Origin of the sequence: Halorubrum aethiopicum, from assembly GCF_001542905.1 — an archaeon.
GTDB classification, from domain to species: Archaea; Halobacteriota; Halobacteria; order Halobacteriales; family Haloferacaceae; genus Halorubrum; species Halorubrum aethiopicum.
This window is the reverse complement of sequence record NZ_LOAJ01000001.1, coordinates 2,859,536-2,969,660: the sequence shown is the minus strand read 5'-3', so window position 1 is coordinate 2,969,660 and position 110,125 is coordinate 2,859,536. Positions and strand designations below refer to the sequence as shown.

Below are 110,125 nucleotides of genomic sequence, written 5' to 3'. Positions count from 1 at the left end.
TCGTCGACGACGAGGACGACCTCCCGTCCATCGGTGGCTCGCTCGTCCACGCGTTCGTCCGGATCTCCCTCTCCCTCGCTCACTCCCGTTCACCCCTGCGCGGACTCGTCCGCCTTCCGCCGGCCCCGACGCTTCCGACCCGCTCCGCGCGGTCGCTCGAGGTCGGCCGCCGCGCTCCCCCGATCGGCTCCGCGGAGCCGATCCCGGGGCGTGGTATCATACGGTTCGAAACACTTCGCGTTTATTTGAAGGTTTCGTGGGAGTATCAGGACTGATTGCGCCGCCGGGAGAACCGCGAGAGAGGCCCTACAGGAAGCTCTCGACGTGGTCCGCGACCTCCTCGGGGGTGTCGCCGACGGGGACGCCCGCGTCGTTGAGCGCGTCGATCTTCGACTCCGCGGTGCCCGTCCCGGAGCCCGAGACGATCGCGCCGGCGTGGCCCATGCGCTTGCCCGGCGGGGCGGTGCGGCCGGCGATGAAGCCGGCGACCGGCGTGTCCATGTGCTCGCCGATGAACCGCGCGGCCTCCTCCTCGTCCTCGCCGCCGATCTCGCCGCACATCACGACCGCGTCGGTCTCCGCGTCGGCCTCGAACGCCTCGAGCGCGTCGATGAAGGAGGTGCCGATGATCGGGTCGCCGCCGATGCCGATGGCGGTCGTCTGGCCGATCCCGCGCTCGGTGAGGTTGTCGACGACCTGGTAGGTCAGGGTGCCGGAGCGGGAGACGAGCCCCACGTTGCCGTCGGCGAAGATGTTGCCCGGCAGGATGCCGAGCTTCGCCTCGCCCGGCGTGATGATCCCCGGACAGTTCGGCCCGAGCAGCCGCGTGTCGGTCTCGGAGAGCCGCTTGTTCACCTTCGCCATGTCCTGGGTCGGGATCCCCTCCGTGATCGCGACCGCGAGGTCGAGGTCGGTGTCGAGCGCCTCGAAGATCGCGTCCGCGGCGAACGCCGGCGGCACGAAGATCACGGAGGCGTCGGCGTCCTCCGCCTCGACGGCCTCGTCGACCGTGTCGTACACCGGGACGCCGGCGGCCTCCTGGCCGCCCTTGCCGGGCACCGCGCCGGCGACGACGTTCGTCCCGTACTCGATCATCTGTTCGGCGTGGAACTTGCCTTCCCCGCCGGTGATCCCCTGGACCACCACGCGCGTGTCGTCGTCGACGAAAATGCTCATTGGGTCACCTCCTCCGCGTTCTTCACCGCGCGCTGGACGGCGTCCTCCAGCGTCTCCTCGACCTCCACGAGGTCCGTGTTCAGGATCTCCATCCCCTCCTCGGCGTTCGTGCCGGCGAGCCGGACGACCACCTTCTTCGGGATCTCGTCGAACTGCCCGAGGGCCTCGTTTATCCCCTTCGCGACCTCGTCGCCGCGGGTGATCCCGCCGAAGATGTTGAAGACGACGCTGTCGACGTTCTCGTCGGAGAACACCATGTCGAGCGCGTTCGCGACGCGGTCGGCCTTCGCGCCGCCGCCGATGTCGAGGAAGTTGGCGGGCTTCCCGCCGTAGTAGTCGACCAGGTCGAGCGTCGTCATCACGAGCCCCGCGCCGTTGCCGATGATCCCGACGTTTCCGGAGAGACGGACGTAGTCGAAGCCGTACTCGCCGGCCTTGCGTTCGAGGTCGTCCTCGTAGGACTCCTCGGCCATCTCCGCGAGGTCGGGCTGGCGGAACAGCGCGTCCTCGTCGACGTTCATCACGGCGTCGGCAGCGATCACGTCGCGGTCGCTCGTGATCATCACCGGGTTGACCTCGATCTCCGAGGCGTCGCTGTCCTCGTAGAGGTCGTACAGCGTCGAGAGGATCGACGCCACGTCGAGCGCCACGTCGGCGTCGACGCCCGCCTCGTAGACGACCTTGCGGGCCTGGTACGGGTGGAGCCCGAACGCGGGGTCGACGTGCTCGCGGGCGATCGCGTCGGGGTTCTCCTCCGCGACCTCCTCGATGTCCACGCCGCCCTCGGTCGAGACCATCAGGACCGGCTCGCCCTCGCCGCGGTCCATCGTGACGCCGACGTACAGCTCGTCGACGAAGTCGACGCCCGCCTCGACGAGGACGCGGTCGACGGTGTACCCCTTCAGGTCCATTCCGAGGATCTCGTCGGCGTACTGCTCGGCCTCCTCGCGGTCGGTCGCGATCTTGATCCCGCCGGCCTTCCCGCGTCCCCCGACGTGGACCTGCGCCTTGATCGCGGCCGGGTACCCGATCTCGTCGACGGCGTCGAGCGCCTTCTCGACGGTCGTCGCGAGCCGGGAGTCCGGTACCGGGATCCCGGCGTCCGCGAAGATAGACTTCGCCTGATATTCGTGAAGTTTCATCCGTTTCGAAGGCCGTTCGACGGCGGCTTAAATGGTGCCGATCCGGCGCGAGCGTCGGAGACGGCAGGACTCGCAGCGACGGGTCCTTTTGTCCTCGGAACGGGTTGAGTCCGCATGGACCCGAGCGAGTTCCTCGAAGGCGGAACGGTCGGCCTCTCGTCCGAGACGTACGCGGTCTGCCGTACCGACCGCGATCACCCCGACGCGTTCGCGACGATCCGCGAGGCGGGCGAGACGACGGTGGTCGTCGAGAGCGACGACGTCGAGGCGGTCGACGCCGACGCGGTCGAACCCGGATGGAGACGCCTGACCTTCGAGATGGATCTCCCGTTCGAACTCGTCGGGTTCCTGGCGGCGGTCGCGACGGCGCTCGCGGAGGCGGACGTCTCGGTGTTCGTCCTCTCCTCGTACGCGACCGACCACGTGTTGGTCAAGGAGGCGGACCTCCCCGCCGCCGTGCGACGACTCGAGGATCTGGGGTGTGAGATCGTCGAGTGACGGCGACGCCCGGCGAGGCGGTCCGGGTCGGCGGGCGTGGTAGGGCTGGCGGGCGTGGTAGGCGGGCGTCGTAGGCGGGCGTCGTAGGGTCGGCGACCGCGATCGACGCTCGGCGGCTTACTCCTCGTCGCCGAGGATGACGCGGTGGGTCATCGCCTCGGGGTCGAGCACCTCGTCGGCCTCCGCCTCGGTGAGGTACCCCTCCGCGACGGCGACCTCGCGGACGCTCTTGTCCTCCGCGAGCGCCTTCTTGGCGACCTTCGAGGCCTTGTCGTAGCCGATCGCGGGGTTCAGCGCGGTCGCGAGCGCCATCGACTGCTCGACGCGCGTCTCGCAGTGCGCCTCGTTGGCCTCCAGCTTCGCGACGAAGCGCTCGCCGAACGTCTCGGCCGCGTTCGAGAGCAGTTCGGCCGACTGGAGGAAGTTGTGCGCGACGACCGGCTTGTAGAGGTTCAGGTCGATCTCGCCGCGGGCCGCGCCCGCGGAGACGGCGGCGTCGTTGCCGACGACCTGCTTGTGGACCTGGTTGACCGACTCGGCGACCACCGGGTTGATCTTGCCGGGCATGATCGAGGAGCCGGGCTGGTTCTCCGGCTGTTCGATCTCGCCGAGACCGTTCCGGGGGCCGGAGGCGAGCAGGCGGAGGTCGTTCGCGATCTTGTTCATGCTCCCGGCGACCGTCCGCAACGCGCCGTGGGCCTCCGCCATCGCGTCGTGGGCGGCCTGCGCCTCGAAGTGGTCGTCGGCCTCGCGGAACTCGGTGCCGGTCGCCTCCGAGATGTACTCCGCGGCGAGGCCGGGGAACTCGGGGTGGGTGTTGAGTCCCGTGCCGACCGCGGTGCCGCCGAGCGCGAGCTCGCGGAGGTTCGACTGGACGGCCTCGACGCGCTCGATGCCCTTCGTGATCTGGGTGCGATACCCGCCGAACTCCTGGCCGAGCCGGACCGGCGTGGCGTCCTGGAGGTGGGTGCGGCCGGTCTTGACGACGCCGTCGAACTCGGCCTCCTTCGCCTCGAGTTCGGCGTGGAGCGTCTCGAGGGCGGGCACGAGGTCCTTCTCGACGGCCTCGAGGGAGGCGACGTGCATCGCCGTCGGGATCACGTCGTTCGACGACTGCCCGTAGTTGACGTGGTCGTTCGGGTGGACGACGCGGTCGCCGATCTCCGCGCCCGCGATCTCGGCGGCGCGGTTGGCGATCACCTCGTTGGCGTTCATGTTCGAGGAGGTGCCCGAACCCGTCTGGAAGACGTCGACGGGGAACTGGTCGTCGTGCTCGCCCGCGATCACCTCGTCGGCGGCGGCGACGATCGCCTCCGCGGTGTCGTCGTTGACGAGCCCCAGGTCCCGGTTCGCCTGCGCGGCCGCCTTCTTGACGACGCCGAGCGCGCGGACGAACCGCCGCCCGAACCCGATCCCCGAGATGGGGAAGTTCTCGACGGCCCGCTGGGTCTGTGCGCCCCAGTAGGCGTCGGCCGGCACCTGCATCTCGCCGAGGCTGTCCTCCTCCGTGCGGTAGTCCTCGCCCATGCTCCGTCCTTCCCCGGAGACGGAGTAAAAGCTACCTTTCCCGGCGTGGCCGCATCGCTTTTGTCGTCTCCCGTCGAAGCGCGGGCATGCGCGCTCACCTGCTCCTCGCCGCCGGACTCCTCGGGCTGATCGAGGCGGTCGCCCCCGGTCCCCTCGTCCGAGTGCTCACCCGCGTCGCCTACCGGAACGCCGAGGACGCGGAGCCGAAGCCGTGGGTCCTCGCGGCCGCTCGCGTCGAGGGAATCCTCATCGTCGCCGGCGCGCTCGTCGGGCTCTTCCGGCTCGCCCGCGCCGGGGACGAGGGGGAGGCCGCCGGAGAGCCGTCGACGGTTTCCGGCGGCGAGTAACCGACCCCGAGCCGTCCCTCGATCGCGACCGGTCGAGCGATCGAGCGGTTCGGACCGCCGACCCGAAACTATATTCCGCGCGACCTTCTCGCGTACTATCATGACCGATCCCCTCCACCGGTCGCACGCCGCGCGAGACGAGGGGATCCGGGTCCTCCACGTCGACGACGATCGGGCGTTTACCGAGCTCGTCGCCACGTTCCTCGAGCGCGTCGACGACGCGTTCTCGGTCCGGTCGGAGACCGCCGCCGCCGACGCGCTGGCGGTGCTCGAGTCGGGAGACGAGCGGGTCGACTGTATCGTCAGCGACTACGACATGCCGGAGATGGACGGGCTGACGTTTCTCGAGCGGGTTCGCGACCGCGGCATCGACGTGCCCTTCGTGTTGTTCACGGGGAAGGGATCCGAGGAGATCGCGAGCGAGGCGATCGCCGCCGGGGCGACCGACTACATCCAGAAGGAGGCGGGAACCGACCAGTACACCGTGCTCGCCAATCGAGTGCGCAACGCCGTCGACCAGTACCGCTCGAAGCGGGCGCTGGCGGCGAGCCAGGAGCGGCTCTCGCGGTTCATCGAGCAGTCCCCGCTCGCCACGATCGAGTACGACGAGTCGTTCCGGATCGTCCGGGTGAACCCGGCCGCGGAGGCGGTGACCGGCTACGACGCCGAGGAGCTCGTCGGCGGTACCTGGATGCCGATCGTCCCCGAGGAGGAGCGACGGAACGTGGCCGAGATCGAACGCCGCCTGCTCGCCGACCGCGGCGGCTACCGGAGCGTCAACGACAACGTCACTCGCGACGGCGAACGCATCCGCTGCGTGTGGCACAACCAGGTGGTGACAAACGACGACGGCGAGGTGATCCGCGTCTTCTCGCAGTTCGAGGACGTCACCGACCGCGAGGAGCGGAAACGCGAGCTCGAGCGCACCAACGCCGTCCTCTCGACCGTCTTCGCCACGCTCCCGTACGGCGTGCTCGTCGAGAACGCGGACCGTCGCGTTCTCGCGCTCAACGACCGTCTGTACGAGCTGTTCGGGATCGACGGCGACCCCGAGGACGCGATCGGGCGCGACTGCGAGCGGTTCGCGGTCGACGTGAGCGACCGGTTCACGGATCCCGAGGGGTTCGTCGACCGGACGAACGCGATCGTCGCGGAGCGGCGACCGGTCTCCAACGAGGTGTTGACGTTTGCCGACGGCCGGACGGTCAGTCGAACCTACCGTCCGATCGACCTCCCGCAGGGCGCGGGACACCTCTGGCTGTATCGGCGGGGCGAGGCGGGCGGAAGCGAGGCGGACGGAGGCGAGGTGGACGGAAGCGAGGCGGGCGGAAGCGAGGCGGACGCGGGCGAGGCGGGCGGAGGCTGGACGGGCGGCGGGAGGAGCGCGAACGGCGGGGACGACGAAGTCCACGGAGACGAGAACGACGCCTGATCGGCGTTCGTGGCGTCTCCGGCGCGCGACCGCTACAGGTCCGAGAGCCTGATCCCGTCGTCGACGAGCCGGAAGTTGCGCTCGCGGTCGAGCTCGCCGGCGAGCCACTCGTGTTCGTACAGCTGGCCGATCAGCTCGACGTAGAGGTTCCGCCAGGCGATCGCGTAGATCGGCGACTGTCCCCACGCGCGGAGTTCGGGCACGAACTCGTGGTAGGTGCTCGCCTGCGCCTCCATGCGTTCGACCGCGTCGACGACGACCGTCGCCGCCTCCGACGGGTCGCTCCCGTCGATCTCCTCGTTCAGGCGGGACTGGATCCCGGCGATGGCCCGCCGCATGTCCCGTTCGGCGGTCTCGTCTCCCTCCGGCAGCGACTCGATGACCCCCCGCGGGACGCCTAACTCGATCTCCGGCATGGAACCGAGTCAGGCGTCGACGGACAAAAAGACACGGCAGTCGGCCGGACCGGCGGACCGGAACGCGATCGCCGCACGCGACCTCGGAACGCGTCGCCGGCTCAGGGAGTCGGCGCGGCCTTCTGGAGGGCGGTCTCGGCGACGTTTCCGCCGTAGTCGGCCGACCGGAGGACGGAGTCGACGACGAGCCCCAGAAGCTGTGCGCGGGTCGGGTCGAGCCCGCGGAGCAGCTCGTCGATGGCCCGCACGCGCTCGTCGATGGCGCGGACGCCGGTTCTCGCCTCGTTCGCGAGCCGGGTCGCCTCGTCGTTGTCCTCGGCGAACAGCGCGTCCATCGCGGTGTCGACCACCTCGACGGCGTCGCCGTGGAGGTCGTCGATGGCGTCGATCACCTCCTCGGGGAGCGGCTCGTCGATGTTCAGCGTCAGGTGGGCGATCTTGGTCGCGTGGTCGCCGACCCGCTCCAGTTGGCGCGCGCTCGAGTGGTAGTCGAAACACTCCTCGCGGGGGAGCCCGAGCTCCTCCGCGGCCTTCGGCGTCCGGAGGGTCGCCCGGAAGATCCGCGAGACGACGAGCCACAGCCGGTCGAGGTCGTCGTCGCGGCCGATCACGTCGCGCGCGAGGTCGTGGTCGAGTTCGGAGAGCGCGGTGATCGCGTCCTCGAGCATCGACAGCGAGATCAGCCGCATCCGGGTGACGGCGTTGTGGATCGACAGCTCCGAGGAGTCGAGGAGGTCGCGGATCACGACCCGGTCGCGGGTCTCCTCCAACACCTCGAGGCCGACGAGGCTCTGGACCGCCTCCCTGACCGTCGAGCGCTGCTCGGTGGTGATCTCGCCGCCGGTCAGTTCGATCACGTCGAACCCGCTGACGTACATCGTCGTCACCGCGCGGGTGAGGTCCTGTCCGGTCAGATCGGTGATGTCGAGGCTCCCCCGGGTCCGGTCCTCCTCCGAGCGCGGCGTGAGGAAGAGCGAGTCGCCGTCGGGGTAGAACTCGACCTCGCTTCCCGCCCCGACGTCGTTCTCGGTCGCCCAGGACTTCGGGATCGAGACCGTGTACGTCGAGCCGCCGGTGACCTGCACCTTCCGCGTTTCCATGCGATCCGATCGTGGTCGGCTCTACTTAACGCTGTGGTAAAATATATAGTCTGCTCCCCTCGTCGATCGAAACGGACGGATCGGACGGATTCGGCAGATAGACGGCCTTTCAGCCCATGTTGGAGAGCCGTCATCCCCGATCTTCTCCGATACTTCGGAGAGACGCACGTCGCTTACATAGTCTCTGTGATGTATATATATCGGACCGACGGCTCCGGCGGCGTCGCCGCGTCGACCCCGGTTCGGGTCCGTGTGACGCCGTGGCTCGCCGAGGGGAGTTGAGAAGAGTTAAATCGGGTCCGTCGTAACGGACGAACGCGCTCGGTTGGTGTAGTCCGGCCAATCATGTTGGCCTTTCGACGAACGTGGCACCTCGCCGTGCCGGTTCGGAAGACAGCCGACGACCAGGGTTCAAATCCCTGACCGAGCATTCTGCGAGAAACGACGCGACGAGCGGCCGCACAGCCGACCTCCGAGCCGCCGGCTCCGCTCCCCCGTCGCCGACCGAAAGGACAAGAGTGAGGTCCCCGGACGCCGACGGACACCCATGAGCGACCACGACCCAGCGGACGACGGCTCCGACGCCGAGGGGTTCCGATTCGAGACGCGGGCGATCCACGCCGGCCAGGAGCCGGATCCGGAGACCGGCGCGCTGATGACGCCGATCCACGCCAACTCGACGTACAAGCAGGACGCCCCCGGCGACCACCGCGGCTACGAGTACTCCCGGACGGGGAACCCGACGCGAACCGACCTCGAGGAGAACCTCGCGGCGCTGGAGTCGGGCAGTCACGCCCGCTGTTTCTCCTCGGGGATGGGCGCGATAAACACCGTCCTCAACCTGCTCTCCGCGGGCGATCACGTCGTCGCCGGCGACGACGTCTACGGCGGGACCCACCGGATCCTCACGCAGGTCTACGACAAGTACGACCTCGAGACCACCTTCGTCGACACCACCGACCACGACGCGGTCCGCGAGGCGATACGACCGAACACGGAGCTTGTCTGGGTCGAGACGCCGACGAACCCGCTGATGAACGTGAACGACATCGGCGCGCTCGCGGACATCGCCCACGAGGCCGACGCGCTGTGTGCCGTCGACAACACGTTCGCGACGCCGTACCTCCAGCGGCCGCTCGAGGACGGCGCGGACGTCGTCTGTCAGTCGCTCACGAAGTACCTCGGCGGCCACTCCGACACGATCGGCGGCGCGCTGATCGTCGACGACGCCGACCTCGACGAGGAGATCGGCTTCTACCAGAACTCGGTGGGCGCGACGCCCGGCCCGTTCGACGCGTTCCTCGTGCTTCGGGGCACGAAGACGCTCCCCGTTCGGATGGACCGCCACTGTGAGAACGCCGCCGAACTCGCCGAGTGGCTCCAGGACCACGACGACGTGAGCCGCGTCTACTACCCCGGACTGGAGTCGCACCCGCACCACGAGCTCGCCGCCGAACAGATGGACGACTTCGGCGGGATGCTCTCCTTCGAGTTCGACGGCAGCCTCGAGCAGGCCTCGACCGTCGTCGAGGAGACGGAGGTGTTCACGCTCGCGGAGTCGCTCGGCGGCGTCGAGAGCCTCATCGAGCAGCCGGCCGCGATGACCCACGCCGCGATCCCCCGCGAGGAGCGGCTCGCCGCCGGGCTCACCGACGGGCTGATCCGCGTCTCCGTCGGCATCGAACACGTCGACGACATGAAGGCGGACCTCCAGCGGGCGTTCGACGCCGCGCTGGAGTGAGCGTTCGGCGTCGCCTCGCCCCGCCTCCGTCGATCACTCCACGTCGGCGTTCTCGATCGCTCCCGCCTGCCGTTCGAACTCGTCCGTGTGGTTCTGGACGATCGCGGACCCGAGCGCGCCGAAGCCGCCGCTGCCGTCGAGCCACGAGACGCTCCCGTCCTCCTCGAGGAACCCGAAGCGTCCCCGCTCCTCGTCGATGACGAGCACGCCGGCGAACAGGCCCGTCGTCCCCTCGGCGATCGTCACCTCGTATCCACGGTCCTCCAGCTGTTCCCGGTACCGTTCCATCCGTTTCCGAAGCGACGTTCGGTGCTCCGTGCGCAGCGGATCGAAGTACTCGTCGAGTGGTGGATCGTTTTCGGTCATCGTTCGTCGGTCGTGGCGTCGTCGCGATCGCGGTCGGACTCCTCCTCGTCGGTTCGGTCGGGCCCCGTGTCGGTCGCGCTCGACCCGAACGGGTCCATGAGCGTGTCGAGATCGAGATCGAAGAACCGCCCGCCCTCCGCGGAACGGCGGACGGGCGACGGTCCGTCGCCGATCTCGCCGCGACGGTCGCTTTCCCCACCGGCCGAGCCGTCGTCCGAAGCCGCGGATTCCTCGTTCTCTCGCGTTCGCTGTTCGTCCCGTTCGTCCTCGTTTCGTCTTCGTCGTTCCCGTTCGTCCTCGTCCCGTCGTTCCCGTTCTTCCTCGCTCTCGTCGTCCGCGTCACGTGACGACGGCTCCGGATCGCGGTCGTCCTCGGGTTCCTCGCTCTCGGATTGCCTGCTCTCGGATTCCCTGCTCTCGGATTCTCTGCTCTCGGATTCCTCGCTTTCGGACTCCTCGCTCTCGGACTCTCTGGTTTCGGATACCTCGTCCGCCGCGGCGGACGAACCGGGGACGGGAAAGTGGACGTCGACGGCGTCGGGGCCTCCCGGCGTCGACTGCGGGTCCGGAAGGTCTCCCGCCTCGAGCATGTCGTAGACCTCGAGATCGACGTCGATGGCGGTGTCGTCGTCCGGTCCGGGCTCGGTGACGACGAGCTCCGTCCCCTGCTCCGTTTCCCGCGCCTCGAGCCCGACGTCGAGCGTCACGGAGAGGTCGGACGCGTGATAGACCGGCACGCTGGCGTCCTCGGGTAGCCTCCCCGCCTCGATCATCCGGCGGAGTCGCCGCTGTCCGTTGATCAGCGCCAGCGTCTCGGCCTCGGCCGCGGCGTCGTACACCGCCGCGAGGTAGCTGTCGAGCGTCGTCATTCCCGTGTGGTCTCGTCGAGGGCGGACGGGATCTCCTCGGTCCGCTCCGAGGCCTCGCGGTCCTCGCGGACCGCGCCGTTCGCCGCCCGTTCGAGCATCTCCATGCCGGTCGACTGGGTGTCGATCTCCGCGACCATTCGGACGTCGAGGTCGAACTTCGTCTTCGTCCTCCGGGAGAACGTGGTCTCCTCGGAGGCCGGCGACACGCGGAGGCGGCTCGGAGCGAGCGTCGGAAGCCCCGCCGTCCCGCCGGATCGCTCCGGGTCCTCCTCGCGCTCCTCGGATTCGGTGTCGACGATCCGCGCGGAGAACTCCTGTTCGATCTCGTGGACGACGAGCTCCGGTACCGAGAGGAAAAGCACGAGCGGCACCGTGAGCCGTCGGCTCGCCTGGCGCTGTTCGCCCGTTTCCGGGTCGACCTCGGTCGTTCGGTACTCGAAGGAGACCGTCACCAGATCGCCCTCGTCGTCGAACCCGACCTCCCGAATCAGCGAGAGCGACTCGGTCTGTGCCTGGATGCTGGCCTCGACGGCCGCGACGAGCGGCCCGGAGAACAGCGACGACAGCGGGAGGTCCGCGAGGGTATCTGTTCCGTTCACTGTTCTCCGTTCAGTTCGTGTTCCCGTTGCTGTTTCCGTTGCCGTTGCCGTTGCCGTTCCCGTTCGAGGAGTCGTCGGCGATGGTCTGTTCGAGCGCGCCCATCAGCCGGTTCACTCCCTCCGGCGGTTCGACCGACTCCGCCGCCACGTGGACGGACTGGTCGTACGTTCGCTCGATCTCCTGTCCGCGCGACGTGGAGCGCTGATAGCTCACGTTGACCTCGGATTTGGTCTTCCCCTGGAGGAACCCGAGGTCCGCGCTCGCTTGGGTCGTCCGTTCGTATCCGAACTCGAACTCGCTCGACTGCTCGTACGACTCCACCGAGTTCAACTTGACGTTGAAGTCGATGGTCACGTTGCTGACCTCGAAGTACGGGATGTTCAGGAGCAACAACAGCGGGACGGACAGCGAGCGCTGCTCGGTCGTCTCGTTGCCCTGGTCGTCGACGATCCGTTTCTCGTACCCGAAGTCGACGGTCACCGGCTCCGGCTGCCCGACGGTCGGCTCCGTGAAGCCGACCGACCTGATGAACTCCGCCGCCGTCATCGAGGCCTTCGCGTTCGCCTCGACCGCGGCGCGCAGCGGCGTCCCGATGACCTCCTCGTACGGGATGCTACCCAGCTCGGCCGCGAAATCTGGATTGGGCATAGGTAACGGTTGACATGTTAATTTCAAAGCACTAAGTATTTACGACGATCGAGCGGGAAAATCATCGGATCTCGGGGCGAAATCTCACACCTGGAGCGTTCTCGAGTGGTGGATCGCCGGCCTCGGCGGGGGGAAACGAGCCCGTTCCCTCGTTCGCGCCCGGACGCTCCCGTCCGCTGCCGCAGCACGCACGCTTTTCAGCGGCGTCGGCGAACACGCCGACATGAGCGACCCGGACGTCGTCGTCCTACGGCAGAAGATCCACGGCATCGAGGGGAGCGACTACGCCGAGACGCTCCGCGAGCGGCTCCCCGACCGCGAGGTCGCGCTTGCCCGGACGCCCGCCGAGGAGCGCGAGTACCTCTCGCGGGCGCGGGTCGCGACCGGGTTCGCGGTCGAGGAAGAGGACCTCGCGGCCGCCGAGAACCTGGAGCTGTTCGCCTGCGTGTACGCGGGGACGGGCCACCTCCCCCGCGAGGCGTTCGAGGAGCACGGGGTCGCGGTGACGAACGCCTCCGGCGTCCACGGCCCGAACATCGCCGAGTACGTCGTCGGCGCGATGATCGGTCACGCCCGCGGCTTCCACCGCGCCCAGCGGCAGAAGCAGCGCCGGGAGTGGCGGTCGTATCCCACGACCGAGGTGTACGGATCGCGGGTCGCCGTCGTCGGCCTCGGAGCCATCGGGGAGACGATCGTCGACCGGCTCTCCGCGTTCGACGCCGAGACGGTCGGCGTCCGCTACACCCCCGAGAAGGGCGGGCCGACGGACGAGGTGGTCGGCTTCGACCGGATCCACGAGGCGGTCACGGACGCCGAGTACGTCGTGCTCGCCTGTCCCCTCTCGGACGCGACGGAGGGGCTGATCGACGCCGACGTGTTCCGGACGATGCGCTCGGACGCCGTGCTCGTCAACGTCGCACGCGGCCGGGTCGTCGACACCGACGCCCTGGTGTCCGCGCTCCGGAACAACCGGATCCGCGGGGCCGCCCTCGACGTGACTGACCCCGAGCCGCTTCCCGAGGACCACCCGCTGTGGGGGCTCTCCGACGTCACGATCACGCCGCACAACGCCGGACACACCCCGGAGTACTTCGACCGCCTCGCCGACGTCCTCGCGGAGAACCTCGACCGGCTGGAAGCCGGCGAGGAGCTTCGGAACCGGGTGTTCTGACGCGGTTCGGTCCCGTCGTCGCCCGCTCAGAACGTGACCCGCCGGGGGTCCTCGTCGGTGAGCCGGCGAACCGTCAACACGGGGGGATCACACGTCCTGACGACGTTCTCGGCGACGGACCCGATGAGGAAGCGGTTCTCCCCGTGTCGCCCGCGCGTCCCGGTGACGACGAGGTCGGCGTCGATCTCGTCGGCGTACGAGACGATCTCCCTCGCCGGCCGTCCCTCGCGCACCTCGGTCACGACATCGAGGCCGTCGTCGCGTTCCGCGCCGCTCTCGACGACCGCCGCGAGCGCGCGCTCCCCGTGGTCGTCGAGCGCGTCGCGGAGGTCGTCGCGAACCTCGTCGGGGGACGACTCGACCTCGCCGGTGTCGAGGACGTACAGCGCGTGAACCGCCGCGTCGAAGCGCGCGGCCACGTCGATCGCGACGTCGACCGCCCGACCCACGCTGTCGGAGCCGTCCGTCGCGACCACGATCGTGTCGAACATGGCCGACCGTTCGCCGACGCGGAAGTTAAAAGGGGGCGGTCGCGGGATCGGCGGCGGTCCGGGGGAGTAGATCGGTTCGGACCGTCGGGTCGGAGTCGGACGGTCCGCGGACCGGACCCGGCCGTCTCAGGCCAGGAAGACGTGTCGCGGCCGGTCGGCGAGGACCTCTCGGCCCCACTGGACGGTCTCGCGGAAGTCGTCGGAGCGGAAGAAGTCCATCGCGTCCTCCCTCGCGCGCCACTGGCTGGCGATGAACATGTCGTTCTCGTCCTCGACGTTCACCATCAGGTCCGTCTCGAGGTGGCCCTCCATCCCGGCGAGGGCCTCGCCGACCTCGTCGAAGGTGTCGGCGAAGTCCTCGCGGTGTTCGGGTTTGACGGTGTAGAACATCCCCATCGTCCCGAAGCCGGACTCCTCGCCGGCACGCCCGACGACCTCGGGCAGCTCCGAGAGGAACCCGGCGGCGGTCTCGGCGGCCGAGGCGGTCTCCCAGAGGGAGACGACGGCGGCGCGGTCGGTCGATCGACCCTCGTACACCGCGGTCTTCACGTGCGTGCCGTAGTGGTCGAAGTTGGCGCGGAGCCCCTGGACCTCCTCGAAGAGGTCGTCGACGTCGGCCTCGCTGTACAGCACCGTGGCGAACACGTCCTCGCCGTGGGGTTTGCCGGCGTAGATGTCGAGGTCGGCGAGCTCGCCGCGGATGTCGTCGGCGTCGGCGGACCCCTCGGCGTCGTCCTCGCCGTGGGAGCGGTCGTCGCCGCCGTGGGGGTGATCGCCCTCGCCGCCGGCGCTCCCGTCCCCGTGGGGGTGATCGCCGTGAGCCGAGCCGCCCTCGCCGTGGTGGTCGTGCGCGTCGGCCCCGCCGTGGTGGCCGTCAGCGTCGCCCCCGCCGCCCGCGTCGCCGGTCGGGACCGGCTCGCCGGCGAGGTACGCGCCGAGGTCCTCGGGCGGGAACCGGCGGCCGACGTAGAACCGCCCGAACTCGCCGTACCGCGAGGAGGCCTCGTCGAACCGCATCTCGTAGACGATGTCCTTGATGTCCGTCGGGTCCGACCCGAACAGCGTTACGCCCCACTCGTGGTCGTCGAAGCCGACGGAGGAGGCGATCACCTGTTTGATCTTCCCGGCGTACTCGCGGCCGACGTCGCCGTGGCCGGACATCAGTTCGGCGCGCTCGTCGAAGGGGAGGGCGTACCAGTTGTACTCCTCGCCGCGGCGTTTGCTCATCGGATAGAAGGAGACGTACTCGTCGTCGGGGATCTCTGGTTTCAGCTTCCCCTCGATGTACCGGCGGAGCCCCTCGTCGACCTCCTCCTCGTCGCCCTCGAAGTAGGCGTCCGAGACGTAGCCGGACACCTCCGTGACCGAGACGTACGACGACTCGGTGGTCGTGAACTCGGCGAGCGCGGTGTTCTCGAAGCCCCGCTCGATCGTCGACAGCTCGTCGAGCGTCGGCCGGAAGTGGATCGTCAACAGGTCCGCCTTGTGCCCGAGCACGGAGAAGACCGCGGAGTCCCCGGCGTCGGCGGCCGCGAGCTTCTCACGGTGGAGCAGGTACGATCGGCCCTCCTCGACGGCGCGCTCCCGCTTCCGGTCGGGCGCGTCGCGCCACGCGTCCCAGTCGATCGACCGGAACTCGTGTAGCGCGAACCACCCTTCCTCCGTCGCTGGTGCCTCGACCATACGCGAGGTTGGGTCGCCGTGACTTAGGGGTTTTCGAGTCGTCGTCGCTCGCGATCCGGTCCGATCCGGTTCGGTCCGGTTCGGTCCGATCCGATCCGATCCGATCCGTGTCCGATCACGACGCGCGCCACGTCCCCGAAGGACTATACCGCCCACCCGCCACTCTCCGAGCGATGTCTTCCGAGGAGCCGACCGTCCCGATCGTGTGTACCGACTGCGAGACGGAGACGCGGGTCCCGCTCTCGGACGTGGCGGACGCGCTCTCCCGGCACAACGAGGGGAAACACGGCGGCGAGGAGGTCGCCGAGGTCGACCCGGGACTCAAAGACCAGCTGGCCGACCTCGTCGCGGACGACCTCGGACTGTTCGAGGAGGAGTGAGGTCGGGGCCGGAGGGTCGGCGGCCTCAGTCGTCGTTCGCCAGCGCGCCCTCAGGGTGGCCCTTGTGCTGGAGGTTCCGGTTGTCGCGCTTCTCGACCGCGGTCGCGGGGATCACCTCGTCCACCTCCGAGCGCGGGCGACCGGTGTAGCCGTGGTCCGCGGTCTCCTCGCAGTGGGCCATCGCGTCGTGAGCCCCCTCCCACGGTCCGGCGTCACACCCCTCGGCCGTACAGACGAAGACTATCTCTTCTGACATTCTATCCGGCCGTTCTCGGCATGGGTATAAAAATGCCACACGCGAATTATCACTCGTGAGAGTTCCCGGAGCCAACGGCCGCGTCCGGTCCCTCGCCCGTCTCGCCCTCGACGATCCCGCGGAGGAACCGGCGGACGCGCCCGCAGGTCTCCTCCCAGGTGGGGTGCTCCCGGAAGGTCTCGCGGGCCCCCTCGCTCAGCCGGCGGAGGCGGTCGCGGTCGCGCGCCAGCGGCCCGACCGCGTCGGCGACGGCCTCGGCGTCGTCGGGCGGGACGAGCGCGCCGTTGTGGTCGCCGACGAAGTCGCTCGCGCCGCCGTTCGCCGAGGCGATCGCCGGCAGCCCGAACGCCATCCCCTCGAGGTAGACGATCCCGAACGGCTCGTACCGAGAGGGGACCGCGAGGAGGTGCGCCGAGCGCAGCTCCTCCCGGAGGGCGTCGTCGTCGACGCGGCCGGCGAAGGCGACGCGGTCCGCGACTCCACGTCGATCGGCGAGCGCCCGCAGCGACGCGACGTGCTCGGGCGCGACGCCGACGTCGCCGACGACGCGGAGCCGCCAGTCGATCCCGTCGTCGAGCAGCGACAGCCCCCGGATCAGGGTCGTGATCCCCTTCCGCGGGGTGACGTTGCCGACGGCGACCACCCGAAACGGGTCCCGCGTCAGTCGGTCGCCGGAGAGCGCCGGCGCGGTCCCGAGCCGGTCGCCGGCGGGGGGCGCGACGATGCCCGGAAACGGGGGCTGCTCCCCGGTGTCGTCGACTCCGCACAGCTCGGCGACGGCCTCCCGCGTCGGCCGGCTGTTGAACACGTACGCGTCCGCGGTCCGGAGGTAGTCGCGCTCGATCGCCCGGACCGCGCGGTCCCCGACCGCCTCGCCGACGACCGCCGACCGGAGGTAGTGGACCAACGCGACCACGGGCGTCCCGACCCTGCGGTTCGCGAGGAACAGCGACGGGCCGCAGTAGGCGTCCTCGACGACGACGTCGAAGCGTTCGAGGCGGTCGACCAGTCCGGGCGCGAGGTTCGTGAGGAGCGACCGCCGGTAGGACCGTTCGGGCAGCGAGACGACCTCGACCGTCCAGCCGCGGGCCGCGAGGTGGTCGGCGAGCCGTCGGTCGTAGAGAAATCCCCCGGAGCGGGCGTCGAGGTCGCCGTAGACGACGATCCCGACATGGGGGGCATCGGCCCCCTCGTCGGCCTCGGAGGCCTCGCCCTCGGAGCCGCCGCCCCGATCGCCCATCTCAGTCGCCCGCGGCCGGCGCGCCGAACAGTTCGACGGCGGTCCCGCCGTGGCGGCAGTCCTCCAGCGCGTGTTTGGCGGCGAAGCCCGCCTCGTGGGCGGACGCGCCCCGACCGACGCCGACCTGGAGCTCCACGTCGACGTCGGCGACGACGTGGTCGACCGCGTCCACGAACGCGGACTCGGGCATGTTCGGGCAGACGGCGATCACGTTGTCGCCGCCGACGAAGAAGGAGAGCGCGCCGTGCTCGCGCCGGAGGTGTCGCATCAGCGACGCGTACGCCCGCTCGATGTCGATGAACGTGTCGAACTCGTTGAGCCGGTCGGTGTACTTGCCGGTCACGTTCACCACGTCGAAGTGGGCGATCTGGACGTCTCCGGGGCTCGTCTCGGTGAGATACTCGCCGGCGAGCACCTCGGTCCGGCCCTCGTCCTGCGCGCTCCCCTCGGTCTGGAGCCGGCCGTTGGCCGCCTCGAGGGCGTCGATCGGCCGATCGCTCACGGCCGTCCCGAGGCTGACGGTCACCGGGTAGCGGTTGCCGATCGATTCCTGGAGCGTGGCGTGGGCGTCGCCGTCGACCCCGTTCGTCACCGCGATCATGTTGTCGAAGCGGGTGAAGAAGGCGTACCCGTCGCGGTGGCCGAGGAACTCGGCGATGTCGGCGAAGAGTCGGGACTGGAGGCTCTGGAGGTCCATCTCCCGTCGCGGCTTCGGCGTCACCGTCCACGGCCCGTAGTTGTCGATCTGGACGAGGGTCACCTGGGTCGTCGTCACAGTACACCTCGATTCGGACCGGTGCCGCTTTACGCTTCCGTTATCCCGTGCGTGCGACCGATCACGATATTGGGACGAGAATGCCACTCGGTCGGCCGACGGCCCCGACGCGCCGGCGAGCGCAACCCATACGGCGACGGCGACCCAGGAACGGACATGGACTTCTCCGGTGCCGTCCTCGACGTCGACGGGACGGTCGTGCGCGGCGACGACCCGATACCCGGCGCGCCGTCGGGGTACCGTCGGCTCCGCGAGGCCGGCGTCGAGACGCTGTTCGTCTCGAACAACCCGACGAAAGCGCCGCCGGCGTACGTCGACCGACTGGGCGCGGCGGGGTACGACGCGACCGCCGCCGACGTGATCACCGCCGGGAGCGTGACCACGGCGTACCTCCGCGAGCACCACGCCGGCGACGACCTGCTCTGTCTCGGCGCGCCCGGCCTGTTGCGGCAGTTCGACGACGCGGGGCTCTCGACGACGGACGACGTCGACGCCGCCGACGCGCTCGTCGCCTCGATCGACCGGTCGTTCGACTACGACGACCTCTGTGCGGCGCTGTGGGCGCTTGAGCGGGGAATCCCCTTCATCGGCACGGACCCCGACGTGGTCATCCCCGCGGCAGAGCGGGACGTTCCCGGCTCCGGCGCGGTGATCCGGGCGGTCGCGGCCGTCGCCGAGCGCGACCCCGACGTGGTCCTCGGCAAGCCCTCGGACCCCGCCATCGAGGCGGTCCGCGAGCGACTCCCGTACCCGCCCGAGGAGTGTCTCGTCGTCGGCGATCGCCTCGACACCGACATCGAGCTCGGCGCGCGCGCCGGCATGACCACCGTTCTCGTACTGTCGGGCGTCACCGACGAGGGCGACCTCGCGGCGAGCGACGTCGAACCCGACCACGTCCTCGACGATCTCGGCGAGATCGACCGGGTGCTCTGACCGGAGCGGAACCGGACGTTATTTCCGCATAGTTTATGTAGGAGTACGGCAACTACCCGGGTATGACAGCGGTTGACTCACACGACGTGGCCGCGGACGACGACGAGGCCGACCCCGAGGACGAGGTCCCGGTCATCGAGGGCCACGCGGTCCAGTTCAACGAGTACCGGTACTGAGACGCGTCGAGTTCGTCTCCGTTCCGAGACGTGTACCGTCGGGTCCGCCGGAACGCTGTTTCTCGCGCCGTTCCGTCCGCTCCGGTTGTTCGGCCGGCGACCGTCGACGCGTCGCCCCGCTGTCGGGAGGGTTAAGTGGTCGTCGCGGATACTCGTCGGTGTGTATCGGAGGGTCAGACGCGCGAGCGTGTTCGCCGCGGTGGCCGCGCTCGCGGCGTTCGCGCCGGCGCTCGGCTCCGCCGCCGCCGCCCCGTTCCTGGTCGCCGCCGGCGCGTTCCTCCTCGCCATCCGCGACGGGGAGTGGTTCGAGACCCTCGCGCTTCCCGGCGACAGGGAAGAGGAGCGCCTCTACGGCGTCGGCGCGTTCGCGCTCGCGCTCGCCGGCCTCGCCGTCGTCGCCACGTTCCCGCCCGTCCCGCTGCCCGCCGGAGCGTTCGCGGCGGCCGCGCTCGCGGTCGGCGGCGGCCGGCTCGGCCGCGAGCTCGTCCGGACGCGCTCCGACGACGAGTTCCGGCTCGTCGCCGGCTACCTCGTCGCCGGCGGCGTCGCCGCGGTCGCCGGACAGGTCGTCTCCGGGACGCTCGCGGCCGTGGCCCCGGCCGTTCGGGGCGTCCCGGCCGGCGGGCTCGGCGCCCTCGTCGGCTCGCTCCCCGCGTTCGCGTTCCTCGGCTCCGTCGCGGTCCTGACCGGGGCGCTCGTCCGCTCGCTCGTGTACGCGCGGGACGCCCACATCACGGTCGTCGTCGTCGCGCTGGTCGCGTGGGGATTCACGGCGCTCGACCCGACCGTGACCGCCGTCGGCGTCGTCGCGGCGCTCGCCGTGACGGCCGCCCTCGGCTACGTCTCGTACGCCCTCGGGGCCGCCTCGGTGCCGGGGATGCTCACCGGGGTGTTGCTCTCGCTTCTCACCGTCGTGCTCGGCGGCGTGGCCTGGTTCCTCACGCTGATGGCCTTCTACGCGGGCGGGGGGCTCGCCTCGAAGTACCGCTTCGAGGAGAAGGCCGACCGCGGCGTCGCACAGGAGAACCAGGGCGCGCGCGGGACGGGGAACGTCCTCGCCAACTCGGCGGTCGCGCTCGCCGCGCTCCTCGGCTACGCCGCGGCCGGCCACCTCGCGGTTCCGGAGTCCGTCTTCCGGCTGGCGTTCGCCGGCGCGGTCGCCACCGCGATGGCGGACACGCTCTCCTCGGAGATCGGCGGCCTCTTCGACGCCCCGCGGCTGATCACGACGCTCCGGCCGGTCGATCCCGGAACCGACGGGGCCGTGACGTGGCAGGGCGGCGTCGCCGGGGTCGCCGGGGCGGCGCTGATCGCGCTCCTCGCGGCGCTCCCTCTCCCCGTCGGTGACTCCGTCGTCGCCGGCGACCTCCTCCGGTCCGGCGTCGTCGTCGTTCTCGCGGGCGCGTTCGGCATGACCGTCGACAGCGTCCTCGGCGCGCTGATCGAGGGGGGCCGGATCGGCAACCAGACCGTGAACTTCCTCGCGACGCTCTCGGGGGCGGTCCTCGCGGTCGGCGTCGGCGTCGCTGTCGGGTGATCCGATGACCGACCTCGACGCGCTCTCCGACCCGCGGGTTCGGACCCTTCGTCCCGTCGACGCCGGCCGAGTCCGGACGCTCCAGGCGCACCTCCGGCAGCCGAGTCCGGACCTGCTGGAGTACGGGATCGCGATCGGGTCGGGGTTCGTGAGCGTCGCTGACGGCCGCGCGGCAGACGACGCGGGCGTCGCCGAGGGCGGTTCGGTCGCCGAGGGCGGTTCGGTCGTTGGCTACGCGCTCCCGGTGGACGCCCCGACCCGCCCCGGCTGTCATCTCGCCGAACTCGTCGTCGCCCCCGACTTCCGCCGGGAGGGTCGTGCCCGCGGGCTCCTCGCGGCGATAGTCGCCGACGCGAACGGTCCCGTGACGCTCCAGGCGCACCCCGACAACGACGCCGCGCTCGCGCTCTACGAGGCGTGCGGGTTCGACGTGGTCGACCGCCGGCCGGACGCGTACGCCGACGGCGACGCGCTCGTGTTGCGCCGGGAGTAGACGGGTGGCCGCGTCACACGCTCTGGAGTGAGGATCCCGGTTTTGCTTCGTCTCTCCGATCGAGAAGCATCCGCGAGAGTTGGATGTTAGTGGTACGGGTGTTTCGTGAATGATCGAGGTGATGAGAACGGTGTCGTTGCTGGCGCGGTGATCACGATCACGGAGAACATCTCCAAAGCCCCAGCCGGCTCCGGTCGAGGGCCTCGCTGCGGTCCTCGTCGCTCACTATGTTCGCTCCTGCGGTCCTTACGTCGGCCGTCTTCCCGGAGCCGACTGCCCCTTTGAGTCCCACCCCGCGCCGCACAGCCCCGCACCTCACGCCTCCCCAGCCTCGCTGCTCACTTCGTTCGCAGCGTCCCTCGCGGGCTCCTCGTGCCCCTGCGGGGCACTCGGCGGCGCGCCACCGCGATCGGTCGGTGTTTGGATCGTACTGATCGATCCCCTGGCGCTCCGAGACGGGAACAGACACAAGGACTATTCGAGGGGCCCGCCTCGGGCGAGGTATGAGCGAGGCCGACGCGGACGCCGAGGTGGCGGTGGAGTTCGGCGAGGACGGGCTGGTCCCCGCGATCGCACAGGACGCCGAGGACGGCGAGGTGTTGATGCTCGCGTACGTCTCGCCGGAGGCGCTCGAGCGAACCCGCGAGACGGGCGAGGCCCACTACTACTCCCGGTCGCGCGACGAGCTCTGGCACAAGGGGGGCTCCTCGGGCCACACCCAGGCCGTCGAGGAGATCCGTGTCGACTGCGACGCGGACACGCTGCTGTACCTCGTCGACCAGTCGGTCGGCGCGTGTCACACCGGCCACCGGTCGTGTTTCCACCGCACGATCGACGGCGAGCACGTCGGCGAGCGCGTCTTCGACCCCGACGAGGTGTACTGATGGCTCGCGGCGAGACCGGGAGCCGGCGGGTCGTCGCCGACGGCGGCACCGATCCCGACCCCGATTCGAGCCCCGACGCCGTCCGGTCCGCGGGCGAGGCGGCCGCGGAGCTCCGCGAGCGCTACGACGAGCTCTCCCGGCTCGAGTCGCGCATCGCGGACCTTGGTCGGGACCGAGTGGAGGCGGCCGCCGACGCCTACCGGCGGGCCCACCGCGTGCTCGACCAGTACGAGGAGGACGCGGTCGGCACCGGCGACTTCGGCTCGTACGTCCAGTTCGAGGGGGAGTTCGCGAACGCGGTCGACGTCGACGACGACACCCCCGCGGCGGACGCGTTCGCCGCCGCCGACGAGGCCGTCGACAAGCGCCGGCTCTCCGAGTCCGACTTCGCCGCGGCCCGCGAGGCGCTCGAACCCGCGGGCGACTACGTCGAGCTGCTCTCCGACCGCGACGACGCGGTCGACGAGTACCGGCGCGCCCGGAAGGTCGCCACCGACGCCCGACGCGCCCTCGCCGACCGGCTCGAGGAACTGCGCGAGATCGCCGACATGGCCGACGCCGACCTCGACGCCGACGTCTCGCGGCTCCGCGAGCCGATCGAGGGGTACAACGACGCGGTCCGCGAGGGGTTCCGCGAGTTCTACTCCTCGGAGTCGGCCCGCGACGTCTTGGACTTCCTCGAGCGCGCGGACGCGACCCCCTTCGTCGACGCCGACCTGCCGCCGGCGGACCTCCGCGAGTACGTCGACGAGCACCCCGCCGGCGAGGAGCCGATCCCCACCCTCCTCGAGTACGCCGACTACTCCAACTCGAAGCTCGAACACTACGTCGACGACGTGGGCGCGCTCCGGACCGCGGTGGCCGTCCACCGGACGTTCCTCGACCGGATCGACGCGGAGCCGCTGACGCTCGACTGGCCGCCCGCACCGGGCGACGAGCTGGCCTACGAGATCGACGAGCTGATCCCGCTCGTCTCGCGGATCGCCGCCGACGAGACGGTCGCGGAGCTCCGGTCGATCCGCGACCTCGCGCGCTCCGAGGAGTACGAGCGGCTCCGACGCGCCGCGGTCGTGCGCGACGCGCTGGACGACGAGGGACTCGCGTTGATCGCCTCCGGCGAGATCGACGACCGGGTCGCCGAGACGGAGCGGACGCTCGCGCTCGTCGACGACGTGCTCGCCGAGACGGAGCGGTAGCCCCGCCGACCGCGGCAGTTTAAGTCGCGAGGGCGACGAGACGACGACATGACCCGATTCGACGCCGCCACCGAGTCCGAGCGGCTGGCGCTGTTCGCGGACGCGGCGGCGGCCCACCGCGCCCGGTCGAGCGACGTGATGACCGTCGACGTCGACCCCGACAGCGACGTGACGGACGGCGGGGAACTCCCCCCGTGGATCCAGCTCGCGGGCACCGAGCTCGTCATGGACTGTACCGACGACGAACTGGACCGTCTGAAGGACCTCCTCTCCGAGTTCCCCGAGTTCCGGATCGACGAGCTCGTGACGCCGGAGGAGGCCGAGGGCACGAACGCGGTCGTCACCGCGCGGTCGGACGCGAACCGCGTCGCGGGGTTCATCGAGCGCGCCTTCCGGGAGGTGTACGGGCTCGACGAGACGTACAAGGCGTGGGTCACCGCGGTCTGACCGACGTCGGTCGCCGCGTTCCGTCCGATCGTCCGCGGGATCAATAGCTTGAAACCGGCTCCGGACCCGTACACGCACATGGCGCTCGAAAAGGACGTGGACTGTCCGGACTGCGGCGAGACGCACGCGTTCTACCGGACGGCGGCGACGACCCTCCACCTCGGGGAGAAGACGAAGTGGCGGTGTCCGGAGTGCGGCTTCGGGTACGTCCAGATAAACGGGATCAGCACGCTGTCGGCCTGACTCCGCCTTCGGATCGCCGCTCGGCTCGCCCGATCGGTTCGGCGAGTCCGACGAGTTCGGCGGGTTCAGCGAGTCGGTGAGTTAAAAATCCGATGACGACGCACGCGTGAAGCGACGCGGCCGAAGCGACCGCCGTCACGACCGCGTGCCGGAAACCGAACGCCGAGCCGCCGTTACAGGTTCGCGCTTCCCGCGCCGCCGTCGAGGACGATCGACTGGCCGTTGATGTACCCCGACTTCGGCGAGGAGAGGAACGCGGCGGTGTTGCCGAGCTCCATCGGGTCGCCGATGCGCTCGACCGGTATTCCCTCGCCCCAGGCGGCGAGCCCCTCCTCGTAGGTGTCGTACTCGCCGCGCTCGACGGCCTGGTTCACGAGGTCCTCGATCCGGCTCGTCTCGTGGGGGCCGGGGAGGACGGCGTTGGCGCGCACGTCGGGCGCGAGCTCCTTCGAGAGCGTCTTCTCCAGGCCGATCACGCTCATGCGGACGGAGTTCGAGAGGACGAGCCCGTCGATGGCCTCCTTCACCGACCGGGAGGCGACGTTGACGATGGTGCCGCCGTCGCCCTCGCGCAGCGGGTCGGCCGCCTCGCGGCAGAGCCGGACGACGCTCATCACGAGCAGGTCGTACGCGTGATACCAGTCGTCGTCGTCGGTCTCCAGGAACGGGCCCGACGGCGGGCCGCCCGCGGAGGTGACGAGGTGGTCCAAGCGGCCGAACTCCTCGAGCGTCTCGTCGACGAGGCCGACCACGTCCTCCTCCGCCGTCAGGTCGCCCTGGACGGGGTGGATCCGCGCGTCGCCCGCGGCCTCCTCGCGCAGCTCCTCGGCGGCCGCGTCGAGTCGGTCCCCGTCGCGGCCGTTGATCACGACGTTGACGCCCTCGCGGGCGAGCGCGGTCGCGGCAGCGTTTCCGAGCCCGTCGCTGGACGCCGTCGTCAGCGCCACGTTGCCCTCGATTTCGAGGTCCATACTCCGCCTGTCTCCCCCGACGAGTTAATGGTTACCGACTCGGCCACCGGGGCCGGCGACGAGGGCTTTATGCCGGTCGGCTCGGAGGTGCGCGTATGCGAGGAATGCGAGGCAACCATGGTCGGTGAGGCGCGCGACCCGTCGGGAGACACCGGGCCGCTGGACGGCGTCACGGTGCTCGACGCCTCCCGCGTGCTCGTGGGACCGTTCTGTACGATGCAGCTCGGCGACCTCGGGGCCGACGTGATCAAGATCGAGCGACCCGGGGTTGGCGACCAGACGCGGACGTGGGTCCCGCCGGCGTTCGGCGAGGGCGAGAACGCGCAGGGTGCCTACTACTCCAGCGTCAACCGGAACAAGCGGTCGGTCGTGTTGAACCTCGCGAGCGAGGAGGGACGGGACGTGTTCCGCGACCTCGCCCGCGAGGCCGACATCGTCGTCGAGAACTTCCGGGTGGGCAAGACCGCGGAGTGGGGGCTCGACTACCCCGACCTCGCCGAGGAGAACCCGGAGATCATCTACTGCGGCCTCTCCGGGTACGGCGAGTGGGGGCCCGACCGCGACGCGCCCGCGTACGACATCGTGATGCAGGCGAAGGGCGGACTGATGTCGATCACGGGCGTCGAGGACGGGCCGCCGGTCCGGGTCGGCGTCGCGCTCGCGGACATCGGCGCGGGGATGTACGCCACCCAGGCGATCCTGGCCGCCCTGCTCGAACGCGAGCTCGGCGACGGCACGGGCCAGAAGATCGACGTGAGCCTGCTCGACGGGCAGGCGGCCTGGATGAGCTACATGGCGGCGAACTACTTCGCGAGCGGCGACCCGCCTGGACGGATGGGGAGCAAACACCCGAACATCGCGCCGTACCAGGCGTACGAGACGGCGGACGACTACGTCGTCGTCGGCTGTTCGGCGGACTCCTTCTGGCCGCGGCTCTGCGACGCGCTCGATCGGCCGGACCTGCTTGCCGACGAGCGGTTCGAGGTCAACGAGAAGCGCGTGCGGAACCGCGACGCGCTCGACGCGGAGCTCGAAGCGGAGTTCGGCGCGATGACGACGGAGGAGGCCGTCGAGACGCTCACCAGCCACGACGTGCCCGCGAGCCACGTCCGCGACATGGAAGAGCTGTTCGACGACCCGCAGATCGAGGCGCGCGACATGCGCCTGGAGATCGATCACCCGGAGGTCGGCACCGTGGAGGTGCCCGGATCGCCGATGAAGTTCTCGCGGACGCCCGTGACGGTCCGCCGACACCCGCCCATGCTCGGCGAACACACCGAGGAGGTCCTCCAGGAGTACGGCTACGCCGACGAGGACCTCGCCGACCTCGCCGCGGCCGACGTGATCCCCGAGCCGGTCGAGGACTGATCCCCGAGCCGATCGGGGATCGAGTTCCCGGTTCGACGGCGACCTTCGTCGACCGATGGAGCGAAGTCCCCCGGTGTGTGATCCCCGCGCATGGAGACCACCGACGCCTTCGAGGGGCTCTCGTGTGTCGACTGCGGGGAGACGTTCGACGCCGCGACGGCCACCCACCGCTGTCCGGACTGTGACGGAATCTTGGACCCGAGCTACGACCTCGACCGGGTCGAGTTGACGCCGGCGGAGCTGGAGCGCCGCCCCGGCGAGTCGATGTGGCGCTACGAGGAGCTGCTGCCGTTCACCCGCGAGGCCGCGGTGACGCTCGGGGAGGGGGACACCCCGCTCGTCGAGTGTCCGGCGCTCGCGGAGGCGATGGGCGTCGGCCGGGTGCTTCTGAAGGACGAAGGCGCGAACCCGACGGGGACGTTCAAGGATCGCGGGCAGTCGCTCGCGATGACCGCGGCGCGCGAGCACGGCGCGAGCGAGGTGGCGCTGAACAGCGCCGGCAACGCGGGGCAGGCGGCCGCGGCGTACGCGGCCCGCGCCGACCTCGACGCGCACGTCTTCCTCCCGTCGCGGGCGGGGTTCACCCAGAAGGCGATGACGGAGGTCCACGGCGCGGACCTCACCGTGACCGACCCTGTCGGCGGCAACTCGCAGATCGGCGACGCCGGCCGGGCTTACGCCGCGGCGATGGAGGACCACCCCGACTGGTACTCGACGAAGACGTTCGTCACGCCGTACCGCCACGAGGGGAAGAAGACGATGGCGCTGGAGCTCCTAGAGCAGCTCGACTGGGAGGCCCCCGACGCGGTCGTCTACCCGACCGGCGGCGGCGTCGGGCTCGTCGGGATGCACAAGGCGGCCCGCGAGGCCCGCGCGCTCGGCTGGAGCGACGACCTCGTCCCGATGTACGCGGCGCAGGCGGCGGGGTGTGCGCCGGTCGTCGACGCCTACGAGGCGGGCGCGGACCGCCACGAGCCGCTCGCGGACGACGAGGTCGACACCGCCTGTAACGGGATCGCGATCCCCGATCCGGGCGCGAGCCCGCTGATCCTCGAGGCGATCCGCGAGTCCGACGGCGGCGCGGTCGCGACGACCGACCGGGAGATCCTCGACGCCGCGATCACGGTCGCCCGCGAGGAGGGTCTGGAGGTCGGCGCGACGTGCGCGGCGGCGGCGTCGGGGGCGTTCGCGCTCGCGGAGTCCGGCGAGTTCGGCCCCGACGACACCGTCGTCCTCCTGAACACGGGCGCGGGCAACAAGGACGTCGACACCCTGCGGGCGCACCTCGGCGAGAGCGAGGCCTGACGCGTCGCTCGGCCGGAGGGACCGCCCCGGCGAACCGGAACCACTAGGGCGGGCGGCGGCGACCCCTCGCGCATGGAACTCGGCGTCATCGGACTCGGGCGGATGGGGCGGATCGTCGTCGACCGGAGCCTCGCGGCGGGCCACGACGTGGTCGCGTTCGACCTCTCGGCGGAGGCGACGGCGGCCGCCGCGGAGGCGGGCGCGGAGCCCGCGGACTCCGTCGCAGACCTCTGTGACCGGCTCGACGGGTCGGACGGGGGAGACGGAGCCGGGCCGGATGTCGAGGACGGAGGCGGCCCGGACGAGAGCGACGGCAAGCGGATCTGGCTCATGGTGCCCGCGGGCGACGCGGTCGACGCCACGCTCGCGGACCTCGAGCCGCACCTCGGGGAGGAGGACGTGGTCGTCGACGGCGGCAACTCCCACTTCGAGGCGTCGGTCCGCCGCGCCGAGGCCACGGACGCCGCCTACCTCGACTGCGGGACCTCCGGCGGGCCCGCGAGCGCCGAGGAGGGCTTCTCCCTGATGGTCGGCGGTCCCGAGTGGGCGTACGAGGCGATGGTGCCCGTCCTCGACGCGGTCGCGACCGGTCCCGACGGCCACGACCGGATGGGCGAGTCCGGCTCGGGCCACTACGTGAAGATGGTTCACAACGGGGTGGAGTACGCGCTGATGCAGGCGTACGGCGAGGGGTTCGAGCTGCTCGCGGAGGGCCGGTACGACCTCGAGATGGAGTCGATAGCCCGCACCTGGAACAACGGCGCGGTGATCCGGTCGTGGCTGCTCGAGCTCTGCGAGGAGGCGTTCCGCGAGGAGGGCAACGACCTCGGCGACGTCGCCGACCACGTCGCGGGCGGGTCGACCGGGACCTGGACCGTCGAGGAGGCGCTCGAGCAGGAGGTTCCCGTTCCGCTCATCTACGGGGCGCTCGCCGAGCGGTTCGACTCGCGCAACGAGGGCCGGTTCTCGCGACGGCTCGCAAACCGGCTGCGCTACGGCTTCGGGCGGCACGAGGTCGCGCGTCACTCCGAGGGCGAAAAGGAATAACGATCGAGACCTCCGTGAACCGATCCGGGCGGTGGCGCGCCGGTGAGCGGGCCAGAGGCCCGCGAACCCGACCGCGAGGGACGCTGCGAGCGCTCGAAGAGCGCGAGCAGCGAGGCTGGGGAGGCGTGAGGCTGCGGTTGCGTGGCGGTTGCGGTCGGGCGGGGGGACTCAAAGGGGCAGTCGCGAGGACGACGGCGGCCGACGTAAGCACCACAGGGAGTGAGTGAAACGAACGACCGAGGAGCGCAGCGAGGGTCTCGTGAGCGAAGCGAACGAGACCTCGGAAGTCGCAGCGTCGAGTGAAACGAGACGACCGACTTCCGGTGCCCCCGAGTCCTCGCGACTGGGGCTTTGGACGTGTTCACCGCGCTAGCAACTGCGTATACTCCTGGCCGAGATTTTTGTCGGTGTTCTCCGTGCTGGCACGATGAACCATCGACTAACCGAGATCCGGACACCGCCTCTCGTGTCGTCGTCACCCGACGAGTATCAGGATCGTTCATTCGCGAGTAACGCTTATATGTGATCGTGGCAGAGGTTAGCACGCACAGAATGTTCGAACGCTTCTCGAGCGGATACTACCTGGGCGAACTGTACGTGGAGCCCCACGACGGCGACCGGGCCGCCATCCAGCGGGCCGACCACGAGCGGGTCAACGAGCAGCTGTACGCGGACGGCGAGGGGATCGAGCGACTCGACGCGCCGCTGGTGATGAAACTCGACGCGGGCCACATCCCGGTCGACGGCGACGAGGGGGTCCCGAGCGGGACGCTCGCGGTCCCCCGATCGATCGCCGACGACGATCTGCCGTCCAGGCGGAACGTCCTGCTCGCGGACGCCGACCGCGCCGAGAACCTCCTCCGGTGGGAGGGGTGGGAGCCGTACGTCGACGTCTGAGGACGCTCGATCGAAGCGTTCGGGCGGGGTTTCCGGGGCGAACAGCATCTACGAAATCCAGTCGTTCGGTAGTACGAAACAGTAGAGAAGACTACGGACGACACCGCCAAAACCCCGGCCGCTCGGCTATACGAGGTTGCTGGCGCGGTGAACACGTCCAAAGCCCCAGCCGGGAGGCGGGCGCACGCTCGTTGCGCTCCTCACTCAGTCGCTATCGCTCCTTCGTTGCGGTGCTTACGTCGCCTGCGCCCGCCTCCCGGCTGCCCCTTTGAGTCCCACCCCGCCCCGCATAGCACCGCACCTCACGCCTCCCCAGCCTCGCCACTCGCGCTTTTCAAGCGCTCGTGGCGTCCCTCGCGGTCGGGTTCGCGGTCGCCTGCGGCGACCGCTCACCGGCGCGCCACCGCACTCGGATAGATCTCTCCACTCGACGTCCGCGTGTCGCCGGTCGACGCACCTTTGGGGGCGGCGCGGGACCTGCCCCCATGATCGACCGGCTGCTCGGGCGCGCCGAGCTGAAGGAGCGGATCGCGGAGCTCGAAGAGGAGAAGCGCCACCTCGAGCGGCGCGCGGAGGCCGAAGAGGAGCGGCGGTCGGACGCGGTCGCGGACCGCCAGCGCGCCGAGGAGCGCGTCAACCGGCTCGAACAGCGGATCGAGTCGTTGGAGGACCGCGTCGAGCGCGCCGAAGGCGACGAGGAGACCGTCGAGTTCCGCCGCGTGAGCGACGCGTACGGCCGGCGTCTCGACGACGTGCTCGGCCGGCTCCGCGGGATCGAGAGCGACGACCCGGAGGGGGTACTCACCGCGTTCGTCCCCGACGACGCGGTTCCGGGAACCGTCGCGGACCAGTTCGGCGACCGCACGCCGCTCGTCCGGCGGGCCGCGCCCGCGGTCGTCGTCGTCGACGACACGGGCGCGGTGAGCGCCGCGCTCTCGACGCCGATCGAGCCGGACCCCTTCGACCGGTGGGCCGACCGCCCCCGACTGCCAGACGAGTGGTTCCGCCCGACCGGCCGGTTCGCGTTCGCGCTGGTCCGGTCGGACACGTTCGCGCTGGGGATCTACGAGGGCGACGAGCGGGTCGACTTCGAGGGGTTCACCTCCGACGTGAAGGGCGCACACTCCAAGGGCGGGTTCTCGCAGGGGCGCTTCGAGCGCCGGCGCGAGGGTCAGATCGACGAGCACCTCGAGCGTGCCCGCGACGCCCTCGCCGACCTCGATGACGCCGGAGGCGGCCGGGATACGGAGGCGGTCGAGCGAACCGTCGTCGTCGGCGAGCGGAGCGTGCTCGGGGAGGTCCGCGAGTTCGCCGACGACACCGACGTGACCGACGCGACCGGCCGCCCCGAGGACGCCCTCGAGGACGCGTTCCGCGACTTCTGGACCGTCCGCGTTCACGCCGTCTGAGAGCGCGGATCCGATCTCTCCACCGGTGAGTCGGAGAGAGATCCGGAAAATGGTGCCAATAACTATGGTACTCGCACGCGTACGTCGCCCCGGAGGGACTCGTCACACGCTCCCTCCCCCCTTTCCCGACCCGTGCGCGACCCACGGGAGTTCGACCCCGAGGGATAACACTAAACCGCGGACGGACGGTTATCGGCCATGCATCGGTTGGGGTCGTCTCCCGGCGTTCGCGCCGTCGTCGTCGCCTTGTTGGCCGTCTCGCTTCTCCTCTGTGGGCCCGCCGCCGCCGCGGGCGTCGGTCCGGGTGCCGTCGGATCGACCGACGCGGGGGCTCCCGCCGAGCCGACCGGAACGTTCGCGTTCGCGGACGACGCGGCTTCGGACGGCCCGACGGGATCGCTCGGCGGGTCGGACGGTCACGCCGACGTGGGCGACGAGGACACCATCGGCGTCCGGAGCGAGCTCTCCGCGACCGACGAGACCGGGACCGTCGCCGTCACCGCGACGGCGCACCTCCCGGACCGCGTCACCGGCCTCGAGATCACCCTCCTGACCGCGAACGACGACGCGGTCGAGGCGGACGGGTTCGAGCCCGTCGACGGCGCGGACGGGGAGACCTGGGAGTGGGACGGCGAGACCGAGCGCCCGTCGCTGACGTACGCGATGGACGCGAACGTCTCGGTCGAGGAGTCGGGACCGCTGGCCACGGGCGGCACCTACCGCTTCGTCGATACCGGGGAGTGGGCGCTCGTGCGGACGCCGCGGCACCGGATCGCGTGGTCACAGACGGGCCAGACGCAGCTCCGATTCGCCCGGGAGAACGTCGTCGACGGCGAGGGCGTCGCCTCCCAGGCGATGGCGTTTCTCGGACCGTACGAGGAACGCGTCCACGAGGGCGACGACCAGCGATACCGGCTGATCGTGCCCGAGGCGGCGGCGATGGAGGCGACGCCCGAGGAGGTCTTCGGCGCGTTCGAGGGAGCGAGCGACGCCCTCCGCGTGGGCGGCGTCGACGACGAGGTGGTCGCGATCGCGGCCCCCACCGGCGAGGTGACCTGGGCGGTTCGGGGGCTCCAGACCGGCGACGCCGACCTGTGGGTCCGCGACGAGGAGCCGGCCGGGACCGCCGACGACGTGTGGACCCACGAGTACGTCCACACGCGGCAGGCGTACGACCCGGAGGCGAGCGCGGAGTGGTTCACCGAGGCGAGCGCGACCTACTACGCCGCGCTGTTCGCGCTCGAGCGCGGCGCGACCGACTTCGACGACTTCCAGCGGACGCTGGCTCGCGGCGAGCGCGACCCCGCCGCCTCGTCGGTCCTCGCGGATCCGGCGACGTGGCGACGGAACGCCGACTACACCAAGGGGTCGCTCGTCGCCGGCGAGATCGACCGTCGGATCCGGCTGGCCAGCGACGGGCGGGCGTCGCTCGCGACCGTCTTCCGCGACCTCAACGACGACTCGGGCCCGGTCACGAACCGCGCGTTCCTCGACGCGGTCGAGGCGGCCGCCGGGGAGAGCGGCGACGACGAGGCGGCGGCCGCGGTCCGCGAGGCGGCCGAGGGCTGGGTCACGACGAGCGCGGTCCCGGAGACGTGGGACCGCGACGCCCACGCCGAGGCGTTCGGCGGGACCCCCGCGCGGATCGGGTACGCGATCGCCGACGACGGCGTCCGCGCGAGCGGCGAGTACCGGAACCGAACCGTCGACCGCGACCCGGTTCGGCTCGTCACCGGGGAGTCCCTCGCGCTCGCGGTCGACGTCTCCAACACCGGCGGCGTGGAGGGGAGCTACGACCTGTCGCTGTCGGTCGACGGCGAGACGGTCGAGCGCCGAAACGGAACCCTCGACGCCGACGAGGCGACGACGGAGCGGTTCGACCGCGAGTTCGCCGAGCCCGGCGAGTACGCGGTCCGGGTCGGCAGCGAGACGCTCACCGTCGCCGTCTCCGAACCCGCCGACCCGCTCGTCCGCGAGGTCACCGTCGACGCCGACCGCGTGACGGTCGGCGGGTCGGTGACCGTGACCGCGACCGTCGCCAACGACGCGTCGATCCCCGCGGGGTCGGACCTCGAGTTCCGGGTCGACGGCGAGCCGGTCGGGACGGAGCCGGTCCGCCTCGACGCCGGCGGCGAGACGACCATCGAGCGCGAGGTCGACGTTCCGGCGTCGGGCGACGCCGACGTCGCGACCGTGAGCGTCGTCGGCCCGGTCGACGAGGCCTCGACGACGGTGGCCGTCGACCGCGACGCCGCGGCCGACGGCTCGGACGACGCCGACGGCGAAACCGACGGTGCGGGGGACGGCGAGACGAACGGCGACGACGCCGGAACCGGCGGACCCACCGACGACGGCGTGCCCGGATTCGGCCCGGTCGCCGCGCTCGTCGCGCTGCTCTCGCTCGCCGGAATGGCGGTTCAGCGCGGGTCGCGGTGAGGTCGCGGCGACCTCCTCCGTGGCGTCGCGCGCTCAGTCGACCGGTCCCTCCCCCGAATCGGTCGGGCTTCGGCCGATCTCGGCTAGCTCTCTCCCTTTCCGGGCCGGTCGACGTGCCCGGTCACCGGACGTTGTTCCGTAGCTCCGCGACCAACTCGTCGGGGTCCACCGGCTTCGTCACGTAGCCGTCCGCGCCCGCCTTCACCGCCTCCATCAGCTTCTCCTCCTGGTCGACGCTCGTACACATCACGACCACGGCCTCCGGCCATCGGCCCGTTATCTCTCGGGTCGCCTCGATCCCCGTCAGCTCCGGCATCACGACGTCCATCGACACGGCGTCCGGCTCGTGTGCCTCGAACAGCTCCACGGCCTCCGCACCGTTCTCCGCCTCGGCGACGACCTCGAAGGGGCCCTCCAGCGCGTCCCGAACCACGGTCCGCTGGAACGCGGAGTCGTCGACGACGAGCACCCGATCGGTCATACCCTCCCGTCGACGCAGATCGGTATAAGCCCGCGGATCGCTCCCGAGAACTCCCCGGATCGCGCTCGGCGGGTCGCTCGCGGACTCACAACTCGACGTTCGATCACCTTGTATATTTGATCGAGCGTATAATGAACATAGGAACAAGGTTAAGGTATCTCCCACGATACCGAGGGATATGGAAACGCGGAAGGTCCAGCGGCTGGGGCCGTCGACGCTGGCGATGACGCTCCCCGCCGAGTGGGCACAGGAACACGGCGTGAACAAGGGCGACGAGGTCTCCCTGCGGATGGGCGGGAAGGGCACGCTCACGGTGTTGCCCGAGTCGGTGAGCTCGGAGGAGTCGGAGGCGGTGATCAACGCGGACGGGCTCGACGCGCAGGCGCTCGAGCGGGCGGTCGTCGCCCAGTACGTGCTCGGTCGGCGGGTGATCCACGTCCGCAGCGAGGGGACCCTCGACAGCGAGCACATCAACGCGGTGTACAAAGCGGAGACGCAGCTCATGGGGCTCGGAGTCATCGAGGAGACGCCGGAGGACATCTCGATCCGGTGTTCCGTCGACCCCGAGGACTTCACGCTCGACAACCTGCTCGAGCGGCTGGAGAACACCGGCTCGACGATGCGCGGCGAGGCGGTCAAGGCGCTCGCGCACGGCAACGCCGACCTCGCCCAGCGCGCGCTCAACCGCGAGCGGCAGGCGAACAAGATCTTCGTGCTCCTGTTGCGGCTGATCTTCACCGCCTACCAAAACCCGAACCTCGCGCGCGCGGTCGGGCTCGAGGAGGGGTTCCCGCTCATCGGCTACCGCTCCGTCGCGAAGAACCTCGAGCTCACCGCCGACAACGCCGAGGACATCGCCGACATCGTGATGGAGGCGGACGGCCACACCCTCGACGTCGACAAGGCCACGATGCGGCAGATCCGCGAGTTCACGGACCAGGTCGACGAGCTGACCGCGCTGGCGGTCCGGGCGGTCGTCGAGCGCGACTACGACCTCACCGTCGAGTGTCGCGACCTCTTCGCCCGGATCGAGGACCGCGAACAGGAGATCCTCGCCGAGCTCCCCGACGACCTCGACAACGAGGTGTTGTTGATGACCCGCGAGGTGCTCGTCAGCCTCCAACACACCGCCGAGTACGCCATGCGGAACGCCGAGATCGCCGCGAACCTCGCGCTCAACGAGGCGTCCGACCACGTCGACATCGTCTGAGCGGCGGGACGGCTCCCTCAGGATCCGGAGGGTTCGGCCCGTCCCGCGGATCGCCAGGTTCGCATGAACTAAGTGTCCACCCGCGAAGCGACTCGTATGACCGAGGGATCCATCGCGTCCGACAAGGGGATCGGCGTGACGCTCGCGCTGTCGGCCGTCGCGGTCGTCGGCGCGGTCGTGATGTACGGCCACCCGACACAGTACGGCAAGGCATGGGGGTTCGCGGCCGCGTTCGTCTTCGCGCTGTTGGCGGTCGTCGCCGTCCAGGCGTTCGAGTGAGACTCCCGGACGAGAAACCGTTAAGCGCGTCAGACACCAACCTCCACCGATGACCGAGTACACCGAGGAGGAGCGGCGGATCCTCGCGTACCTCACGGACAGCGTCACCCGCGGCGAGCGATACGTCCGCTCGAAGACGATCGCCGACGCGATCGGTCTCACCGCCAAACAGGTCGGCTCTAGGCTCCCCCGGCTCGCCGAGAAGGCCGACGACGTCGAGATCGAGAAGTGGGGCCGCGCCCGCTCGACGACGTGGCGCGTGAGCCAGGGGTGAGACGGACCCGGATCCGCGACTCCTCCCTTTTATTCTCCCCCCGTTCGTAGCCGGACGCATGACCGTCCGAGTCTCCCGGACGTTCGAGTTCGACGCGCCCGCCGAGGAGGTGTGGGCGTTCATCTCGGACGCGGAGAAGCGCGCAGGAGCGATCAGCGTGGTCGACACCTTCGAGGTCCACGGCGACGGAAGGGCGACGTGGCACGTCGGGCTCCCGATCCCGATGATCCGGTCGACGATCACGGTCGACACCGAGGAGGTCGAACGCAACCCGCCGAACCGGGTGAAGTTCGTCGGGAAGTCGAGCGCGTTCCGAGTGACCGGCGAGCACGTCATCACGGAGACCGACGGCGGCTGTCGGCTCGCCAACGAGTTCGTCGTCGAGGGGAAGCTCCCCGGCGTCGAGTCCTTCTTCAAGCGCAACTTCGACGAGGAGCTCGACAACCTGGAGGAGGCGCTCCGTCGGTCGTTGGCGCTCGACGCCTGAACCGCACGAGTCGACGGGGATCCGGCGCGCGAGGACCCGGGTCGGCGGGGACCCGTCTCGGATCGATCTCCGTGGTTTTATACGCGAGCGCACCGTACGGAAGGCTGCCGAAGTTCGACGCTTTTCTCGTCGAAGTTCGGCGACAACGACCCGCGCCCGTCCCACCTCGGGCGACGGCCCGACACAGCCTGGGGGTCCGCTGTTCGGTGCCGTCTCCCGTCCGCCCGCCTCTCGTCCACCCTTCGCCTTTCGCCGCCACCCGGGAGCCGTCGGCTCTCCCGTCGACGTCGCTCCCGCCGCCTCGGATCCCCTCGAAGTATCAACGCGGATAATTCGGACGACACCTTCTTGACCCGCTTGGGCCTGCCTTCGAACGCCGCGGACGAACCCGGCCGACCACCCGTTTCGGGCATGGTCGGCCGACCACTCGCTTCCACCGTCCGTCGTCCGTCGGCGTGGGTTCGGGCCACCCGCTCCCACCACCACCCGGACCCGTTCGAGGACGTGGAACACGATCTTTCCCGAACCGACGCCACCCGCCGAGTCGCGACCCCGTCGTCGAAGCGCAAGGACGATACGTCCCTGCGGTGTACGTACGCTCGAATGTTCCCCCGCGAGTACCGCGGCGTCGCCTTCGCGGTCGGCCTCTTCCTCGTCGTCCAGCTGGGCGCGCTGGCGCTGGTCCCCGAGTTCGTCGAGAGCGGCTACCAGCCCGTCGAGGACCCGCAGGACCCGACGAACAGCCTGGTGTACATCGTCGCCATCGTCGTCATGACGGGACTGATGCTCGCGGCGTTCCGCTACGAGTTCGACTGGGCGATCCGGCTGCTCATCGTCGGCGTCTCCGCCTGGCTCTCGTGGTACGTCTTCTCGGCGTTCGCCCCGCCGCTTCTCGCCGCGGTCCCCGCGGTCGCGGTCGCGGTCGGCCTGCTCGTCCACCCCGAGTGGTACGTCGTCGACGCCGCCGGGGTGTTGATGGGCGCGGGGGCCGCCGGGCTGTTCGGGATCTCCTTCGGGATCTTGCCGGCGCTCGTTCTCCTCGGCTTCCTCGCCGTCTACGACGCGATATCGGTGTACGGCACCGAACACATGCTCTCGCTCGCGGAGGGCGTGATGGACCTCAACATCCCCGTCGTCCTCGTGATCCCCCTCTCGCTCTCCTACTCGCTTCTCGACGACGATCCCGGCGACGGCGACGAGGTCGACGACGAGGGGGTCGATGCCGCGATCGACGATGCCGAGACCGACGACGCCGAGACCGACGACGCCGAGATCGACGAAGAGCCCACTGCGGCCGACGGCGACCGCGACGTCGCCGACGACGTTCCCGACATCGAGGACCGCGACGCCTTCTTCATCGGGCTCGGGGACGCCGTGATCCCGGCGGTGATGGTCGCCAGCGCCGCCACCTTCTCGCCGGCCGCGGCGCTCTCGGTCCCGCTCATCGGACTCAACCTCCCGGCGCTGTTCGCGATGGGCGGCACGCTCGTCGGCCTGCTCGTCCTGTTGCGCTGGGTGATGAAGGGCCGCCCGCACGCCGGCTTACCCCTGCTCAACGGCGGGGCGATCGGCGGGTATCTGGTCGGGTCGCTCCTCGCGGGCGTCTCGCTGGTCGAGGCGCTCGGGCTGTCGGTCGTGTTCTGAGAAGCGACGGAGTTCTTATCCCCTCGACACGTCGGGGACGACATGACCGACGCCGATCCCGAGCAGGTCCTCGGAGAGCTCGAACTCACTCGCGGGCTGACGATCCAGATGACGGCGATCGGAACGCTCGGGATGATCGTCGGGTGGACGTTCTTCGCGGGCGTCTTCCGGTTCGTCACGGGGAGCGGGGTGTCGTTCCGGTTCGCTCCCGAGGCGCTCGGCTGGATCGCGGCCCCGATCGACGTGTTGATCGTCGTGTTCCTCGGGACGTTCTTCCTCGTTCCCCACGAGTGGCTCCACGGGCTCGCGATCCGGTACTACGGCGGCGAGCCACGGTACGGGGTCGGGGTCGCCCACTTCATCCTACCGTACGCGTACGCGACGACCGACCACGAGTTCTCCCGCAACGAGTTCGTCGTCGTCCTCCTCACCCCGCTCGTCACCATGACCGCGGTCGGCGTGCCGGCGATGCTCGCCTTCGGCTGGGGGTGGCTCGCGATCCCGCTGACGCTGAACGCGGCGGGCGCGGTCGCGGACGTCTGGATGACGGTCGCGGTGCTGCGCTATCCCGAACACGTCCGGATCGTCGACCACGAGACGGGCGTCAGGATCGTGGGGCGCGCGACGGACGCGCCGCGCGGGCTCTCCGTGACGGCGGTCGTCTGGGACGCGCTCGCCGGGGCGGCCGTCGCCGCGCTCGCGACGTTCGTCCTCCTCGCGGTCGGCGGCCCGGTCCTCCTGACAGCGCTCGGCGTCGAGTCGCTCACGGTCGGGACGCCCGGACGGCTCACCTACCTCTTCTCGTTTCTCAACACGCCGGAGGAGGTCGCGATCGGCGTCGGACCCGGCGTGTTCGCCGTCGGCGGGGTGATCGGGTTGACCTACGCGCTCGCGCGGACGTATCGGCGGAGGCGGGATCCGCCGGACGACGGCGAGTCGTTCGAGTGAGTCGGGCGGTCGAACGAGCGTCACAGGGTTCGGGCGAGCGTCACGCCTCCCCGCCGACCCCGTGACGGACCTTCACCGCGACGCCGCTGTCGAACGCGAGCGCCTCGGATCCGGACAGCTCCGCGCGCCCCACCGCGAAGAGGGCGTCGTCGCCGTCGACGACGAGCACCTCGTCGCCGGGGCGGATCCCCTCGTCGACCGCGGTCACGAACTTCGCGAAGGCGTTCCGCCCCTCGCGGACGAACGGCTCGCTCTCCTCGCCGACGACGACCCGGTGGGACGGCTCGGGGAACGCGCCTCCGATCCGCCGCGCGCCGACCTCGCCGAGGGTGAACCGCCCGTCGGTGCCGTAGGTGACGATCCGGTCGCCCTCGCTGCTCCCGGGCGTGTCGTCGACGTCGCCGGCGATGACCTGGCGGGGGCGGCCGCCGCTCGACCGACGGATCGTGACCGGCTCGTCCGGCGGGAAGAGCGCCCGGCCGGCCCCCGATCCGAACTGGTAGTCCGCGCCGGTCCGCAGGTCGGCGAGGTCCTCGCTGTCGCTCATGGCCGCGGTACCGCCGCCGCGCGCAAATCGGTTCCGGTCCGGCGGTCGCCCGCGGTCCATCCGTCGGTGCCGGTCCGGCGGCCGCTCACGCCCCGCTCGGCTCGACCGCGGCCGCCCGCCGCGATTGGACGACGAAGAGCGTCGTGGCGAACCCGATGAACCCGGCCGCGAGCAGGAACCCCGTCTCGGTGCTGGTGACGTCCATGGTCGCGCCGACGAGCACCGGACCGACGACCTGGCCGACCTTCCAGGAGATGGAACGCAGCGACATCGAGCTGGCGACCGAGTCGTGGCGCTCGCCCTCGTCGACGAACAGCGACATGCTCGCGGGCAGCCGGATCGAGTCGGCGACCCCGAGCAGCGAGTAGGCCGCAAAGAGCGCGAAGAAGGCCCCGCCGAGCGTCTGTGCGTCGCCGAGATACGAGATCGTGACCGGATCGACGGTCCCCTCGAAGTACGTCGCGAGCGGGATCGCGGCGGTGCCGACCCCGTACAGCAGCGCCCCGATCGCCACGAAGGCGTGCCGCCTGCCGTACCGGTCGGTGAGGTCGCCGACGAACCCCTGCGTGACCGCCTTCGTCGCCTTCCCGCCGGCCATGATCCACCCGATCGCGAACGCGGAGATGTCGAACGTCGTCCGGGCGTAGATCGGGAGGAAGATGATGACGGCCATCTTGCCGACGCTGAAGGTGAATCGGAAGACGACGAGCGAGCGGAGCATCGGCAGCGCCAGCAGCGACCGGAACGTCTCGATGCCGTCGACCGCCTCGGGGTCGGTCTGTCCCCCCGGATCGTCCCGCAGGAAGCGGTAGACGAGGAGGAAGCTCCCGAGCGTGATAACGGAGAGCACGGCGTACGTCTCGGTGAAGCCGTACGCGTACAGCAGGTAGCCGCCGAGGAGGTCGCCGGTGAGCGAGGACACCGACGCGAACTGGTTGTACGAGCCGAGCCAGAGCCCCTGCTCGTCGTCGGGGCTGATCTCGCCGATGATCGTCGCGCCGGTGATCCAGAGAATGCTCGCGCCGAGCCCCTGGACCATCCGGACGAGGATCACGTGGACCGGGTTCGAGACGAACGCGAACCCCACGAAGACGCCGACGTTGATCAGGAAGCCGGCGAGCAGGAACCGCTTGGCGTTGCCCGTGTCGACCGCCCGGCCGAGCGGGAGGACGACGAGCAGCTGGACGGCCGCGAAGGCGGTTCCGAACAGCCCCTCGATGAAGCCCGTGGTTCCGAAGAGGTCGGCGTACAACGCGAGCGCGATGAGGATCGTCGAGTACGCCTGGCTGCGCGCGAAGGCGGTCCCGGCGAGCGAGGCGAACTCCGCGTTGCCGAGGAGCCGTACAGAGTTGCCGAAGCGGGCCACGATCGAGTGTCGACTCGGGGGAGGAGGTCCACGTAGTAAAGGCCGAGCGAGCCGGCGGTCCCTGCTGGATTCCGCTCGCGGGCGATCCCCCGCCGACCTCGCCGCCTACAGCTCGATCCGCTCGACGAGCGATCCCTCGCCGTTCTCCTTCGTGTTGATCGCGACGATCCGGACGAGGTCCTCGAGCATCGATCCCTCCACCTTGGCCTTCAAAAGCGAGTCGACCTGATAGACGCCCGCGGCGTTGTTCATCCGGATCTCGACCTGGACGGGCAGCTCCTCGTCGGGATGGAGGATCACCGACTCGATGGCCTGCGAGGAGACGGTGTTGATCCCGCGTCCGCCCTTCTCGTAGGGGACACGCGAGCGACCGCGCTCCATGTCGAGGCCGTCGGCGATCCGGATCACGCCCGCCTCCCGCGTCAGCGGCTCCTCCTCGGTGTGGTGACAGAGGATCGCGTGGAGCACCTCGGCTTTCACCCGCACCTGCTCCGCGACGTCGTAGAACTCCGGCAGCAGCCGATCGAGCACGTCGGCGGCGAGCGGGATCGAGTAGTAGGAGTGGTGGTCCCGGTGGACGACGTGGCCGATGTCGTGAAGCGTCGCCGCGAGCGCGAGTATCACCGGCTCGTCCGCCTCCTCGAGGCCCTGCTGGCGGGCCCCGTTGAACTCGACGGCTCCCGCCTTGAGCAGGTCGTAGAGCCGGAGGGCGCGGTCGCGAACGATCTCGACGTGTTTCGTTCCGTGGTCGTTGTACCCCTTCCGGTCGACGGCGTTGACGTTCTGCGCCTCGAGGTACGTCGTGATCTCGGGATCGCTTTCGATCCGCTCGAGCATCTCGTTCACCCGGCCGTCGGGGAACGCGTGGTCCGCGGCCGGGTCGTACCGCTGTCTCGCCACGTGTTCGTCGTCCGCCGCCTTCGTCATGGGATGTACACGGACGCCGCGGGAAGATAAAAGGGTGTGGCCCGAGGGTCCGGCCGCCGAGAGGCTCCGATCACCGCCCGGAGTTCCGGCCGGTCGACACGGCAACCTATTCGGACGCCCCCGTGATACACACCTCCATCGATGGGGTCGAGCCCGGCCGTCGGTCGCCGCGAGTACGGGATCACGCTGGTCGCGAGCGCGAGCTACACTTGCCTGCTCTTCGTCTGGTTCTCGCTGCCCGCGTACCTCCCCACGATCATCGACGACGTGGGACTGACGAGCACCCAGGCCGGCGTCCTCGCGGGGGCGATCCCGCTGACATACATCCCGCTCGCGCTGCTCTCCGGGCTCGTCGTGGACCGTATCGGGCCGGCGAGGGTCATCGCCGCGGGCGTCCTCGTCTACGGCGGGGGCCAGATCGGGCGGAGCGTCGCGCCCGGCTTCGCGTCGCTCCTGGCGTTCACGCTGGCGATGGGCGTCGGCGCGACGACCGTCACCTTCGGCCTCCCGAAGCTCGTCTCGACGCTGTTCCCGTCCGGGCGCACGGGCCGCCCGACCGCGATCTACCTCGTCGCCGCCTCGGCGGGGTCGGCGGGCGTCTTCGCCGTCGGCCGCCCGGTTCTGGGGCCGGCCCTCGGCGGATGGCGGCCGCTGTTCCTCTGGAGCGGCGTCGTCGCGGTCTGTTACGGCGCGGTCTGGTCGATCGTCGCGATCCGGACCGGCGTCGACGACGCCGGAGGGAACGAGGAGGGAGAGAACGCCGCCGACGCCTTCGAGCCCCGAGCGCTCGCGGCGGACCTCCGGCGCGTGCTCACGCACCGCGAACTCCAGCTGCTCGTCGTGATCGGAACGATGTACCTGCTCATCAACCACGGGATACAGGGGTGGCTCCCCACGCTCCTGGAGTCACGGGGGCTCCCGGCCGCAGTCGCCGGGCGGGCAACGAGCGCGTTCGTCGTCGCCCACGTCGTCGGCGTCCTCGGCGTTCCCGAGCTGGCGGACCGGTTCGGGGTCGAGCGCCCGGCGCTCGCGGGCTGTGGCACCGCGGCGTTCCTCGGGATCGCGGTCCTGATCGCGGGCGACGCCGGCGCCGTGGCGCTCCTCGGCGTCGTCGCCGCCGGCCTCGGGAGCGGCGGGCTCTCGCCGCTGATCCGGACGATCCCGCCCGACCTGGAGGGGATCGGGGCCGGGCTGACGGGGACGGCCGTGGGGTTCATCTTCGCGGTCGGCGAGGTCGGCGGGTTCCTCGGTCCGGTGCTCGTGGGGACCCTCTACGACGCGACCGGGTCGTACGCGCCGGGGTTCGGCGTGCTCGCGGCCGGCGGCGTCGGCGTCGCGGCCGCCGGGGTCGCGCTGGTCGCGCTCGACCGGCGGTGAGGACGGGTACCGTCCGCTACCGGGGATCGGCCCGTCGATCCCCGCCGCCCACCGCCGGCCACGCCCCCTCCATCCGCCACATCGAGAGGTCGACGTCGACGCCGATCGGGCCGTCGTCCGGTCTTTCCGTGGAGCCGTCGTCCGGTCTTTCGGCGGACCCGGCGTCCACTTCCTCCCCAGGGCCGGAATCCGTGCTCTTCCCGCCGTCGGGGTCGGCGACGGCGACGAGCGAGACCCCCGTCGCGTCGTGGCGAGTGGGGTAGATCCGCGTCGCGAGCGCCCGTCGCCCGTTCACGAACAGCTCGAGGACGCTCGCGTCGACGAAGACGCGCACGTCGAGGGGTCGCTCCAGGTCGTCGACGGCCACGCCGACCGGCGCGTCGCGCGCGTCGCGGTCGAGGCTGCTCTCCGAGCGGTCGACGACGACGCGGTCGCTCCCGATCCGGACCGTCGTCCGCTCCGCGCCGTCGGGCGACTCGCGGACGCGGAGCGCGACGGCCGAGCCGGGGGCGTCGTCGGGGTCGAGGCGGGCCCGGAGCTCGAACGCCTCGCCGGTCGCGTCGAGCCGTTCGGGGGTCGAATCCGCGGTCAGCCGGTCGTCGACGAGCCGCGTCTCGCGGAGCCGCTCGACCTCTCCGACGGGTCGCTGGCGGAGTTCGCCGTCGACGACCGCGATCTCGCGCGGGAGGCTCATGGCGCCCGACCAGCCCGCGTCCCACCCGCTCGCGGCCGACCGCTCCTCCCGGAGCCAGCCGATCGTTATCGTCCGGCCGTCGGGAGCCGCGAGCGACTGCGGCGCGTAGAACGCGCCGGGATCGAGGACGCCCCTCTCGTCGACCCGGAACCGACCGGCGTCGGCGTCGAACGCGCCGAGGAAGTACCGCACGTCCTCGTAGTCCGAGACGTGGAGCAGGTCGCCGTCGGCGAAGCGGAGCAGCTCCGGACACTCCCAGACGACCCCGGGGTCGGCCTCCTCGGTGACGAGGGCGGGGCCCTCGTAGGTCCACTCGCGGAGGTCGCGGCTCGTGTACAGCACCGCCGCGCCGCCGCGGTCCTGGAGCCCCGCGCCGATCAGCTGGTGCCAGCGGCCGTCCTCGTACCAGAGGCAGTGGTCCCGGAAGTGCGCCGGCTCGCCGGGCGTCGACAGCAGGTCGAGTTCGGACGGCGGCGACCGGATCACGGGGTTGGCCGGGTCGGGCTCGAAGCGCGTCAGGTCGTCGTCGGTCGCGGTCGCGAGACACGGCCGCTGCCAGCCGTCGCGGCCGCCGGTGTAGAGCGCGTACACCGCATCGGCGTCGCCCGCGGCGACGGGGGAATCGGCGTCGTCGCCGGCGGCGGGGGAGTCGACGTCGTCGCCGGCGGGTACCGCGCGCGACTCGACTCCCGCGTCCCCGTCCGTCTCGACACGATCGACCGCGACCGCACACCCCGACCAGCAGCCGTCCCGGTCCGGACCGCTCGGGTCGGGGGACATCGCGACCGGCCGGTCCTCCCAGCGGACGAGGTCCTCGCTGACGGCGTGGCCCCAGTGGACCGCGCCGTGGTACGGTCCGGCCGGGTTGTACTGGTAGAAGAGGTGGTAGGTCCCGTCGTGGTGGATCATCCCGTTCGGGTCGTTGAGCCAGTTGACCGGCGCGGTGACGTGGTAGGAGGGTCGGTCGCGATCGCCCGAGAGCGCGTCGCGGTAGCGCTCGAGTTCGCGGCCGCTCTTCGGCCGCCCCGTCGCGAGCGCGGTGTCGTACTCGCTGTCCCCCGCGAGCCAGCGGACCACGTCGGCCGCGAAGCGCTCGCGGGTCGCCTCGGTGGTCGCGTCGTCGTGCTGGGCGAACTCCATGCCGACGCCGACCCCGATGACGGTCCCCGCCCCGACCCGCCACTGGAGGACGGTCACCTCCGAGGGGACGTCCTCGACGCCGCGGTAGGTGGACGCCAGGACGTCCGCGTTCTCCGGGAGCACGTCCTCGTACCGGGCGTACGGGGCGGTCGAGCCCGCGGGGCGGATGTGGTGGCGCAGTCCGTCGAGTCCGTCGACCGCGGGGTGACCCTCGTAGAGGGGGTGCCACAGCGGCCCGACCGGGTCCGCCACCTCCTCGGTCCCGGTCGCGTCCGGCGGGACCGGGTCGATCCCGAGCGCGCTCACCTGCGCGAGCGCCCGCGCCGAGCAGAACAGCCCGCCGCCGTCCGCGAGAAACGCTCGGATCGGCTCCGCACACTCGGCGACCGTCGCCGGGTCGCTCACGGGGTCGTACCCGTGCCACCAGAGCGCGTCGAAGCGGTCGAGATCCGTCTCCCCGGCCGCGACCGACGCGAGCGCGACCGTCTCGACGTCTCCCACCACGTCGCGGGCGAACGCGAGCGCGGCCGACCGCTCCGTCGCTCGCTCTCCGACCGACTCCCGGCCCCCGATCCCGTCGGCCCCCGCCTCCCCGCCGTCGGTCGCCCGACCGCCGGTCGAGCCCTCGAGGAGGAACCCGAGGCGGGGTTCGTCGTCGTTCATGTGCGTCCGTTACCACGCTCGTAGTAAAAACGGTTCTCACGCGCCGCGCGGCGGATCGGTCGACTGCGTCCCCGGCGGCCGACGGGCCGGCAGATTCCGTCGAGGACGAAACGCATAAACGACCGATCGGCGTACGTCGGGGTGTGACCCGAACCGCGTCGTCGCTCGGCTCGCGCCCGCCGGCAGCGACGCGGCCCTTCTCGAAGAAACGCGCGTGACGCGTCCACAGGCGGGAGTGGCGACCCCGTCCCGGACGACCCCCGACCCGCGCGCGACCGCTTTCAGGACGACGTTCGGAACGACGCGATCCGACCCACGACACCGATGACGAATCCAACGACTACGACGCCGTACACGACCGACCGCGACGACGACCGAGAACCGACCGACGAACCCTTCGAGGGGGTCTACCCCGCGATGACGACCCCCTTTACCGGCGAGAACGGGATCGATCACGAGCAGCTCGCCGCGAACGCCCGCCACCTCGAGCGCGCCGGCGTCGACGGGGTGGTCCCCGTCGGCTCCACCGGCGAGTCCGCGACGATGACCCACGACGAGCACATCGCAGTGGTCGAGACGGTCCGCGACGCCGTCGACGACGTGCCCGTGATCGCGGGCACGGGCTCGAACAACACCGCGGAGGCGCTCTCGCTCTCGCGCCGGGCCGCGGCGGCCGGCGCGGACGGACTGCTCCTCATCTCGCCGTACTACAACAAGCCCGAGCCCGAGGGATTCAGGGAGCACTACCGAACGATCGCCGACGCGGTCGACCTCCCGCAGATCGTCTACAACGTCCCCTCGCGGACGGGGCGGTCGATCCCCGTCGACGTCGTCGTCGACCTCGCGAGTCACCCCAACGTCCGGGGGTACAAGGCGGCCTCCGGCGACCTGAATCGGATCGGCGAGATCGTCGAACGAACCCGCGGGGAGGCGTTCTCCGTGCTCTCCGGCGACGACGGGCTCACCCTCCCGACGCTCGCCGTCGGCGGAACCGGCACGATAAGCGTCGTCGCGAACGTCGAGCCGGAGCGCGCGTGTGCGATGGTCGGGTCGGCGCTCTCGGGCGACTACGACCGCGCGCGCGAGCTCCACCACGAGCTCGCGCCGCTGGTGCGCGCGCTGTTCGCCGAGACGAACCCGATCCCGGTAACGGAGGCGATGTACGTCCGGGGCCGCGGTGGCCCGCACGTTCGATCGCCGCTCACCCGGCTCTCCGAGGAGCGACGCGAGGATCTCCGCGATCTGCTCGCGGAATACGAGGAGGGGACGCCGGGGGAGACGGAAGCGGCGGGGGAGACCGACGTCTCCGGAGGCGCGGAATGACCGGCGACGCCGACGCGACCCGGATCGCCGTCACCGGCGCGGGCGGCCGGATGGGCCGGGAGGTGCTGGAGGCGGCGGCGATCCGGGAAGACGTCGCGGTCGGCCTCGCGGTCAACCGCACGCCGACGGACCCGGTCGCGGGCGTCGACGTCGCGGACGCGGCCCGTCTCGACGACCTGATCGCCGATGCCGGCGGTGACGCCCACGCCGACGTCCTCGTCGACTTCACGGGCCCCGAGTCGGCCGTCGAGTACGCCGAGACGGCCGCCGAGGCGGGGGTGGCCGTCGTCACCGGCACGACCGGCTTCGACTCCGGGGGGACGGCGCGGCTCTGCGCCGCGAGCGAGGCGGTCCCCCTGTTGCGGTCGTCGAACTTCGCGCGCGGCGTCGCCGCGCTCCGCCGGGCGGTCCGCGATGCGGTCGCGGCGGTCCCCGGCTACGACGTGGAGGTGACGGAGACGCACCACAACGGGAAACGCGACGCGCCATCGGGGACCGCGAGGACGCTGCTCGACGACGTGGAGGGCGTCCGCGAGGAACTGGCGGGAAGCGACGCCCTCGACCGACGGGTCAACGGCCGGGAGGGCGACGCGCCCCGAAGTCCCGGCGAGATCGGCGTCCACGCGCGACGCGCCGGCGACGTGACGGGCGAACACGAGGTGTTGCTCGCGGGCAACCGCGAGACGCTCTCGCTCACGCACCGCGCCGGCGACCGCGGCGTGTTCGCCGAGGGCGCGCTCGACGCCGCGGCGTGGCTGGCCGGTCGCGACCCCGGATGGTACGAGTTCGACGACGTGCTCGGCGGGGGACGCGACGGCGGGGCCGCGACGGCGGAGGACGCGGCCCGATGAGTGCGATAGGCATCGACACACATCGACGGGTAAATACCGCCGGTCGACCACGGGGGGAGTAATGACGCTCGAATCCGACGTGGCCGACCTCTGGGACCGGTACGAGGCCGGGCTCTCGGCGGCGGAGACGACGGCGGACGACGTGGCCGTCCTCGACGACTTCCTCGCGGCGCTCTCGGCCGGCGAGGTCCGTGCCGCCCGGAAGACCGGCGACGACGTGACGACGTGGGAGGCCAACGAGTGGGTCAAACGCGGCTGCCTGCTCAACTTCGCGCTCCGCGAGACCGAGCCCCGCGAGTACGGCGGCGTGACCTACTACGACGTGTTGCCCCTCCGGGAGACCGACGACCTCGCCGAGCGCGGCACCCGCAACACCCCGGACGGCACCGTGCTCCGACCCGGATCGTACCTCGGCAGCGACTGTATCGTGATGAGCCCGGCCTTCCTCAACATGGGCGCGTACGTCGGCGACGGGACGCTCGTCGACTCCTGTGACACGGTCGGCTCCTGCGCGCAGGTCGGTTCCGACGTGAAACTCGGCGCGAACACCCTGATCGGCGGCGTGCTGGAACCGATCGAGGACGCCCCCGTCGTCATCGAGGACGGCGTCTCGCTCGGCGCGGGCTGTCGGGTCACGAGCGGGTTCCGCGTCGGCGAGAACTCCATCGTCGGCGAGAACACGCTGCTCACGCCGCGGATCCCCGTCTACGACCTCGTCGAGGAGGAGGTCCTCTACGGCCACCTCCCCGCCGAGCGCCGGGCGTTCACGCGGATGGTGGAGTCCTCGGTCGGCGACCACGACCTCTTCGAGGGCGGCGCGTACAAGCCCGCGGTCGTCGCCACCGACGTGGAGACGGAGACGCTCGAGGCGACCCGACGCGAGGGGGCGTTGCGGGAATGACGGCGGAGACGACGGAGACGACGGAAACGGAGCGCGACGCCGACGCGAACCCGCCCGTCCGGCGCGTGAGCGACTGGGACGCGGACCGGCTCGTCGCGTTCGCCGACGAGCACGACACCCCGCTGTACGTCCAGGACCTCGACCGGACCCGCGAGAACTGCGAGCGCCTGCTTGCGGCGTTTCCCGACGCCGACGTGCGGTACGCGGTCAAGGCGCACACCGGCCGCGCGGTGCTGGAGGCGGTCCGCGAGGCGGGGCTCGACGCGGAGTGCGCCTCGGCCGGGGAACTCGACCGCGCGCTCGCGGCCGGCTTCGACGGCGACCGGCTCCACTACACCGCGGTCAATCCTCCGGATCGGGACCTCGACTACGTCGTCGACGTCGCGGAGCGCGAGCCGGATCTCACGGTCACCGCCGGCGCGGTCGACACCCTCGACCGGCTGGCCGAGCGCGACTACGACGGCCGGCTCTGCCTCCGCGTGAACCCGGGGGTCGGCGCGGGCCACCACGCGAAGGTCACCACCGGCTCGGCACCGAAGTTCGGCGTCCCCTACGATCGCGCGGCGCGAGTCGCCCGCGAGGCGGCCGAGCGGTTCGACGTGGTGGGCGTCCACGCGCACGCGGGCTCCGGCATCGACCCGGACCAGCTCGACAGCCACCGCGAGCTCGTCGCGCGGATGGGCGACCTCGCCCGGGAGCTGACCGACTCGACCGCCACCGACCCCCTCGACCTCGAGTACGTCGACGTCGGCGGCGGCTTCGGCGTCCCGTACCGCGAGGACGCCGACCCGCTCGACCTGCCCGCCGTCGCGGACGCGACGCGCGAGGCGGTCGGCGACCTTTCCGGGCTCGCGCTCGCGATCGAGCCCGGTCGGTACGTCGTCGCCGACGCGGGCGTCCTCCTGACGCGGGTGAACACCGTGAAGCCGACGCCGGAGGGGACGGTCGTCGGCGTCGACGCCGGGATGACTGACCTCCTGCGTCCCGCGATGTACGACGCGTACCACCCGATCCGGAACCTCGGCGGGGCCGACGGCGAGCCGGACCCGACGGACCGGGAGACCGCCTCCGTCGCCGTCGCAGGACCTATCTGTGAGACCGGCGATAGCTTCTGTACGGACCGCGCGCTCGCCGAGCCGGCCCGCGGGGACCTCCTCGCGGTCGGCGTCGCGGGCGCGTACGGCTACGAGATGGCGAACCAGTACAACTCGCGGCCGCGGCCCGCGGAGGTCGCGCTCGCGGACGGGGAGGCGAGGGTCGTCCGGCGACGCGAGCGGCTCGCCGACCTCACGACGGTCGAACGGGGGACAGCGGACGCGCCGGAGACGGCGGAGACGACGGGAGCGGGGGTGGACCGATGAGCACCCACGCCGTCCCGGTGGAGAAGTACCACGGCACCGGCAACGACTTCCTCGTGGTCGACGCCAGCGAGGGCGTCGGCGACCGCTCGGCGTTCGCGCGCGCGTACTGCGACCGCGAGACCGGGATCTCGGCCGACACGGTCGACGGCGCGGTCACCGACGCGGGCGGCGACGCCCACGACGACCCCACCGGCCGCCGGGGGGCCGACGGCGTCCTCTTTCTGGAGATCGGCGAGCGCTACCGCCCGACCCGCGTCGTGATGACGCTCGTCCAGCCGGACGGCTCGACCGCCGCCATGTGCGGCAACGGCGCGCGCGTCGTCGCTCGCTGGGCGCACGAGCGGACCGGCGACCGCGAGTTCATGATCGACACGCAGGCCGGGACCCGCCGCGCGACCGTGAGCGCCGACGGGAGCGAAGCGACCATCGAGATGGGGACGCCGCGGTTCGATCCCGCTTCCGTTCCCGTCGACCGCGACGAGCCGCTCGTCGCGGAGGAGATCGAGGGGCTCACCGTCACCGCGGTCGACACCGGCGTTCCACACGCCGTGGCGTTCCTCGAGGGCGGCCGCGACGACTCGGACGGAATCGACGCCGTCGACCTCGACGCGGTCGCGCCGCCGGTCAGACACGCGGCCGTCTTCCCGCAGGGCGCGAACGTGAATCTCGCGGCGGTCGTCGACGCCGGCGGAGGAGACGGGCGGGGACGCGACGGGGACGGCCACGAGGCCCCGGCCGTCATCGACCAGCGAACCTTCGAGCGCGGCGTCGAGGGCGAGACGCGCTCCTGTGGCACCGGCGCGGTCGCGATCGTCGCCGTCGCCCGCCGGCTGGGACTGATCGACGGCGACACGGCGGTGACCCGGCCGCCGGGCGGCGAGTTGCGCATCACGGTCCCGGACGACGACCACGCGACCCTGACCGGCCCGGTCGCCCGCGAGTTCTCGGGGCGGGTCGCGGCGGACCCGCGATGACGGACGCGACCGACGCGACCGACGAACCCGACGCGCCTCCCGCGCTCGGTGCGACCGACTTCGACCCGGTCGGGTTCCTCGAGAGGGCCGTTTCGACCCCCTCACACGAGGACGTCGAGGCGATGCGCCGGCTGCTCGTTGAGACGCTCGAGGGGTTCGGCGTCGACGCCGCCGTCGACGAGGCCGGCTGCGTCGTCGCCGAGAAGGTCTCGCCGGCACCCGAGGACGGTCCGCACGTCGTCGCGAACACCCACATCGACACCGTCACCCCCCACGTCGCCTTCGAGCGCGACCGGGAGGCGACCGGTTCGGAGGCGGGAGAAACGGAGGGATCGGGCGGGACCGGACCCGCGGACGTGATCCGCGGGCGCGGGGCGTGTGACGCCAAGGGGCCGCTCGCGGCGATCCTGTACGGGTTCCTCGCCACCGAGCCGGCGCGCGGACGGCTCACGCTGGCGGTGACGCCCGACGAGGAGACGCTCTCCCGCGGGGCCGCGGCGCTGACCGGCAAGCTCCCGGGGACGGACGACGAGCTCGACGGGGACCTGTATCTCGTCGGCGAACCCACCGGTCTCGACGTCTGTACGGCCGCGAAGGGGCGATTTCAGGGAACGATCGAACTCTCCGGTGAGGCGGCACACGCCGCCGAGTTCGCGGGCGCGAACGCGGTCGCGGCCGCGGAGGGGGCGCTCTCCGCGATCCGCCGCTTCGACGCGGACGCCGACGACCACCCGCAGCTCGGCCCGCCGAAGCTCACGCCGACCGTCGTCGAGGGCGGCGGGGCGACGAACCAGGTGCCGGCCGACTGCGCGGTCACGGTCGACCGGCGGAGCGTCCCTCCGGAGACGGCGGAGGGGTTCCGGAGCGCGCTCGAGGAGGCGGTTCGGACGGCGGTCGGCGCGCTGGACGGGAGCGCGGCGACCGTCGACGTCGACGTCTCCCTCACCGACCGCGACTCGCCGTTCTTCGAGGCGTTCTCGACCGACCCGGACCACGGGTTCGTCGACACCGTCGCGGAGGCGGCGCGGTCGGCGGCCGCGGACGCAGGGGTAGATCGCGGCGGCGAGGTCCGCCCGTTCGGTGCGGCGACGGAGGCGTCGTACTTCGCGCCGGCACCCACGGTCGTCTTCGGGCCGGGCGACCTCGCGGACGACGCCGGCGCGGTCGCCCACGCCGAACGCGAGTACGTCAGGGTGCGGGAGGTCGAGGCCGCGGCCGCGACGGTCGCGGGCGTCCTCGATCGGACGCTCGGCTGAGACGGGACATTCGGTCGAGGCGGAACGCTCGGCCGAGGGGGGTTCACGGGAGCGTGCGCTCGCCCCGCGCTACCCGACGAAGAAGTCGATCGCGTCGTGTTTCGACTGGCCCTTGTACAGCTCCGAGTAGCCGCAGTTCGCACACGAGACGACGATGAACCGGCGGTTCTGGACGTCGAACAGCTTCGTGAGACCCGTTCCGCTCGTCGCTATCTCGTCGGTCTCGGTCTCCTCGCCGCCGCATTTCGGACAGCCCGAGTCGCCGTCCGACCCGAGGCTCTCCCCGGGGTCGGCACGGGAGTCGCCCCGGCCGGGAGCCCCGTCGTCGTACTCGGCACGTCCGGGTCCGGGACCGCCGTCGCCGGTCGACCGGTCGCCGCCGTCGCTCCCGTCGTCCGTCGAGTCGTCGCCGAAGACGGAGTAGCTCGTGTCGTTGTCGTCGGAGGGCATCGGTTCGACGCTGAACCGTCGCGGATAAAGGCTTTCCGGCGGTCGTGGCCGCCGAGGGAGCCGACGCTACAGCAGGAACCGGTCCTCGTGCTCGTCGATGTCGACGAAGTCGTCGACGGCGTCGACCAGCTCGTCGGCCGTGGAGCTGCCGAGCCCGATCGCCTCGACGCGGACCCCCTCGTGTCTGAGGTGCGAACAGAGCCTGGCGAAGTCGCCGTCGCCGGTACAGAGGACGACGGTGTCGACGTGGTTCGCGAGCGTCACGGCGTCGAGGCTCATCCCCACGTCCCAGTCGGCCTTCTTCGAGCCGTCGGCGAACGTCTTGATGTCCTTGATCTTGGCCTCGAAGCCGATGTCGCGGAGCGCCTCGAAGAAGCTCTCCTCCTCCGGCGAGTCCGCGCGGATCACGTAGGCGATGGCCCGGACCAGCGATCGCTCCCGGACCGCCTCCTCGAGCAGCGCCGAGTAGTCGACGTTTCGGGAGTAGCGGCTCTGTGCGGAGTGATAGAGGTTCTGCGAGTCGGCGAGGACGCCGACGCGCTGTGCGGGATGGGTGTCGACCATACGGGACCCACCGTCGGCTCCGGCTAGGGTCTTGGGATCCGTCGCTGGCGCGCAGTTGGCGGCGATGCGCTCCGCATAAGTAGTTTTTCACGGGTGTAGTAACCGTTTTTTGCCCCACCGTCGAAGGGCCGGTATGACGAACGACCGCGCCGGTCGCGCCGCCTGGACCCGCGAGGCGGCCGGCCGGATCGAGCGCACCGACGACGCCGTCGCGCCGATCGTCTACCCGCCGGAGACCGACCGGTTCGAGGGGTTCCACGTCTGGGACACCTGGCCGCTCCGGAACCGCGACGGGAGCCTCGCGGAGATCGGCGGGTACCGCGTCGTCTGCGCGCTCACGGCGACCGACGACCTGCTTCCCGGCAAGCGCCACGACGTGGCGTCGATCCACTACTTCACCTCGCCGGACGGCGAGACCTGGAGCCACGGCGGGCCCCTCTTCTCCGACGGCGCGCTCGGCTCCCGGCAGTGGGCCGGCTCGACGATGGTCGACGGCGGCGACGTCCACGCCTTCTACACCGCCGCGGGCGAGCGCGGCGAGGACGACCTCGCGTACACCCAGCGGATCGCGGGCGCGACCGGCGGGACGGTCCGCGTCGGCGACGACGGGCTCCGGATCGACGGCGAGTGGGACCACGAGATCCTGCTCGAGCCGGACGGCGACCTCTACGAGCGGGAAGCACAGTCGCGCGGGATGACGTACACCTTCCGCGACCCGTGGTTCTTCGAGGACCCCGCAAGCGGCGAGACGTACCTCCTCTTCGAGGCGAACACCCCGGTGCCGGAGGACGCGGACCCCTGCGACGGCGACGTCGAGGCCGCGTCGTTCAACGGGAGCGTCGGGATCGCGCGCTCGCCGACCGGCAACCCGACCGACTGGGAGCTGGAGCCGCCGCTCCTCGACGCGGTCTGCGTCAACCAGGAACTCGAGCGACCCCACCTCGTCGTCCGCGACGGCACCTACTACCTGTTCGTCTCCAGTCACCAGCACACGTTCGCCCCGGGGATCGTCGGCTACGACGCGCTGTACGGCTTCGTCGCCGACGACCTCCGCGGCGAGTATCGCCCGCTGAACGGCCACGGCATGGTCGCGACCAACCCCGCGAACGCGCCGTTCCAGTCGTACTCGTGGACCGCCTACGACCACGGCGACGAGATGCTCGTGGTGAGCTTCTTCAACTACTACGAGTACGTCGGCGAGAGCCTCGACGGGATCGCGGACCTCCCCGAGAGCGAGCAGCGACGCCGGTTCGGCGGCACCCTCGCGCCGACGCTCCGGATCGGTCTCGACGGCGACCGAACCGAGCTGCTCGGGACGCTCCGACACGGCTCCCTGCCGCTTGCCTCCGAGGAGCTCTCTCCGGTCGACCGCGGCGGGCGACCGCGCGGAACCGACCGCGACGGCGGTTCCTACCGGTCCTAACCGATCAGCGACGGCAGCGTCGCCACGTCGATCCGCGCGGGTTCGGGCGGGTCCGCGTCCGCGTCGTCGACGACCGCCAGATCCCCGCGAGGCTCCGACGGAGCCGTTTCCCCCGCGGATCCCGCGAGAACGACCACGCCCCCGCGAGCGAGCGGCGCGACCACGCCCGCCGCGATCGCTCGCGGGTCCGCGAACGTCGTCCGGACGACGACCCGCGTCCCGGCGTCGATCCCGTGCTCCGTCGCCGCCGCCCTCGCCGCGTCGACGAGCCGACCGTGCGGGACGGTTCCGTCGTCGGTCCGGAGGACGGGATCGGTCGGGGAGACGGTCGCGGGCGGCGTGGCGGGGTTCTCGCTCCACAGCTCCTGCTCCCAGTGTGTCGTCTCGGGGCGCTCCGGCGGGCCCCCGAAGGCGGCGAGGTTCGTCCCCGGCTTCGGGTCGAGCGACCGCTCGCGGTCGACGGGGACCACCGCGACCCGGTCGCCCGCGTCGACGCCTGCGGCCGGGTCGAACCGGACCACTGCGCCGAGGCGTGCCGCGCCGAGGAACGCGAGCGCGGCGTGGAGCCCCGGCGTCGGGTCGACGGCGACGGTCGACCCCTCGCGCGCGCCGAGGTACCGGAGCACGTTCGCGGCCTTGTACGCGTTGGTGATCAGGTCGTGGGCGGTCCGCTCGCGGCCGTCGGGGGTGACGAGCGCGGGGTCGCGGCTCCGCCGGTCGCGTCCGAGCAGGTCGCCGACGACCTCGATCCCGGTCACCGCCTCAGGGCGCGCCCGCGACCACCATCCGGGAGCCGTCCGCCTCGAACGAGAGCGTGCGGCTCGACTCGGGGTCGACGCGGATCGCGTCGCCGGCCGCGAGCGCGACCGACTCGCCGTCGACGTCCATGGTCGCCTCGCCCTCGAGGAGGACGTACACCTCCTCCTGACCGTCCTCGGCGTGGTCGTGTTCCATCCCGTCCCAGTCGGCGTCGGCCTCGACGACCGTGACGCCGAGCTCCGCGCAGTCGAGCGCCTCGCGCAGGAAGTACATGCCGGGCGCTTTCGGTTCGACGTCGGTGTAGGCGGCTTCGTCGTAGCCCATACCGCCGCTTGGACCGGACGCCCGAAAAGCCTGTCTTCGGATCCGTTTTCGTCGTTTCAGAACGTGCTCTTCAGCTTCTCGAAGAAGCCGCCGCCGACGTCGATGTCCTCGCCGCCGGCCTCCGCGAACGCCTCCAGCGCCTCGCGCTGCTCCTCGTTGAGCGACTCGGGGACGACGACGGCGACCTGTACGTACAGGTCGCCGCGGCCGCGACGCCGGAGGTGGGGCATCCCCTTCCCCTTCAGCCGGAACGTCTCGCCGCTCTGGGTGCCCGCGGGCACGTCCATCTCGACGGTGCCGTCGACGGTCTCCACGTCGATGGTGTCGCCGAAGACCGCCTGCGGGAACGAGACCGCCTCGTTGACGCGGAGGTCGTCGCCGTCGCGCTCGAACCGGTCGCCGACGTCGACGTCGACCTCGATCAGGAGGTCGCCGTTCGGCCCGCCGTTCTCGCCGGGCGCGCCCTCCCGCTCCATCCGGAGGCTCTGGCCCGACTGGATCCCCGCGGGAACCTCGACGGTGAGGGTGGCCTCCTCGCGGACGATCCCGTCGCCGCCGCAGTCCGAACAGTCCTCGCTGTACACCTCGCCCGCGCCCTCACACCGCGGACAGGTGGAGGTCTGCTGGACGCGCCCGAGCGGCGTCTGCTGGACCTGTCGCACCTGTCCCTGCCCGTTACACTGCGGACAGGTGTTCACGTCGGCGTCGGGGGGATGTCCGTCGCCGCCGCAGGTGTCACACCGCGTGGGCCGCGTGATCGTGAACTGCTTTTCGGTCCCTTCGAAGGCCTCCTCGAGGTCGATCGTGAGGCCCGTCCGGAGGTCCTGACCCTGTCGCGGGCGATCGTCCCTGCGACCGCCGGCACCGCCCGGGCCGCCGCCACCGCCGAAGAACTGGTTGAAGATGTCCTCGAAGCCGCCGGGGCCGCCCATGCCGCCCATGCCGCCCGCGCCGCCGGGACCGCCCCCGCCGCCGGTCGCTCCCCGCTTGTCGGCCTCGGTGAACCGCTCGTGGCCGAGCTGGTCGTACTGGCGGCGTTTCTCCTCGTCGGTGAGCACCTCCTTCGCCTTCTGTATCTTCTTGAACCGCTCCTCGGCGTCGTCGTCGTCGCTGACGTCGGGGTGGTGTTTCGCGGCCTTCTTCCGGTACGCCTTCTTGATCTCGTCCTCGCTGGCGTCCCGGGAGACACCCAAGACGTCGTAGAAGTCCTCGCTCATGCGTTGCGTTGGTGATGTGGTCGTGGTTCGGTCGTGTTAAGCGGCGCGGCCGACCGCGACGGCGGGTCGGTCACGGCGAGCCGGTCGGGGTCGCGACGCGTCGACGCTACTCCTCGTTCTCGTCGTTCTCGTCGTCGACGTCCTCGAAGTCGGCGTCGACGTACTCGTCGCCGTCTGCGTCCTCGCCGCCCATGCCGCCCGGACCGGCGGCGCCGCCGGGGCCGCCCATGCCGCCCATGCCGCCCGGACCGGCACCGCCCGCGCCGCCGGGACCGGCCTGTGCGGCCTGTTGTTGATACATCTGCTTGCCGATCTCTTGGAGCTGCTCCGAGAGCGCCTCGGTGACCTCCTCGATCTCCTCGGTCTCGGCGTCGTCGTCCTCGAGCGTCTCCTCGACGTCCTCGATCGCCGCCTCGATGTCGGCGACGAGGTCGTCGTCGACCTCCTCCTCGTTCTCCTCGAGGAGGGTCTCCGCGCGCTGGATCGCCGTCTCGGCCTCGTTGCGCGCCTCGATGCGCTCGCGGCGCTTCTCGTCCTCCTCGGCGTGCTTCTCGGCCTCCTCTTGCATCTCCTCGATCTCCTCGTCGGAGAGGCCGACACCGCCCTCGATGGTGATCGATTCGGCGTTGCCGGAGCCCTGGTCCTCGGCCTCGACGTTGACGATGCCGTTCTCGTCGATGTTGAAGGAGACCTCGATCTGGGGGGTGCCGGCCGGCGCGGGCGGGATACCCGTGAGCTGGAACGCGCCGAGCAGCTCGTTCTCCTCGGCGATCTCGCGTTCGCCCTGGAAGACGCGGACGTTGACGGAGGTCTGGTTGTCCGCGGCCGTGGTGAACACCTTCGACTCCTCGGTCGGGATGGTGGTGTTCTTCTCGATGAGCCGCTCGAAGAGCCCGCCCTTCACCTCGATGCCGAGCGAGAGCGGCGTCACGTCGAGCAGCACGATGTCGTCGACGTCGCCGGAGAGCACGCCGCCCTGGACCGCCGCGCCGAGCGCGACCGCCTCGTCGGGGTTGACGTTCTTCTTCGGCTCCTGGCCGACGAGCTCCTCGACCTTCTCCTGGACCTGCGGCATCCGGGTGGAGCCGCCGACGAGGATGACCTCGTCGATGTCGCCCTTCTCGTAGCCGGCGTCGGCGAGCGCCTGCTCGGTCGGCTCGACCGTTCGGTCGAGGAGGTCCGTGGTGAGGCTCTCGAAGGTCGCCCGCGTGATCGACTGCTCGAGGTGGACCGGACCGCTGTCGGTCGCGGTGATGAAGGGGAGGTTGACCGTCGTCTCCTTCTTGTTCGATAGCTCGATCTTCGCCTCCTCGGCGGCGTCCTTCAGCCGCTGGAGCGCCTGCCGGTCCTCGCGGAGGTCGATGCCGTGGTCGTTCTCGAACTCCTCGGCGATGTGGTCGATGAGCGCCTCGTCCCAGTCGTCGCCGCCGAGGTCGTTGTCCCCGTTCGTGGCGACGACCTCGTAGACGCCGCCGCCCAGATCGAGGACCGACACGTCGAAGGTGCCGCCGCCGAGGTCGTACACGAGGACGGTCTGGTCGGACTCGTCGTCGAGCCCGTACGCCATGGAGGCGGCGGTCGGCTCGTTGACGATGCGCTCGACGTCGAAGCCGGCGATCTCGCCGGCGTCCTTCGTCGCCTGGCGCTGCTTGTCGTTGAAGTAGGCGGGGACCGTGATGACCGCCTTCTCGACGTCGTCGCCGAGGTACTCCTCGGCGTCGCGTTTGATCTTCTGGAGGATCATCGCCGAGATCTGCTCGGGGCTGTACTCGTCGTCCCCGACCTCGACGGTGTAGCCGTCCTCGCCCATGTGGCGTTTGATCGACTGGATCGTTCGGTCGGGGTTCTGGACGGCCTGGTTCTTCGCCGGCTTCCCGACGAGCCGCTCGCCGTCGTCGGAGAAGGCGACGACCGACGGGGTCGTCCGGTCGCCCTCCGCGTTCGCGATGATCTCGGGCTCGTCGCCCTCCATCACCGCGAACGCGGAGTTGGTGGTACCGAGGTCGATACCGAGGATCTTGTTGGTCGCCATCTTGCACGTGAATACCGGCTTGTGTCGGTTAAAGGTTACTAGACGGCCCGACATGCGGATCGAATCGATCCCGACGCAGTGTTGCGGTTTCCGCGATCGTGGTAGGCACTCACATCGGTGTCTTTATACTGACCCGCAAACCCAGTCGCCCGCCGTCGAGGGAGGGTCGGCGTTCGGTCGACGCCCCGCCGACGCCCCGCAGAATCGGACCCGACTCAGAGCCCCGAGACGAGGTCCTCGAGCACCGCCGCCGGGTCGTCCGCCTTGGCGACGCCCGAGGCGAGGAGGACGCCGGACGCGCCCAGCTCGCCCGCCGCGTCCACGTCGTCGCCGGTCGAGACGCCGGCCCCGCAGAACACGTCGACGTCGGGGTCGACGGCCTCGGCGGCCGCGACCGCGTCCTCGACGATGCCGGGGTCGGCCGTCGCGACGGAGACGTCGCCGCCGATGAGCTCCGGCGGCTCGACGGCGACCGCGTCGGGCGAGAGCGCCGCGGCCGCGCCGATCTGCGCCGGGTTGTTCGCACAGACGACCGTCTCCAGGTCGGCCCGCTCGGCCGCCTCGACGGAGCCGTCGATGTCGGCGAGCTTGAGACGATTCTCCGAGTGGTTGATCAGCGTCCCCTCGGCCCCGTTGTCGGCGACCGCCTCCGCCAGCGTCGACCCGGTGTGGGAGCCGTGTCCGTTCGGCGAGACGTGCTGGGCCCACGTCTCGACGCCCGTCTCCGCGACGCGGGCGAGGTCGGCCGCCTGCGGCGCGACGCCGATCCGCGCGCCCGACGCCTCGGCGACGTCACGGGCGGCGGTCGCGACCTCGATCGGATCACAGGGGTACGCCTTCAGGTTCACCAGGATGAACATACCCGGGGTAACGGACGGGGCCGCAAATACCTTCGTGGTCGGTCGAGTCTCTCGGAGTCGGGGGCTTCCGGAACGGGGGTTCACGGAGCCGGGGTCTCCCGGAACCGGGTCCTCCGGAGCAACACTCTTAACCCACGGGAGATACCGACACACCGACCCGCGTTTCGACGGGTCGGATATCGCATGTCGCTCATCGAGATCATCTCCGGGGTCGAGGCCCGCGAGGCCACGCTGACGGTGTTCGATCCGGACCCGAGCGTCGCCGAAACGCTCGCGGAGCACTTCGCCGACCGCAACCTCCGCGTGGTCGCCGAGCGCCCGGAGGAGGGTCCGACCGGCTACGCCGTCCTCTCCCGCGACGGCGAGTTCGTCACCGCGGCCGCCATCGACGACCTCCTCCCTCCCGCGGGCGACGACGGGGACCGTTCCGGGAGCGAGTCGGCCGAGGGGGAGTCAGCCGATGGCGAGTCGGCCGATGGCGAGTCGGCCGAGGGCGACGGGGAGACCCCTCCCCGGCGCGTCGGTCAGCCGATACTCGATCACCTCGACGGGACGCTCTTCACCTCCTACTCGCGCGCCGAGATGGTCGCCGCCTCCCGCGAGATCGAGGACCGCGCCTGGCGCGTCGGCGGCGGCGAGCTCCACGCCGGGTTCCAGACGCTCGACGTCCTCACCGGCGAGGCGAACACGTACGACCGGCTCGCCGGCAAGGAGCGCCTCGACGTCCACGCGTACGCGGCCGCCGAGGGAGACGCGCCCGAGACCGACCAGTACGAGGTCCACATCGGCCGCACCGCGGAGATCCGCGAGACGTGGTTCGTCGCCTACGACGGCGGCGGCTTCGACGGCGCGAAGTGCGTGCTGCTCGCCGAGGAGCGCGAACCCGGCCGGTTCTACGGCTTCTGGAGCTACGATCCCGACACCGTCGACCGGATCATCGACTACCTGACCGACAGGTACTGGGAGTCGGAACCCCCCGACGAGGACGACGCGACGGCATGACGGCCGCGTCGTTCCGTCCCGATCGCGCGACCGCGTGGCTGTCGACCGCGACCCTCGTCGCGGCGGTCGCGACGGCCGGGAGTCTCCGGTTCAGTCTCGGTCTCGGCCTCGAGCCGTGTACGCTCTGTTGGTACCAGCGTATCCTGATGTACCCGCTCGTCGTGGTCCTCGGCGTCGCGACCCTCGAAAAGCGGACGGCCGTCCGGCGGACCGCCCTCCCGCTCGTGATCCCCGGGCTGTGTCTCGCCGGCTACCACTCCTTCCTCCAGGCCACAACGGGACGCTGTACGTTCGGGGGACCGTGCGCGGCCGTCCAGTGGCGGGACCCGGTCGTCGGGCTCACCATCCCGAACCTCTCGCTCGTCGCGTTCGGCCTGATCGCGGTCCTCCTCGTCGGAATGTGGGTACACGTCGAGGAAGAATGACGGCGAGGCGGTCCGGCCGACTCGGTGCCGGCGGCGGGTCGCGTTCGGGCGTCAGTCCTTCCGTTTGACCACGTCGCCGAGCGTCATCGTGCCGGCGTCGTTCGACTCCCAGTCGGCGTCGACGTCCTCGCCCTCGACGAGCGAGACGTCGAGCGCGCGCTCGAGCTTCCGCTGGATCTCGTCGGTGGGGAGGGTGTCGCCGCGCTCGAGCTTCCGGATCAGGCTCGCCTTCTCGTTGAGGTCGTCCGCCAGCTCCTCCTGGCTCAACCCCTTCGCCTCCCGAGCGTTGCGGATCCGGTCGTCGTAGTCGGTGGCGATCTCCTCCATGTCGTCGAACATGTCGCGGCGACGCCGCGAGCCGCCGGACCCGCTAGACCCGCCGGAACCGCTCGAGGAGGACGAGGAGGGCGTTCCCGAGCTGGAGCTCGTCGAGTACTTGCTCCCCGTCGAGCCGCTCGGCTCCTCGCGGACCTCCGTGCCGAAGTCCGTACAGGAGCTGCAGAGCTCCAACTCCGCGCCTTCGACCTTCGTCGTCGTCAGGGAGGTCTGCTCGGAACCACACATTTCACACTGGGGCATACGCGACGGTAACGCGGCCGGTCGTATAAAGGGTACGCCGCGGTGGCCCGGCGATCCCGGCCCGGATCCGGCGGTGACGACCCGCCACGGGACTTATGCCGCGGGCGAGGGGACCGTGCGTATGGAGTACACCACGCTCGGGAACACGGGGACGACCGTGAGCCGCCTCTGTCTCGGCTGTATGAGCTTCGGGAGCGGCCACGACTGGATGCTCGACGAGCCGGTTCGCGTCTCCGGCCACGAGTGAGCACCCGGTCTCGAGTCCGGGTACGAGCGGCGGCCGCCCGACTCCCCTTCGTCTCCCGTCCGTTCCCCGCGATCGTGGGTCGCCGTAACACACTTAAGGGGACGCTCTATATCCACACGCAGTGGCATCCCGACAGGGCGGGTCGGGGGCCGAGGAGGTCCCCCGTCCCGGATCGACGGAGCGTCGGACCGCACCGCACGCGGCGTCACCCGAGGCCGACGGACGCCGCGCGTCGACCGCGCGACCCGGATCGCCCGACACCGCGGCGGCTCGAGGGCGATCGACCGCCCCCAGAGGCCGGCCGCCCGGCCCCGACCGCGGGCGGTCGGTCCCCCCGCGGAGCCGAACTCCGGAGGACCCTCCCCTCCGCGACCCCGGTTTGTACGCGCTCACGAACCACTTCCACGAGCGGCTCGAACAGCCCGGCCGGTACGTCTCCACGCGGACCGTGACCGAGGCGATCCGGCGGGGACAGCTGCGCTGGAACCGGACCGACGGGTGGCGGTTCGCGCTCGTCGACGGCGGGATCCGGTTCGTCGTCGTCGTGAGCGACACCGAGACCGACTCCCCGGTCGTCGTCACCGGCTGGACCGAGGTCGCGGACCGCGAGGCGGCGCTGGAGGCGGGCCGGTTCGACCCGGTCGACGTCGACACCATCGGCCTCCGGGCCGCGTTGAGCGAGACGCCGGAGACCACGATCCCCGACCGAATCCGGCCGCGTGCGGTCACCCGACCGTTCGTCGTCGGCGGTCACCGGCTGGAGACCGACCCCGGCGAGCCGTTCGTCCGCTGCGTCGAGTGCGGCTGTCGGTTCCGGTCGAAGGAGGCGATCACCTCGCGGCGCTGTCGCGGTCCGTCGGCCGGGCGGTAGGAGTCGGCAGCCGGTCACGGAGCCCGGCGGGTTTCCGTCCCGGTCGAGCGCGGACGCTACCCATTTCCGCGTCGCGGTCGAACCGGGAGTGATGACCGACGACACCGGCGACCCCGCCGCCGGCGACGACGACTCCGCGGTCGAGACCGAACCCGTCTCCGACGACTCCACCGCTCCCGACGACGGCCCGACCGACGTCCCGCTCGACCGCTTTCACGAGGCGCTCGAGGCCGAGGAGCGCCCCGTCGCGACCGCCAGCGAGGTCGCGCGTCGGCTGGGCACGACGCAGGCCGCCGCCCGCGACGCGCTCGCCGACCTCGTCGATCGCGGGGACGTGGACCGGCTCGACGTCGAGAGCGACCCCGTCGTCTTCTACCCGAGCGACTGGGGTGCGTTGGCGTCCCGCGAGCGCGTGGTCGCCTTCCCGAGCCGCCGGGAGATCGTCGTCGACCGGCCGACGCAGTTCACGCGGGCGCGGCTCTCGCAGTTCGCCTACCTCGTCGACACCACGGGGACCGAGCCCGGCACGCGGGGCTACCTCTACCGGATCCGCCAGGAGGACGTGTGGGCCGCGCCGTTCGCGGACGCGGACGCGCTGATCGCGAGCCTGCGCGCCGTCCTCCCGCGACGCGCCGACCACCTCGAGGAGTGGATCCGCGACCAGTGGCGGCGCGCACACCGTTTCCGGCTGTACACCCACGAGGACGGCTACGTCGTCCTCGAGGCGGCCAACGAGAGCCTCCTTGGCAACGTCGCCGAGAGCCACCTCGAGGACGGCCAGCTCCGCGCGCCCATCTCCGAGACGGAGGCGTGGGTGAACGAGGACGCCGTCGCGGGCGTCAAACGCGCGCTGTACGACGCGGGCTACCCCGTCGAGGACGACCGCGACCTGGAGACGGGCGATCCCGTCGAGATCGACCTCACGACCGACCTCCGCGACTACCAGGAGACGTGGGTCGAGACCTTCCTCGAGTCGCGCTCGGGGGTGTACGTCGGCCCGCCCGGGTCGGGCAAGACGGTCGCCGCCATCGCGACGATCGCGGCCGTCGGCGGCGAGACGCTGATCTTGGTCCCCTCCCGCGAGCTCGCCGAGCAGTGGCGCGAGGAGCTGCTGGCGCACTCGACGGTCGACCCCGCCGACGTGGGGCTGTACCACGGCGGGACGAAGGAGATCCGGCCGGTCACGATCGCGACCTACCAGATCGCGGGGATGGATCGCCACCGATCCCTGTTCGACTCCCGCGAGTGGGGGCTGATCTGCTTCGACGAGGCGCACCACGTCACCGCGCCCGTCTACTCTCGAACCGCCGAGCTCCAGAGCAAACACCGGCTCGGGCTGTCGGCGACGCCGGTCCGCGAGACGGGGAGCGAGGAGGAGATCTACACCCTGATCGGCCAGCCGATCGGGGCGGACTGGGACGCGCTGTTCGAGGCGGGGTTCGTCCAGGAGCCGGAAGTCGAGATCCGGTACGTCCCGTGGCGCGAGGAGCGGGCCAGAAACGAGTACGCCAGCGCCGACGGGCGGGAACGCCGCCGGCTCGCCGCCGAGAACCCCGCGAAGGTCGCGGAGGTCCGCTACCTGCTCGCGGCCCACCGCGGGAAGAAGGCGCTCGTGTTCGTCGAGTACCTCGACCACGGCGAGGCGATCGCCGACGCGATCGGCGCGCCCTTCGTCAGCGGGGAGACGCCGCACCGCGACCGCGCCGAGCTGTTCCGGCGGTTCCGCGAGGAGGACGACGACCTCGACGCCCTCGTCGTCTCGCGGGTCGGCGACGAGGGGATCGACCTCCCGAACGCGGAGCTGGCGGTCGTCGCGAGCGGGCTCGGCGGCTCCCGTCGTCAGGGCTCACAGCGCGCCGGGCGGACGATGCGGCCCGCGGGGTCGGCGCTCGTGTACGTGCTCGCGACCCGCGGGACGAGCGAGGAGGAGTTCGCACAGCGGCAGATGCGTCACCTCGCGCGCAAGGGCGTCCGGGTGCGCGAGACGAACGTCGCGGAGTGAGCGGACACAACGGTCGCGGAGTGAGCGGACACAGCGAAGCTTTCAATTCCCGACCGGGTGACGTCGTCGTATGGACTCGACAGACGGCTCCGAGAAAACGGTCGGCGAGGCGGTCGTGGACTGCCTGCTCGACCGCGGGATCGACACGGCGTTCGGCATCCCCGGCAAGCAGACGCTCCCGCTCAATCGAGGATTCGCCGACCGCGACGCGCGGTTCGTCGTGGCGCGACACGAGACCGCGGTCACCCACCAGGCGTGGGGGTACGCGGAGACGGCCGAGCCGGGGACGATGGCCGCGACCGTGGTCGTGCCCGGGCCGGGCGACATGAACGCGATGAACGGGCTGAAGAACGCCAAAAACGACAACGTCCCGCTGCTCCACCTCGCCGTCGAGACCGAACGCGACGTGCGCGGCGGCGACGGGATCCACGAGACGCCCCCGGAGACGTACGACACGGTGGTGAAGGAGAACGTCCTCGTCGAGTCGCCGGCGGGCGCGGTCGCGGCCGTCGCCGACGCGATCCGGGTCGCCCGCGAGGCCCCGCAGGGACCGGTGCGGGTCGGGATCCCGAAGGACGTCCTCGCGAGCCGGACGCCGCAGGCGACGCCGCCGGAGGTCGAGCCGGCGGAGCCCCCCGCGCCCTCGGCGTCGGTGGTCGCGGCGGCCGCGGACCGCCTCGGCGACGCCGACGCGCCGGTGGTGATCGCGGGCGGCGGGGTCCGCCGCGCCGGCGCGACGGATCGACTACGGGCGGTCGCGGAGGCGCTCGACGCGCCGGTCGTCGGGACCTACAAGGGGAAGGGCGTGCTCCCGGAGACGCACCCGCTCTCGGCGGGCGTGCTCTGTGGCGGCACGAGCACGGAGCTTCGCGACCTGCTCGCCGAGGCCGACGCGGGGCTCGTCGTCGGCTCGGACCTCGACGCGGTCTCGACCGGCAAGTGGTCGGTGCCGATGCCTGAGTCCCTCGTCCACGTCACGCTCGACGGCGACGACATCGGATTCGGCTACGAGGCCGACCTCGGCGTCGTCGCCGACGCGGACCGGTTCCTCGGGGCGCTCGCCGACCGGCTTGAGCCCGCCGAGTCCGGGGACTCCGGGACGTCGGGCGCGGCCCGCGCGGCGGCGGTCCGCGAGGCGGACCGCGGCCGGTTCGACGCGGTCGCGGCCGCCCGCGACGCCGACGCCCCGCTCCGGTCGGTCGAGGTGCTCCGCGAGGTCCGCGAGGTGCTCCCCGAGGAGACGGTCGTGACCGCCGACGCGGGCGGGTTCCGGCTGTGGACGCTGGTCTCCTTCCCGGCGGCCGGCCCCGAGTCGTACGTCAACCCCGGCTCGTGGGCGACGATGGGCACCGGGCTCCCGTCGGCGATGGGCGCGAAGCTCGCGAACCCCGACGACGACGTGGTCGCGTTGACCGGCGACGGGGGGCTCATGATGTGCGTTCACGAGCTCCACACGCTGGCGTCCGAGGACATCGACGTCACCGTGGTCGCGTTGAACAACGACGACTACGCGATCATCAGCGAGGAGGCCGAGCGGACCTATGACTTCCCCGCACAGGCGTACGGCTGGGTCGACACCGGGCTCGACATCGCGTCGATCGCCGCCGGCATGGGCGTGCGCGCCGAGCGCGTGAGCGACCTCGACGCCGTCGGCGACGCCGTCGACGACGCGCGCGCTCACGACGGGCCGGCGCTCGTCGAGGTCGTCACCGACCCGGACGAGCCGCAGGCCAGCGAGTGGATGACTCGAGAGCGGTAGCCCCTCGAAACCGCGAGCGACGGGACGGTCCATCGAGCGGCGGTGAGGCCCTCATTTCGCGCGGAGCGTGAGTCTTAACAACACCCGTTGTGAATTCCGGGACATGACCAGCGCCAACGACGTCCCCGTCGGGATCGTCGGCCTCGGCGGGATCGGCACCCACCACGCGAGACAGTTCCTCGAGCGGGGTGCGAACCTCGTCGGCGGCATGGACATCGACGCCGACGCGCGAAGCCGCTTTCACGAGGAGTTCGGCCTCCACGCCTACGAGGAGGCCGAGGCCCTCTACGACGACTGCGAGGCCGTCCTGATCACCACGCCGAACCGGTTCCACGAGGAGTACGCGACGGAGGCGCTGGCGGCGGGCCTCGACGTGCTCTTGGAGAAGCCGCTGGCACACACCCTCGAGAGCGCGGAGCGCATCGCCGACGCGGCGGCCGACGCGGAGGGGTTCTGTATGGTCGGGTTCAACAACCGCTTCCGCCACCCGGTCCGGGTCATCAAACACTACCAGGACGAGGGGCGGTTCGGCGAGACGAACCACGTCGAGGCGAACTACGTCCGGCGTCGCGGCGTTCCCGGCCGCGGCTCCTGGTTCACCTCGAAGGCGGTCGCCGGCGGGGGGGCGCTCATCGACATCGGCGTCCACGCCATCGACCTGGCGCTGTACTTCCTCGATCACCCCGAGATCGTCGAGGTCAGCGGCGAGACGCGCTCGGAGTTCGGCGGCCGCGAGGACTACGCCTACATCGACACGTGGGGCGAGGACGAGGGCCCGGAGGGGTTCGACGTCGACGACTCCGCCTCGGCGTTCATCCGGGGGGCCGACGGCAGCACGGTCTCGCTGGAGGTCGCGTGGGCGACGAACCGCCCGGCGACCGACGAGTTCGTGATCCGGGGCACGGAGGCGGGCGCGACGTTCGACCGCGGCCGCGACGAGCTCACGCTCCACGAGGCGAGCGTCGGCGGCGGCCACCACCTCTCGGACACGGAGATAGAGACCCGCGACGACAACAGCCACGGGGCCGAACAGGACGTCTTCCTCGAGGCCGTCGCGGCGGGCGAGCCCCCCGCGATCAACACCGTCGAGGAGGGGTTGGCCGTCCAGCGCGTGATCGACGCGCTCTACCGCTCCTCGGAGACCGGCCGCGCGGTCCGGTTGGAGTAGACCGCAGAGCGGGTTCGGCCTCCGGCCGGATCACGGTCCCGTTTCGCTCCGGATCACGAACCTATTCGTCGCTGTAGTCCGTGGACTCGCGTATCGTGAGCGATTCGCCCGGACCCACCCCGCCCTCCGAACGCATCGTCAGCCTCGACGCGCTCCGCGGCGTGGCCGTCCTCGGCATCCTCGTGATCAACGTCCGGGTGTTCTCGATGCCCGAGACGACGCTCCTCAACCCCACCGTCTTCGGCGACTTCTCCGGCGTGAACTACTGGGCGTGGCTCGTCGGGCACGTCCTCGCCGAACAGAAGTTCATCACGATCTTCTCGGCGCTGTTCGGGGCGGGGATCGTCCTCTTCATCGAGAGCAAGGAGCGGAAGGGCCAACCGGCGATGAAGCTCCACTACCGGCGGACGATCTGGCTGATCGTCATCGGGCTGGCGCACGCGTACCTGCTCTGGTACGGCGACATCCTCGTCGCCTACGGCTTCTGCGGGCTGGCGCTCGTCTTCGCACACGACTGGGAGCCGCGGGCGCTCGCCGGGCTGGCGGCCGTCTTCCTCCTCGTCACGCCCCTGTTGGAGGTGTTCGCGGGCCTCACCGTCGGCGGCGAGGCGATCGCGAGCCAGTGGCAACCGGCGGAATCGATCCTCCGCGCGGAGGTCGAGACCTACCGGAGCGGCTGGATCGCCCAGCTCGATCACCGCGTTCCCACCGCCTTCGAGCGCCAGACCGTCGGCTTCCTCGGCGGGACGTTCTGGCGCGTCGGCGGGACCGTCCTGCTCGGGATGGCGCTGTACAAGTGGGGCGTGTTCACCGGCGAGCGCTCCTCGGCGTTCTACCGGCGGCTCGTCGCGGGCGGGCTCGTCGGCGTCGGCGTCGTCCTCGCGGGCGTCTGGTACGTCGAGGCCAACGACTGGAGCGCGGGCGCGGCGCTGTTCTGGCGGCAGTTCAACTACGTCGGGAGCCTCCTCGTCGCCGGCGGCTACGTCGGGCTCGTCACACTCTACGCCCGGTGGCGGCCGGACGGCCCCGCGACCCACGCGTTCGCGGCCGTCGGCCGGACCGCGTTCACGAACTATCTGCTCCAGACGGTCGTCGCGACCACCGTCTTCTACGGCCACGGGCTCGGGCTGTTCGGCTCGGTGAGCCGGATCGAGGCGCTGGGGATGGTCGTCGCCTTCTGGGCGATACAGGTGCCGCTGTCGGTGCTGTGGCTCCGGCGGTACCGGTTCGGCCCCGTCGAGTGGCTCTGGCGGACGCTCACCTACGGCGAGCGCCAGCCGATGCGGACCCCGGGATCGGAGTGAGCCGCTACTCTCCGTCTCCCGCCACGACCCGGTTCGAGAGCGTCCCGACGCCCTCGTAGGTGATCTCCACGCGCTCGCCCGGCTCGACGAGTCCGGGGTTCGCGGGGCTTCCGAACGCGACGCAGTCGCCCGGCCTGAGGGTGAACCGCCGGGAGAGGAACGAGACGACCTCGTCGGGCGAAAACAGCATGAGGTCCGTGTTCGCCTCCTGCCGGCGCTCGCCGCCGACCGTCGTCGACATCTCCACCCCCGCGGGGTCGACGTCGGTCTCGATCCAGGGTCCGAGCGGGCCGGAGCCGTCGAACGCCTTCCGCGCGGTCCGTCCCCCTGATCGAGCGCGTCGAGGTCGTTCATGACCGTGTAGCCGCGGACCGCGTCGGGCACGTCCCCGGGCGCGAGGTCGCGACAGCGCTCGTCGATCACGGCCACGAGCTCGCCGGCGTACGTCAGCTCGTCGGTCCACTCGGGGTACCGGACCGGCTGCCCGTGTGCGAGGAGGCTCGTCGGCGGCTTGATGAAGAAGTCCGGCTCCTCCGGCCGCTCGTACTCCATCTGTTCCAGCGTCTCCGCGTAGTTGCGGCCGACGCAGTAGAGCGCGCTGGGCTCGCACGGCGGGAGGAGGCGTCCGTCGCGGCCGACCTCGTACCGGCCGTCGTCGGCGACGACGGCTCCGTCCTCGTATCGGCCGGCGACCGGTCCCTCGGGCGTCAGCAGGCGGGCGAGTCGCATGCGGGTTCCTCTCTCGCGACCGAGAAAGGTCCGTCGGTACGGGCGGTCTCACTCCCCGCTCGCGTCGACGCCGATCACGACCGCCGACCGGATCTCGAGGGCGGTCTCGAACTCCCCGCGGCGGCCGGTGGTCGACCCCCAGCGCTCGACCGCGGTCTCGTGTGCGCGGGCGACCGCGTCGCGCTCGCGGTCGGCGAGGTCGAGCCGCCTCCCGATCGCCTCCCAGTGGTCGGGCTCGACGAGGAACGTCTCCCGGTCCGGCGCGGCCTCGATCCGCTCGTACCGGCGGCGGTACTCGTCGAGTCGCGGGGCGAGGTCGGCCTGAACGCAGGCGAGAAGCGCCGGGAGCCGGTCGGCCGGGACGCTCGCGAGCGCCGCGGTCTTCAGGAGCGCGGTCCCGTCGATCGGGTGGCTGGCCGCTCCCTCCCCGTCGGATCCCGCGCCCATCAGCCCCCCGCGCGCATCGCCTTCCGTTTGAACCTCGGGAGGAGCTCCTCGAGGACCGCCTCCTCGCCCGCGAACGACACGGTCACCTCGGTGAGCGTGATCGACGCGGCCGCGGTCACCTCCGCCGCGGCGAGGCTCGCCCGCCAGCCGTCGCCGTCGACGCGGGTCGCCTCCGCGGGATCGTCGGTCCCGACGAGGTCGCCGCCCAGGTTCCGGAGGTAGTGAGCGGCGAGCCGTCGCGAGATACCCCGGTAGGCGACCTCGCGGCGGACCCATCCGGGTTCGGCGGGCGGGTCGGTCGCGGGTTCGTCGGAGTCGACCACGTCGCCACCGCCGCCGTCCTCGTTTCTGTCGGCGGGCCCGCCCCCCGCGTCGGCAGCGTCGGCGGCCCCGCTCCCCGCGTCCGTCGTCCCGCCGGCGACGGGCGGGAAGACGGAGAGGCGGTCGCCGTCGGCGAGATCGGTGTCGAGCCCCCGGAGGTGTAACACCTCGCGACCGTTCTTCAACACGTTGATCTGGGGGGCCAACTCGCCGTCGATGATCAGCCGGCCGTCCATCCCGTCGTACTCCGCCTCCAGGGCGCGAAGCACGTCCCCGACGTCGGAGCCGTCCTCGAACTCGCGGACGACGGTCTTCCCCCCGGCGGCCTCCCGAAACGTCGCGAAGAACCGCAGCTCCAGTTCCATGTCGATCCGGTCGGTCCGCGGCGGCTTAAAAACGGGCGTCGCCGGCGGTACTGGCGGGTGCCGCCGTGGCTCTCGGCGGTCGGAAGGTGGTGGCTCGGTGGAAACCCGTCGTCACAAGGGGCTCGGTGGGGGTAACACGTCGTCACGGCCACCGTGTCGGGTTTGTGGGGAGGACGCCATAAATCTCTCGCGGTCGCGTCGGGGCAAGGTTCAAGATCCTCGTCCGAGAGCGTGACGTATGGTATCACCACCCGAGTACGGAGTCGCGGTGCGTCACGACGTGACGGTGGAGACGCGCGACGGCGTCGCGCTCGCGACCGACGTGTATCGCCCGGCCGACCCGGAGACGGGCGAGCCGATCGACGATCCGAAGCCGGCGCTGCTCGTCCGCACGCCGTACGACAAGCGCGCCCGCGAGCGCGTCGAGCAGGCGGGGAACTGGTACGCCGAGCGCGGCTACGTGGTCGCGCTCCAGGACGTGCGCGGCCGGTACGCGAGCGACGGCGAGTTCTACCTCCTCGTCAACGAGGCCGAGGACGGCGCGGACACGGTCGAGTGGCTGGCCGACCGCCCGTACTGCGACGGCCAGGTCGGGACGATGGGCACCTCCTACATGGCGTGGGTCCAGAACGCGCTGGCGACCCAGCGGCCGCGGGGGCTGGCGGCGATGTTCGTCAACCAGGGCGCGGCGAACGCGTGGAAGGCGACGCTGCGTCACCACGGAGCCCTCGAGTTGCGGTGGCTCACGTGGTCGTTGACGATCGGCGGCGGCTTCGCGAAGCGCGTCCTCGAGGACGAGGACCTCCGCCGGCGGATCGCCGACGTCGACACGCGCGACATGCTCGCGAACGAGCCGGTGTGCCCCGGCCAGTCGCCCCTCTCACACCTCCCGAACTACGAGGAGTACGTCTTCGACTTCGCGCGGACGCCCGGCGACGACGAGTTCTGGGAGGACCCGAGCATCAACTTCGAGGCGCACTACGAGGAGAGCGCCGACGTGCCGACCGTCTACGCCGGCTCGTGGTACGACTCCTACGCGAAGGCGACCTGCGACAACTTCGAGGCGCTCTCGGACCGCAAGGCGAGCGACCACTTCCTCCTCATGGGTGCGTGGACCCACGGCGGCCAGTCGACGTGGACGAAGCCGTACTCGGGCGAGACCGCCTTCGGCGACGCGATGAAACGCGACTACCTCGAGACGAAGCTGCGCTTCTTCGACCGCTACCTCAAGGGGCGGGACACGTGGGACGAGCCCCGAGTTCAGTACTTCCGGATGGGTGCCGGCGACGGCACCGCGACCGGGGACGGGAAGCTCCGCCACGGCGGCGAGTGGAAGGCGGGGAGCGACTGGCCGCTGCCGGACGCCGACGTCACCGCCTACTACGCGCACGGCGACGGCACGCTCGCGACCGACCCGCCCGACGCCGCGGGCGCGTCGACGACCTACGAGTTCGACCCGCGGGACCCGGTGCCGACGCTCGGCGGGAACTGCTCGTCTTACTACACCTTCGAGCCCCGCGAGGAGCGGATCGAGGACCTCCCGCTCGCGGACCGGCCGACGGTGAGCATCACGGGCCGCGGCGGCTACGACCAGCGGACGCGCCCGGAGACGTTCGGGGCCGACCCGCCTACGGCCCGCTGGAGGAGCGGAACGACGTCGTGGTCTTCCGGACGCCGCCGCTCGAGGAGGCCGTCGAGGTCGCGGGGCCGATCCGGGTCCGCCTCCACGCGTCGACCGACGGCCCGGACACCGACTTCACCGCGAAGCTGATCGACGAGTACCCGGCGAGCGAGGCGTTCCCCTCCGGCTTCGCGCTCAACCTCACCGACTCGATCTGCCGGGGACGCTACCGGAACTACCGGAGGGAGCCGGACCTCCTCGAGCCGGGCGAGGTGTACGAGTTCGAGCTGGAGTTATACCCCACCGCGAACGTGTTCGAGCCGGGCCACCGGATCCGGCTCGACGTCTCCTCGTCGAACTACCCGCGGTACGACGTCAACCACAACACGGGCGGCGACCTCTACGGCGACCGCGAGTACCGGACCGCGATGAACACGATCCACCACGGGGCCGAACACCCGACGTGCGTGGAGCTGCCGGTCCGATCCGGATAGGACCGTGACGGTCGTACGCAACGCCGACGACTCGGAGGGCGAGTTGACGCTCGTCTTCACGCTCTCGGCCGCCAGGTCGCTCGCCGACCCCGCCGCCGCGTTCGCGGACGCGCGCCGGTGGAGCGCGCACGTCGGGGTCGTCGCCAACGACGTGGAGGCGGTCCGGGAGTTCCTCGACCGGCACGGTCTCGAGAACGACTACGCGCTCCGCGACTGGGACAAGTGGGGGACGCTTGCCGACATCGGCGAGGCGACGGCGACCCCGCGGCACGTGTTCGTCGGGACCGGCCCGGCGGACCGGCGGCTCGCCGACACCGTCGGCTGGGAGTATCGCACGGTCCGCGAGGCGGCCGAAAAGGCCGAGTGGGCGCTCGGCGAGCCCGGGACCTCGGACGGCGAGAGCGACGCGGGGATCGCCGATCGGCTCCGGCGGAGCGTGACCGACCGGTCCTGGTGGCCGTTCTGATCGCCGACACATATCAGATCGGAAATTATAGTTCATCTCCACGTGACGCGTCGCGTATGGCCCCTCCGTTTCGCCGCTACGGTCGCCGAATCGTCGTCGCCCTCCTGGTCGTCGGGCTCCTGATCCCGCTCGCGACGGGAGGCGCCGTGGCCCAGTCGGTCGCGGGCGCGTCCGGATCGATCGTCGTCGACGAAGGGGAGACGGTCGACGGGATCGAGGGCGTCGCCGGGACGGTCGTCGTCCGCGGGACCGTCGCCGGCGACCTCTCGGGTGCCGCCGGATCGATCCGGATCGCCGAGACCGGCCGCGTCGAGGGGAACGTCGACGCCGCCGCCGGCACGCTGACCGTCGACGGTACGGTCGCGGGCGACGTCCAGGCCGGCGTCGGCTCCTTCGAACTGACCGACAGCGGACGCGTCGACGGGTCGATCGACGTCGGCGCGGGGTCGATCGTCGTCGACGGCGCGGTCGGCGGCGACGTCCGCGCGGCCGGCGACTCGGTCGTCGTCGGGCCGAACGCCGATGTCGGCGGGGAGTTCCGGTACGACGCCGAGGAGTTCACGCGGAGCCCCGACGCGAGCGTCGCGGGCGGCGTCGTCGAGGATATGAGCCTCCGGGGCGACACCGGCGTCGGGTTCGGCATGGACATCGTCCCCTCGTGGTTCGGCACCGCCTACGCCCTCGCGGCCAACCTCGTCCTCGGCGCGGTGCTGCTCCTCGCGTTCCCCCGGTTTTCCCGCGACGTGGCGGCCCGCGTCGAGACCGACCCGCTCGCGAGCGGCGGCGTCGGGCTCCTGGCGCTCGTCGGCGTCCCGCTCGCGCTCCTCCTCGTGACGGTCACGATCGTCGGGATCCCGCTCGCGCTCTTGGGGGTCGCCGCCTACGTCGCCGCGATCTGGATCGGGACCGTGTACGGCCGGTACGCGGTGGGGTCGTGGATCCTGGGACGGCTGGGCGGCGAGAACCGGTGGATCGCGCTCGTCGCCGGGCTCCTCGGGTTCGCGGTTCTCGGAGCGGTCCTCCTCGTCGGCGGAATCGTCGAGCTCCTCGCGCTGCTGGTCGGGCTCGGCGCTCTCGCCTTCGGGCTTCGCGACCGGTATCGGAGCGTAGAGCGGGCGACGGAGGGGACGGATCGGTCACGCTCGGCGTAATCGCGCGAACGACCGAGAAATCACATTCGGTTTCCCTCTGATCGATCGTGACGCGAGACGGTTACCGACAAGCCTCAAGTCTGTATACCGGTTCAGTCGGTATGAATGGGGTATTTCGGCGACGGGGCGACCCGATCGCGGCTCGAATTTGGTCGCGGGGAGCTCACCGGCGCGATAGGGGATTCGGTTACGGTGATCCCGTTGATCGTCGCGATGGCGCTGTTGACGGACGTGTCGCTCCCGCACGTGCTCGTCGGCTTCGGCGTCTTCCAGGTCGTCTGGGGGGTCGCCTACGGCCTCCCGGTCTCGGTGGAACCGATGAAGGCGCTCGCGGCGCTCGCGATCGCCGGCGCGCTCACCTACGCCGAGCTGGCGCTCGCCGGGCTCGCGCTGGCCGTCGTCCTGCTCGCGATCGGGCTCTCGGGGACGCTCGCGGCCGTGGAGCGCTGGATCGGCGACCCGGTCATCCGCGGGATCCAGTTCGCCGTCGGGCTGATCCTCCTCGAGACGGGCGTCCGGATCGGGCTCGAGGACCCGCTTTTCGGGGCCGCGGGGCTCGCGATCGCGGGGCTCGCCGTCGCCGCCGGCCGCCGCGAATCCGGCGGACTCGCCGTCGTCGCGGCCTGCGTCGCGATCGCGGCGTGGACCGCCGGCGTGCCGACCCCGACGCTCCCCGGCGCGCCCCCGGTTCCGGACCTCGCGTCCGCGGTCGGTTGGAACGCGGCGGAGGGCGCGTTCGCGCAGCTGGCGATGACGGTCGGCAACGCCGCGCTCGCGACCTCGCTGCTCTTCGCAGACCGGTTCGACGCCGAGGTGTCCGCGGACGACCTCTCGACGAGCATGGGCCTGACGAACCTGCTCGCCGTCCCGATGGGCGCGATCCCGATGTGTCACGGGTGTGACGGCGTCGCGGGCAAACACGCCTTCGGCGCGCGGACAGGGGGCGCGAACGTCCTGATCGGCGTCGGCTACCTCGGGGCCGCGCTCGTCGCCACGCCGGCGCTGCTCGCGGCGTTCCCGATCTCGATGGTCGGCGCGGTGCTCGCGGTCGTCGCCGTCTCGCTCGGTCGCGCCGTCGAGGAGTCCTCGAACCTCCCGCTCTCGGTCGGCATCGGCGCCCTCGCGCTGGTCACGAACCTCGGCGTCGCCTTCCTCCTCGGGGTCGCCGCCGACCTCGCGTGGGCGCGGCTGGGGCGGTGAGCGGGTGCGATCCGCGGATCGCCGGCCTCCCCGTTCCCGTCGACCGCGGCGGTCCCCCGACCGCGTCCGCCACGTCGCCCGGCCGGCCGATCAGACGCCGTCCGCGATCCGGCGCGCGACGCGGTCGCGGTCCTCCCGGATCCGGTCGACGAGCGTCGCGATCGACGCCAACACCGGATGGTCGGGACCGTCCATCGGCACGTAGAGGTACTCGTAGAACCCGGTCTCGACGCCGCCGGCGACCTGCTCCGGCGACATCGGCGGGTTCCGCAGCGTCGACTGTCGGTCGGCGGCGGCGGCGTCACACTCCGACTCGAGGTCGTCGAGCCGTTCCCAGACATCGATCGCGGCGTCGGCTCGCCTCCCATGCGGGATCCCGTCGAGGTGCTGGTTCAGCCGGACGCGACGACGGTCGATCCGCTCCGCGGTCGCACCGGCGTCGTCGAGCGCGTCGAGTTCGACGTCGATGGCGTCCGCGAGCGACCGCCTCGCGGCCGCCGCCCGCCGGCTCCGGTCGACGAGCGCCGACTGTAACCCCGGCGAGAGCGTCCCGTTCGACGCCAGCGACACGGCCGTGTCGGGCCCCAACTCGGCCGCGAGGCTCTCGCCGACGCTCTCGTCGTACTCCTCGGTGTAGTGGGGCAGCGACATCACGGTGTCCCGGTAGGTGTCGAGGACGCGCCTGAGGCGGACGTCGCCGACCGCACCGCCGCCCCCCGGACGCGCGCCGACCAGCCGGCTGGCGGCGGCCGCGGACGGCTGCGTCGCCTCCGCGGGACACGGGTCGAGCGCCGCGATCCGGTCGGCGAACTCCTCGAAGGCGTCGTGTTCGTCCGTGACGCGGCGGCGCTCGCGACGACAGACCGTCTCCGCGTCGCGGACGTACGCGAACGCGACGAGCGCGAGCAGGCCCGCGATCGCGACGGCGGTGACGACGCCGGGCTCGGTCGCCGCCGCCGACAGCTCACACGAGAGGCTCGTACACTCGGGTTCCAGGGCGGGCTCGCTCGGGATCCGGAAGGCGACGTCGCCGCCCCGATTCACGCTCATAATTTCGTTAACACATCGCACATTCAAAACCGTTTTGGCAGGTGTCACGCCGCGAACATCGGACCTCCGGCGGGGTCGAACCGTCCGCGCCTTCACACGGCCGCGGCGTGTGAGCGACGGCGACACCGGTGAACGGCGGGCGACACCGATTTGATCCCCCGCGCCGAACCGTCGAGCGTGACAACCCAGACGCCCGGCGTCCACCACGTGACGGGGATCGTCGGCGACGCCCAGGCCAGCGTCGACTTCTACGCGGGGACGCTCGGACTCCGGCTGCTCCGGACGACGGTGAACTACGAGGACCGCCTCCAACACCACCTCTACTTCGGGACCGGCGACGGCCGTCCCGGCTCGGTCCTCACGGTCTTTCCCGACCCGGCGGGCGCGCCGGGGCGACCCGGCAAGCCGGGATACGAGTCGGTCTCGCTCGCCGTCCCGCCCGGCTCGCTCGACTACTGGCGCGACCGCCTGGCGGAGCGCGGGGTCGACGCGGACCGGCTCCGCCCCGGCGAGCGCTTCGGCGACCGCGGACTCCGTCTCTCCGACCCCGCGGGGACCGCGGTCGAACTCGTCGCGACCGACGACCCCTCCGCGCCGTGGGGCGAGGGCGACGACCCCTCCGACCCGTGGACCGGGGGACCGGTCCCCGAGCGGGCCGCGATCCGGGGGCTGTACGGCGCGACGGCGACGCCGACGGACCCGTACGGTGCCGCGAGCGTCCTCGAGACGCTCGGCTTCGAGTACGAGGCTGAGACGGGAGACGAAGCCGCCGCGGGCGACCGGATCCGGTACCGCGCCCCGGGCGAGCGGGCGACCGCCGTCGACCTCCTCGTCCGGGACGCGCCCTACCTCCGCGAGGGTCCCGGAACGCTCCACCACGTCGCGGTGCGGATGCCGGACCGCGAGGCGCTCCTCGACTGGCACGACCTGTTCCGCGAGCGCGGATACGAGGTCTCCCGCGTGAAGGATCGGCACTTCTTCCACTCGCTGTACGTCCGCGGGCCCGGCGGGCTCCTCGTGGAGCTCGCGACGGAGGCCCCGACCCCGGACGGCCCGCGGGGACCGGGCCTCGCCGACCCCGACGCGGCCGGCCACGCGACCGACCTCTACCTCCCGGACCGGTTCGCTGACGACCGGGACCTGATCGAGGGGCAGCTGCCGCGGATCGAGCCGCCGAGTCGCCGATGACCCGAGGGTCGTCGGCATGACCCGGACGCTCCCCGACGTGGAGGGCCCGCACGCCGACGCCCGGCTCGTCGTCGGGGGCGCGCCGGCCGCGGCCGCCGAGGTCGCGGTCGTCCTCCTCCACGGGCGCGGCGGGACCGCGGAGGGGATCGTCCGGCTGGCGGACGGGTTCTACCGGCCGGGCGTGACGCTTCTCGCCCCCGCGGCACGGCGGTCGACCTGGTTCCCGGCGGGCCACGACGCGCCGCTCGCGGCCAACGAGCCCGCGCTCTCCTCGGCGGTCGACTGCGTCGCCGGCGCGGTCGCGGCCGCGGGCGACGTCGGGGTCCCTCCGGAGCGGACGCTCCTCGTCGGGGTCTCACAGGGCGGCTGCGTCCTCGCGGAGTTCCTGTGTCGTCGCCCGCGGCGGTTCGGCGGGGCGGTCGTCGCCTCGGCGGCGCTGCCGGGCGAGGACCTCGAGACGCGGCGGGTCGCGGGCGTCGACGGCGAGAGCGACGCCGCCACCCCGCTCGCCGAAACGCCGGTGTCGCTCGACTCGAGCGAGGCGGACCCGCACGTCCCGGCCGATCGAGTGCGCGAGACGGGCCGGCTCCTCGAGGCGGGCGGCGCGGCCGTCGACGTCCGGATCGACCCCGGGTCGGGTCACGGGCTCTCGGACGCGACGATCGGGCGGATCCGCGACCGGATCGACGCGCTCACTCCCTGACGCCGTCGTCGGTGATCACGGTGTCGATCATCCCGACCGGAGTCGCGTCGTAGCTCGGGTTCTCGATCTCGACGTCCTCGACCGGCTCGCGCATCACCTCCACGGCGTCGCGGAACTCGTTCTCGAACCGGAACTCCTCGATGGTCTTCGCGCCGGAACCGACCGCGGTGACGGGGACGCCGAGCTCGCGGGCGGTCACGACGAGCGGGAAGGTGCCGACGCGGTTGTAGTAGGTGCCGCCGGTGATACACGTGATACCGAGCAGCACGCGGTCGCAGTCGCGGAGGGCGTACCCCATCGCGCCGTCGACGACCATGTGGGCGTCGACGCGGTCCATCCCGGCGAGCGCGCGCGCCGTCTTCCGGCCGAGCGTCCGCGGGCGAGCCTCGGTCACGTACACCGTCAGGTGCGCGCCGTCGCTCGCGGCGGTCTCGATGGACTCGAGGACGGTCGTGGAGTAGTCGTGGACGAGAAGCGTGTCGCCGTCGACGATCCGCTCCGCCGCGTTGGCCGCGGCGGCCGCCTTCGAGGTCTCGACGTCCTCGACGACGCGGTCGATCACGTCCTCTAAGAGCTGTTTCGCGCCCTCGACCGTGGTCGGCTCGCCGACGATCGACCGCTCGACCTCGCGCATCGCGTTGTGGAGCGCGGCGTGGGAGGGGTTCGACCGGCGCAACACGCCCGCGTTGTGCTCGAGGTCGCGCTCGAACTCGTCGACGGTGACGTACTCGCGGTCGAGCAGCTCCGCGAGCGACTCGGTCGCCTTCACGGCCACCGCGGAGGTGCTGTGGGTCCGCATCGCCCGGATCTCGGCAACCGTCTCGTCGATCATGTCCTGAGAGTCGACGCCGCGGTTAAAAGGGATTGCGGGGTTTCGTTCCCCGCCAGCAGGCTTATATCGGTGAGTGAACGTGTGATCTATCATGAGCGAGAGCGACGGATCCGACGGGTACGAGCGACTCTTCGCCGATCCCGTCCGAGAGACGATGGACGGTGCCACCTACGGAACGTGGCGGGCGATCACGGCCCCGAACGCGGTGTCGCTCGCGTTCGGGTTCCCGTACCCCGACGCGCTGCCGAACGAGAAGGTCAACGAGGCGGTCGACGCCCTCCTCGAGATCGACCACGAGGACGCGCTCCAGTACGCCGGCGGCGACTACGCCGACGCGATCACGGAGACGGTGGTCGAGCGGACCCGCGCCCGCGGGATCGAGTGTACCGAGGCGGAGGTCCACGTGACGAACGGCGCGACGCACGCGCTCGACACGGTGGCACAGACGTTTCTCGACCCCGACGACACCATCGCCGTCGAGGCCCCGACCTACATGGGCGCGCTGCGGCTGTTCCGCAACTACGGCGTCGACGTCGAGGGCTACGCCATGGACGAGGAGGGCCTCGACGTCGACGCGTTCGCCGACGACCTCGCGGCCCGCGAGGAGGCGGGCGACCCGCTGCCGAAGTTCCTGTACACGGTCCCCGACTTCCAGAACCCGACCGGCGTGACGCTGTCGGCGGACCGCCGGGAACGACTCCTCGAGCTGGCGGAGACGTACGACTTCCTGATCGTCGAGGACGACCCGTACGGCCAGCTCCGGTACGACGGCACGACGCCGGAGCCGCTCAAGTCGCTCGACACGAACGGCCGCGTGGTCCGGGTCGACACCTTCTCGAAGACGATCGCGCCCGGCATCCGAACGGGCTGGGTCGTCGCGGACGAGGCGATCGTCCGGGAGCTCGACCGGATCAACGCGGGCGGCGAGAACGTGTTCACGCTCGGGCTCATCGCCCGCTACTGCGAGGCGACCGACTTCGAGGCGGACCTCGAGGACCTGCGCGCGGGCTACCGGGAGCGCCGCGACCACATGCTCGACGCGCTCTCCTCGCGGATGCCGGCGGGCGTGGAGTGGAGCGAACCGGAGGGCGGCTTCTTCCTCTGGGTCGAGTTCCCCGAGGGGATCGACGCCGAGGAGCTGCTCGAGACCGCGGCCGAGGAGGGCGTGACGTACCTCCCCGGCTCGTACTTCTTCCACGACGACCGGGGGAGCCGGTACGCGCGGCTCTCGTTCAGCTACGTCACCCCCGAGGAGATCGACGAGGGGATCGCGGCGCTCGCGCGGGCGACGCGCGCCGAGTTGCCGACGGTCGAGGCGTCCGACGACTGAGGCCGCGGTCGCGTCCGCCCTCCTCCTCGCCGACGAGCGTATGGTCGTCGCACCCGTATCGAACCCATGGGCTACCCCGTCACGTACCACTGCCCGCGCTGTGAGACGATCGTCGAGATCGAACGCGAGGGCTACCTCGCGGACAAGGCGGTGCGGCCGTACCCCTTCGAGGGGTGGACGTACGCCGATCCCGACGAGCCGTTCGAGGGCGACGCTGCCGACGGCGTCCGGTTCGTCTGCGGCGAGAGCGACGGGGTCGTCTGGGACCCGCACGGGGACGGGACCGATCCCGCGAGCGATGACGGCGACGACGACTCGTCGCCGCCAGTAGCCGGCTGCGGGGAGCCGTTCTACCTCTCGTTCGTCCGCTACGAGGAGGGCGAAGAGATCGACCCGCGCGCCGAAAGCGAGTTCGTGACGATCGATCCGAGCCGGCGACCGTCCGGACCGGCGGGACCGGGCGGTCCGGGGGGATTCCGGTGACGGAGTGTGGCGGGGTCTGGGCGATCCCGCCGCGGTGACGTTTTCGCCCCGTTCTCGCGGCCGCGACCGGCAAGCCCCTTAGGTGGGGACGCGAAAGGGGGCGTATGGAGAGCATCAACCGGACCGCGATCGAGCTCGTCGACGAGGCGCTCGACTTCGCGGGCGAGCTCGACGTGGCGGGGTACGAGTTGGAGAACGGGGCGACGGTCGTCGACTTCGGCGTCGACGCCAACGGCGGCGTCGAGGCCGGCCTGCTTCTGGCCGAGATCCAGACCGCCGGCCTGGCGAGCGTGAATACCCGGATGGGCGAGGTCGCCGGCGCGCCCCGCGGATACGTCGAGCTGTCGACTGACCACCCCGCGGTCGCGCTGTTGTGCTCGCAGAAGGCGGGCTGGGAGCTGGCGTTCGAGAGCGGCTTCGAGGGGCTCGGCTCCGGCCCCGCTCGCGCGCTCGTGGGCCAGGAGACGGAGTTCGAGCGCGTCGGCTACTACGACTCCTCGGAGTTCGCCACCCTCGCGGTCGAGTCGACGACGCTCCCCGACGAGGAGGTCGCCGAGCACGTCGCCGACCTCGCCGAGGTCGACCCGGAGGGCGTCTTCCTCCCGACGTACGCCACCGGATCGACGGCCGGCTCGGTCTCGACCGCGGCGCGCGCGGCCGAGCTCGCCGTCTTCCGGCTGCTCGAGATCGGCTACGAGCCGACGGACGTGCTCCACGCCTCCGGAACCGCGCCGATCGCGCCCGTCACCCGCGACGAGGACCGCGCGATGGGGCGGACGAACGACGCGTTGGCGTACGGCGGGGAGGTCCACCTCCAGGTCGCGCGCGACGACGACCGGTTCGGCGAGATCGTCTCCACCGTGCGCGACGACTACGGCACGCCCTTCCTCGAGGTGTTCGAGGAGGCCGACTGGGACTTCTACGAGGTTCCGGAGAGCGTGTTCGCCCCCGCGCAGGTGACCGTCGACGTGGTCGACGGCCCCGTCTACACGGTCGGCGAGACGGACGAGGCGCTGCTCGCGGAGTCGTTCGGCTACCGCTGATGCGTATCAAGCCGGTCCCCGAGCCGCCCGCGGACCTCGCGGAACTCGCCGCGTTCCAGCGGGCGGTCCCGCTCGTTCCGGGCAGCACGGACGACTGCTGTGCGCGCCTGCGCGACCGCCGCGACCTCCCGAACCGCCAGCGCGCGAACGACTGGCTCGCGTTCCTCCGGACGCTCGGACTCGCTCGCGAGACGCCGCGGGGGTTCGTCCGCGCCGACGCGGAGCCGACGCCGGAGTCGGTTCGGAGCGGGCTCCGCGAGGGCGTGCTGTTCGTCCCCGAGGCGCTCTCGCTGTTGCGCGCGGCGACGCCGGCGGAGCCGGTGACCGCGGAGACGCTCTTTTCGGCGACCCGCGGGTCGGTCCCGCGTCACGACCGCGCGCGCGACGCGGAGTGGGAGCGGTCCTGGCGCGACCGCGCCGACCGGCTCCTCCGCTGGCTCGCGCTCGTCGATCTCGCTGCCCCGATCGACCGCGCCGACGGCGAGTCCGCGGGCGAGGGTCGCGAACGGGGATACGTCGCCGGCGACGCCCTCTCGGACGCGTAACAAACCTTTTGCCCGGAGCCGGAGACGGTCCGGTATGGGACGATTCGACGGGCGGCGGTCGCGGGAGGCGGTGTCCTACGAGCCCGCGAGCGTCAAGGAGCTCCTCGTGGAGATGAAGGACACGGCGGAGCTCCTCATCGACCTGTCGTACTCGGCGGTGCTTCACGCCAGCCCCTCGGTCGCACGCGAGGTCGTCGAACTCGAACACCGGATGGACGTGCTCCAGATGCGCGCCCGGATGAGCCTCATGCTCGCGGCGCGAAAACCGAGCGAGGCGGAGACGCTCGCGCCCGTTCTCGGCGTCGTCGCCGCCGCCGACAGGGTGTCCGGTGCCGCCGGCGACATCGCGAAGATCGTGATCGAGGAGATCGGGCTCCCGGAGGCGATGCGCGGCGCGCTCACCGAGGGCGTCGAGACGCTCGTCCGCGGCACCGTCGCCGACGAGTCGGCCTACGGCGGCCGAACGCTGCGGGACGTCGATCTCGAATCCGAGACGGGCGTCCGGGTGATCGCCATCCACCGCGGGGACGACTGGATCCTCAACCCCGGTCCGAAGACCCGGCTGAAACCCGGCGACGTGACGCTGCTTCGGGGACCGGAGAGCGGCGTCGCGGAGGTACACCTGACGCTGACGGGCGAGCCGTTCGAACCCGACGACGCGCCGGACCCCGCGATCGACGACCTCGAGCGCGCGGTCGACTCGATCGTGTTGATGAAGAACCTCTCCGAGCTCGCCGTCGATCTGGCCTACGGCTCCGTGCTCTTCGACAACGAGGAGCTGGCGGAGGAGGTGTACAACCTGGAGATCGAGGTCGACGCGCTCCAGTCGCGGTTCGAGGCGTGGACGCTGCGGGCGGCCAAGGAAGCCGAGGACCCGGTCTCGCTCCGGGGGCTCATCCACCTCGGGGTCGCTACCGAGGAGATCTCCGACGCGGCACTCGAGATCACGGAGGGCGTGCTGCGCGACATCGGCGTCCACCCGGTCGTCGAGATGGCCGTCAAGGAGTCCGACGAGATCATCACCCGCACGCGGGTCGAACGCGGGAGCGATCTCGCCGGCACGCGGATCGCCGCCGGCGTTCCCGCGACCGAGATCGCCACGAGCGTGCTCGCGATCCGCCGCCCGGAGGAGGGGTGGCTCGTCGGTCCCGACCTCGACACGACCGTCCGCGCCGGCGACGTGATCATCGCGAAGGGGACGCGGACCTCCGCCGCGGAGTTCGCGGAGCTGGCGACGTGAACCGATCGACTCGGGCGGCCCGGCTCGCCAGGAGCTACTACGCGGCGATCGACGGCGGAGAGTACGACCGGCTCGGCGACCTCCTCGATCCCGCCTTCGTCCACGATCGGCCCGACCGCACCCTCGAGGGACGCGACCGGTTCGTCGCGTTCATGCGCGACGAGCGGCCGCTGACCGACACCGAACACGTCGTCGACGCGACCTACGAGCGCGACCCGGGCGGGGGCGACGACGGTTCGGCCCCCGCCGAGTCTACCGGCGTGGCCGTCCGGGGGCGGCTCCTCGACGCCGACGGCGACGAGCTGTTCGCGTTCGTCGACGTCTTCGACGTCGCGGACGGCCGACTGACCGAGCTGCGGACGTACGTCCGGACGGACGTGTAGCGCCCGCGATCGACCAGCGGAGCGACCGCCGGAGTGCCGGACCGCCGGGGTGCCGGGGTGCCGTCCGCCTACTTCTCGTCGACGTGGCGCACCATGCTGGCGACGCCGCGGGTCGACTCGACCATCTCCGGGCCGGACATCTCCGCGCGGCCGACCGCGAACGCCCTCGGCCCCTCGACGACGACCTCGTCGCCGACGCGGATCCCCTCGTCGGCGTCGACGACGCCCGGCGCGAGCACGGAGCCGTGCGGGACGAACCCGTCGATCTCGACGCGCTTCGTCGGGGCGTCGCTCTCGACCCAGCGCCGCGCGCCGGTGAGGGTGAAGGAGAGGGTGCCGTACTGGGGGACCATCGTCGCGAGCTGTTCGCCCGGCTCGCCCTCGCGGCCGGCGTCGGGATCGTTCCCCCACACCTGGAGTTTGGGATAGCGGCCCGTGGTCCGGATCGCGTCGCCGGCGTCGCTCGCGCCGCCCCCGGAGCCGCCGAAGAGGTCGTCGCCTGCGCCGTCGCCGATCAGGTAGTCGGCGATCGCCTTCACCGTGTTGTGCTCGCGCTCGCGCTTGCTGTAGGCGGGCTCGCCGGAGAGCGCGGCGTTCAACTCCCCGAGCGACTCGTCGGTCGTCGGGTGGTCGACGCAGGTGTACTCGAAGGGGACGTCGATATCGGGGTCGGCCTCGACGCGCTCGCATACTTCGCGGTAGCCGTGTTCCGGGACGTGCGCGATCACGCGGGAGTAGTCGTTCCGGGACAGGTACCGGCGGAGCACCTCGGCGACGAAGCCGACCTCGTCCTCGCTCCAGTCGCCGGTGACCACCGAATCGTAGTGTTGGGCCGGGTACGTCGTCTCCAGCTCCTGGGGAACGACCCCGATCGGCGAGGTCATCGAGACGGTGTGACCGCGCCACTTCACCGCGTCGTGGAACTGCCGGTGGCTCTGGGAGTCGCTGTACGGCTTCGTCGCCGAGCAGGGGACCAGAACCAGCGGCTGGTCCGTGAATCGGTTCCGGTACCGGCTCGTAACCCGGTCGGCGAACCGCCGGATCTCGACGCGGTCGAGCGTCTCGGCGCTCGCGGCCGTCACCTCGGCGTCGCGCATCAGCGGCGTCCGCTCCTCGAGGTACCCCCACTGGTCGTCGAACTCGCGGAAGGCGGCCGTGAGCCACTGCTCGTGGCGAGCCTGCCCCTCGAGGTAGTCCCGCAGGCGACCGGTCCGGATCCGCTCGCGGACGCGGCGGAGTTCGGCCTCGAGCGCGTTCACGTTGTGCTCGGCGCAGTCGGCGCGGGTGAACTCCTCGCGGGGCGTCGCGCAGGCCGGGCAGGCGCAGGGCAGCTCCTCGAGGTCCTCGAGGAAGTGTTCGGCGTCGGCGGTGAGGTACCGCCCCTGCGTCCCCTTCGTCCGCGCGAGCGAGGCGTCGACGAGGTCGACGCCGGCGTACGCGAGGAGGGCGACGTTCATGGGCGTGGCGACGCCCGAAAGGAGAAGGGCGGTGTCGGCCGGCAGCGCCGACTTCGCCGACAGGATCGCGTCGCGGAACGCCTCGCCGTGGCCGACGAACCCCGAGGCGTCCGCGAGGACGTACGCGTCCGCGCCCACGTCGCGCGGAGCCGCGGCGTCGACCACCGCCGCGGTCGGCGCGTCGATCGCGGGGTGGTCCACCCGGAACGACTCGCGCACCTCTTCCCGGGTCCCCGCCGGGAACGACCGGTGCGGCAACACGGTGAGCGCCGCCTCGTCGCCCTCGGGCACCTCACGGTCGGCGGTCCAGAGGCTGCCCGCGTCGACGAGGAAAGGGTCCGCGAGCGCCGGCGTGGTCACCGGGTCGGCGAGCCGGAGCTCCCCGATCCGGGCCGCGCCGTCGCGCTCGAGGACCTCGAAGTGGTCGGTCATACGTCCCCTCGCCGGGGGACGCTCAACTCTCTTGTGTTCCGCGTCGAGGAGTTCAGTACCCGCGCGTGATGAGGTAGTCCGCGAGGTCCTCCAGCAGCGCGCGCGAGTCGCTCTCCGGAAGCACTTGGAGGTGCTCCTTCGAACGGGCGGTGAGCTCCTCGGCGGTCTCGCGAGCGTACTCGATCGATCCGGCCTCCTCGAGGACGGCGACCGCCTCGTCGACCTCGTCCTCCGTCACCTCGGCGGGCGTCTCGGCGTCGACGAGACCGTCGACGTCGACGCCCTCCTGGCGGGCGTGAAGCGTGATCAGCGTCTCCTTGCCCTCGACGAGGTCCGACCCGCGCTGTTTGCCCAGCTCGTCGGAGGGGACCGTGAGATCGAGCACGTCGTCCTGGATCTGGAACGCGCGACCGGAGTCGATCCCGTACTGATACAGGGCGTCGGAGACCTCGTCGTCCGCGCCGAGCAGGACCGCCGCGGTCGAGGCCGCGGCCCCGTACAACACGGCGGTCTTCAACTCGACCATCTCGAGGTACTCCTCGGGAAGGATGTCGTCGCGGGACTCGAAGGCGACGTCGAGCGCCTGCCCCTCGCAGATCTCCGTACACGTCGACGCGAGCAGCCGCATCGCCTCGAGCCCGTCGGCCGGGTCCGCCCCCGTCTCGCTCATGATCTCGAACGCCTTCGAGTAGAGCGTGTCGCCGGCGAGGATCGCCGTCGACACGTCGTACTGCTCGTGGACGGCGGGGACGCCGCGACGCAGGTCGTCCTCGTCCATGATGTCGTCGTGGATCAGCGTGAACGACTGGATCACCTCGATCGAGACGGCCGCGCGCATGATGTCGACGGGTTCGCCGTCGAGCGCGTCGAACTCGCGGAAGTCGACGCTCATCGGCTCGACGCCCGCGACGGCCTCCGCCGCCAGCGTCGTGACCGTCGGTCGGAGCCGCTTGCCGCCCGCCTCGAGGATGTACCGGGACGCCTCGTAGAGCCGCTCCGGGCGCTGTACGGGTAACTCCTCGTCGATAGCGGCGTTGACCAGGTCGCGCCGCTCGCGGATGGCGTCGAGCACCCGCGCCTCCGTCGTCTCGGTCGTCATTCGACGAGCTGGACGGTGTTGCCGTTCTGCGTGACGTGGAGGTCACGACCGAGCTTGTACCCCTGCGACTTCGCGAGGTCGACGTACGGCGAGCGACCCTTGAGGTCCTGGTGTGCCGGGAGGAGGTGTTGCGGCTGGAGGGTGTCCAGCATCTCGTAGTGGCCCTCCTCGCGGAGGTGACCGGAGACGTGGATGTCGTCGAAGATGCGCGCGCCCTGCATCCGGAGCAGCTGCTCGGACTGGTAGCGCTGGCCCTCGTTGGTCGGCTCCGGGATAATGCCCGCGCTGAAGACGACCTTATCGCCGTCCTCCAGCTCGTAGGGCGTCTCGCCGCGTCCCATCCGGGTGAGCATCGCGCGCGGCTCGCCCTGGTGGCCCGTCACGATGGGGAGGAAGTTGCCCTTCCCCTCCTTCATGATGCGCTTGAACGCGCGGTCGACGGACTTCCGGTGGCCGTACATGCCGACGTCGCCCTGGAAGTCGACGAAGTCGAGCCGTTCCGCGGTGCCCGAGTACTTCTCCATCGAGCGGCCGAGCAGCACGGGCTGGCGGCCGATCTCGCGGGCGAACTCGACGAGCGACTTCACGCGGGCGATGTGCGAGGAGAACGTCGTGGCGACGATCCCGCCGGAGTAGTCCTCGACCGACTTGAGCGTGTCGTGGAGGTGCTTCCGCGCGACCGACTCGGAGGGCGTGCGGCCCTTCCGGCCCGCGTTCGTACAGTCCTCGATGTAACAGAGGACGCCCTCGTCCTGGCGGCCGATCTCCGCGAACCGGTCCATGTCGATCGGGTCGCCGATGACCGGCGTGTGGTCCATCCGCTTGTCGAGCCCGTAGACGATCGCGCCCTCGGGCGTGTGGAGGACCGGGTTGATCGCGTCGATGATCGAGTGGGTGACGTTGACGAACTCCATCTCGACCTGCTCGGAGTCGCCGATGGCCATCGTGCCGCCGGCCTCCATCTTCACGAGGTCGTTGTCGACCTGGAACTTGCCCTCGTCGGAGATCTGCTGTTTGACTAACTCGATCGTGTACGGGGAGGCGACGACCGGCGCGTCGTACCGGTGGGCGAGCTTCGGGATCGCCGCGATGTGGTCGAGGTGACCGTGCGTCGGGACGATCGCCTGGACGTCGCCCTCCAGGTCGCTCATGATCCGGTCGTCCGGGATCGCTCCCATGTCGATCAAATCGAGGCTGTGCATCTTCTCGGTCTCCACGTTGTCGTGGATGAGGACCTTACTGAGGTTCAGGCCCATGTCGAAGATGACGATGTCCTCGCCCGCACGGACCGCCGTCATCTGTCGACCGACCTCTTCGTATCCGCCGATTGTCGCGATTTCGATTTCCATGGTGTGTGTCTTCGAGCGCGGTTTCCCGGCGCTCCGTCACTGATTCCCCGCAAAGGAGCCGTCAGCCCCGGCGTCTAACCGCGTGTCGGTGAAGGCCCCGCTACGGCCGAGCCGCCGCCGGCTCACCGTGTCCCGCGGGAGTGTGGTGTTCGCCGATACACCGTGGCGTGTTAAAAACGTCCGGGTTCGGCGGCGCGCCGCGGGAACGGGGAGGTCGGGAGGACCGCCGGGAGCGTGGGAGAGAACTCCCCCCGTCCCGCCGGAGGCGTCCGCTTCCCGGTATTTTTAATAGTGCGACGGGAGGCGTACGAACAATGAGTGGACGACCCCTCGACGTGCTCGAAGCGTCGCTCGAGGACCCCGTGACGGTACACCTCAAGGACGGTACGACCTACTACGGCATCCTGGCCGGCTACGACCAGCACATGAACGTCGTCATCGAACCCGAACCCGGCGTCAGCGACCGCGTCGACGACGATCTCGACGGGGAGTTCGCGGTCGCGATCGAAGACACAACGATTATACGCGGCGATAACGTCGTTTCCATCAAAGCATGACCGGCTCCGGTACGCCCTCTCAAGGGAAAAAGAACAAGACGGTTCACGTGAAGTGCCGCCGCTGCGGCGAGAAGTCCTACCACCTCACGAAGGAGCGGTGCTCCTCGTGCGGCTTCGGGAAGTCCGCGAAGCGCCGCGACTACGCCTGGCAGTCGAAGGCCGGCGACAACTGAGCTCTCGCCGTTTCTCCGTTTCGCTCCCGAGTTGCCAGCCGCCGCTCGGTCTCGAGCCCGCGACGGCGTTCCCGATCGCCCACCGACGCCGTCCCCGATCGCCCACCGACGCCGTTCGGGATCGAATCCCGTCCCGGATCACCCGACGAACCCGCCGCGAGCCGAACCGTTAACGGCGGGAGCCTCCGATCCCGGACATGGACCTCTCCATCGTCGACCTCTCGCCGGTCCCGCGCGGCGGGACCGCCGCGGACGCCTACGCCAACACCGTCGAGGCCGCGGAGCGGGCGGAGCGACTCGGCTACTCGCGGTTCTGGGTCGCCGAACACCACGGGATGGGCGACCGGCTCGCGGGCACCACCCCGGAGGTGCTGCTCGGCCGCCTCGCGGGCGCGACCGAGTCGATCCGGATCGGGAGCGGAGCCGTGCTGCTCAACCACTACTCGCCGTTCAAGGTGGCCGAGTCGTTCGGCGTCCTCGACGGGCTGGCACCCGGCCGCGTCGACCTCGGAATGGGCCGCGCCAACGGGTCGCCAGCGGCCGACCGCGCGCTCGGCACCGACCGCGGCGTCGAGAACCCCGACGAGGACCACCGCGAGCGGATCACCGCGGTCGTGAACCACCTCCGCGACGCCTACCCCGCCGACCATCCTTATTCCAGCCTCTCGGTGCCGGGATCGGTGGAGGGTCCGGCCGTCCCATGGGTGCTGGGGTCGAGCCCGTCGAGCGGCGCGATCGCCGGGGAGTTGGGGCTCCGCTACTGTTTCGCGGGGTTCATCCGGCCGGGGTTCGCCGAGCGCGCGTTCGCCGAGTACCGCGAGTCGTTCGACACCGAGGCCGGACCCGGCGGCCTCGACGAGCCGCGGGGCATGGTCGCGGTCAACGCGGTCGCGGCCGAGACGGACGAGGCGGCGGCCCGCCGGCGCGCCCCCGCGGAGGCGACGTTCCGACGGATGCGACGCGGCGAGCTCGGCGACGAGACCCCGACCGTCGAGGAGGCGGTCGACGAGCTCGGCGGCGCGCCGGAGCCGACGCCCGCGACGCTCGATCCCGACGAGTGGCCGCGGTCGATCTCGGGGGGCCCGGAGACGATCGCGGGCCTCCTCGAGCAGTTGGCAGACCGCGTCGGCGTCGACGAGGTCATGATCCAGCACACGGTTCCGGACCACGATGACGCCCTGGAGTCGCACGCGCTGCTCGCCGAGGCGATGGATCTGGACTCGCGGGCATAGATCGACTCCGGTGAGGTGGCTGCTCTCGATCCCGCGAACGCTCTTCGAGAAGCAGTCGAGAACAGATCGGTGACCGTCTCCAAAGCCCCAGCCGCCGGGACGGCGTACGCTCGCTGCGCTCCTCGTCACTCGCTGTGCTCGTTCCTACGGTGCTTGCGTCGCCTACGCCGTCCCGGCGGCTGCCCCTTTGAGTCCCACCCCGCGCCGCGACCGCACCTCACGCCTCCCCAGCCTCGTCAGTCGGCCTCCGCTTCGCTCCGGCGACTGACTCCCTCGCGCGGCGCTGCTCGGCCGCGAGGCGGCCTCGCAGGCACGCGCCACAGTAAATTGACTTGTCCGTAAGACACGGTTCGAACCGCGGTCGCGGCCCTACTCCACCCGTTCTCTCGCGGCGGCGACGAGCAGCGGGAGCATCACCGTCGCGTCGCCGTAGACGGAGGCGTTGCGCGCGTCCGTCTCGAGTTTCCCCCACGAGCGCGCCTCCTCGAGGGTCGCCCCCGAGAGTCCCCCGGTCGCCTCGGGGTCCATCGTGACCTGGACCGCGTAGTCGTACGCCCGCGGCGTGACGAGCATCGTCTGGAGGGTGAAGTTCTTCGGGACGCCGCCGCCGACGAGCAGGCAGCCCGCGTCGTCGGCGTCGAACGCGAGATCGGTCAGTTCGGTCATGTCCGCCAGCGCGTCGAGCGTGAAGTCGGCCGTCTGGGCGTACATCCACGCCTGAAGGCCCAACACGGAGTCTTGAACCGCCGGACAGTAGACGGGCACGTCCGCCTGGTAGGCCGCGGCGGCGACCCCCGCCTCCTCGGCGATCCCCTCGCGCTCGTTCACCTCGGCGTTCGCCCGTCCGAGTTCGGCACAGAGGTCCGCGATCGACACGGCTCCCTCGCCCTCGAGCGCCGGGAACACCTCCTCGCGGAGGTGGCCCTCGAACTCGGCGAAGTGTTCCTGGGGCAGATAGACGTTGTAGATGCGGTCGACGCCCTCCTCGCGGAGCCCCTCGTCGTGCTCGCGGAGCGTCTTCTCGGGGTCGTGCGTGCGGCCGTGGTGGTGTTTCCCGCCGATCGCCTCGATCGCGTCGTGGGTGAGGTTCGCGCCCGTCGTCACCAGCGCGTCCACGTAGCCGTCGTAGATCAGCTCCGAGACGATCCCGCGCATCCCCGCGGGCACCATCGCGCCCGCGAGCGAGAGGAAGACGGTACAGTCGTCGTTCCCGAACATCTCGGCGAGCACGTCGCCCGCCTCGTGGACGTCGGCCGCGCCGATCCCGGCCTCGCCGTACGTCTCGAGGAGCTCCCCGACGGTCATCCCCGCGCCGACGCGCGCGTGGCCGACCGGGTCGTCGTCGAACTCCTCGCGGTGGGGGTGGCCGTCGTGGTCGCCCGCGTCCGTCTCGTGGCCGTCCGCGTCGTCCACGTCCGGCTCGGAGTCGTCCACGCCCGCCTCGTGGTCGTCGCTCATGTCCGCCACTGCGACGCGCGACCGTTTGAAACGACCGATCGGTCCGTCGTCGGGAGGGAGCCGGCCGTCGACGGGGGCCGGCGGCCGGGTTCGGCCGCGACCGCGCTACCCGCCGCTCACCGGCGGGAACAGCGCGAGCTCGTCGCCGGCCTCGAGGACCGTCTCCATCCCCTCCTCGTGGTGGACGTTGCTCCCGTTGCGGAGCACGTTGATGTGGTCCGCCACCTCGCCGTCCTCGAGCACGCGGTCGCGAAGGTCCGGGTGCGCCTCGAGGAGGGCCTCGAACGCGTCTCCGACCGTGTCGCCCGGTTCGGCGTCGACCGCGACGACGCGGTCGCCGGCGATCTCCGCGAGGTCCGCGAACAGCTTCCACTCCATACCCGATCCCCGCGGGGGCGCGTCATTAGCGTTGTGTCACGTCCCCGCCCGCCGAGCCGCCCTCGGAATCCACGGCGTCGCCGGCGTCGGCAGTTGAGTCCGGCCCGGCGGCGGCTCCCTCTCCGTCTCCGCCGCCCTCGACGGGTCTCGCGCCCGCCTCGAACCGCCGGATCGCGTCCGGGCGCCCGACGAGGAACGCCGTGTCGCCGGCCGCGAACGCGTACGCCCGCCGAGGGATCGGCTGGACCGACCCCTCGACGGGGCGGACCGCCGCGACGACCGCGCTCACCGCGCCGACGGTCGTGCCGACGAGTTCGCTCCCCTCCTCGACGGTCACCGTCGCCATCGTCTCGTCGGCGTTGCGGAGCAGCGAGGCGAACTCGCGGTCCGCCTGCGGCTCCGCCGGGAGCGTCACCAGCCGGTAGCCCCCCTCGGAGGAGAGCCGCTCCGCGTCCGACTCGTCGAGCGCGACCGTGGCGGCGTCGCCGGCGACGCCCCGGAGCTCCCCGGTCGCGACGCGCTCCGGATCGGGGTCCGTCCGCCATATCTGGACCATGTCGCCGGCGGTCGCGTTGTTCGGCGGGTCCGCGGAGAGCGCGACCGCGACCCGGCCGGGCGCGAGCGTCGGGCCGAGCCCGGTCACCCGCGAGCCGACCGCGAAGTACTCGAGCGTCCCGTCCTCGGCGACGTCGACGTCGACGTAACCGACTCCGTAATCCGTCTTCACCCGCTCGACGAGCCGCTCGCGGAGCTGTTCGACCGTGAGGCCGCGGGCAAAGACCAGCGTCCGGTCGGCCATCTCGGCCTTCTTCTCGGCGGTGACCGGCTCGTACGTGTCCATGTCCTCGATCTCGTCGGCGGCCGGCAGCGTCACGGGCGTCATCCGACCCACGGTCCTGACGAACCGGCTCATCTCGCCCTCGATGCCCTTCATCCCCGACAGCGCGAAGACGTCGACCGCGAGCCGGTCGCCCGCGTACCTGCCCGCCGGGGAGACGACCGCCGCGAGCGCGAGCGCGGCCACGTTGAAGACGACGGTCTCGACGGTGAGCAGCTCCGCGGTCTCCGCGCTGACGAGCGCCCCGAGCGACGTGGTGTTGAGGTACAACGCGACGATCGAGACGCCGAGCAGGACCGCGACGCCCTCCGGGATCGCCGCCCGGAAGTACCACCGGTAGACGAGCGCGCCCGACGCCGAGACGACCACGGCGAGGACCGCGAACGTGACGAGCGTGATCGCCGCCGCACGCGGGTCCCCGAAGTTCACGCCGGTCGCGGTCGCCGTCCCTCCGCCCCCCGCGAGGACGGTCGCCGTCACGCCGCCACCTCCCCGAAGCGGTCGAGCGCCTCGCGGGTGCCGACGACGAACAGCTCGTCGCCCGCAGCGAGCGACTGGCTCCCGCTCGGCGCGACGGTCCACTCCGCCTCGTGTCGCGCCGCGAGCACCGCCACGTCGTACGCCTCCCGGACGCCGACCTCGCCGATGGTGTGACCGTCGAGCGCCCCGCCGGCGACGACGGTCACCTTCCGGAACCGCTTGCCCGCCCGGCGCAACAGCGTCGTCAGCTCGAACTCCCGGCGGGTCCCACGCGAGCACACGAGGACCCGCCCGCGACCGGCCCGGAGCAGCGGACCCGCCTCCGAGCGGTCGACCGCGACGGTCACGCGACCCTCGCCGCCGGTCGTGGTCCCCGTCGTCGGGGGAGCGGTCGGCGTCGCCGCCGGCTCGCCGCCGTCGGTTCGGGGGTCCTCCCCTCGCCCGTTCTCGGGACGCGCGTCCGCCTCCGGGTCGTCCCCGCCCGCCGCGGTCGGGGTCGACCCGCCGCCCCCCTCGACGGGCTTGCCGCCCGACCTCGCCGCCAGGAGCGTTCCCTCGACTGTGAGGTCGGCCGCGACGATCCGGACGACGTCCCCGCGGGCGAGGCCGGTCGGCACGAGCGCCGGGACCGACACGGCGCGTTTCCCCTTCGGGACGCGCTTGGAGAGCCCGCCCGTCGGCGGGGCCGCCGCCACCGTCGCCCGCGCCTCCTCGTCGATCCGGACGCTCACGTCGACGAGCTCGAGCTCCGTCTTCAGCCGCTCAGCGAACCGCGTCTCCAGCTCCTCGAGCGGCACGTCCGCGGGGAACGTCCACTCGCCGTCGGCGATCGCCCGCCGGGTCTCCGCGGGCAGCGGCGGGTATCCCTCCATGTCGCCGACCTCGCCCGCGACGGTGACGCGGACCTGCCCGCGGCCGCCGACGAGTTCGACGACGTCGGTCGAGAGGGTGCGCTCGCGGAGCTTCCGGAAGGAGACGCGCTTGGGGACGTTCGCGCCGAGCTTGTCGCCCTGGGCGTGCGCGTACAGCGAGAGCATCAACACGACGAGGATCGCCGTGAGGATCGCTGGCGCGCGGTCGGAGCTGCGGATCGTCTGGTCGTTCAACGCGAGCAGTCCGCCGTTCACGCCCGCGATCGCCAGCGCGAGCGCCACGACCCCGAGCCCGGGGATCGTCACCCCGGTGAAGTACTTGAATATGAACCCTAACACGCCGGCGATCAGCGCGGGGATGATCCCCGTGAGGACCCCCAGGTAGATGCCGAACAGGATCTCGACGGGCAGCGCCATACCCCGACAATTCCCGGAGCGGTTAAACCAGTACCGCCGCCGGCACGGTCGTCACCGACCGCTCCGATCCGCGTCGACCCCCGCGCCGTCCGCGAGGGGTTTAAGTTCGGTGTCGGCCACCGGGTGCCTATGGAGCGGACTCGCGAGTGGGTCTCGGTGCGGGCCTCGGTGGTCCTGACCTTCGCCGTGGCGCTGTTGTCCATCGTCGTCGGACTGCTCCACATCAGCGGGTTCAGCGTTCAGGGCCCGCTGTCGCCGCACATTCCCGAACTCGTCCGGCGGACCGTCGGCTTCACCGGGACGATCACCGGCTTCGCGATGCTCGGGAGCGGGTTCGCGCTCAGGCGGGGGTACCGCGTCGGCTGGCACTCCACGGCGGTCCTGCTCCCGCTGACCGCGGTACAGGGGTTGTTACAGGTGTCCGTCTTCTCGCTGCCGCTCGTCGTGCTCTCTCTCGTCTCCGTCCCCGCGCTCGTGATCAACCGGGGACGGTTCGACCGCGAGTTCACCCCCTCGCCGACGCAGCTCGCCGCGGCGGCGGCGCTCGCGGCCGCCATCTCGTACGGAACCGTCGGCTCCTACGCGCTCCGCGACGAGTTCGCCGGCGTCGACACCATCGTCGACGCGTTCTACTTCACCGTCGTCACCGCCTCGACGGTCGGCTACGGCGACGTGACCCCCGACACCGGGATCGCCAAGCTGTTCGTGCTCTCCGCGCTCGTGATGAACGTCGCCGCGTTCGCGGTCGCGCTCGGGGTCCTCCTCACGCCCGCCATCGAGGCGCAGCTCTCCAAGGCGCTCGGAAAGATGACAGAGAAACAGTTCGACCTCCTCGACGGCCACGTCCTCGTGTTGGGAACCGGGGACCTGACGGAACCGATACTCGAAGAACTCGCGAAGCGGGACGGCGTCGAGCACGCCGTCGTGACGACCGACGAGACGGCCGCACGGCGGCTCGACGAGCGCTCGATACCCGTGTTGACCGCGGACCCGAGCGACGTGGAGCCGCTCCACCGCGCCCACATCGAGGACGCCCGCGCCGTCGTGGTCGCGACGGACGACGACGCCCGCGACGCCCTCGCGATCCTCACCGCCCGCCAGCTCAACCCGGACGTTCGGATCGTCGCGGCCGCGACCCAGCGGGAGAACATCGACAAGCTCCGGCGGGCCGGCGCGGACCAGGTCATCTCGCCGGCGACGCTCGGCGGACACATCCTCATCGACTGCGCGTTCGGTGAGAACGGCGACTCGATCGGTCGGATCGCCGACGACGCCTTCGACTCCGGAGCGGAGTAGCGACTCAGCGGGTCAGCGGCTCCGCCGACCCTTCGTCTGGCGGTAGTCCCGGCTCAACACGTTCTCGCGCATGTGCCCCACGAACGCGTCCGCCGCTTCCTCGCCCATCGCGTCCGGCTCGCGCATCGGGACGATCTCGAAGCCGCGGCCGCGGATCGTCGTCGCGTGTTCGGCCTCGACGTCGAAGGAGTCGGGCCGCCGGGTCGTGTACGCCACCGCGAGCTCGCGGAGCGCTCGCTCGCCGACAGGCACGATGATCTGCGGGTTGATCATCCGGATCTCCGCGTTGAGGAAGGGCTCGCAGGTCGCCACCTCCTCGTCGGTCGGCTCCCGGTCCGGGTGTCGACAGCGCGTCAGGTTCGTGAAGAAGACGTTCTGGACGTCCGGCTCGGTCGCCTCCGGCGGCGACCTGACGAAGCCGAGGTCGGCGAAGATCGACTGGACGCGTTCGCCGCCGCCCTCGCCGGTGAAGGGGATCCCGTTCCGCTCTGCGGCCGCCGTGGGGCGCTCGCCGACGACGAGGAACTCCGCGCCCACGTCGCCGTAGCCGTGGACCACGCGGTCGCGGCGGTCACACAGCTCGGGACAGTTCTCGCAGTCGGGGTCCATCCCGAACGGGTTCGCGAACTCCTCCTGGCTTGCGTCCACGGCCGTACTGGGCGCTCGGCGACCTAAAGTCTCGGGGGATCGCGAGCGGAGACTGAGAGAGGCCGGGACCGGCCGCGCCCCGTCAAGCGGGCGCGTAGGCGTCGCCGTCGCGGGCGACCAGGTCCTGTTTCCGCAGCGTCTTCAGGATGCTGTACAGCGACAGCTTCTTCATGCCGAGCGAGTCGCCCATCTCCGCGACCGTCGCGTGTTCGTTGGTCGTCAGATAGAGGTACACCAGCTTCGCGCGCGGCGACTGTAGCTCCGGCGGGAGCGCGGGTGCCGCCGCGTACGCCGTCTCGGCTTCTATCATCTTGCTCGATGCCATGAGTTCGACGATAATAAACCCCCATTTCAACGATCGTCGAATCACGGAGGACCGACGGTACGGGTCTCACCGAGCCGGTTCGCGTCGGATCGCGTCGATGTCGAAGCCTCCGGAGCGCGGCCGGACCGACCGGATCCGGCCGGTACTTTCGACCGTCGACGCATAGGAAACCGTGAACGATCCGCCCTGAACGGTCCCCGACGCCGGGGTCAGTACGAGCGGACCTTCGGCTCGTACGTCTTGGCCTCGCCCTCGAGGATGGCGGGCTTGTACCAGAGTTCGGGCTCGCCGTCGTTCCAGGAGACGAGCGTGTGTTTCAGCCAGTTCTCGTCGTCGCGCTCCTGGCGCTCCTTGCGCCAGTGCGCGCCGCGGAACTCCCGGCGCGCGAGCGCGCCCATCGCCAGCGCCTCCGCGATGTCGAGGATGTTCCGCGTCTCCATCGTGTGGATGAGGTCCGTGTTGAACGTCCGCGACGGATCCGACACCGCGACCTCCGTGTACGCCTCGCGCGCCTCGCGGAGGTCCTCGAGCGACTGTTTGAGGCCCTCTTCCTCGCGGAACACGTTGACGTTGGCCGTCATCGTCTCCTGGACCGCGGAACGTATCTCCGCGTGGTTGCGGCCCTTCCGGGAGAGCAGGTCCTCGACGCGCTCGCGGGCGCGCTCGATCTCCGCCTCGAGCAGCCCCTCGGCGTCCGCCGCCACCGCGCCGCCGTCGGCCGCCGCCGGGCCGCGGTCGCCGACCGCGCCCACGTCGACCTCGAACTCGTACTCCGCGGGCTCCCAGTCGCCGGTCCGGCCGGTCGGGATCTCCGCCTCGCCCATCTCCTTTCCGGCCGCGTGGTGGCCGGCGCGCTTGCCGAAGACGATGAGTTCGGGCAGGGCGTTCCCGCCGAGGCGGTTCGCGCCGTGGACCGACGCGCAGGCGCACTCGCCGGCGGCGTACAGCCCCTCGATGACGGTCTCGCCGTGCTCGTTCGTCTCGATGCCGCCCATCGCGTAGTGTTGCCCGGGCTTGACCGGCATCGGCTCCGTGAGCCCGTCCGCGCCCTCGAAGTCCTCCGCGAGGTGGAGGATGTTCTCCAGCCGGTCGAGGATGCGCTCTTCCCCGAGATGCCGCATGTCGAGGTGGACGTACTCGTCCTCGATGCCGCGACCCTCGTTGACCTCGGTCAGCTCCGCGCGCGAGACCACGTCGCGGGAGGCGAGCTCGCCGTCGTTGTTGGCGTAGCCGTGCTCGAACATGAAGCGCTCGCCCTTCTCGTTGTAGAGGATGCCGCCCTCGCCGCGGACCCCCTCGGAGATGAGCACGCCCGTCGAGGGGAGCGTCGTCGGGTGGAACTGGATGAACTCCATGTCCTCCATCGGGACGCCCGCGCGGTAGGCCATCGCGACGCCGTCGCCGGTGTTCGCGACCGCGTTCGTGGTGTGATCGAACACCTGTCCCATCCCGCCGGTGGCCAGGATGACGCCGCCCGTCGCGCGGAAGCCGTCGACCTCGCCGCGCTGGATGTCGTAGGCGACGACGCCGTGACAGGTCCGGTCGGCGGGGTCGTCCTCGTCGGTGACGACCAGATCCATCACGTGCCACTCGTCGTACACCGTGATCCCGCGTTTGACCACCTGCTCGTACATCGTGTGGAGCATCTGGTGGCCCGTCTCCGCGCCCGCGTACGTCGTCCGCGGGAACGAGAGCCCCCCGAAGGGCCGCTGGGAGACGCGGCCGTCCTCCTCCCGCGAGAACGGCATCCCCCAGTGTTCGAGCTGGATCACTTCCTCGGGGCTCTCCTTACAGAGCGCCTCGACCGCGGGGGCGTCCCCGAGGTAGTCCGATCCCTTCATCGTGTCGTACGCGTGGTCCTCCCAGGAGTCCGCGTCCCGGAGCGCCGCGTTGATTCCGCCCTCCGCCGCGCCCGTGTGCGACCGCACCGGGTGCAGCTTCGAGACGATCGCCACGTCGGCTCCCTCCTCCTGTGCCGCTATCGCCGCGCGGAGGCCCGCTCCGCCCGCGCCGACGACGACGACGTCGTGTTCGTGCATGGTTTGTGGATTAGTGTGTGGTTGGTCTGGCTCTCGGTCCTCACCAGAACTTCAGGTTGTTCTTGACGGCCTCGCGTTTCAGCTCCTGGATGTGCTCGGTGAGCGGGATGTCCTTCGGACACACCTCCGTACAGGAGAACTGGGTCTGACACCGCCAGACGCCGTGTTCCTGCTCGATGATCTCCAGGCGCTTCTGTTTGATGTCCTCGCCCTCCCGCTCGTCCATCGCGAACCGGTACGCCTTGTTGATCGCGGCCGGACCGAGGTACTCGTTGTCGCCGGCGGCGATGTTACACGAGGACATACACGCGCTACACCAGATACACCGGGTCGACATCTTGATCTTCTCGCGGTTCTCCCGGGTCTGACGCTGCTCTTCGAGCTCGCCCTCGGGGTACTCGTTCGTCTGGAAGTACGGCTCGACCGCCTCCATCTGGTCGTAGAAGTGCTCCATGTCGACGACGAGGTCCTTCGTCACCTCGGCGTGCGGCAGCGGCTCCACGCGGATCGGCTCCTCGAGCTCGCCGATCTGGGTCTTACACGCGAGCTTCTGGCCGCCGTTGACGAACATCGCGTCGGAACCGCACACCGCCTGCCGGCAGGAGTGCCGGAACGTGAGCGAGGAGTCGTACGTGTCGCGCGCGTACATCAGCGCGTCGAGGACGGTCATCCCCTTCTCGAAGGGGACGTGGAACGTGTCGAAGCGCGGCTCCTGTTTCCCCTCGACGTCGGGGTCGTACCGGAACACGCGCAACTCGACGGTGTTCTCGTCGGCCGCCGCCTTCTCGGCCTCCTCGGCCTCGCGCTGGCGACGCCGCTCGTCGGCCCGCCGGCGCTTCTCGGCACGGCGCTCGTCCCCCTTCGAGGGGGCCTCCGTCTCGGTTTCGGCCGTCTCCTCCGCTTTCTCGGTCTGTTTGGGTATCTGCGTGCTCATGGTTCGATCAGTAAAGGGGGATCCCCGCCCACGCGTTCGCGGTCCGGATCCCCTGGACGATCAGGACGACGCTCGCGGCGACGAGCGTCCACTTGATGACGGTGCGTTTCGTTCCCGTGAGTCCCTGGTTGACGAGGGCGTTGTAGACGCCGTTGACGCCGTGGAACGTGGCCGTCAGGAGGAACAACACCATGAGCGAGTAGTAGCTCATGGTCTCCATCCGGCCGGCGCTCATCAGGAAGGACACCTCGTCCGCGTGGTGGACGAAGTGTAAAAGGAAGAAGTGGAACGCCAACACGACGAGCAGGAACGCGGCCGTGACCCGCTGGAGCAGCCACATCCGCCCGCCCTTGTCGAACGAGGAGTAGCGCTGTGCCATCTCAGAAGGCCCCCGCGATGAACGTCGGCACCGACGCGACCGTGATGGCCCCCGTCAGCACCAGCGACGCGTAGAAGCTCTTGTCCTGTGACTCCAGTCCGACGCCGAGGTCGACCAACAGCAGGCGCGCGCCGTTGAGCATGTGGAACACGGCGACGGCGAGCAGCCCGACCTCGAGGACCCGAACCAGCAACAGCCCCTCGAGCGAGACGATCGTCTGGGTGTACACGTCGTTGCCCGCCTGGAGTACCGCCGTCTCCGCCCCCGACGCGGGGATCGCCGTGCTCAGGACGGCGATGTGGGTGAAGAGGTACCCGATGAGCACCCACCCCGTAAACTTATGAAATATCCACGCCCACATGCCGGCCTCGAACTCCCGCCACCGACTGAAGTCCTCGATGAGGCCTCGATTGTACGACTGACTCATACGTGGGACCTCGGTACCGCGGTCGTATAGTAGTTACTACCACGGCCGATCGCTGCCGCCGATCCGTCGCGGGATCGGCGTCCGCGTTCCACGCGCCGGCCGTCGCGGCGAACCCATGTGACAGCCGTTGACGCGCACGGATCGCTCGCGGAAGCCTTTTATGTGCCCCTCTCGCCAGTACGGACGCAATGGCGAAAGGCGAAGTTGATTTCTTCAACGACACTGGCGGCTACGGATTCATCGAGACTGACGACGCGGACGAGGACGTGTTCTTCCACATGGAGGACGTCGGCGGCCCGGACCTGGAGGAGGGTCAGGAAGTCGAGTTCGACATCGAGGAGGCGGACAAGGGTCCGCGCGCGACGAACGTCACCCGTCTGTAAGGCGTCAGACGTTCTGTTGTATCGGCTTTTCGACCGTTCTACACCCGCTAGCGACCGCTTCGCGCCGACGTTCGTCGGTCGCGACATCCGGCGAAACCGTCCGGAATCGACCGATCCCGGCGAGACGCGCCGCTCACCGACAGGGCTTTGAGCCTTGCTGACTGACCGGTCAGTCAATGAGCGAGCAGCCGGGCGCGGCCGACGAGATCATGAACGGCGTCTACCGGGCGCTGTGTAGACACGGCTACGCGGGGCTGACGATGCAGGACATCGCCGACGAGTGCTCGAAGAGCAAGTCGCTTCTCCACTACCACTACGACACGAAGGAGGACCTCCTCGTGGCGTTCCTCTCGCGGGTCATCTCCGACTTCGAGCACCGCATGTCCCGCGGCGCGGACGCGCCCCCCGTGGAGCGGCTCGTCGCGTTCGTCGGCTGGTTCGTCTTCGAGCCCGCCGAGACCGAGCGCGAATCGTTCCACATCGGGCTCCTCGAGATGCGCTCGCAGGGGCCGTTCAACGACCGGATCCGCGAACAGCTGCTCCGCAGCGACCGGCTCCTGCGCGAGACCGCCGCGGAGATCCTCGCCGACGGGATCGACGAGGGCGCCTTCCGCGAGGTCGACGTCGACGAGACGGCCGCGCTCCTCGTGGCGACGCTGGACGGCGCGCGGACGAGACAGATCACCCTCGGGACCGGCCTCGGCGGGGAGGGTGCCGCCGGGGACGCCGGAGCCGCCGGAGCTGCCGGAGACGGGGTCGCGTACGGCGCGCCCGGCGACGGGAGGACGCCCGGCGGCGCGCCCGCCGGCGACGGGACCGCCGACGCCACGGAGGCCGACATCGCGTACACGCGGACGGTCGCGGAGGCGACACTGCGACGGATCGTCGAGCCCCTGCTCGCCGAGGGGGTGACGCTCCCGTCGCTCGACGCCACGCTCGAGCAGCTCACGGCCCGGACCGGCGAGAACCCCGCCGGCGGCTCCGAGGCGGAGGGAGAGGCGCGGGAATGACGGGGGCGCACCCGACGCGTTCGACGAGGGACGCGGGCCCGTAACCGATGGCCCGGCTCCCCTCGATCGGCCTCCCACGGCTCCCGCCCGTGCTGCTCGCGGTGATCGCCAGCACGTTCTTCGTCGGGTTCGGCGGGGGCGTCGTCTTCCCCATCCTCCCGAACCTCGGCGCGGTCCTCGGCATCTCCGCGTTCATGGTCGGGGTGATCCTCTCCGCGAACCGCTGGGTCCGGCTCGTGGCCAACGCGCCGGCGGGAGCGCTCATCGACCGCTACGGCACCCGGAAGCCCTTCGTCGCCGGGCTGTTCATCGAGGGGATCGCCACCCTCGGCTACGTCGTCGCCATCGCGCTGCCGTCGGCGGAGTCGCTCCGACCGTTCGCGACGGGGCTGCCGACGGGGTCGATCGGCCCGCTCGTCGTCGGCCCGAGCGAGTGGTTCGCGGCCCTCTCGGTCGCGGTCGCGCCCGAGGCGTGGTTCCTGCTGGCGCGCGTCCTCTGGGGCGTCGGGTCGGCCGCGGTGTTCGCGACCGCCTACACCATCGCCGCGGACGTCTCCGACAGCGGCTCGCGGGGGACGAACATGGGCGTCGTGCGCGGCGGCATCACGATGGGCTTTCCCGCGGGGCTCGTCCTCGGCGGCATCGTCTCCTCGCTCGCGGGCAACGTCGCGGCGTTCGTCGTCGCCGCCGCGTTCGCGCTGCTCGCGAGCGTCGTCGCCTACCGGCTCGTCCCCGAGACGCACGTGACGACCGACGGCGAGAAGCGGTCGGTCAAACCGTGGGAGATCGACACCTCGACGCCCGCCGTGACGGTCGGGCTCGTCAACTTCGGGCTGATGTTCGCGTACATCGGGGCGCTGTTCGCGACCCTCGTGTTGTTCCTCGCCGAGACGGACATCTCGCTTCTGGGGCTCGCCCCGCAGGGGACCTCGGGGCTGTTCATGGCCGGAACCGTGATCTCCGCCGCGGTGTTCATGTTCGCCGGCGGGCGGGTCTCCGACTCCCGCGAGTCGCGGACGCCGATCCTCTTGGCGTTCCTCGCCGTCTCCTTCGTCGGCTTCCTGCTCCTGGCGCGGGCGGGCTCGTCGCTCGAACTCGGGGTGGCCTGCGTCGCCATCGGGGCGGGACAGGGCGGGACGAGCGGCCCGATGATGGCGCTTTTAGCCGATCTGACGCCCGACGAGCGGATGGGTCGGGCCTCCGGCACCAACAACGTCTTCGGCGACATCGGTGGCGGGCTGGGGCCGATGGTGTCGCTCCCGCTCGTCGAGACGGTGGGGTTCGCGCCGATCTACGCGGCGTGTGCGGCCGTGCCGCTCGCCGCCGGGATCGCGCTGCTCGTCGGCGTTCGGCGGGAGACGGGGACGTTCGTCCCCGGTCGCGACGCCGGCGAGGCGACCGGCGGGGAGGCCGCCCCGAGCGAGGCGTGAGCCGCGCGCCGGGGTCGCCGCGGGGGCGGTCTCACGGTTCCGCCGGTGCCCTTCGCGTCGCCGCCGGACCGCCCTTCGCGTCGCTGACGGCCCGCCCTTCGCGTCGCCGCCGGACCGCCGTATGCGAACCGCTCGCGCCCGCTGGTTCAAAGAACAACCGTTAAAAGTCATCGGCGGGTTCGTACGGACATGGCTGGAACCATCGAAGCGCTCGTCCCCGGCGGGCAGGCCAACCCCGGTCCGCCGCTCGGTCCGGAGCTCGGCCCGACGCCGGTGGACGTGCAGGAGGTCGTGAACCGGATCAACGAGGAGACCGCCGCGTTCGACGGGATGGAGGTCCCCGTCACCGTCGAGTACGAGGACGACGGCTCCTTCACGATCGACGTCGGCGTTCCGCCGACCGCGGAACTGATCAAGGACGAGGCCGGCTTCGAGACGGGCTCCGGCGAGCCCCAGGAGGACTTCGTCGCCGACATGTCCGTCGAGCAGGTGAAGAAGGTCGCCGAACAGAAGTCGAGCGACCTGCTGGCGTACGACACGAAGAACGCCGCCAAGGAGGTCGGCGGCACCTGCGCCTCCCTCGGCGTCACCATCGAGGGCGAGGACGCCCGGACGTTCGACGACCGCGTCGACGCCGGCGAGTACGACGACGTCCTCGAGGCGTAACGCTCCGGTTCCCCCACGCTTCCTGCGGCCGTTCGCTCGTTTCCGATCCGGTACCGGCGAGCCGCCGGCACCGACCGTCCGAACCCGAACCGACTTCCTCCTCCCGGCCGGACGGAGGAACATGACTCGACTCCTCGTCGCCGGCGAGACGCTGGTCGACTTCGTTCCGGAGGGCCACGGCGCGCTCGACGCCGTCGAGACGTTCCACCGTCGCGCCGGCGGCGCGCCCGCCAACGTCGCGGTCGGGCTCTCGCGCCTGGGAGAGCCCCCGCTGTTCTGGACCCGCCTCGGCGACGACGCGTTCGGCGACTACCTCGCGCGGACGCTCGCCGAGGAGGGCGTCCGGGAGGACCTGATCGAGCGCGACGCCGACGCCGACACGACGCTCGTCTTCGTCGGTCTCGACGCCGACGCGGACCGGGCGTTCAGCTTTCACCGGAACGGGACGGCCGACACCCGGATGCGGCCGGGGGCCGTCGACGACGAGGTCCTCGCGGGCACGGAGTGGGTCCACGCCGGCGGGGTCGTCCTCGCGGACGACCCGAGCCGCACGGCGACGTTCGACCTGCTCTCACGCGCGAACGAGGTCGACGACGCGGTCGTCTCCTTCGACCCGAACGCCCGCCCGGAGCTGTTCGAGGGCACGGACTTCGCCGACGCCTGCCGGCGCGCGCTCGGTCTCTCGGACGTGGCGAAGGCGACCGTCGAGGACCTCGTCGCGGCGGGGATCGCGGAGCCGGACGCGGACGACGGCGACGCCGCGGAGCTCGCCCGCGCCGTCTGTGATCTGGGACCTCACACCGCGCTGCTCACGCGCGGCCCCGACGGGGCGCTCGCGCGGGCGACGCCCGACGCGCCGTGGAACCCGACCGACGAGCCGCTCGTGGTCGAACACGGGGGGTACCCGGTCGACCCCGTCGACACCACCGGCGCGGGCGACGCGTTCACCGCGGGCGCGGTCGCGGCGCTGTCGGCCGGCGAGTCGCTCTCGGAGGCCCTGGCGTTCGCGAACGCGGTGGCGGCGCGGTCGACGACCGCGAAGGGGGCGATGACGGCGCTTCCGACCCGCTCGGAGGTCGAGTCGCTCCGGGAGACGAACGGGTCGACGTAACGAGCCCGAAACGGCGGCCGGGCGGAAGCGGCGTCGCAGTGGGGACGACGGGCGGAAGCGACGATCAGGCCGGATCCGCCTTCGTCACCGCGACGTCGACGTCTCCCGGATCGACGCCGATCCGCGCGAACTGGGTCCGGACGTGCTCGCGGGCCGCGGACACCGCCCGGTCGCGGGTGTCGAAGCCGCGCGGCATCGGCTCCTCGAACGCGACGCGGATCTCCGAGCCGTCGACGAGCAGGGCCGACCCGCCGCTCTCGACCTGGTAGAAGGAGTCGCACACCCAGACGTACGCGGCGTCCTCGTCCGGCGCGCCCTTGTACGTCGGCGGGTCCTCGCCGCGTTCGAACACCGTCCCGGTGAGGTCGGTCCCGCCGCCGCTGCCGCGAACGAATATCATGTCCCCGATAAGGTCCCCACCGGTAAAAGCCGTCCGCGGCCCTCGGGGGCACGCCCGCCCGGGCACGCGGCCGACGCGCGGGGGGAAACGCTTTCGGCGTGGGCGACGGTGACTCGGACATGACTCTCGAGGACTTCACCGAGTACACCGACGAGGGCGGCGGCGACGCCGACGCGACGGAGGCCGACGGCGGATCGGCGACCGGAACCTCGGACGCCGAAGACGCCCCCGACGCCGGGGACACCGCCGCCGCGGTCTCCCCCGACGCCGGAGACACCGAGGACGCCGGGAGCGACGACTTCGCCGCCTACGACGTCGACCCCGCCGGCAGCGACGCCGGCCTCGGGGTCGTCTCGGTTTCGCAGGGGCTCCGCGTCTCCGAGGAGGAGGACGACACGGCGCTCAAGGCGTTCGTCACGACCGGCAACCGCGACTCGGTGCGGCTGGGAAAGTACCTCCTCGTCCCGTATCCCGACGGCGAGCGGCTCTTCTCGCGGATCACGGCGCTGGAGTACGCCCAGGAGTTCCAGTCCGACGACGCCACCGAGATCCACGCCCGCCGGCAGATGCGCCGCGACGACTTCGCCGAGCGCGACTACAAGTTCATGGCCGAACTCGAGCCCATGTCGGTCGTCTACGACGACGCCGACGGGATGAGTCGGCGGATGACGGACCGGGTTCCGAAGCCGGGCGCGGTCGTCGAGGAGGCCGCGGACGACGCGGAGATCAAGACCGGGCTGAAGATCCCCGAGGAGGGCGTCTTCCTCGGTCACCTCTCGGTCGGCGGCGAGAAGGTGCGGACCGCCGCCGAGCCCCCGACGGTCGACTACCGGATCACGGACGACTACGCCGACGGCGACCCCCTCGCGTTCAGACACACGCTCGTCGCCGGCGGGACGGGGTCGGGGAAGACCCACGCCTCGAAGAACGTGCTCCGGCAGTACCTCGACCCCGACCGGACGTATCCGATGGACGACGGCCGCGAGGCGCGGATGGCGGTGGTCCAGTTCGACCCGCAGGACGAGTACGCCCAGATGCACGACGACAACCCCGCGATGGATCCGGAGACCGCCCGGCGGTTCGAGCGCGAGGGGATCGCCCACGGCGGCCACGACGACACGGTCGCGCTGGTGCCGAAGGTCCCGAACGCGACGTACCCCGGCGAGGGCCACCGCGCGGAGCGGGTCGAGTTCACGATCCCGTTCTCGATGGTGAACGAGTACGACATGCCGTGGCTCGTCGCCGGCTCCGGGCTCAACGAGAACCAGTACCCGGCGCTTTTGACGCTGCTCAATCGGTTCTTCTCCGACTACGGCGACTCGGGGACCTACAGGGAGTTCCTCTCGTATCTCGACGACCCGGCGCTCAAAGAGGAGCTCGACGAGTCCGGGCGGATCCACGAGAAGACGTTCGAGGCGGTCATGCGCCGGGTCCGCGGCGTTCCCGGCGGGGTCTTCGACGGGGACGCGCGGCCGATCACCGACCTCGATCACACCCTCGTCCGTCCGGGCGGGCTCAGCGTCGTGCCGACCTACCACCTGCCGACCTCGAGACAGAAGGAGATCGTCGTGCTGGCGGTCTCGGCGATGCTCGTCGGCGACAAGCTCTCGAACGACCCGCGGAGCGACCGGGTGAAGGAGACGCCGCTTCTGATCGGGATGGACGAGGCGCACAACTTCCTCGCGGACGCCGACAACGTTCAGGCGCGCAAGGTGGTCGACACGTTCACCGAGGCGGCCAAACAGGGCCGCAAGGAGCGGCTCGGGCTCTTCTTGATCACGCAGGACCCCCAGGACGTGGCCGAGTCGGTGTTCAAACAGGTGAACACGAAGATCGTGTTGAACCTCGGCGACGAGGACGCGATCCAGAGCGTGAACATCCCCTCGAACCTCGCGGGCAAGGTGCCGTACATGGAGAAGGGCCAGATGGTCGTGTACTCGCCGGACAACTCCGAGCCCGTCGAACTGATCGGGCTGTCGACGTGCGTGACCCGCCACGGGGAGTGAGCTGCGAGGAGCGAAGTGCGGGCGGCGAGCGGAGCGCGACCCTCGTGAGACGCGTTTCCGCCGCCGAAGAACCGCCGCCGCGCTTTTGAGGGGACCGTGAGAACCGCCGGACATGGCCAAACGGATCCTGGTGGCGGTCGACGGCTCGGAGGAGGCGGTCGAGGCGCTCCGGTTCGCGGCCGAGGAGTGGCCCGACGCGGAGCTGACGGCGCTTCACGTGATCAACCCGGCCGACTCGACGACCGGCGTCGACGGCGGGTTCCCCGGCGCGGTGGACCAGTGGTACGACAGCGCGAGAAAGCGGGGCGAGCGGATCCTCGCCGACGCGACCGACGCGGTCGACCGCGACGTGGCGACTCGACTGGAGGTCGGCCGGCCGACGACGACGATCCTCGACGTCGCCGACGGCGAGAAGGAGGCCGGCGGGAGCGAGGAGAGCGGCGAGGACGAGGACGCCGAACCCTTCGATCACGTCGTGCTCGCGAGCCGCGGGCGCACCGGGCTCTCGCGGGTCGTCCTCGGGAGCGTCGCCGAGGGCGTCGTCCGGCGCGCGCAGGTGCCGGTGACGGTCGTGCGCTGATCTACGACGGGTCGTCCGGCTCCGCGGCCCCGTCTCCGGGGCCACCCTCGTCCCCGGCGTCACTCTCATCGCCGGCGTGGTCCCCCTCGCCGGCGCGCTCCGCGGCGACGACCGCGCCGAGCATCGACCAGCCGTCCTCGTCCGGCCCGGAGCGGCCGAGGAGGACCCGCTCGTTGTCCTCGGAGGTGACGAGCCGGAAGGCGGCGTCCGCGTCCGCGTCGGTTCGGACTCCCTCGCCGCGGAACTCCCGCCGGAAGAACTCCGTCGAGGAGAACTCGTAGACGCCGGTTTCGCCGGAATCGAGCTCGAGGCGGATCGGGTCGGGCTGGACGTTGTGGATCCGCTTGGCGACCGGGTGGAGATCGGGCATGTCCGAGGGTTCGTCGGGCCGAGAATAAAGACCCGGGACGCGTTCGCGTCCTCGATCGGTTGTCGGTTACTGACCGATCGGTCAGACGCCGTGAACACGGACGCGTCCGCTCGAGGGCGACACGACGGTGTACGGAACCGATCCGGTGTGGCGGCTCGGGGATCCTGACCGTGGAGTCAAAACGGTTATGCGGCGGGGGAGAGAGGGTGCGGTAATGGCCGACGCGCCGGACCGGTCCGTCTCGGACGCGGACGAGGAGATCATGCGTTCGACGTATCGCGCCCTGCGCGAGCACGGGTACGCGGACCTCACGATCAAACGCATCGCCCGGGAGTACGGGAAGTCGACCGCGGCGATCCACTACCACTACGAGACGAAGGAGGACCTGCTCGCGGCGTTTCTCGAGTACATCCTCGACCGGTTCGTCGAGGCGATCCACGACGTCGAGACCACCGACCCGGAACGGCGGCTGGAGCTGCTCTTGGACAAGCTGCTCGTCGACGCCGAAGAGCACTACGACCTGCTCGTCGCGATGCTGGAGATGCGGAGCCAAGCCCCCTACAAGGAGGCGTTCGGCGAGCGTTTCCGGCGGAACGACGAGTACGTCCGGTACCTGCTTCGGACGGTGATCGACGACGGGATCGCCGAGGGAGTCTTCGCGGACGCGGACGCCGAACACGTCGCGAACGGGCTCATGACGGTCGTCGACGGGGCACGCACCAGGGCGGCGGTGTTGGAGGACCCCGAGGAGCTCGCCGCGGCGCGGCGCGTCGCCGACGAGTACGTGGACGCAGTGCTTCGGAAGGGGGGCGAGTGAGATGGCGGCCGGCTCGACCCGTCCCGCGGCCGGATCCGCGAGGCGGGCCGTCGGCGGTACCGAAAGGGTAAAAGCCGAAACT

Annotated in this window: 111 protein-coding genes, 1 tRNA gene and 5 pseudogenes (1 of these 117 only partly in view); 66 read left to right on the top strand and 51 right to left on the bottom strand. The window is 71.1% G+C overall.

Annotated features, from left to right (window positions below; translation table 11 throughout):
- The 4 genes from AXA68_RS14235 to sucC all read right to left on the bottom strand — a co-directional run.
- Positions 1-50 carry the start of a GAF domain-containing protein gene (locus tag AXA68_RS14235; RefSeq protein WP_066418647.1) on the bottom strand. 2,587 nt of this gene lie to the left of the window's left edge, so 50 of the gene's 2,637 nt are visible here — the first part of the coding sequence; it begins with the start codon at positions 48-50; its stop codon lies off the left edge, out of view.
- Positions 51-79: 29 nt separating this feature from the next.
- Positions 80-220 (bottom strand): hypothetical protein, encoded by a 141-nt coding sequence (locus AXA68_RS16850; protein ID WP_157884843.1) that lies wholly within the window; start codon positions 218-220, stop codon positions 80-82.
- 86 nt (positions 221-306) lie between these two features.
- Positions 307-1,176, bottom strand: coding sequence for a succinate--CoA ligase subunit alpha (gene sucD / locus AXA68_RS14230; protein WP_066418090.1), 870 nt, complete (start codon positions 1,174-1,176; stop codon positions 307-309).
- Positions 1,173-2,318, bottom strand: a complete 1,146-nt coding sequence (gene sucC / locus AXA68_RS14225; protein WP_066418088.1) for an ADP-forming succinate--CoA ligase subunit beta — start codon at positions 2,316-2,318, stop codon at positions 1,173-1,175. The genes sucD and sucC overlap by 4 nt, the downstream gene beginning before the upstream one ends.
- A gap of 114 nt (positions 2,319-2,432) precedes the next feature.
- Here sucC and AXA68_RS14220 point away from each other — a divergent pair, with 114 nt between their 5' ends.
- Positions 2,433-2,816: an ACT domain-containing protein gene (locus AXA68_RS14220; RefSeq protein ID WP_066418087.1), complete on the top strand. Its 384-nt coding sequence runs from the start codon at positions 2,433-2,435 to the stop codon at positions 2,814-2,816.
- Between the two features lie 117 nt (positions 2,817-2,933).
- On the opposite strand, the gene AXA68_RS14215 is transcribed toward AXA68_RS14220, so the two are convergent.
- Positions 2,934-4,343, bottom strand: a complete 1,410-nt coding sequence (locus AXA68_RS14215; protein WP_066418085.1) for a class II fumarate hydratase — start codon at positions 4,341-4,343, stop codon at positions 2,934-2,936.
- An 86-nt stretch (positions 4,344-4,429) separates the two neighbouring features.
- On the opposite strand from AXA68_RS14215, the gene AXA68_RS14210 reads away from it, so the two are divergent.
- Entirely contained in the window at positions 4,430-4,690 is a 261-nt protein-coding gene (locus AXA68_RS14210; protein ID WP_066418084.1) for a hypothetical protein, read from the top strand.
- 100 nt (positions 4,691-4,790) lie between these two features.
- On the top strand, positions 4,791-6,122 hold the full coding sequence (locus tag AXA68_RS14205) for a hybrid sensor histidine kinase/response regulator (protein ID WP_080505269.1): 1,332 nt from the start codon (positions 4,791-4,793) through the stop codon (positions 6,120-6,122).
- A gap of 32 nt (positions 6,123-6,154) precedes the next feature.
- Here AXA68_RS14205 and AXA68_RS14200 read toward each other — a convergent pair whose 3' ends face one another.
- Both AXA68_RS14200 and AXA68_RS14195 read right to left on the bottom strand, forming a co-directional pair.
- Positions 6,155-6,538, bottom strand: coding sequence for a hypothetical protein (locus AXA68_RS14200; RefSeq protein ID WP_066418079.1), 384 nt, complete (start codon positions 6,536-6,538; stop codon positions 6,155-6,157).
- 101 nt (positions 6,539-6,639) lie between these two features.
- Complete coding sequence (locus AXA68_RS14195; protein WP_066418077.1) at positions 6,640-7,638, bottom strand: phosphate signaling complex PhoU family protein; 999 nt, start codon at positions 7,636-7,638, stop codon at positions 6,640-6,642.
- A gap of 319 nt (positions 7,639-7,957) precedes the next feature.
- Between AXA68_RS14195 and AXA68_RS14190 the strand changes: the two genes are divergently transcribed.
- Together AXA68_RS14190 and AXA68_RS14185 are read left to right on the top strand one after the other, a co-directional pair.
- Positions 7,958-8,068 (top strand) — tRNA-Glu (locus tag AXA68_RS14190).
- A 117-nt stretch (positions 8,069-8,185) separates the two neighbouring features.
- On the top strand, positions 8,186-9,379 hold the full coding sequence (locus tag AXA68_RS14185) for a cystathionine gamma-synthase (RefSeq protein ID WP_066418074.1): 1,194 nt from the start codon (positions 8,186-8,188) through the stop codon (positions 9,377-9,379).
- Between the two features lie 33 nt (positions 9,380-9,412).
- On the opposite strand, the gene AXA68_RS14180 is transcribed toward AXA68_RS14185, so the two are convergent.
- Genes AXA68_RS14180 through AXA68_RS14165 form a run of 4 tightly spaced genes read right to left on the bottom strand, consistent with a single transcriptional unit; the run spans position 9,413 to position 11,862 of the window.
- Positions 9,413-9,745 (bottom strand): hypothetical protein, encoded by a 333-nt coding sequence (locus AXA68_RS14180; RefSeq protein WP_066418072.1) that lies wholly within the window; start codon positions 9,743-9,745, stop codon positions 9,413-9,415.
- Complete coding sequence (locus AXA68_RS14175; protein WP_066418071.1) at positions 9,742-10,614, bottom strand: hypothetical protein; 873 nt, start codon at positions 10,612-10,614, stop codon at positions 9,742-9,744. Before AXA68_RS14175 ends, AXA68_RS14180 begins: the two co-directional genes overlap by 4 nt.
- Positions 10,611-11,213, bottom strand: coding sequence for a DUF2589 domain-containing protein (locus AXA68_RS14170; protein ID WP_066418064.1), 603 nt, complete (start codon positions 11,211-11,213; stop codon positions 10,611-10,613). The genes AXA68_RS14175 and AXA68_RS14170 overlap by 4 nt, the downstream gene beginning before the upstream one ends.
- 10 nt (positions 11,214-11,223) lie before the next feature.
- On the bottom strand, positions 11,224-11,862 hold the full coding sequence (locus tag AXA68_RS14165) for a DUF2589 domain-containing protein (RefSeq protein WP_066418062.1): 639 nt from the start codon (positions 11,860-11,862) through the stop codon (positions 11,224-11,226).
- 223 nt (positions 11,863-12,085) lie between these two features.
- Here AXA68_RS14165 and AXA68_RS14160 point away from each other — a divergent pair, with 223 nt between their 5' ends.
- Complete coding sequence (locus AXA68_RS14160; protein ID WP_066418059.1) at positions 12,086-13,033, top strand: D-2-hydroxyacid dehydrogenase; 948 nt, start codon at positions 12,086-12,088, stop codon at positions 13,031-13,033.
- 26 nt (positions 13,034-13,059) lie between these two features.
- Here the strand turns inward: AXA68_RS14160 and AXA68_RS14155 are convergent, their stop codons facing one another.
- Positions 13,060-13,524, bottom strand: coding sequence for a universal stress protein (locus AXA68_RS14155; RefSeq protein WP_066418056.1), 465 nt, complete (start codon positions 13,522-13,524; stop codon positions 13,060-13,062).
- Between the two features lie 126 nt (positions 13,525-13,650).
- The gene (locus AXA68_RS14150) at positions 13,651-15,207 is read right to left on the bottom strand and encodes a heme-binding protein (protein ID WP_066418053.1); all 1,557 of its coding nucleotides are present in this window, start codon (positions 15,205-15,207) and stop codon (positions 13,651-13,653) included.
- 173 nt (positions 15,208-15,380) lie between these two features.
- Between AXA68_RS14150 and AXA68_RS14145 the strand changes: the two genes are divergently transcribed.
- A complete protein-coding gene (locus AXA68_RS14145; RefSeq protein WP_066418051.1) occupies positions 15,381-15,587 on the top strand; it encodes a hypothetical protein in 207 nt (68 codons plus the stop codon).
- 25 nt (positions 15,588-15,612) lie between these two features.
- On the opposite strand, the gene AXA68_RS14140 is transcribed toward AXA68_RS14145, so the two are convergent.
- From AXA68_RS14140 to AXA68_RS14130, 3 genes are read right to left on the bottom strand one after another with little or no spacing between them, the layout of a single operon-like run.
- Positions 15,613-15,843 (bottom strand): hypothetical protein, encoded by a 231-nt coding sequence (locus AXA68_RS14140; RefSeq protein WP_066418049.1) that lies wholly within the window; start codon positions 15,841-15,843, stop codon positions 15,613-15,615.
- Between the two features lie 49 nt (positions 15,844-15,892).
- Entirely contained in the window at positions 15,893-17,083 is a 1,191-nt protein-coding gene (locus AXA68_RS14135) for a glycosyltransferase family 4 protein (RefSeq protein ID WP_080505268.1), read from the bottom strand.
- 1 nt (position 17,084) lies between these two features.
- The gene (locus AXA68_RS14130; RefSeq protein WP_066418048.1) at positions 17,085-17,858 is read right to left on the bottom strand and encodes a GTP cyclohydrolase III; all 774 of its coding nucleotides are present in this window, start codon (positions 17,856-17,858) and stop codon (positions 17,085-17,087) included.
- A gap of 156 nt (positions 17,859-18,014) precedes the next feature.
- Between AXA68_RS14130 and AXA68_RS14125 the strand changes: the two genes are divergently transcribed.
- The 7 genes from AXA68_RS14125 to AXA68_RS17165 all read left to right on the top strand — a co-directional run bounded on the left by AXA68_RS14125 (position 18,015) and on the right by AXA68_RS17165 (position 23,767).
- Positions 18,015-18,791, top strand: a complete 777-nt coding sequence (locus AXA68_RS14125; protein WP_066418046.1) for an HAD-IIA family hydrolase — start codon at positions 18,015-18,017, stop codon at positions 18,789-18,791.
- Between the two features lie 336 nt (positions 18,792-19,127).
- Entirely contained in the window at positions 19,128-20,504 is a 1,377-nt protein-coding gene (locus AXA68_RS14120; protein ID WP_066418043.1) for a DUF92 domain-containing protein, read from the top strand.
- A 4-nt stretch (positions 20,505-20,508) separates the two neighbouring features.
- On the top strand, positions 20,509-20,997 hold the full coding sequence (locus AXA68_RS14115; RefSeq protein WP_066418040.1) for a GNAT family N-acetyltransferase: 489 nt from the start codon (positions 20,509-20,511) through the stop codon (positions 20,995-20,997).
- A gap of 503 nt (positions 20,998-21,500) precedes the next feature.
- Positions 21,501-21,881 carry a phosphoribosyl-AMP cyclohydrolase gene (hisI, locus tag AXA68_RS14110; protein ID WP_066418039.1) on the top strand — a complete coding sequence of 127 codons (381 nt, stop codon included), beginning with the start codon at positions 21,501-21,503 and terminating at the stop codon, positions 21,879-21,881.
- A complete protein-coding gene (locus tag AXA68_RS14105) occupies positions 21,881-23,077 on the top strand; it encodes a DUF7118 family protein (RefSeq protein WP_066418038.1) in 1,197 nt (398 codons plus the stop codon). The genes hisI and AXA68_RS14105 overlap by 1 nt, the downstream gene beginning before the upstream one ends.
- A gap of 48 nt (positions 23,078-23,125) precedes the next feature.
- Positions 23,126-23,524 carry a hypothetical protein gene (locus tag AXA68_RS14100; protein ID WP_066418035.1) on the top strand — a complete coding sequence of 133 codons (399 nt, stop codon included), beginning with the start codon at positions 23,126-23,128 and terminating at the stop codon, positions 23,522-23,524.
- 78 nt (positions 23,525-23,602) lie between these two features.
- Positions 23,603-23,767 (top strand): DUF7838 family putative zinc beta-ribbon protein, encoded by a 165-nt coding sequence (locus AXA68_RS17165; protein WP_179233961.1) that lies wholly within the window; start codon positions 23,603-23,605, stop codon positions 23,765-23,767.
- Between the two features lie 173 nt (positions 23,768-23,940).
- On the opposite strand, the gene AXA68_RS14095 is transcribed toward AXA68_RS17165, so the two are convergent.
- A complete protein-coding gene (locus AXA68_RS14095; protein WP_066418033.1) occupies positions 23,941-24,738 on the bottom strand; it encodes an SDR family oxidoreductase in 798 nt (265 codons plus the stop codon).
- Positions 24,739-24,855: 117 nt separating this feature from the next.
- Between AXA68_RS14095 and AXA68_RS14090 the strand changes: the two genes are divergently transcribed.
- From AXA68_RS14090 to AXA68_RS14065, 6 genes are all read left to right on the top strand, one after another.
- A complete protein-coding gene (locus AXA68_RS14090; RefSeq protein ID WP_066418031.1) occupies positions 24,856-26,106 on the top strand; it encodes a CaiB/BaiF CoA transferase family protein in 1,251 nt (416 codons plus the stop codon).
- A gap of 90 nt (positions 26,107-26,196) precedes the next feature.
- A complete protein-coding gene (locus AXA68_RS14085) occupies positions 26,197-27,411 on the top strand; it encodes a threonine synthase (RefSeq protein ID WP_066418029.1) in 1,215 nt (404 codons plus the stop codon).
- A 72-nt stretch (positions 27,412-27,483) separates the two neighbouring features.
- Positions 27,484-28,458, top strand: a complete 975-nt coding sequence (locus AXA68_RS14080) for an NADP-dependent phosphogluconate dehydrogenase (protein WP_066418027.1) — start codon at positions 27,484-27,486, stop codon at positions 28,456-28,458.
- A 552-nt stretch (positions 28,459-29,010) separates the two neighbouring features.
- Positions 29,011-29,355, top strand: coding sequence for a DUF5802 family protein (locus tag AXA68_RS14075; protein ID WP_066418024.1), 345 nt, complete (start codon positions 29,011-29,013; stop codon positions 29,353-29,355).
- A 485-nt stretch (positions 29,356-29,840) separates the two neighbouring features.
- Entirely contained in the window at positions 29,841-30,764 is a 924-nt protein-coding gene (locus AXA68_RS14070; RefSeq protein ID WP_066418022.1) for a Vms1/Ankzf1 family peptidyl-tRNA hydrolase, read from the top strand.
- A 198-nt stretch (positions 30,765-30,962) separates the two neighbouring features.
- Positions 30,963-33,200: a PGF-CTERM sorting domain-containing protein gene (locus tag AXA68_RS14065; RefSeq protein ID WP_066418019.1), complete on the top strand. Its 2,238-nt coding sequence runs from the start codon at positions 30,963-30,965 to the stop codon at positions 33,198-33,200.
- Positions 33,201-33,321: 121 nt separating this feature from the next.
- Here the strand turns inward: AXA68_RS14065 and AXA68_RS14060 are convergent, their stop codons facing one another.
- Positions 33,322-33,681, bottom strand: a complete 360-nt coding sequence (locus AXA68_RS14060) for a response regulator (RefSeq protein ID WP_066418016.1) — start codon at positions 33,679-33,681, stop codon at positions 33,322-33,324.
- A gap of 178 nt (positions 33,682-33,859) precedes the next feature.
- Here AXA68_RS14060 and AXA68_RS14055 point away from each other — a divergent pair, with 178 nt between their 5' ends.
- The 6 genes from AXA68_RS14055 to AXA68_RS14030 all read left to right on the top strand — a co-directional run bounded on the left by AXA68_RS14055 (position 33,860) and on the right by AXA68_RS14030 (position 38,523).
- Positions 33,860-34,891 carry a phosphate signaling complex PhoU family protein gene (locus AXA68_RS14055; RefSeq protein ID WP_066418015.1) on the top strand — a complete coding sequence of 344 codons (1,032 nt, stop codon included), beginning with the start codon at positions 33,860-33,862 and terminating at the stop codon, positions 34,889-34,891.
- Positions 34,892-34,987: 96 nt separating this feature from the next.
- On the top strand, positions 34,988-35,170 hold the full coding sequence (locus AXA68_RS14050) for a DUF7525 family protein (protein WP_066418014.1): 183 nt from the start codon (positions 34,988-34,990) through the stop codon (positions 35,168-35,170).
- 49 nt (positions 35,171-35,219) lie between these two features.
- Entirely contained in the window at positions 35,220-35,444 is a 225-nt protein-coding gene (locus AXA68_RS14045) for a DUF7123 family protein (protein ID WP_066418012.1), read from the top strand.
- Between the two features lie 58 nt (positions 35,445-35,502).
- Positions 35,503-35,931, top strand: coding sequence for a CoxG family protein (locus AXA68_RS14040; protein WP_066418011.1), 429 nt, complete (start codon positions 35,503-35,505; stop codon positions 35,929-35,931).
- A gap of 603 nt (positions 35,932-36,534) precedes the next feature.
- A complete protein-coding gene (locus AXA68_RS14035; protein ID WP_066418009.1) occupies positions 36,535-37,575 on the top strand; it encodes a presenilin family intramembrane aspartyl protease PSH in 1,041 nt (346 codons plus the stop codon).
- A gap of 42 nt (positions 37,576-37,617) precedes the next feature.
- Positions 37,618-38,523, top strand: coding sequence for a DUF3267 domain-containing protein (locus AXA68_RS14030; protein ID WP_066418007.1), 906 nt, complete (start codon positions 37,618-37,620; stop codon positions 38,521-38,523).
- Between the two features lie 40 nt (positions 38,524-38,563).
- Here AXA68_RS14030 and AXA68_RS14025 read toward each other — a convergent pair whose 3' ends face one another.
- From AXA68_RS14025 to AXA68_RS14015, 3 genes are all read right to left on the bottom strand, one after another.
- The gene (locus AXA68_RS14025; protein WP_066418005.1) at positions 38,564-39,070 is read right to left on the bottom strand and encodes a PUA domain-containing protein; all 507 of its coding nucleotides are present in this window, start codon (positions 39,068-39,070) and stop codon (positions 38,564-38,566) included.
- An 85-nt stretch (positions 39,071-39,155) separates the two neighbouring features.
- Positions 39,156-40,436, bottom strand: coding sequence for an MFS transporter (locus tag AXA68_RS14020; RefSeq protein ID WP_066418002.1), 1,281 nt, complete (start codon positions 40,434-40,436; stop codon positions 39,156-39,158).
- Between the two features lie 105 nt (positions 40,437-40,541).
- Positions 40,542-41,363 carry an HD domain-containing protein gene (locus tag AXA68_RS14015; protein ID WP_066418000.1) on the bottom strand — a complete coding sequence of 274 codons (822 nt, stop codon included), beginning with the start codon at positions 41,361-41,363 and terminating at the stop codon, positions 40,542-40,544.
- 141 nt (positions 41,364-41,504) lie between these two features.
- On the opposite strand from AXA68_RS14015, the gene AXA68_RS14010 reads away from it, so the two are divergent.
- A complete protein-coding gene (locus tag AXA68_RS14010; RefSeq protein WP_066417998.1) occupies positions 41,505-42,740 on the top strand; it encodes an MFS transporter in 1,236 nt (411 codons plus the stop codon).
- Between the two features lie 16 nt (positions 42,741-42,756).
- Here the strand turns inward: AXA68_RS14010 and AXA68_RS14005 are convergent, their stop codons facing one another.
- Positions 42,757-45,237 (bottom strand): GH32 C-terminal domain-containing protein, encoded by a 2,481-nt coding sequence (locus AXA68_RS14005; RefSeq protein ID WP_066417996.1) that lies wholly within the window; start codon positions 45,235-45,237, stop codon positions 42,757-42,759.
- Positions 45,238-45,561: 324 nt separating this feature from the next.
- On the opposite strand from AXA68_RS14005, the gene dapA reads away from it, so the two are divergent.
- From dapA to AXA68_RS13975, 6 genes are all read left to right on the top strand, one after another.
- On the top strand, positions 45,562-46,560 hold the full coding sequence (dapA, locus tag AXA68_RS14000) for a 4-hydroxy-tetrahydrodipicolinate synthase (RefSeq protein ID WP_066417994.1): 999 nt from the start codon (positions 45,562-45,564) through the stop codon (positions 46,558-46,560).
- On the top strand, positions 46,557-47,411 hold the full coding sequence (dapB, locus tag AXA68_RS13995) for a 4-hydroxy-tetrahydrodipicolinate reductase (RefSeq protein ID WP_066417991.1): 855 nt from the start codon (positions 46,557-46,559) through the stop codon (positions 47,409-47,411). The genes dapA and dapB overlap by 4 nt, the downstream gene beginning before the upstream one ends.
- Before the next feature lie 61 nt (positions 47,412-47,472).
- Positions 47,473-48,312, top strand: a complete 840-nt coding sequence (locus AXA68_RS13990; protein ID WP_066417989.1) for a 2,3,4,5-tetrahydropyridine-2,6-dicarboxylate N-succinyltransferase — start codon at positions 47,473-47,475, stop codon at positions 48,310-48,312.
- The gene (gene lysA / locus AXA68_RS13985) at positions 48,309-49,673 is read left to right on the top strand and encodes a diaminopimelate decarboxylase (RefSeq protein WP_066417987.1); all 1,365 of its coding nucleotides are present in this window, start codon (positions 48,309-48,311) and stop codon (positions 49,671-49,673) included. The genes AXA68_RS13990 and lysA overlap by 4 nt, the downstream gene beginning before the upstream one ends.
- On the top strand, positions 49,670-50,647 hold the full coding sequence (gene dapF / locus AXA68_RS13980; RefSeq protein WP_066417985.1) for a diaminopimelate epimerase: 978 nt from the start codon (positions 49,670-49,672) through the stop codon (positions 50,645-50,647). Before lysA ends, dapF begins: the two co-directional genes overlap by 4 nt.
- On the top strand, positions 50,644-51,903 hold the full coding sequence (locus AXA68_RS13975; protein WP_066417983.1) for a M20/M25/M40 family metallo-hydrolase: 1,260 nt from the start codon (positions 50,644-50,646) through the stop codon (positions 51,901-51,903). Before dapF ends, AXA68_RS13975 begins: the two co-directional genes overlap by 4 nt.
- 69 nt (positions 51,904-51,972) lie before the next feature.
- On the opposite strand, the gene AXA68_RS13970 is transcribed toward AXA68_RS13975, so the two are convergent.
- Together AXA68_RS13970 and AXA68_RS13965 are read right to left on the bottom strand one after the other, a co-directional pair.
- Positions 51,973-52,353, bottom strand: coding sequence for a zinc ribbon domain-containing protein (locus AXA68_RS13970; RefSeq protein WP_066417980.1), 381 nt, complete (start codon positions 52,351-52,353; stop codon positions 51,973-51,975).
- A 66-nt stretch (positions 52,354-52,419) separates the two neighbouring features.
- The gene (locus tag AXA68_RS13965) at positions 52,420-52,917 is read right to left on the bottom strand and encodes a LabA-like NYN domain-containing protein (protein WP_066417978.1); all 498 of its coding nucleotides are present in this window, start codon (positions 52,915-52,917) and stop codon (positions 52,420-52,422) included.
- A gap of 133 nt (positions 52,918-53,050) precedes the next feature.
- Between AXA68_RS13965 and AXA68_RS13960 the strand changes: the two genes are divergently transcribed.
- Complete coding sequence (locus tag AXA68_RS13960) at positions 53,051-54,340, top strand: glycoside hydrolase family 68 protein (RefSeq protein WP_066417970.1); 1,290 nt, start codon at positions 53,051-53,053, stop codon at positions 54,338-54,340.
- Here the strand turns inward: AXA68_RS13960 and AXA68_RS13955 are convergent.
- The 5 genes from AXA68_RS13955 to tpiA all read right to left on the bottom strand — a co-directional run bounded on the left by AXA68_RS13955 (position 54,337) and on the right by tpiA (position 59,532).
- A complete protein-coding gene (locus AXA68_RS13955) occupies positions 54,337-55,089 on the bottom strand; it encodes an AMP-binding protein (protein ID WP_066418645.1) in 753 nt (250 codons plus the stop codon). The genes AXA68_RS13960 and AXA68_RS13955 overlap by 4 nt on opposite strands.
- A 13-nt stretch (positions 55,090-55,102) precedes the next feature.
- Positions 55,103-55,423 carry a cupin domain-containing protein gene (locus tag AXA68_RS13950; RefSeq protein WP_066417969.1) on the bottom strand — a complete coding sequence of 107 codons (321 nt, stop codon included), beginning with the start codon at positions 55,421-55,423 and terminating at the stop codon, positions 55,103-55,105.
- A 56-nt stretch (positions 55,424-55,479) separates the two neighbouring features.
- The gene (dnaJ, locus tag AXA68_RS13945; protein WP_066417968.1) at positions 55,480-56,640 is read right to left on the bottom strand and encodes a molecular chaperone DnaJ; all 1,161 of its coding nucleotides are present in this window, start codon (positions 56,638-56,640) and stop codon (positions 55,480-55,482) included.
- Between the two features lie 106 nt (positions 56,641-56,746).
- Positions 56,747-58,672 (bottom strand): molecular chaperone DnaK, encoded by a 1,926-nt coding sequence (dnaK, locus tag AXA68_RS13940; protein WP_066417965.1) that lies wholly within the window; start codon positions 58,670-58,672, stop codon positions 56,747-56,749.
- A gap of 215 nt (positions 58,673-58,887) precedes the next feature.
- Positions 58,888-59,532, bottom strand: coding sequence for a triose-phosphate isomerase (gene tpiA / locus AXA68_RS13935; RefSeq protein ID WP_066417963.1), 645 nt, complete (start codon positions 59,530-59,532; stop codon positions 58,888-58,890).
- Between the two features lie 183 nt (positions 59,533-59,715).
- Between tpiA and AXA68_RS13930 the strand changes: the two genes are divergently transcribed.
- Together AXA68_RS13930 and AXA68_RS13925 are read left to right on the top strand one after the other, a co-directional pair.
- Positions 59,716-60,534 carry a DICT sensory domain-containing protein gene (locus AXA68_RS13930; RefSeq protein ID WP_066417962.1) on the top strand — a complete coding sequence of 273 codons (819 nt, stop codon included), beginning with the start codon at positions 59,716-59,718 and terminating at the stop codon, positions 60,532-60,534.
- Positions 60,531-60,959 carry a disulfide bond formation protein B gene (locus AXA68_RS13925; protein ID WP_066417961.1) on the top strand — a complete coding sequence of 143 codons (429 nt, stop codon included), beginning with the start codon at positions 60,531-60,533 and terminating at the stop codon, positions 60,957-60,959. Before AXA68_RS13930 ends, AXA68_RS13925 begins: the two co-directional genes overlap by 4 nt.
- Before the next feature lie 51 nt (positions 60,960-61,010).
- Here the strand turns inward: AXA68_RS13925 and AXA68_RS13920 are convergent, their stop codons facing one another.
- On the bottom strand, positions 61,011-61,538 hold the full coding sequence (locus AXA68_RS13920) for a multiprotein bridging factor aMBF1 (protein ID WP_066417960.1): 528 nt from the start codon (positions 61,536-61,538) through the stop codon (positions 61,011-61,013).
- Positions 61,539-61,659: 121 nt separating this feature from the next.
- Between AXA68_RS13920 and AXA68_RS16545 the strand changes: the two are divergent.
- The 6 genes and pseudogenes from AXA68_RS16545 to AXA68_RS13895 all read left to right on the top strand — a co-directional run.
- Positions 61,660-61,758 (top strand): annotated as a pseudogene (locus AXA68_RS16545) (aldo/keto reductase); the annotation flags it as partial.
- 148 nt (positions 61,759-61,906) lie between these two features.
- The gene (locus tag AXA68_RS13915; protein ID WP_066417958.1) at positions 61,907-62,656 is read left to right on the top strand and encodes a hypothetical protein; all 750 of its coding nucleotides are present in this window, start codon (positions 61,907-61,909) and stop codon (positions 62,654-62,656) included.
- 91 nt (positions 62,657-62,747) lie between these two features.
- Positions 62,748-64,658, top strand: a complete 1,911-nt coding sequence (locus tag AXA68_RS13910; protein ID WP_066417956.1) for a DEAD/DEAH box helicase — start codon at positions 62,748-62,750, stop codon at positions 64,656-64,658.
- 70 nt (positions 64,659-64,728) lie between these two features.
- Complete coding sequence (locus tag AXA68_RS13905) at positions 64,729-66,417, top strand: thiamine pyrophosphate-binding protein (protein ID WP_066417954.1); 1,689 nt, start codon at positions 64,729-64,731, stop codon at positions 66,415-66,417.
- A 103-nt stretch (positions 66,418-66,520) separates the two neighbouring features.
- Positions 66,521-67,585, top strand: a complete 1,065-nt coding sequence (locus tag AXA68_RS13900) for a Gfo/Idh/MocA family protein (RefSeq protein WP_066417953.1) — start codon at positions 66,521-66,523, stop codon at positions 67,583-67,585.
- Between the two features lie 95 nt (positions 67,586-67,680).
- Positions 67,681-68,889, top strand: a complete 1,209-nt coding sequence (locus tag AXA68_RS13895; RefSeq protein WP_066418643.1) for a DUF418 domain-containing protein — start codon at positions 67,681-67,683, stop codon at positions 68,887-68,889.
- A 4-nt stretch (positions 68,890-68,893) separates the two neighbouring features.
- On the opposite strand, the pseudogene AXA68_RS13890 reads toward AXA68_RS13895, so the two are convergent.
- The 4 genes and pseudogenes from AXA68_RS13890 to AXA68_RS17155 all read right to left on the bottom strand — a co-directional run.
- A pseudogene (locus tag AXA68_RS13890) lies at positions 68,894-69,618 on the bottom strand (fumarylacetoacetate hydrolase family protein).
- 48 nt (positions 69,619-69,666) lie between these two features.
- Positions 69,667-70,065 carry a hypothetical protein gene (locus AXA68_RS13885; RefSeq protein ID WP_066417951.1) on the bottom strand — a complete coding sequence of 133 codons (399 nt, stop codon included), beginning with the start codon at positions 70,063-70,065 and terminating at the stop codon, positions 69,667-69,669.
- Positions 70,065-70,388: a hypothetical protein gene (locus AXA68_RS17160; protein ID WP_066418637.1), complete on the bottom strand. Its 324-nt coding sequence runs from the start codon at positions 70,386-70,388 to the stop codon at positions 70,065-70,067. Before AXA68_RS17160 ends, AXA68_RS13885 begins: the two co-directional genes overlap by 1 nt.
- A gap of 87 nt (positions 70,389-70,475) precedes the next feature.
- Positions 70,476-70,751 (bottom strand): annotated as a pseudogene (locus AXA68_RS17155) (ubiquitin-like small modifier protein 1); the annotation flags it as partial.
- Positions 70,752-70,989: 238 nt separating this feature from the next.
- Here AXA68_RS17155 and AXA68_RS17615 point away from each other — a divergent pair.
- From AXA68_RS17615 to AXA68_RS13855, 4 genes and pseudogenes are all read left to right on the top strand, one after another.
- A pseudogene (locus AXA68_RS17615) lies at positions 70,990-72,866 on the top strand (CocE/NonD family hydrolase).
- 4 nt (positions 72,867-72,870) lie between these two features.
- The gene (locus AXA68_RS13865; RefSeq protein ID WP_066417949.1) at positions 72,871-73,332 is read left to right on the top strand and encodes a DUF7124 domain-containing protein; all 462 of its coding nucleotides are present in this window, start codon (positions 72,871-72,873) and stop codon (positions 73,330-73,332) included.
- Positions 73,333-73,388: 56 nt separating this feature from the next.
- Positions 73,389-74,483, top strand: a complete 1,095-nt coding sequence (locus AXA68_RS13860; protein ID WP_066417947.1) for a bactofilin family protein — start codon at positions 73,389-73,391, stop codon at positions 74,481-74,483.
- A gap of 105 nt (positions 74,484-74,588) precedes the next feature.
- The gene (locus tag AXA68_RS13855) at positions 74,589-75,683 is read left to right on the top strand and encodes a putative sulfate/molybdate transporter (protein WP_066417944.1); all 1,095 of its coding nucleotides are present in this window, start codon (positions 74,589-74,591) and stop codon (positions 75,681-75,683) included.
- 90 nt (positions 75,684-75,773) lie between these two features.
- On the opposite strand, the gene AXA68_RS13850 is transcribed toward AXA68_RS13855, so the two are convergent.
- Positions 75,774-76,733, bottom strand: a complete 960-nt coding sequence (locus AXA68_RS13850; protein WP_066417942.1) for a DUF7260 family protein — start codon at positions 76,731-76,733, stop codon at positions 75,774-75,776.
- 177 nt (positions 76,734-76,910) lie between these two features.
- Between AXA68_RS13850 and AXA68_RS13845 the strand changes: the two genes are divergently transcribed.
- Positions 76,911-77,921: a VOC family protein gene (locus tag AXA68_RS13845; RefSeq protein ID WP_066417940.1), complete on the top strand. Its 1,011-nt coding sequence runs from the start codon at positions 76,911-76,913 to the stop codon at positions 77,919-77,921.
- Positions 77,922-77,937: 16 nt separating this feature from the next.
- The gene (locus AXA68_RS13840; protein WP_066417938.1) at positions 77,938-78,624 is read left to right on the top strand and encodes an alpha/beta hydrolase; all 687 of its coding nucleotides are present in this window, start codon (positions 77,938-77,940) and stop codon (positions 78,622-78,624) included.
- On the opposite strand, the gene AXA68_RS13835 is transcribed toward AXA68_RS13840, so the two are convergent.
- On the bottom strand, positions 78,614-79,456 hold the full coding sequence (locus AXA68_RS13835; protein WP_066417936.1) for a translation initiation factor eIF-2B: 843 nt from the start codon (positions 79,454-79,456) through the stop codon (positions 78,614-78,616). The two genes, AXA68_RS13840 and AXA68_RS13835, sit on opposite strands and share 11 nt — an antisense overlap.
- Positions 79,457-79,547: 91 nt before the next feature.
- On the opposite strand from AXA68_RS13835, the gene AXA68_RS13830 reads away from it, so the two are divergent.
- The 6 genes from AXA68_RS13830 to AXA68_RS13805 all read left to right on the top strand — a co-directional run bounded on the left by AXA68_RS13830 (position 79,548) and on the right by AXA68_RS13805 (position 84,480).
- Positions 79,548-80,786 carry an aminotransferase-like domain-containing protein gene (locus AXA68_RS13830; RefSeq protein WP_066417933.1) on the top strand — a complete coding sequence of 413 codons (1,239 nt, stop codon included), beginning with the start codon at positions 79,548-79,550 and terminating at the stop codon, positions 80,784-80,786.
- A gap of 66 nt (positions 80,787-80,852) precedes the next feature.
- Positions 80,853-81,269 (top strand): hypothetical protein, encoded by a 417-nt coding sequence (locus tag AXA68_RS13825; RefSeq protein ID WP_066417930.1) that lies wholly within the window; start codon positions 80,853-80,855, stop codon positions 81,267-81,269.
- Positions 81,270-81,373: 104 nt separating this feature from the next.
- The gene (mch, locus tag AXA68_RS13820) at positions 81,374-82,312 is read left to right on the top strand and encodes a methenyltetrahydromethanopterin cyclohydrolase (protein ID WP_066417926.1); all 939 of its coding nucleotides are present in this window, start codon (positions 81,374-81,376) and stop codon (positions 82,310-82,312) included.
- On the top strand, positions 82,312-82,857 hold the full coding sequence (locus tag AXA68_RS13815) for a hypothetical protein (RefSeq protein WP_066417924.1): 546 nt from the start codon (positions 82,312-82,314) through the stop codon (positions 82,855-82,857). Before mch ends, AXA68_RS13815 begins: the two co-directional genes overlap by 1 nt.
- 34 nt (positions 82,858-82,891) lie before the next feature.
- Positions 82,892-84,097 (top strand): potassium channel family protein, encoded by a 1,206-nt coding sequence (locus AXA68_RS13810; RefSeq protein WP_066417922.1) that lies wholly within the window; start codon positions 82,892-82,894, stop codon positions 84,095-84,097.
- A complete protein-coding gene (locus AXA68_RS13805) occupies positions 84,094-84,480 on the top strand; it encodes a nuclear transport factor 2 family protein (protein WP_066417920.1) in 387 nt (128 codons plus the stop codon). The genes AXA68_RS13810 and AXA68_RS13805 overlap by 4 nt, the downstream gene beginning before the upstream one ends.
- 68 nt (positions 84,481-84,548) lie before the next feature.
- Here AXA68_RS13805 and arcS read toward each other — a convergent pair whose 3' ends face one another.
- Genes arcS through AXA68_RS13790 form a run of 3 tightly spaced genes read right to left on the bottom strand, consistent with a single transcriptional unit; the run spans position 84,549 to position 88,817 of the window.
- Positions 84,549-86,369: an archaeosine synthase subunit alpha gene (arcS, locus tag AXA68_RS13800; protein WP_066417919.1), complete on the bottom strand. Its 1,821-nt coding sequence runs from the start codon at positions 86,367-86,369 to the stop codon at positions 84,549-84,551.
- A 52-nt stretch (positions 86,370-86,421) separates the two neighbouring features.
- Positions 86,422-87,468, bottom strand: coding sequence for a geranylfarnesyl diphosphate synthase (gene idsA3 / locus AXA68_RS13795; RefSeq protein WP_066417915.1), 1,047 nt, complete (start codon positions 87,466-87,468; stop codon positions 86,422-86,424).
- Positions 87,465-88,817: a ribonuclease J gene (locus AXA68_RS13790; protein ID WP_066417912.1), complete on the bottom strand. Its 1,353-nt coding sequence runs from the start codon at positions 88,815-88,817 to the stop codon at positions 87,465-87,467. Before AXA68_RS13790 ends, idsA3 begins: the two co-directional genes overlap by 4 nt.
- 314 nt (positions 88,818-89,131) lie before the next feature.
- Here AXA68_RS13790 and AXA68_RS13785 point away from each other — a divergent pair, with 314 nt between their 5' ends.
- The 3 genes from AXA68_RS13785 (at position 89,132) to AXA68_RS13780 (ending at position 90,779) form a co-directional block, all read left to right on the top strand.
- Positions 89,132-89,374, top strand: a complete 243-nt coding sequence (locus AXA68_RS13785) for an LSM domain-containing protein (RefSeq protein WP_066417910.1) — start codon at positions 89,132-89,134, stop codon at positions 89,372-89,374.
- Positions 89,371-89,547, top strand: coding sequence for a 50S ribosomal protein L37e (locus AXA68_RS16135; protein ID WP_080505266.1), 177 nt, complete (start codon positions 89,371-89,373; stop codon positions 89,545-89,547). The genes AXA68_RS13785 and AXA68_RS16135 overlap by 4 nt, the downstream gene beginning before the upstream one ends.
- A gap of 197 nt (positions 89,548-89,744) precedes the next feature.
- Entirely contained in the window at positions 89,745-90,779 is a 1,035-nt protein-coding gene (locus tag AXA68_RS13780; RefSeq protein ID WP_066417907.1) for an LLM class flavin-dependent oxidoreductase, read from the top strand.
- Positions 90,780-91,148: 369 nt separating this feature from the next.
- On the opposite strand, the gene AXA68_RS13775 is transcribed toward AXA68_RS13780, so the two are convergent.
- The 4 genes from AXA68_RS13775 to AXA68_RS13760 all read right to left on the bottom strand — a co-directional run bounded on the left by AXA68_RS13775 (position 91,149) and on the right by AXA68_RS13760 (position 95,222).
- Positions 91,149-92,237: a deoxyhypusine synthase gene (locus AXA68_RS13775; protein ID WP_066417904.1), complete on the bottom strand. Its 1,089-nt coding sequence runs from the start codon at positions 92,235-92,237 to the stop codon at positions 91,149-91,151.
- A 105-nt stretch (positions 92,238-92,342) separates the two neighbouring features.
- Entirely contained in the window at positions 92,343-92,615 is a 273-nt protein-coding gene (locus tag AXA68_RS13770) for a ubiquitin-like small modifier protein 1 (RefSeq protein ID WP_066417902.1), read from the bottom strand.
- 25 nt (positions 92,616-92,640) lie between these two features.
- Positions 92,641-93,933 carry a potassium transporter TrkA gene (locus AXA68_RS13765; RefSeq protein ID WP_080505265.1) on the bottom strand — a complete coding sequence of 431 codons (1,293 nt, stop codon included), beginning with the start codon at positions 93,931-93,933 and terminating at the stop codon, positions 92,641-92,643.
- On the bottom strand, positions 93,930-95,222 hold the full coding sequence (locus tag AXA68_RS13760) for a potassium channel family protein (RefSeq protein ID WP_066417900.1): 1,293 nt from the start codon (positions 95,220-95,222) through the stop codon (positions 93,930-93,932). The genes AXA68_RS13765 and AXA68_RS13760 overlap by 4 nt, the downstream gene beginning before the upstream one ends.
- Before the next feature lie 129 nt (positions 95,223-95,351).
- Here AXA68_RS13760 and AXA68_RS13755 point away from each other — a divergent pair, with 129 nt between their 5' ends.
- Positions 95,352-96,518, top strand: a complete 1,167-nt coding sequence (locus AXA68_RS13755) for an NAD-binding protein (RefSeq protein WP_066417898.1) — start codon at positions 95,352-95,354, stop codon at positions 96,516-96,518.
- A gap of 12 nt (positions 96,519-96,530) precedes the next feature.
- Here the strand turns inward: AXA68_RS13755 and AXA68_RS13750 are convergent, their stop codons facing one another.
- The 6 genes from AXA68_RS13750 to sdhC all read right to left on the bottom strand — a co-directional run bounded on the left by AXA68_RS13750 (position 96,531) and on the right by sdhC (position 101,270).
- Positions 96,531-97,166 (bottom strand): uracil-DNA glycosylase, encoded by a 636-nt coding sequence (locus AXA68_RS13750; RefSeq protein ID WP_066417897.1) that lies wholly within the window; start codon positions 97,164-97,166, stop codon positions 96,531-96,533.
- A gap of 82 nt (positions 97,167-97,248) precedes the next feature.
- Positions 97,249-97,476, bottom strand: coding sequence for a TrmB family transcriptional regulator (locus AXA68_RS13745; protein WP_066417894.1), 228 nt, complete (start codon positions 97,474-97,476; stop codon positions 97,249-97,251).
- 224 nt (positions 97,477-97,700) lie between these two features.
- A complete protein-coding gene (locus AXA68_RS13740; RefSeq protein ID WP_066417892.1) occupies positions 97,701-99,530 on the bottom strand; it encodes an FAD-binding protein in 1,830 nt (609 codons plus the stop codon).
- Between the two features lie 40 nt (positions 99,531-99,570).
- Positions 99,571-100,464, bottom strand: coding sequence for a succinate dehydrogenase/fumarate reductase iron-sulfur subunit (locus AXA68_RS13735; protein ID WP_066417890.1), 894 nt, complete (start codon positions 100,462-100,464; stop codon positions 99,571-99,573).
- 7 nt (positions 100,465-100,471) lie between these two features.
- A complete protein-coding gene (locus tag AXA68_RS13730; protein ID WP_066417887.1) occupies positions 100,472-100,843 on the bottom strand; it encodes a succinate dehydrogenase in 372 nt (123 codons plus the stop codon).
- 1 nt (position 100,844) lies between these two features.
- Positions 100,845-101,270 (bottom strand): succinate dehydrogenase, cytochrome b556 subunit, encoded by a 426-nt coding sequence (sdhC, locus tag AXA68_RS13725; protein WP_066417885.1) that lies wholly within the window; start codon positions 101,268-101,270, stop codon positions 100,845-100,847.
- Positions 101,271-101,458: 188 nt separating this feature from the next.
- Between sdhC and AXA68_RS13720 the strand changes: the two genes are divergently transcribed.
- The 5 genes from AXA68_RS13720 (at position 101,459) to AXA68_RS13700 (ending at position 105,870) form a co-directional block, all read left to right on the top strand.
- Positions 101,459-101,653 (top strand): cold-shock protein, encoded by a 195-nt coding sequence (locus AXA68_RS13720; protein ID WP_004046659.1) that lies wholly within the window; start codon positions 101,459-101,461, stop codon positions 101,651-101,653.
- A 176-nt stretch (positions 101,654-101,829) separates the two neighbouring features.
- Positions 101,830-102,663 carry a TetR/AcrR family transcriptional regulator gene (locus AXA68_RS13715; RefSeq protein ID WP_066417882.1) on the top strand — a complete coding sequence of 278 codons (834 nt, stop codon included), beginning with the start codon at positions 101,830-101,832 and terminating at the stop codon, positions 102,661-102,663.
- A 47-nt stretch (positions 102,664-102,710) separates the two neighbouring features.
- Complete coding sequence (locus AXA68_RS13710; RefSeq protein WP_066417879.1) at positions 102,711-104,093, top strand: MFS transporter; 1,383 nt, start codon at positions 102,711-102,713, stop codon at positions 104,091-104,093.
- A gap of 189 nt (positions 104,094-104,282) precedes the next feature.
- On the top strand, positions 104,283-104,759 hold the full coding sequence (locus AXA68_RS13705) for a 50S ribosomal protein L11 (protein WP_066417877.1): 477 nt from the start codon (positions 104,283-104,285) through the stop codon (positions 104,757-104,759).
- Positions 104,760-104,880: 121 nt separating this feature from the next.
- Positions 104,881-105,870 (top strand): carbohydrate kinase family protein, encoded by a 990-nt coding sequence (locus AXA68_RS13700; RefSeq protein ID WP_066417875.1) that lies wholly within the window; start codon positions 104,881-104,883, stop codon positions 105,868-105,870.
- A 64-nt stretch (positions 105,871-105,934) separates the two neighbouring features.
- Here the strand turns inward: AXA68_RS13700 and AXA68_RS13695 are convergent, their stop codons facing one another.
- Positions 105,935-106,270 (bottom strand): DUF7113 family protein, encoded by a 336-nt coding sequence (locus AXA68_RS13695; protein WP_066417873.1) that lies wholly within the window; start codon positions 106,268-106,270, stop codon positions 105,935-105,937.
- Between the two features lie 119 nt (positions 106,271-106,389).
- On the opposite strand from AXA68_RS13695, the gene AXA68_RS13690 reads away from it, so the two are divergent.
- Both AXA68_RS13690 and AXA68_RS13685 read left to right on the top strand, forming a co-directional pair.
- Positions 106,390-108,276 (top strand): ATP-binding protein, encoded by a 1,887-nt coding sequence (locus tag AXA68_RS13690; RefSeq protein ID WP_066417871.1) that lies wholly within the window; start codon positions 106,390-106,392, stop codon positions 108,274-108,276.
- Positions 108,277-108,388: 112 nt separating this feature from the next.
- Complete coding sequence (locus AXA68_RS13685; protein ID WP_066417868.1) at positions 108,389-108,856, top strand: universal stress protein; 468 nt, start codon at positions 108,389-108,391, stop codon at positions 108,854-108,856.
- Between the two features lie 85 nt (positions 108,857-108,941).
- Here AXA68_RS13685 and AXA68_RS13680 read toward each other — a convergent pair.
- Positions 108,942-109,226 (bottom strand): annotated as a pseudogene (locus AXA68_RS13680) (transcriptional regulator); the annotation flags it as partial.
- A 214-nt stretch (positions 109,227-109,440) separates the two neighbouring features.
- Between AXA68_RS13680 and AXA68_RS13675 the strand changes: the two are divergent.
- The gene (locus tag AXA68_RS13675; protein WP_066417865.1) at positions 109,441-110,043 is read left to right on the top strand and encodes a TetR family transcriptional regulator C-terminal domain-containing protein; all 603 of its coding nucleotides are present in this window, start codon (positions 109,441-109,443) and stop codon (positions 110,041-110,043) included.
- Positions 110,044-110,125: the final 82 nt, after the last annotated feature.

Bases quoted from the DNA above. Each gene is read 5' to 3' on its own strand.
- AXA68_RS16850 (WP_157884843.1), bottom strand. From the start codon at position 220: ATGATACCACGCCCCGGGATCGGCTCCGCGGAGCCGATCGGGGGAGCG.
- sucD (WP_066418090.1), bottom strand. From the start codon at position 1,176: ATGAGCATTTTCGTCGACGACGACACGCGCGTGGTGGTCCAGGGGATC.
- sucC (WP_066418088.1), bottom strand. From the start codon at position 2,318: ATGAAACTTCACGAATATCAGGCGAAGTCTATCTTCGCGGACGCCGGG.
- AXA68_RS14220 (WP_066418087.1), top strand. From the start codon at position 2,433: ATGGACCCGAGCGAGTTCCTCGAAGGCGGAACGGTCGGCCTCTCGTCC.
- AXA68_RS14215 (WP_066418085.1), bottom strand. From the start codon at position 4,343: ATGGGCGAGGACTACCGCACGGAGGAGGACAGCCTCGGCGAGATGCAG.
- AXA68_RS14210 (WP_066418084.1), top strand. From the start codon at position 4,430: ATGCGCGCTCACCTGCTCCTCGCCGCCGGACTCCTCGGGCTGATCGAG.
- AXA68_RS14205 (WP_080505269.1), top strand. From the start codon at position 4,791: ATGACCGATCCCCTCCACCGGTCGCACGCCGCGCGAGACGAGGGGATC.
- AXA68_RS14200 (WP_066418079.1), bottom strand. From the start codon at position 6,538: ATGCCGGAGATCGAGTTAGGCGTCCCGCGGGGGGTCATCGAGTCGCTG.
- AXA68_RS14195 (WP_066418077.1), bottom strand. From the start codon at position 7,638: ATGGAAACGCGGAAGGTGCAGGTCACCGGCGGCTCGACGTACACGGTC.
- AXA68_RS14185 (WP_066418074.1), top strand. From the start codon at position 8,186: ATGAGCGACCACGACCCAGCGGACGACGGCTCCGACGCCGAGGGGTTC.
- AXA68_RS14180 (WP_066418072.1), bottom strand. From the start codon at position 9,745: ATGACCGAAAACGATCCACCACTCGACGAGTACTTCGATCCGCTGCGC.
- AXA68_RS14175 (WP_066418071.1), bottom strand. From the start codon at position 10,614: ATGACGACGCTCGACAGCTACCTCGCGGCGGTGTACGACGCCGCGGCC.
- AXA68_RS14165 (WP_066418062.1), bottom strand. From the start codon at position 11,862: ATGCCCAATCCAGATTTCGCGGCCGAGCTGGGTAGCATCCCGTACGAG.
- AXA68_RS14160 (WP_066418059.1), top strand. From the start codon at position 12,086: ATGAGCGACCCGGACGTCGTCGTCCTACGGCAGAAGATCCACGGCATC.
- AXA68_RS14155 (WP_066418056.1), bottom strand. From the start codon at position 13,524: ATGTTCGACACGATCGTGGTCGCGACGGACGGCTCCGACAGCGTGGGT.
- AXA68_RS14150 (WP_066418053.1), bottom strand. From the start codon at position 15,207: ATGGTCGAGGCACCAGCGACGGAGGAAGGGTGGTTCGCGCTACACGAG.
- AXA68_RS14145 (WP_066418051.1), top strand. From the start codon at position 15,381: ATGTCTTCCGAGGAGCCGACCGTCCCGATCGTGTGTACCGACTGCGAG.
- AXA68_RS14140 (WP_066418049.1), bottom strand. From the start codon at position 15,843: ATGTCAGAAGAGATAGTCTTCGTCTGTACGGCCGAGGGGTGTGACGCC.
- AXA68_RS14135 (WP_080505268.1), bottom strand. From the start codon at position 17,083: ATGGGCGATCGGGGCGGCGGCTCCGAGGGCGAGGCCTCCGAGGCCGAC.
- AXA68_RS14125 (WP_066418046.1), top strand. From the start codon at position 18,015: ATGGACTTCTCCGGTGCCGTCCTCGACGTCGACGGGACGGTCGTGCGC.
- AXA68_RS14115 (WP_066418040.1), top strand. From the start codon at position 20,509: ATGACCGACCTCGACGCGCTCTCCGACCCGCGGGTTCGGACCCTTCGT.
- hisI (WP_066418039.1), top strand. From the start codon at position 21,501: ATGAGCGAGGCCGACGCGGACGCCGAGGTGGCGGTGGAGTTCGGCGAG.
- AXA68_RS14105 (WP_066418038.1), top strand. From the start codon at position 21,881: ATGGCTCGCGGCGAGACCGGGAGCCGGCGGGTCGTCGCCGACGGCGGC.
- AXA68_RS14100 (WP_066418035.1), top strand. From the start codon at position 23,126: ATGACCCGATTCGACGCCGCCACCGAGTCCGAGCGGCTGGCGCTGTTC.
- AXA68_RS17165 (WP_179233961.1), top strand. From the start codon at position 23,603: ATGGCGCTCGAAAAGGACGTGGACTGTCCGGACTGCGGCGAGACGCAC.
- AXA68_RS14095 (WP_066418033.1), bottom strand. From the start codon at position 24,738: ATGGACCTCGAAATCGAGGGCAACGTGGCGCTGACGACGGCGTCCAGC.
- AXA68_RS14090 (WP_066418031.1), top strand. From the start codon at position 24,856: ATGGTCGGTGAGGCGCGCGACCCGTCGGGAGACACCGGGCCGCTGGAC.
- AXA68_RS14085 (WP_066418029.1), top strand. From the start codon at position 26,197: ATGGAGACCACCGACGCCTTCGAGGGGCTCTCGTGTGTCGACTGCGGG.
- AXA68_RS14080 (WP_066418027.1), top strand. From the start codon at position 27,484: ATGGAACTCGGCGTCATCGGACTCGGGCGGATGGGGCGGATCGTCGTC.
- AXA68_RS14075 (WP_066418024.1), top strand. From the start codon at position 29,011: ATGTTCGAACGCTTCTCGAGCGGATACTACCTGGGCGAACTGTACGTG.
- AXA68_RS14070 (WP_066418022.1), top strand. From the start codon at position 29,841: ATGATCGACCGGCTGCTCGGGCGCGCCGAGCTGAAGGAGCGGATCGCG.
- AXA68_RS14065 (WP_066418019.1), top strand. From the start codon at position 30,963: ATGCATCGGTTGGGGTCGTCTCCCGGCGTTCGCGCCGTCGTCGTCGCC.
- AXA68_RS14060 (WP_066418016.1), bottom strand. From the start codon at position 33,681: ATGACCGATCGGGTGCTCGTCGTCGACGACTCCGCGTTCCAGCGGACC.
- AXA68_RS14055 (WP_066418015.1), top strand. From the start codon at position 33,860: ATGGAAACGCGGAAGGTCCAGCGGCTGGGGCCGTCGACGCTGGCGATG.
- AXA68_RS14050 (WP_066418014.1), top strand. From the start codon at position 34,988: ATGACCGAGGGATCCATCGCGTCCGACAAGGGGATCGGCGTGACGCTC.
- AXA68_RS14045 (WP_066418012.1), top strand. From the start codon at position 35,220: ATGACCGAGTACACCGAGGAGGAGCGGCGGATCCTCGCGTACCTCACG.
- AXA68_RS14040 (WP_066418011.1), top strand. From the start codon at position 35,503: ATGACCGTCCGAGTCTCCCGGACGTTCGAGTTCGACGCGCCCGCCGAG.
- AXA68_RS14035 (WP_066418009.1), top strand. From the start codon at position 36,535: ATGTTCCCCCGCGAGTACCGCGGCGTCGCCTTCGCGGTCGGCCTCTTC.
- AXA68_RS14030 (WP_066418007.1), top strand. From the start codon at position 37,618: ATGACCGACGCCGATCCCGAGCAGGTCCTCGGAGAGCTCGAACTCACT.
- AXA68_RS14025 (WP_066418005.1), bottom strand. From the start codon at position 39,070: ATGAGCGACAGCGAGGACCTCGCCGACCTGCGGACCGGCGCGGACTAC.
- AXA68_RS14015 (WP_066418000.1), bottom strand. From the start codon at position 41,363: ATGACGAAGGCGGCGGACGACGAACACGTGGCGAGACAGCGGTACGAC.
- AXA68_RS14010 (WP_066417998.1), top strand. From the start codon at position 41,505: ATGGGGTCGAGCCCGGCCGTCGGTCGCCGCGAGTACGGGATCACGCTG.
- AXA68_RS14005 (WP_066417996.1), bottom strand. From the start codon at position 45,237: ATGAACGACGACGAACCCCGCCTCGGGTTCCTCCTCGAGGGCTCGACC.
- dapA (WP_066417994.1), top strand. From the start codon at position 45,562: ATGACGAATCCAACGACTACGACGCCGTACACGACCGACCGCGACGAC.
- dapB (WP_066417991.1), top strand. From the start codon at position 46,557: ATGACCGGCGACGCCGACGCGACCCGGATCGCCGTCACCGGCGCGGGC.
- AXA68_RS13990 (WP_066417989.1), top strand. From the start codon at position 47,473: ATGACGCTCGAATCCGACGTGGCCGACCTCTGGGACCGGTACGAGGCC.
- lysA (WP_066417987.1), top strand. From the start codon at position 48,309: ATGACGGCGGAGACGACGGAGACGACGGAAACGGAGCGCGACGCCGAC.
- dapF (WP_066417985.1), top strand. From the start codon at position 49,670: ATGAGCACCCACGCCGTCCCGGTGGAGAAGTACCACGGCACCGGCAAC.
- AXA68_RS13975 (WP_066417983.1), top strand. From the start codon at position 50,644: ATGACGGACGCGACCGACGCGACCGACGAACCCGACGCGCCTCCCGCG.
- AXA68_RS13970 (WP_066417980.1), bottom strand. From the start codon at position 52,353: ATGCCCTCCGACGACAACGACACGAGCTACTCCGTCTTCGGCGACGAC.
- AXA68_RS13965 (WP_066417978.1), bottom strand. From the start codon at position 52,917: ATGGTCGACACCCATCCCGCACAGCGCGTCGGCGTCCTCGCCGACTCG.
- AXA68_RS13960 (WP_066417970.1), top strand. From the start codon at position 53,051: ATGACGAACGACCGCGCCGGTCGCGCCGCCTGGACCCGCGAGGCGGCC.
- AXA68_RS13950 (WP_066417969.1), bottom strand. From the start codon at position 55,423: ATGGGCTACGACGAAGCCGCCTACACCGACGTCGAACCGAAAGCGCCC.
- dnaJ (WP_066417968.1), bottom strand. From the start codon at position 56,640: ATGAGCGAGGACTTCTACGACGTCTTGGGTGTCTCCCGGGACGCCAGC.
- dnaK (WP_066417965.1), bottom strand. From the start codon at position 58,672: ATGGCGACCAACAAGATCCTCGGTATCGACCTCGGTACCACCAACTCC.
- tpiA (WP_066417963.1), bottom strand. From the start codon at position 59,532: ATGTTCATCCTGGTGAACCTGAAGGCGTACCCCTGTGATCCGATCGAG.
- AXA68_RS13930 (WP_066417962.1), top strand. From the start codon at position 59,716: ATGTCGCTCATCGAGATCATCTCCGGGGTCGAGGCCCGCGAGGCCACG.
- AXA68_RS13925 (WP_066417961.1), top strand. From the start codon at position 60,531: ATGACGGCCGCGTCGTTCCGTCCCGATCGCGCGACCGCGTGGCTGTCG.
- AXA68_RS13920 (WP_066417960.1), bottom strand. From the start codon at position 61,538: ATGCCCCAGTGTGAAATGTGTGGTTCCGAGCAGACCTCCCTGACGACG.
- AXA68_RS13910 (WP_066417956.1), top strand. From the start codon at position 62,748: ATGACCGACGACACCGGCGACCCCGCCGCCGGCGACGACGACTCCGCG.
- AXA68_RS13905 (WP_066417954.1), top strand. From the start codon at position 64,729: ATGGACTCGACAGACGGCTCCGAGAAAACGGTCGGCGAGGCGGTCGTG.
- AXA68_RS13900 (WP_066417953.1), top strand. From the start codon at position 66,521: ATGACCAGCGCCAACGACGTCCCCGTCGGGATCGTCGGCCTCGGCGGG.
- AXA68_RS13885 (WP_066417951.1), bottom strand. From the start codon at position 70,065: ATGGGCGCGGGATCCGACGGGGAGGGAGCGGCCAGCCACCCGATCGAC.
- AXA68_RS13860 (WP_066417947.1), top strand. From the start codon at position 73,389: ATGGCCCCTCCGTTTCGCCGCTACGGTCGCCGAATCGTCGTCGCCCTC.
- AXA68_RS13855 (WP_066417944.1), top strand. From the start codon at position 74,589: ATGGGGTATTTCGGCGACGGGGCGACCCGATCGCGGCTCGAATTTGGT.
- AXA68_RS13850 (WP_066417942.1), bottom strand. From the start codon at position 76,733: ATGAGCGTGAATCGGGGCGGCGACGTCGCCTTCCGGATCCCGAGCGAG.
- AXA68_RS13840 (WP_066417938.1), top strand. From the start codon at position 77,938: ATGACCCGGACGCTCCCCGACGTGGAGGGCCCGCACGCCGACGCCCGG.
- AXA68_RS13835 (WP_066417936.1), bottom strand. From the start codon at position 79,456: ATGATCGACGAGACGGTTGCCGAGATCCGGGCGATGCGGACCCACAGC.
- AXA68_RS13830 (WP_066417933.1), top strand. From the start codon at position 79,548: ATGAGCGAGAGCGACGGATCCGACGGGTACGAGCGACTCTTCGCCGAT.
- AXA68_RS13825 (WP_066417930.1), top strand. From the start codon at position 80,853: ATGGGCTACCCCGTCACGTACCACTGCCCGCGCTGTGAGACGATCGTC.
- mch (WP_066417926.1), top strand. From the start codon at position 81,374: ATGGAGAGCATCAACCGGACCGCGATCGAGCTCGTCGACGAGGCGCTC.
- AXA68_RS13815 (WP_066417924.1), top strand. From the start codon at position 82,312: ATGCGTATCAAGCCGGTCCCCGAGCCGCCCGCGGACCTCGCGGAACTC.
- AXA68_RS13810 (WP_066417922.1), top strand. From the start codon at position 82,892: ATGGGACGATTCGACGGGCGGCGGTCGCGGGAGGCGGTGTCCTACGAG.
- arcS (WP_066417919.1), bottom strand. From the start codon at position 86,369: ATGACCGACCACTTCGAGGTCCTCGAGCGCGACGGCGCGGCCCGGATC.
- idsA3 (WP_066417915.1), bottom strand. From the start codon at position 87,468: ATGACGACCGAGACGACGGAGGCGCGGGTGCTCGACGCCATCCGCGAG.
- AXA68_RS13790 (WP_066417912.1), bottom strand. From the start codon at position 88,817: ATGGAAATCGAAATCGCGACAATCGGCGGATACGAAGAGGTCGGTCGA.
- AXA68_RS13785 (WP_066417910.1), top strand. From the start codon at position 89,132: ATGAGTGGACGACCCCTCGACGTGCTCGAAGCGTCGCTCGAGGACCCC.
- AXA68_RS16135 (WP_080505266.1), top strand. From the start codon at position 89,371: ATGACCGGCTCCGGTACGCCCTCTCAAGGGAAAAAGAACAAGACGGTT.
- AXA68_RS13780 (WP_066417907.1), top strand. From the start codon at position 89,745: ATGGACCTCTCCATCGTCGACCTCTCGCCGGTCCCGCGCGGCGGGACC.
- AXA68_RS13775 (WP_066417904.1), bottom strand. From the start codon at position 92,237: ATGAGCGACGACCACGAGGCGGGCGTGGACGACTCCGAGCCGGACGTG.
- AXA68_RS13770 (WP_066417902.1), bottom strand. From the start codon at position 92,615: ATGGAGTGGAAGCTGTTCGCGGACCTCGCGGAGATCGCCGGCGACCGC.
- AXA68_RS13760 (WP_066417900.1), bottom strand. From the start codon at position 95,222: ATGGCGCTGCCCGTCGAGATCCTGTTCGGCATCTACCTGGGGGTCCTC.
- AXA68_RS13755 (WP_066417898.1), top strand. From the start codon at position 95,352: ATGGAGCGGACTCGCGAGTGGGTCTCGGTGCGGGCCTCGGTGGTCCTG.
- AXA68_RS13745 (WP_066417894.1), bottom strand. From the start codon at position 97,476: ATGATAGAAGCCGAGACGGCGTACGCGGCGGCACCCGCGCTCCCGCCG.
- AXA68_RS13740 (WP_066417892.1), bottom strand. From the start codon at position 99,530: ATGCACGAACACGACGTCGTCGTCGTCGGCGCGGGCGGAGCGGGCCTC.
- AXA68_RS13735 (WP_066417890.1), bottom strand. From the start codon at position 100,464: ATGAGCACGCAGATACCCAAACAGACCGAGAAAGCGGAGGAGACGGCC.
- AXA68_RS13730 (WP_066417887.1), bottom strand. From the start codon at position 100,843: ATGGCACAGCGCTACTCCTCGTTCGACAAGGGCGGGCGGATGTGGCTG.
- sdhC (WP_066417885.1), bottom strand. From the start codon at position 101,270: ATGAGTCAGTCGTACAATCGAGGCCTCATCGAGGACTTCAGTCGGTGG.
- AXA68_RS13720 (WP_004046659.1), top strand. From the start codon at position 101,459: ATGGCGAAAGGCGAAGTTGATTTCTTCAACGACACTGGCGGCTACGGA.
- AXA68_RS13715 (WP_066417882.1), top strand. From the start codon at position 101,830: ATGAGCGAGCAGCCGGGCGCGGCCGACGAGATCATGAACGGCGTCTAC.
- AXA68_RS13710 (WP_066417879.1), top strand. From the start codon at position 102,711: ATGGCCCGGCTCCCCTCGATCGGCCTCCCACGGCTCCCGCCCGTGCTG.
- AXA68_RS13705 (WP_066417877.1), top strand. From the start codon at position 104,283: ATGGCTGGAACCATCGAAGCGCTCGTCCCCGGCGGGCAGGCCAACCCC.
- AXA68_RS13700 (WP_066417875.1), top strand. From the start codon at position 104,881: ATGACTCGACTCCTCGTCGCCGGCGAGACGCTGGTCGACTTCGTTCCG.
- AXA68_RS13695 (WP_066417873.1), bottom strand. From the start codon at position 106,270: ATGATATTCGTTCGCGGCAGCGGCGGCGGGACCGACCTCACCGGGACG.
- AXA68_RS13690 (WP_066417871.1), top strand. From the start codon at position 106,390: ATGACTCTCGAGGACTTCACCGAGTACACCGACGAGGGCGGCGGCGAC.
- AXA68_RS13685 (WP_066417868.1), top strand. From the start codon at position 108,389: ATGGCCAAACGGATCCTGGTGGCGGTCGACGGCTCGGAGGAGGCGGTC.
- AXA68_RS13675 (WP_066417865.1), top strand. From the start codon at position 109,441: ATGGCCGACGCGCCGGACCGGTCCGTCTCGGACGCGGACGAGGAGATC.